Genomic DNA, 115,343 nt, shown 5'->3' with positions numbered 1-115,343 from the left:
ATCATATAAGTACCATGTGTTGCGGGAAGTATCATTAATTGTGATTTTTTTACCAGCCTCCACATAGCAACTGTATGTTCGGGCTTCATGACATCTTTGTCACCGCTGATAAACAGTGCAGGTGACGCAATAGAAGCCAGCACCTCATCATCCCAATCTTCAAAAGTCTGCATCCTTTTACAGTCTTTGTCAAAGAGGTTTTCAAGCTTTGAGAAATCAGGATTTAAGTTTAAAAAGTTAATTTTAAAGGGTTCCGGCATGGTGTCAAAAGTAGCCTCCTGCATTCCTTCAAAAAAGCCATCAATCATTCCTGATCTTTTATAAAATGCTGAAGCCACCACCAGTTTTTCTACAATATCCGGAAAAAGATGAGCGATTTGTAAAACGGTATTTCCACCGTTGCTGAACCCCCAAAATGAAGCTTTTTTAATATCGATTTCTGATAAAAGAGCAGCAACATCGCGGGCATCCTGCTCAAATGTTTCAGGAATATCCCGGTGCTCACTTCTCCCGTGATTCTGAAGATCAATTCCAATCAGCTGAAATTTATTTTCCAGTCTTGCAATGGCTTCTTTGTAATCAAACAGAAAAGAAGAACCTCCACCGTGAATCAATACCAAAGGTTTTCCTGCACCATACATTTCATAATACATCTGAATTCCATTGACTTGTTTATAGCCCTTTTCTACCGGATTCATAAGTTAGTATTTTATATTTTCGTCCACATCATATTTCATTCCCGGATAGCCTAAAATTTTACGCATCAGCCCGATCTGTCCGCACAGATAATCTTCACGCCCAATGCACATTCCGACAAAATTGAGTTTATTTTCTTTGATAAAAGGAATATTCATCCCCATTTCAAATATTTCATCCAGTTCCTCATCCGTTACCTCCCATAATCTCTGGTATACTTTTGAAGAGATATCGTGAAAGTTTTTCTGTAGTTCAGCTAAAGTTGGATATTTGCTGCTTTCATCCAAAGCCTTTCCCTGAAAAAAAAGATCATTATTAGGATCCTGATCCTGCAGTCCCAATACCCAACCCAAACCATACCTCATATTCACGAAGTTTCCTGCCATCCATACGATATGATTGGTTTTATTTTCAATTCTTTTCAATGCATCTTCTTCCGAAATGCCGTCCAAAACATTCATAAAGCTTTGGGTATGCATCCTGTAAGCCGGAATAATAATTTCCAATTTTTTTGATTTTGGTGTGTCCATTTTTTTATTTTTTTATGGATTATATTTTTAAACCTTACTTTATCGCTCCCGGTTTCCCCAGGATTCTGCGCAGGTAACCGAGCTGTCCGCTGTGGTAAATTTCATGAAAGCAAAGCATTGAAATATCTGTCCTGTTTTCGGGATTAAAGCTTTCGAGGGTGTTAAGTTTTGCTTCCAGTAGATCCTGAGATTTCTTCAGGTAAGATTTTAGTTCTTCAAAATTTACAAATTCAGCTTTCCGCTCCAATGGAATTTCTCCTCTGTTGTAGCAGGAGAATTTCTCTCCGTCCCAAACAGATTCTTCACCCAGGATATTCAGAAAAGCGTTCCTTATGTAAATTAAGTGTCCGAGGATCCAATTCATAGAATTAGCCTCACCATTGGGAAAAACCATAGATTCGTCATGCGTGATACCCTCTATATTTAAAGAGATCACCTTATAATTACTGGTCACTTGGTTTTTCACGAAGTCTATTCCGTTTGATATAGTTTCCATAAGATAAGTATTATGATTGGTCTGCAGGTAGTTGTGAGAGGTCTCCATACATCACTTCCCACTGATGCCCATCAATATCTGCAAAAGCACTTTGATACATCCATCCGTGATCGATCGGTTCACTATATGTTGAACCTCCGTTTTCAATAGCTGTTTTTACCATATGATCTACCTCATCCCGATTGTTTACACCTATTGCAAGAAGCACTTGTGTAGTATCTCCTTTGGCAAAAGGCCTGTTCGTAAATGTTTGAAAAAATTCTTCTTTCAGAAACATGGTGTAAATATGATCCTCCCGCATGACTACACATATTGCCTGTTCATTCGAAAACTGTTCATTTATAGAAAAGCCAAGCTTCGTCCAGAATTCTCTGGTTTTTTGTACGTCTTTTACAGGTAAATTGACATAAATCTGGTTAATTGTCATTTTGTAATTTTTAGTGTTGAACTTGTAACCTAAATGACCAAGGTTTAATAAAACTACCTTGGCATAAGGCAAGATTTAATTTATTTGAAAATAAAACATCTGGTAAAGTTGAATAAGAAGCACTTTATGACAGTGATGCTCATTAGGTGTTCTATCCTATTCAGCAGGCATTTGAGAAATATCGGCATAGGTTATATTCCAGCCATGTCCATCCAAGTCCCAAAAAGAATTTTGATACATCCATCCGTAATCCTGAGGTTCCTCATGTTGTGTGCATCCATTTTGCAAGGCAGTATTGACCACCTTATCAACTTCTTCACGGCTGTTGAGTCCAATGGCAACAAGAACCTGGCTTGTATTCTCTTTGGCAACAGGCTTATTGGTAAAAGTCTGGAAGTAATCTTCTTTCAGGAACATGACATAGATATTGTCATCCTTCATTACAATGCATACTGCCTTATCATCTGAAAACTGTTCGTTAATTTCAAAACCAAGGGTAGTCCAGAATTCTCTTGTTTTCTGTATGTCTTTAACCGGAAGGTTGACATAAATTTGATTGACTTTCATTTTGTAATTTTTAGTGTTAAACTTTTAACCAAAATTACCAAGGTATGATGAAAATCAACTTGCCATAAGGCAAGATTTAATTTTTCTTGGGATGGGAAACCAATTCTTTACGAATACGGCTTAAAGAAGTATCTGTAACCCCAAGGTAGGAAGCAATCTGCTTTAACGGAGCAAACTGTATGACTTTTGATTTTTGTTCCAGCAAATTCAGGTACCTTCTGGTAGCGGAAAGGGTAAACATTTCTACAGACCGCTGTTTATAGTCAAAAAGTTCTTTAGACATCCAGGATCTTCCCCATTCCCTGAGGTTTGGAATTTTATGGAATAAATCCTGAAAAGTATCGTAATCAAGCCTCCAGCATTCACAATCTGTAATACAGACAATGTTTTCCTGAGACGGTATTCTCTGAAACAATGATAAAACCTCAATAATAACTTCATTCTCTACAAAAAAATGTGTCGTCACTTCATTCCCGTTGAAATCATTAACAAATGAACGTGCCAGTCCACTGTCTAAAATATAATATTCATTGGCTGTTTTTCCTTCTTCCAGCATAAAGTCTCCTTTTTGAAATGTCTTTTTTTCGTGAGCCTGAAATATTTCTTCAAGCTCCTCATGAAGAAAAAAAGGAAAATCATAGCATGTTTCTAAGGCTTTATTAGTCATCAGGTCATTTTTTTTTAAGATTTTAAAAATAAAATTTTTAATTCAAATAAAGATATAAATATTAAACAAATAAGAAAATTATTCATAAAAATCAATATATCATATTGAAATCAAAGACAATCAGCTATAACTAATAATTAAACAAATGTTTTGATTGTTATAAATCACCCCGTCAAATTAACCACCCCGTCAAATCGTTGATTTGACACCCCTCCAGAGGAGGGGAATGGTTATACCCTTATGGGTCGTGGTATAAAAGTATTTGGATAAAGGTATTATTAAAGTTTAATACAAACAGGCCGTTCGCAGATATATAAATCCACCTTTAGGCCTTTAGCTAAAACAGACAGTTTTATCATTGAGTTCTTTTTTAAACTTCAGAAGAGAGGTTTATGTCTTAAAATAAAGACAGCTGAATCGGTTTGTTTGGTTTTTGAGCGTCTCCAAAAACTGTTTTCCCTCCAAAACGCCACGAGTTTTGTCGTTCTTCTTCAATAACCTGCTGAATATCAAAATCAGGAGTAAAATCTTTTTCAGCTGATGCTACAATCTGATGCAGCTTGTGTAAAGAATTTAATTTATCTGAATTTCCAAGCTTTGACTTTTCTATTCCTTTTCTAAGAATACCAATGCTTTCGTCGTACGTTTTTGTAGGTACTGGAAAAGGATGACCGTCTTTACCTCCGTGCGCAAAAGAAAACCTTGCAGGATCAGCAAATCTTGCCGGTGCCCCATGAATCACCTCACTTACCAATGCTAATGACTGCATAGTTCTCGGGCCAACACCTTCCAGCATCAGCAGGTCTTCAAAATTTTGTGGCTGCTGTTCACGGGTAATATATAAAAGCGCACCTAACCGCTTCAAATCTACATCAGAAGCCCGTACATCATGATGGGCAGGAAGAATTAATCTTGAAAAGTCTTTCATCACATCTATAGAGTCAGTATGGGAAATATCAAGGATTCCTTTCCTGTTTCCTGCAGCTTCGGAATCGGTAAGGTTAAGGATTTTCCCTCTTGAAATACCATTAATTCCAGTATGGGGTTCCTCTACAAATGATTTTACATTTTCCGAATGCCAATGGTAGCGTCTTGCCGTTCCGTCAGACTCGTGCATTCCCTGCTGAATCACACTCCAGTTTCCGTTATCTGAAAGCACAAAATTATGCAGGTATAGCTGGTATCCATCCTGTATAGCGGTATTGTCAACCTTTGCTGAAAGTCTACTGGCTCTTACCAGCTCTGTTCCATTCAGACCCGTTTTATCAGCTATACGAATCAGCTCGGAGGGAGTTTCTCTTGATAGTTTACCCTTGCCTCCACAGATATAAAGTCCCAGGGATTGGGAATTGGGATTAATAGAACGTTTCAAGGCTCCCATAACAGAAGTGGTAATTCCCGAAGAATGCCAGTCCATCCCCATCACCGCACCAAAGCTTTGAAACCAAAACGGATCTGCCAAACGGCGGAGAACCTCATCTTTACCATAATCCATCAGGATCACTTCAATAATGGAAAGCCCCAATACAGACATCCGCTCGTATAGCCATGGCGGTACTTTGCCATAGTGAAGTGGTAGATCTGCTGTTCCTGAACGTTTCATTTTGATTAAAAAACAAAGTTAGTTTTAATATTCTAAATGGGTCATGATTTGAATCAACTTTAAATAAGGGATAAAAAATTGTTTATTCCTATTTTTTTTGTGATTTTTGTATACCTCCAATACCAACAAATTATTATGAAAAAACTTTTATTTTTCCTATCTGTAATCCTGTTATCGGCCTGCCAAAGTAAAAAAGAAGAGTCAACCAATACGGAAGATCTTCAAAAAATGCGAGAGGAATGGATAAAAAACAGGTTAGATTTCTTTCAGGCAGCTCAACCCAAGTATTTTTCAGCTAAAACAATTAATGGTCATTCGTTCAACTCAAAGGATTATCAAGGGAAAAACCTCCTGATCTTCATTTACAGTAAAACCTTTCTTAAAAAAGATCCTCAGGCCAGTTATAATATGGTGGATGATTTTAATGGAATTTATGCCCGTTACAAAGACCATGTAGGAGTTATAGGGATTGTAGAGGGGCTAGTGGATACAGATAAGGAACTTCAACATATCTTTCATGATTCCAATTTTCCGTTTGAACAAATAGATAATACGCAATCTCCAGGCAAACCGGAACAACTGAAATATAATATCTACTGTACTCCGGCTAAAATACTGATTAACTCCAATGGAAAAGTGATCCATTCCAGTTGTGGAGGAGCTACAGATGAGGAGCTTATACGAAAGTTAGACAGTATTAAGAGTGCTCCAAAAGAGCTATAGGTCATTTGAGTAAAGCTTCAAATCCCCATGCTTTTCTTCATCAAACTCTTCATTAAAAATAATTTTGTTTCCAAACGGATCATTAACGGTAAAAGAAATGGCATTGTAAAAGGTCTTTTCAAGGCCCGGACGATTGTATTTGTAATTTTTACCGAGTAGTTCTTTGTGGTATTCGGGCACTCCTTCTCCCCAGATAAAAACATTGGTTCCCGGAGTTCCGTCCCCATGATGTTCACTCAGATGAAGAATAATATTGTCTTTTTTCACCTCCATATAAACGGGTGTATTTTCTTCAAAATGATGTTCCCATACGATTTCAAAGCCCATCCAACCGATGTAAAATTCCAGGGTTTTCTGATAATCAAAAATTCTGAGAATAGGAATGACCTGTTTTGCATTCATTATATAAATTAATTAAATATTTATGTGGATTTTGGAAATTATTTTTAAGTTTTGGCTAAAGCCAAATGATGCTCTATTTTTATGAAAGCGGACTAAAGTCCGCTCCTATTGAATGATATGTTTTATTGGTGAGAAAGGATGTTAATCAGTTTTCCAAACGGGTCTTTTACAAAGAATCTACGGACTCCCCAATCTTCATTGGTGATTTCATAAGTAATTTCAAAGTCTGCCTGCTTCATTTTATCATAAATTTCATTCACATTATCTACTTCAATGGATAAATCCGGAACTTCCGTGTTATTTCCGCCCTGTTTAGCAAAACTGATCTGAACTTTTGCCTCTTCTTTATTTCCTAGAGTTTTGATCCAGCCATGATCCATCAAAACATCAAGTTCTAAAATATCCTGATAAAAATGACTGGCTTTTGACAGATCATCTGTTTTTATGTTGACTACGATTCTTTTGACCATACTGTATCATTTAAAAAGCCCTGTGAAATTACATAAAATTCCACAGGGTTTCACAAGATTTTTATATGTATTTAGTCCTTAGAGCGAAGAAGCTGCTTCCAAAATCAATTCGGTAACTTCTTTAGGATGTGAAGCTAATGAGGCGTGCCCTGCATCTAAAGTAATTATTTTCTTTGGCTGAAGTCTTTCTGCCATTTCTTTCTCTGTTTCTGCCGGGATCATATGATCTTGTGAGGAGATCTGATACCAGCTTGGTTTTGTTTTCCATGCCGGCTCTCCAGCAACGTCTCCGAAACATTGCCCATGAATAGGTTTTTGTGACAATGCCATTACCAAAGCTTTTTCGGCATCGAGATCCTGGCAAAAAGCAGATTGAAACTCATCATACTTAATCCACAGGAAGCCTTTACTGTCCGGATAAATACTTGTTCCACCCGAAGATTCTCTTCTTCCTAAAAGAGCTCCTAAACTGTCTCCTGCATCCGGAGCAAAGGCTGCAATATAAACCAGCCCGGCAACTTTATCATGGTTTCCGGCACCCGAAATAACAGCACCTCCATAAGAATGCCCTACTAAAAGTACTTTTCCTTCCTGGGCATCAATAAGATCTTTTGTCTTATTAATATCATCCTGTAACGAAGTTAAAGGATTCTGAACACTTCTTACTTTATACCCTGCTTTTACCAAAGAAGGAATAACATACTGCCAGTGTGAGCCGTCTCCCCACGCTCCGTGTACCAAAATAATGGTTAAATCTTTCTGTTCCATAATGATTATTTAAAATTTGATGATTGTAAAGCTACGTGCTAAAATCTCAGTAGGCGTTAACTTAAGTTAATTAACAATCCGGTTTCTTATCCGGCTAAGAGACTGCTCTGTTATTCCTAAATAGCTGGCAATATGTTTCTGGGCTATTTTCTGAAAAAGAAGGGGTTCTTTTTTCAGAAGGTTTAAGTATCTGTTTTCGGGGGAATAGCATAACAAATCATCAATTCTTTTTTTGGCATCCAGATAAATTTTTTCACTCATTACACGCCCAAACTGCTGCCAGTAAGCTTCTTTTTCATATAAAGATTTAAGATCTTCCTTTCTTAAAAGTAAAATTTCACAATCTTCCAATGCCTGAATATTCATATTGGAAACGGTGTCGCAAAGGATACTTTCATAGTCTGTAAAAAATTCATTCTCAAAATAAAATCCGAAATTGATTTCCCGCCCCTGATCATTGATATAAAAGCTTCTTATCGTTCCTTTTTTGATAAAGCCTAAGTATTTACACTTTTCACCCTGTTTCAGAAAAAAACCGGATTTTAAAAGCTGTTTATGTTTAAGCAGGGCATAAAATTCTTCGAAATGCTCCCGATCTACCTGAAACAGTTCTCCATATTTTTTGTGATGGTTCAGCATAATCTATTTGTGTTTTTATATCTAAAAAAGCCTTGCAAAAAAAATTTCACAAGGCTATTACAAGTATTTTATTCCTGTTGTTTATCCTATTGGTTCAATGCTGTAAGTGCTGCATTATAATTAGGCTCATCAGCAATTTCTGAAACCTGCTCTGTATATACTACTTTGTTGTTTTCGTCTGTAACAATTACCGCACGGCTCAATAATCCCTTTAAAGGAGAATCTGTAATAGTCACTTCATAATCATCTCCAAAGCTGCTTCTGAAATCTGAAAGTGTTTCAACATTATTTAATCCTTCAGCTGCACAAAATCTTCCTAAGGCAAAAGGAAGATCTTTTGATATATTAATAACTACCGTATTATCCAATTTTGAAGCTTCTTCATTGAATTTTCTACTGGAAGCAGCACAGGTTGGCGTATCAATACTTGGGAAAATATTGAATACTTTTTTCTTTCCGTCAAAGGTTTCAAGTGTTTTTACATTTAAACCGGAGTCTACCAAAGCAAAATCTTTGATAGTGGTTCCTACTGACGGCAATGTTCCTATTGTGTGTACTTCGTTTCCTTTTAAAGTAATGGTTGACATAATTTTATTTTTAAAGTTTTTCAAATTTAATCAAAATAGATTTTTTTTCAATTTAATAAAGGTTAAATTAATCTTAAAGTGAAAAAACTCAGTACAGGAGTAAGTTCGAAAATTAAATTTTAACTAAATTTGTAGGACTATAATTTCAAATAACAAATAACAGTATAATGTCAGAAAAATCAAAAATCTATTACACGCTTACTGATGAAGCTCCAATGCTGGCTACACATTCGTTTTTACCTATCGTAAAAGCTTTCACAAAATCAGCAAACATCGAGATCGCAGTTCCGGATATTTCTTTGGCAGGAAGAATTTTAGCTAATTTTCCTGAATTTTTAAAAGACGATCAGAAAATCGGTGATGCTTTAGCAGAATTAGGACAGCTGGCTACTCAACCTGACGCTAATATTATCAAACTTCCTAATATTTCGGCTTCTGTTCCTCAGTTGGATGAGGCTATTGCTGAATTACAGGCTAAAGGTTTCGCAGTTCCCAATTATCCTGCAGAACCTAAAAATGATGATGAAAAAGCAATCAAAGCTAAATATGCAAAAGTTTTAGGAAGTGCAGTAAATCCGGTATTAAGAGAAGGAAATTCTGACAGACGTGCTCCAAAAGCTGTTAAAAACTATGCAAAGGCCAACCCTCACAGAATGGGTGACTGGGCTTCTGACAGCAAAACTGATGTAGCTCATATGAACAATGGTGATTTCTACGGGACAGAAAACTCTACAACCTTAGAAAATGCCACTCAATATAAAATTGTATTCAAAGGAAATGATGGGGCTGAAACTTTGTTGAAAGATTTCGCAGGTCTTCAGGCCGGAGAGATTATCGATTCTTCTGTAATGAATCTAAATGCTTTGAAAGTATTTGTACAGGAAGCTATTGAAGAAGCTAAAAATAAAAATGTACTTCTTTCCGCTCACCTTAAAGCGACAATGATGAAAATCTCTGATCCGATTATTTTCGGGGCTATTGTAGAGACGTTCTTCAAGGGTGTATTTGCTAAATATGCTGAGACATTCAAATCTTTAGATGTCAACCCTAACAATGGTCTTGCTGATCTTTTTGAAAAAATCAAAGGAAATGCTCAGGAAGCTGACATCAAAGCTGATATCGAAAAAGCTCTTGCTGAAGGACCTAGAGTGGCCATGGTAAATTCTGACAAAGGGATTACCAACTTCCACGTACCTTCTGACATCATTGTTGATGCTTCTATGGCTGCTCTTGTAAGAGGTGGCGGTAAAATGTGGAACAAAGAAGGGAACGAAGAAGATACAGTTTGTATTATTCCGGACCGTTCTTATGCAGGTTTCTATCAGTCTGTCATTGACGATATGAAGGCACACGGAAAACTGGACCCTACGACTATGGGATCTGTTCCCAATGTTGGATTAATGGCTCAAAAAGCTGAAGAGTATGGTTCTCACGATAAAACTTTCCAATTGTCTGCTGACGGAACTGTAGAGGTTCAGGATGAAGCGGGTAATGTTCTTCTTTCTCAAAAGGTAGAAAAAGACGATATCTTCAGAATGTGCCAGACTAAAGATGCTCCTATCCAGGACTGGGTAAAACTAGCTGTAAACAGATCAAGATTATCTGATACACCTGCTATTTTCTGGCTGGACAAAGGAAGAGCTCATGACAGAGAAATCATCAAAAAAGTAGAAAAATATCTTGCTGATCACGATACTGCAGGTCTTGACATCAGAATTCTTGATGTAAAAGATGCTATGACTGAAACATTAAAAAGAGCAAGAGAAGGTAAAGATACGATCTCTGTTTCAGGAAACGTATTAAGAGATTACTTAACTGACCTTTTCCCGATCCTTGAACTTGGAACTTCTGCAAAAATGCTTTCTATTGTTCCATTAATGAACGGAGGTGGCTTGTTTGAAACTGGTGCCGGAGGTTCTGCTCCAAAACACGTGGAACAGTTCTTAGAAGAAGGATATTTAAGATGGGATTCTCTAGGTGAATTCCTTGCTTTACAAGCTTCTCTAGAGCATTTGGCACAAACTCAGGAAAATGCAAAGTCCCAGGTACTGGCTGATGCATTGGATGAAGCAAATGCTAAATTCTTAGCTACAGATAAGTCTCCTGCAAGAAAAGTAGGACAAATTGATAACAGAGGTTCTCATTTCTATTTAGCTATGTATTGGGCTGAAGCCTTGGCAAACCAAACTGTTGATGCAGAATTGGCGGCTAAATTTGCTCCAATTGCAAAAGAAATGAAAGAAAATGAAGAAGTAATTAATGCAGAATTAATTGGTGCTCAAGGTAAGCCTCAAAATATTGACGGTTACTACAAAACTGATAAATACAAAACGTATACGGCAATGAGACCAAGTACTGTTTTAAATGAAATTATTGACAGAATCTAATTTCTGATGTAAGTATAAATTAGAAAGCTCCTTTTGAAAAAGGGGCTTTCTTGTTTTTGGCCTATTCTTTAAAAGATATACCGAAAACCACCCCATCAAAAATTCTTTGAATTTTCGCCACCCCGCCGGAGAAGGGGAATGATCGCCATTACAAATTACAGTAAACATTTTACCTATTAGCTATTACATGTTTGGCTAAAGCCAGATCACACATTGATAATAATAAAGCGGACTAAAGTCCGCTCCTATTGATGTTTACTCTTCAACATCTGTTATCTATTATCTGCTTCTGCTATTTTTTAATTCATAAAGCTTTGGGGAAACCATTCAAAAGCGTTTGCTTTTTTCTTTGTGAATCCCAGCCCTGGCCATGGCAGGTGACAGGCAAAGGCTCTGGTTTGGGTATCAGCCAACTGTAGAAGAAGTTTTTTTCTTGTAGCGGTAGCAATGTCCAGGTCGGTATCTCCGGAAAAGCCCCATTCAGGATGCGGAAAAAGAATAACATCGGAATGAATAAGGTCTGCAATGTACAGTAATTTTTCATTGCCTGAAGATATTGTTGTAACTGTTAAACCTGGCGTATGCCCCGGAGCTAACTGAAAGCTGAAATAATCATACATCTTATTGTTCAAATCATAAAATTTCAGTTTGGGTTGAATTGCTTTTAAGATATTCTGAAGCGCTGGAACAATCTGATTCAGCAATTCAGGTCTGGCTTTCAGAGCACTGTTATTAAAGTCTTTAAGGGAAGCCTGCATCCAGAAATCATATTCAATTTTTGAAATGAAGATATTTGCATTAGGGTAAACAAAGTTATTTTGTTTATCTATAACTCCTCCAATATGATCGGGGTGGGCATGAGAAATAAAAACGTCAGTAATATCCTTCGCAGAGAAGCCTGATTTTTGGAGGCTTTTCAGTAGAAATCCTGTTCTTTCATCAGCAAAAATTCCCATTCCGGAGTCGAAAAGGATTAGTTTATTCTCTGTCTTAACAAGCAGCGTGTTCATCGCCATATCAATATAATCTTCTGGCCTGAAATTATTTTTAAGAATGGCTTTCACTTCTGAAACATTCCCTCGTGGGGCAAATGAATTCACATCCGTTTCGTGAATGTATCCATCCGTGAGAACAAAAAGTTCCAATTCTCCGAGTTTCATTTTTTTAAACCCTGAAAGGTCTTCTTCTTTGTTGTTGGAAGTTATTTTCGGCTCTGCCAGTACACTGGAAAAAGGAACCAAGCTCAGTGTTCCTGCCAGTAAACCATTCTTTAACAGTTCTCTTCTATTCATAATATAAATATGTGATGTTGTGATTGTATTCTATTTAAAGAAACTGAGCTTCTGCCATTATCCAGAAGCCAGTTTACAGTATAGCCTTTAGTTGTTTACTAATTTCATGGAGCCCTCAGTATATCTTTCGCCTACATTGGGGTATTTTTTCAGGATGGCATCAATGGTATCCAAATCAGATTGGGAAAGGTCTATATTTACGGCCGCAATATTTTCTTCCAGGTATTTGATTCGTTTGGTCCCAGGGATCGGAATAATATCTTCACCCTGATTGAGTACCCAGGCTAATGCCAGCTGAGTTCCCTTTACTCCTTTGGAAGCAGCAAGATCATTGATTTCTTTTGCCAGCTTGGTATTGTTTTCTATATTTTCCTGCTGATAACGCGGTAAAGACCTTCTAAAGTCGTCATCCCCAAAGTTCTGTACTTCATTAATGTTTGCAAAAAGGCCTCTTGCTAATGGAGAATAAGGAACCAAACTAATTCCAAGCTCTCTGATCGTTGGCAGAATTTCTTTTTCAACATCTTTTGTAAGGATAGAGTATTCAGACTGCAATGCAGCAATCGGATGAATTTTATTGGCTTTTCTGATAGATTCTGCTGAAGCTTCAGAAAGTCCGATATATTTTACTTTTCCGGCTTTTACAAGTTCTGCCATTGCTCCTACTGTTTCTTCTACAGGGATATTCGGGTCTACTCTATGGGCATAGTAAAGATCAATAGTATCTATTTTTAACCTTTGGAGGCTTAAATCCACCGCCTTTCTGATCCATTCCGGCGAACCGTCAAAGTAAGTGCCCGGAGCTCCACTATGGCTGGCTTTACCATCTTTAAATCTGAATCCGAATTTTGTGGCAATAAAAATCTTATCTCTGTTGGGAACCAAAACTTTAGAGATCAGCTTTTCATTTTCTCCATTAGCATACATATCTGCTGTATCCCAAAAATTGACTCCCAAGTCTAATGCTCTGTGTAAAGTATTGATACTCTCCTGCTCATCTGCAGGACCATAAGCAAAGCTCATTCCCATACAGCCTAAACCAATAGCAGATAACTGCTCTCCTGTATTTCCTAATTTTCTAAATTTCATGATGGTATGATTTTAATTTTACAAGACAAAATTAGAACATAGAAACAGCATCTGTGATATATAATTCAAACTAAGAATTATAAAATTCAAACAGAATTCATTCTTAAGGTATTCGGAGTTAGCCCGGTTTGTTTTTTAAAATAATTGGTAAAATAAGCAGGCTCTTCAAAACCCAACCCATAGGCTATCTCAGCAATATTCCAGTCTGTGTGTTTCAATAAAGCATGGGCTTCCTGAACAACTCTGGCTGTGATTTGCTGGCTGGTTGTCTTTCCGGTAATCTCTTTTACAGAACGGTTCAGGGAATTCACATGAATGGAAAGACTCTGGGCATAATCATTGGGTGTTTTCAATTTCAGATATGCTTCAGGACTGTCAATAGGAAACTGTCTTTCCAGCAGTTCCATAAATAAGGAAGCTACTCTTTGTGAAGCATTCTGATAAGGTTCAAAACTTTCTGCCGGGTTCATTTTCATTGTTTCATGAATCATCAGGTAAAGATAGGCCCTAAGCATATCGTACTTATGAACGTAATCCGACTGAATTTCGGTCATCATTTTGATATACAGGTCAGAAAGTATCTTCTGCTGATCTTCCTCAACAAAGAAAACCGGAGTTCCCCCTATTTTGAAAAGCGGAGAATCCTGAAGGTTTCCCATACGGCTGCCACTTTGCAGAAACTCCTCTGTAAAGAGGCAGAACCATCCTTTTTGATTTTCATCCTCAGATTCCCAGGAATAAGGAACAATAGGGTTCGAAAATAATAATGCCGGGCGGTCTATCTCAATCCATTTATCTGCATAATGAAGTCTTCCCTTTCCTATAATCAATGAAATTTTATAATAATCTCTCCTGCTGTAGGGAGCTAATACAGCACAATATTCCCTTGAGGCTACATTGAAATGCCCCATCCCATGTGTAACGAGACACTGGGGGCCCAGGCCGGGAAAATTTCTTTCATAAAAACCTTTTACTGATTCCTTGGATTCCATATATCAAAATTATAAAATTCAAACCAATATATCTAAAAAAATAATCTATATCTATACAATAGAAATGGCTGACATTACTGCCAGCCACTTAAAGTGAATATATATAATTGATAATGGTCTAATCCCAGTCATCGCCATGCCCGTGTCCGTTCCCATGACGATTCTTATTTTGTTTTTTATAATATTTTTCCTGATTTTTATAATACTTTTCCTGTTGTTTACGGTATTTTTTCACATCATTTTTACGTCCATAAACGATCACAGGATTCTGTCCTCTATAATATTTCTTTTTAAATACGATGTATTTTTCCCTTCCAAGTATTCTCTCAAGTTCAGAGTATCTTTCGTCCTTCCATCTTCCGGGTTCTACTACATATACTCTATTCCATGAATTGTAATCACGGTATCGGTCATTTAAAGCATAGACCTGGTTAGCCTGTGTTGTGGAAAGTAACAGATCTGCGATTACAGTCTGCCAGTTGATATCAGTAATACTTCTTCTATAATCATTATAATAATCTGACTGTGCATAGCTCATGCTAAAGGTCCCGATTAAAAATGCTGTTAATAATAATTTTTTCATTTCATTTCCCTTTTAAATTAAACATGATGACATAGACAATTAAAGTGCCAATTATTAATTCCAATTCCCAACATTTGTTAATAAAAATCGCAAACCATTGATTATCTTTTATAATATTTTCAAAATTCATGTGTAATTATTAGATGTTAGATGTTTAGCAAAGGTTCTTTATTCTTTATTCTTTATTCTTTATTCTTTATTCTTTATTCTTTATTCTTTATTCTTTATTCTTTATTCTTTATTCTTTATTCTTTATTCTTTATTCTTTATTCTTTAAATCCATTACTTATAAAATTCGTTAAGATTCCAAAAATATGTTATACCATATCATTTAAATTTGTAATTTTAAAATAGAGAATGCTTTTTATTGTTCTCTTAGAGCCATTATCAACTAAATCTCAGTAATTATGGAAAATATAAAATTTGAAGTATCTCCCTATCAGGATGAATTACAGCTACTCATTGATGATGAAAAAGTGGGTTATATGTCCATAGAGATCGACGGAAGGTTACTGATCGTATATTATACTAAACTGGATGAAGCCCGTGAAGGACAGGGATATGCCAAGCTGTTACTGGATGAATTGGTACGCTATGCAGAAGAAAAGGATTTACTTGTAGACCCGGAATGTGATTTTGTACGCCAGCAGTTTGAGAATCATCCTGCAAGATATAAAGATATCTGGCATGCATAATCAGTCTTCCCACCATACACTAAACTGATAATCTGACTGGTTCAGATCAACAACTTCTCCAATTTTTGGAGTAAGGATAGATAAGTCTTTTTCTTTTCCAAGATTTGTTATTTTTTGTAGAGGTTCATTCCAGGGATGAAGAGCCAGTGCAAATTTAGCAGCATGTACAGGAATAATATGTTTTGCTTTTACATCAATACCCGCCTGAATTACATCTTCAGGTAAGGTATGAATGTATTTCCATGCTTCACCATATTGTCCATTTTCAAGAATGGCATAATCGAAAGGGCCATATTTTTCTCCTATCATTTTAAAGTGAGAGTCATAACCGCTGTCGCCTCCTAAAAATATTTTTTTTGTAGGGGTTATCAAAACATACGAAGCCCAGAGGGTATCATTCTGTTTTATTCTTCTCCCGGAAAAGTGCCTTGCGGGTGTAAAGATTATGGTAGTATTATTTTTTAATTTCACTTCAGCACCCCAGTCTTCTTCAATAAGTTTATTTTCCGGATATCCCCATCTTTCCAAATGCGCTCCTACTCCAAGGGGTATAATAGCCATACCTGTTCTGTCTCTAATAGATCGAACAGTGGGATAATCCAGGTGATCAAAATGATCGTGGGTAATAATCAGGTAATCCAGCTCCGGAATGTCTTCGGGCTTAAAAATATCAGCTCCTTTAAATGCTTTATTGAAATATTTAAAGGGGGATCCATATAAGCTCAGTACCGGATCAATTAAAAAAGAGATTCCGCCAACCTGTAAATAATAAGATGAATGCCCCAGCCAGACGAATACATCTTTGTCTTTATCAATACTTTTTAAATCTGTGTGAATGGAAGGAATATCTTTCGAGGGTTTTAGCAACGGATCTTTCTTACCCAGAAAAAAGTCATAAGTGACTTTTGACATTTTGTAGCCTTCAGCAATTGATGGAGTACAACTGATATTCTGAAATTGTTTTTTTCTGTACAGTTTTGATTTTTTGATACGTTCCAGCCGCTTTCCTTTGGGTACAGCACCAAAGGCTTTCCCATTGATCACTATATAATAAACACTAAGCAATACAGCTATTCCTGTAATAATCCAGTACACCATCTGTTAAATAAAGATCAAATGTATTGACTTTTCATTTTAAATAAAAAATATAAATAATAAAGCTCTCAATTTTTAACTAAATTTATAAAGTCAAGCACAAAATTTATCATTCATTTAAGTGATGATTAATTTTAATCTTTCTATTTTAGCAGCTTAAAAAAACTCAAAGACATTGAAAAATTATTCGGCAATATTGCTTCTGGTTCTATTATCGTCATGTTCTTCTATCAGAAAACATAACGAACAAAGAGCTTCATGCACTCCTCCGGAACAACTTAAAGAAGATGTAGACTATGCTTATTCAAAGCTTCAGCAGATGCATCCTCAGTTATATTGGTATATTCCCAAACAAGAATTAGACTATAAATTTGATAGTCTTAAACAAACAATTACCGAACCTCTTACTCCGCTTCAGTTTTATTTCAAATTCCAGCCTGTCATTGCAAGTATACGTGAAGGACATCTTTCTTTGAGGATTCCAAGAAAAAAATTTACGAAACAGGAAATCAAAAAATTAGAGCATACAAAAGGGTTATTCAGCCGCTTTGAATATTATATAGATGGTGATCATATGTATATCATTCAAAATAGAGATGCTATTGAAAATATCAAACCGGGAACTGAAATTCTAAAGATTGACAATATTGCTGTTTCAGACTATATTAAAAAATACAGAAGCCTGATCAGCAGTGACGGATACAATACCACTTTTCATTCTTATTTTTTAAAGGATCTTTTTTTTAACTTCTATACTGCTGAAAACGGCCTATCTAATACTGCAATTATTGAGACACTTTATGAAGGTGAAAAACATGCGTATACGTTAAGCAGGGAATCTAAATCAGAAACTGATCTTGACAAGGATAAGGAAATGAAAAAGAGGACACAGGAAAAAAAGGTAAATGATTATGTAGCCGCCAGCAATTCTTATAACAGAAGTTTTAAATTCCTGGATAAAGACAGCACTATCGCTTACTTACAGGTGAAAAGTTTCTCCCGGGATTATTCAGATAAATTTTACAAGGAAACTTTTGCTAAAATAAAAAATGCAAAGTCTTCCTATCTTATCATTGATGTCCGCAACAACTATGGAGGTTCACTTCACGAAATTAATAATCTGTATTCCTATTTAACAGATAAACCTTTTACGCTGATAAAACCGTCTCAGGTGACCTCAAAAACAACTCCTTTAAGAACCAATTATTTCAGGAAAAGCACTCCTTTAGAATATGCCTTCAAAAGTATTGCCTATCCGAGTTACTTTTTCGCCCAGGCTTTCAGCACCTATAAAAAGGATGGAAAGACCTTCTATAAAATGAAGGTGGATAAGCCTACAAAACCCAATAAAGAATCTTTCAACGGAAAAGTTTTTGTACTGATCAACGGAGGAAGTTTTTCGGCTTCTTCTATCATTACGGCAAAGCTTAAAAGTGATAAGAAAGCCATCCTGGTTGGGGAAGAAACAGGAGGTGCCAACGATGGAACGGTAGCAGGATTTTATTCTTACCAACAACTTCCCAATACCAAAATAAAGTTTCCCATAGGATTACTTTTTGTACAGCCGAATATCGACTTCCGGGACAGTAAGAAGGGAGTGACACCTGATATTGTAATTAAAGAAAGTATGCAGGATATTATTGATAAAAAAGATCCGCAGCTGGACTGGATAAAAAATGAAATAAACATAGAAAAAGAAAAATTTTCCCAATAAGAGACTCGGGCGGGCTTTCAGCCCGCCCGAGTCTCTTTATTTCTTTAGCTCATTTAAAAGGCCTTCAATATGTTGAATATGTCTTCCATAATAGCGATAGAACCATAGTCTTCCGGATAAAAACAATACAAATAGCCCTGCGATTACTGAACCTATCAGTATAATGGCAATTTTAGCCTCGCTTAAAGGTTTGGGCCAGGGTATAAACTCCAGGACGATAAGTATCTCGCATACCAGAAAAGGGGCAAAACTGATATAGTAAGAGAGGTAATACTGTTTATTTAAATTAAACTGGGTAACCAGATCTTTCAGCGCCTCATAGGTCTTCAGTTCCGTGTTGCTTATCTCATTGTAAAGTTTAAAAAATTTACTGAAAAAGAAAACGGTGACAATTAGCATAGAAGCAATTAATACGGTAATATACAACTGAAGTTTAAAAGGCCTGCATACCGAGCAAACCATAAATGCAAAAATAAAAATCCCTATAATCCACCAGAACTCCTGACGCATATTTTTACGCATTTTTTCAAGTGGAAGATTAATTTTATTTCTTTGTTCAATGCTTATTTCCGGTGTTACCTCTGTAATATCCTCATTCCAGGTATTTTTCAATTCGTCTATATTCATTGGTTTGTTGATTTACTGATTATTTAAATTTAATCTGAGCCTAAAATATCTTTAAGTTTATTTTTTGCTCTGTTCATTTTCACTCTTACATTTCCTTCAGAAATACCCATTTGTTCGGCAATTTCTCTCCCTGAAAAATCTTCCAGGTAATAAAAAATAAATGCTTTATCAATTGGATTCAGCTGATGAATGGCTTTATACATTTTAGCTAACCTTTCCTCTTTATGATAGTCATACTCTTCCTGAGCAATGATATAGTTGGAAATGTCATTATTAGCAATAAAGCTCCTTCTTTTTTCTGATTTAAGGAAAATAATAGCGGTGTTTAAGGCAATCCTGTAGAGCCAGGTTGAAAATTCACTATGCCCGAGAAAGCTGGGATATGCTTTCCAGAGCTGGTATATAATTTCCTGAAAAAGATCATCCCGGTCTTCTTTTTCAGACATATACATCTTAGAAATCTTAAAAATGATTCCTTTATGCTTTGTAATCTTATCCAAAAACTCTTGCTCTATTGAGGTCATAGCTTGTCAGTCTAAAGAGTTAGTTTCAGTTTAAAAAAAATGTTACAGAAATTTAGAAAAAATAAAAAAACCTGACAGAAATCTGTCAGGTCCTCATTGTGTGTGTTTTTTAATCTTACTCAATAGCTATTTGTTCCAATAGTATCTTGCTCGAAATAATAATTTTCACAGTTAGTAGAAAAAAAACGGAAATGTTACATTTTTTTATAAAAAAACTGCTATAAAACTTCAAGGTATCGATTGATGGAATTTATCTATTATTAATTTTAAAAGGTAAAAAATTCTAATTCAGCCTATCTAAAGCCTTTTGCAGTGTATTCACATCAATAAAATCAAGTTTTGCACCTATAATGATAAAGACAAAAAGAACAAATGTTAAAAACAGAATAATAAATATATAGACTGACACAAACCAGATTACGGTATTCAGAATATTTCCTTTAATTCCAAATTTGTTCATAAAAAATCTCTGAGAACGTTCAAACCATGATTTTTTCTTACTGACAGCTTTTGGAGCTATATCAATACCGTTAAGCTCATCTACCAACCGTATAACATCTTCTATATACCTGCCGTACATATAATAAATCCAGTATTTGATAATAAAGAAGACTAATAAAAGGGTAATGAGAAAACTGATTCCGAAAATAGCCAGATTATACTCCATATCGAAATGGAAATTAACTTTTATCAAAGATAAGAGGAAGGCCAATGGAATATAGGAAATATAGTATGAAATATAAATTTCCTTTGATATTAAAAGCTGAGCTTTAAGGTTAAAAAGATCATAATTGGTATTGATACTGTTTCTTTGCAGTAATTTATACAGTATAAGAAACCGGGAATAAAAATAAACAATAAAGGCGATCGTCAAAACAGTGACGAAAGTTGATATCGTTTTAATATTAGAATCAGGAGAAGCAAAAGGAAAACTGGTCAGTAGCATGGGTAATGTAATGACCATGAGCCAAAATTCAGTTTTCATATTGATTTTCAACATCTGTAGTGGAGAATGGATCTCCCGCTGCTTTTCAAGCGAAATTTCCGGCGGTTCCTGGCCGTTATCTTTATTCCAAAGTTCTTTAAAATTATCTAGCTCCATGTTTTTCATGTTTTAATTTGAACCTGTCCTTTGTTTTTCAATGATCTCTTTCAGTTTCGCTTTTGCCCTTTTAAGTTTTACCCTTGCATTGACTTCGGTAATACCTAGCTGATGGGCAATTTCTTTTCCGGGAAAATCTTCCAGAAAGAAAAAAATAAGAGCTTTATCAATTGGGCTCAGCTGATGGATCGCTTCATACATCATCTTCATATTTTTGTCATCCGTATCATTATAGGGCTCCTGCTGAACACCTAATCCGTCTACATTTTGGTTCCGGATAAAACTACGCTTTTTTTCGCTTCTCAAAAATACAATTGCTGTATTAAGCGCAGTTCTGTACAGCCACGTTGAGAAATCACTCCTTCTCTGGAAATCTCCATATGATTTCCACGCCTGGTAAATGATCTCCTGATAAAGATCATTCTGGTCGTCCCAATTATCCATATACATTTTAGAGATCTTGAAAATAACACCTTTATGTTTTTCAATTTTCTCTAAAAATTCTTTTTCCAGTGAAGACATGATTTACAAACTAATCCTTAAAGTAACATCAATAAAAACGCTACTTTTATATAACACAAAAACTAAAATTCCAGAGATTAAGTTAAAAAATTCTTAAAAAACAAAGGCATTTATTAAGAATTTTTATTTTATGTTAAATCGATGTCAGAATTTTCTCTAGAAAATATAATCTGTACTTAAAAAGTTGGAATCGTGATCTCTAACAATTGTATTGAGCAATTCTTTATTGGATTCCGTAAGTTTTGCGGCTACCAGGGATCTTATAGAGAATGAACGAAGTGCATCAAAAACAGAAAGTGTACCTTCGGCACTGTCTTTTCTTCCGGTAAAAGGAAAAACATCCGGTCCACGCTGTGCCTGGCAATTGATATTAACACGGCTCACAAGATTCACAAATGGGTCAATCAGTCTGGAAACTTCCTGTGGATCTTCACTGAAAATGCTCACCTGCATCCCGTGAGAAGCATTCACCTGATATTCTATAGGCTCTTCAATCTCCTCAAACGGCACTACAGGAATTATAGGGCCAAATTGTTCTTCATGATATAGTTTCATCTCACTGTTCACAGGATAAACTACCGCCGGAAAAACAAAAGATTCTTCTGTATAGCCTCCCTGCTTATTTAAAACCGATGCTCCTTTTGCCAATGCATCATCAATACATTCTTTTAGATAAGGAGGCTTATTCACCTCCGGAAGCGGAGTCACCTTGACATCTTTTTCCCACGGAAGTCCCGGCTTCAAAGCAGAAACAGCTTCACTCAGTTTGGCGGTAAACTCTGCGGCAATTTCTTTCTGCACAAAGATGAGTTTTAAAGCAGTACAACGTTGTCCGTTAAAGGAAAGTGCTCCCAAAATACATTCACTCACTGCCACATCAAGGTCGGCATGTTTTGTAACAATAGCCGCATTTTTAGCATCCAGACTTAAAATAGCTCGTAAGCGGTTAACTTTCGGATGTAGTTTTTTCAACCCATTCGCTACTTTACTGGAGCCAATGAAAGCCAATACATTCACCTTTCCGCTTTCCATAATCGGAGTGATGATCTCCGAACCTTTTCCATACAGCGTATTCACGGTTCCTTTCGGGAAGGCTTCTTTAAATGCATTCAACAGTGGATAATGAGCCAATACTCCATGCTTCGGTAACTTGAACAAGATTGTATTTCCCATGATCAGCGCAGGAATCAGTGTGGTGAAAATCTCATTCAAAGGATAATTGAACGGCCCCATACTCAAAACAACGCCCAATGGCGCTCTTCTGATCTGGGCGATTGTTCCTTCGGCCTGCTGAAAACGGGAAGATTCCCTGTCAAGATCTTTTAATGCATCAATTGTCTGGTTGATATAATCTACGGTACGGTCAAATTCTTTGGTAGAATCAGCCAGGGTTTTTCCGATCTCCCACATGAGTAGCTTAATAACAAGATCACGCTGCTGAATCATCAGGTATACGAATTTCTGCATGCACTTTATTCTTCCTTCCACAGACATGGTGGGCCACTCGCCTAATCCGTTATTATATGCTTTTACACAGGCATCAAGAACTTCCATTGCTTCTGCAGGTCCTATATTCGGAATACTTCCCAGCAGCTTCCTTTCCAATCCGTTTTCTGTAGGAATACAGACCGGCGAATAAATGTTCTGCATTTCTCCTTTCCATTCTACCAGTTCTCCATTAAGCAGATACTCCTTCTGATGGATCTCGGGAACTTTATATTCTTCGGGAATTTCATTTTCACTTTTAAAAATATCCTGAAATGACGGTGTGCTGTTCGAGTTCATATTTTCTAAAATTTTAATAATCTGAATCTAATTTTTGAAGAATAAAGGTAGATGTAAAAAACGATTTTAGAATCTATGGTTTAATAGATTTGTTCTATTTGCAAGCTGTTTGAATGAAAATTAAAATTGACTTTAAGATAAGACCGTTTTAGTCTGAGAATAGATTTAATCTATTTAAATTGAGTATTGGCAATCGAAAAAAGAATAATTTTGCTAAAAAAATAAATTCATGTTTTTAAAAGTAATTTTCAGTACATTATTTTTCTTATCAACATTTAGTTTTGCTCAAAATTCTAAAGCAATCAATACTGTTTTGTTAAAAGGAACACCAGTACGTACCTATTCCAAATTACCGGAGATTAATAAACCTGCTCCTAAATTCACCCTTACGGATGTTAATATGAATGACCAGAGCTTGGATGCTTATAAAGGAAGGTATGTGATCCTCAATATCTTTCCAAGTGTAGATACGGGAGTTTGCTCAGCATCTGTTCATCATTTCAATGAGGATGCCGGAAATCTTCCCAATACGGTGGTTCTTTGTATTTCCAAAGATTTACCTTTTGCTCAAAAAAGATTCTGTGGTGCTGAGGGGATCAGCAATGTGGTGATGCTTTCAGATTTCCGTTCCGATTTCGGATGGAATTATGGGGTAGAAATGATAGAATCTCCGATGAAAGGACTTCTCAGCCGAGCTGTTGTAGTGATTGACCCTTCAGGAAATATTATTTATGAAGAGCAGGTACCGGATATTTCTCAGGAACCTAATTATGAGGCAGCTATTGCAGCGGTAAAAAATTAATTAGTTTTTTGCTTACCATAATAAACATCTCCGGCGATCTTCGATCGCCGGAGATGTTTATTAATACCAATAAGATTGCGTATATATAGAACGCTTTAGAACACTAATAGGAATATTGACTATCGGGACTAAAAATACAGCGATATACATATGAAAATCAAATAAAAAACCTGCCTCACAGCAGGTTTTTATTCCTTTTAACATGATCATTAAGAACCAGTCGTAAGATGAAAATATCGTGGATCCGGATAATGAAATTCAAAATCCAGGTCTGAAATTAATTTTGAGGAGGATATTGTTCTGCCTTGGGTAGTACGGTCACCTGAATACGGCAGATTTTTCTGGGCATTGATAATCTCTTCCTTATTAGGATGCACAGGAGCCACCACATTATAAACTTTGGATTGCGATTGATTCTTCAGCATTTTTTCAACAACTGAACAAATATCTGCATAATGAATATGGTTGACCAACAGATCCAGATTGGATATATTATAATTCTTAAGCAGTCTCAGGTCTCCCATTAATCCGGCCAGTCTTAGAATATTAACCTCAGGAAATCTGCTTTTTATGATACTCTCGCTTGGAACATCATCCGCGGAACAGTCTTCTTCTGTAAATTCTTTTTCAGCATTCGGATATACTCCTGTAGAGCTCATCAGGTAGAGCTGTCCTTTATAATCTCCAAGAAATGCCAGTAAATTCTGAGCCCTCTCATGCAACGGAATTTCAGCACCCCTTATCCCTGAAAACGGAACCGTGATAATTACAGCATCCAGCTGTGGTGCCATAGCCCATTCCTGCATTGTTTCGGATATATCATCGTCCGGAAAGCTGACCTGTGTCACACGGTATCCTTTAGCTGATAAATCTTCTATTTTAGACTCTGATGTAGTTGTTACAAAAATCTCATATTGCCCGGATAATCTCTGTGCAATATGACCGCCCAACCAACCACAACCTATAATTCCTATTTTTTTCAATTTTTAATGTATTAGTCTGTTTGTTAAAACAAATAATCGTCTATGAATTCATCACCACCTCTCCATCTTTATTATTTACAGTAGGTTTTCATCTACAAGATTAGGAAGCGTCACTTTCAGGTTCGGCTCAATTTCCATCGCTCTTTTTATCGCGAACATAGCGCCTTCATTTCTGGCCCAGCTTCTTCTTGAGATTCCGTTATTAACGTCCCAGAATAGCATAGATTTTAATCTTCTGTCTGCATCATCACTTCCATCCAACAGCATTCCGAAACCTCCGTTGATTACTTCTCCCCAGCCTACACCGCCTCCATTGTGAATAGAAACCCAGGTAGCACCCCGGAAACTATCACCTATCACATTATGAATCGCCATATCTGCTGTAAATCTTGAACCATCATAAATATTGGAAGTTTCTCTGTAAGGAGAATCTGTTCCTGATACATCATGATGATCTCTTCCCAATACTACAGGTCCTATCTCTCCGTTTTTAATCGCTTTATTGAAAGCTTCAGCAATTTTCATTCTTCCTTCTGCATCTGCGTACAGAATTCTTGCCTGGGAACCTACCACTAATCTGTTTTCCTGAGCCCCCTTGATCCACTGGATATTATCTTTCATCTGCTGCTGAATTTCTTCAGGAGAATTTTTGATCATTTCTTCCAATATCGTACAGGCAATAGTATCCGTTTTCTGCAGATCTTCCGGTTTTCCGCTGGTACATACCCAACGGAACGGTCCGAAACCATAGTCAAAGCACATAGGTCCCATAATGTCCTGAACATAACTAGGATATTTAAACTCCCTTCCCAATGTTGGATTTTCAGCCATTACATCAGCGCCTGCTCTGGAAGCTTCCAGTAAGAAGGCATTTCCGTAATCAAAGAAATAAGTACCTTTCTTTGTATGTTTATTAATAGCTGCAGCATGTCTCTTTAAAGTTTCCTGTACTTTTTCTTTGAATAGCTCAGGATCTTCAGCCATCATTCTGTTAGATTCCTCAAAGCTTTGCCCTACCGGATAATATCCTCCGGCCCACGGATTGTGAAGTGAAGTTTGGTCTGAACCGATATCAATCCTTAGATCTGCTTCATCAAATTTTTCCCAAACATCAACGATATTTCCAAGGTAGGCCAAAGAAACAGCTTCTTTATTCTGCTGAGCTTCTCTTACTCTTTGTACCAGTTCATCAAGATCTTCATGGATTTCATTCACCCATTTCTGATCGTGACGGATTTTTGTGATCTTTGGATTCACTTCTGCACATACGGTAACACATCCTGCAATATTTCCGGCTTTTGGCTGAGCACCGCTCATACCTCCTAAACCTGAAGTTACAAAAAGTCCTCCCTGAGGTTCTTTATTTATTTTTCTGAAAGCATTTAAAGCGGTAATTGTTGTCCCATGAACAATTCCCTGTGGACCAATGTACATATAACTTCCTGCAGTCATCTGACCGTATTGAGTTACCCCCAATGCATTGAATTTCTCCCAGTCATCAGGCTTGGAATAATTTGGGATCATCATTCCATTCGTTACTACCACTCTTGGAGCATCTTTATGTGACGGGAACAACCCCATCGGGTGTCCAGAGTACATTACTAAAGTTTGTTCATCTGTCATTTCAGACAAGTACTTTATGGTTAAAAGATACTGTGCCCAGTTTGAAAAAACGGCACCATTTCCACCGTAAGTGATCAGTTCATGGGGATGCTGAGCTACTGCATAATCCAGGTTATTCTGGATCATCAGCATAATTGCTTTTGCCTGCTCAGATTTCCCAGGATAATCCGTAATCGGTCTCGCCTTCATTTCATAATCCGGACGGAAACGATACATATAAATTCTTCCGTAGTCTTCCAGTTCCTGCTTAAATTCAGGAATTAATGCTGCATGAAACTTAGGATCAAAATAACGTAAGGCATTCTTCAATGCCAGTTTTTTTTCTTCTTCCCCTAGAATTTCTTTACGCTTCGGAGCATGGTTAATATTTGTTTCGTATGGTTTTGGCTGTGGCAGCTGATTAGGTATACCTTGTTGTATTTGTTCTTGAAATGTCATATTGCTATTTAAAGTTCTATGTTTAAACAATGTTTGAAGTTTTAAAGATATTCAAATTATAAAATACCTGCAACAAAACAGGGGAAAAGCTGAATAAGGGAAAAGGGTGAAAGGGTAGATTTGTTGTATCTATTATCTCTTGTATGCTTTTCTTACCACCCCGTCTTCTCCTTTCAGTCGAATCCACCCCTCCAAAGGAAGGGAATTCCTTTCTTAGAAAACGAAGTGTTGAGTATAAAAATAAAAAAAATTACTGGAATTAAGACGGCAAAATATATCTGTTACACATATTGAAATAGTGTCTACCATTTGATTTTTGAAAAAGCCTATATTGAATAAAACACTCAGATTCCCCATCCTTCGGAGGGGTGGATTCAAAATTCAAGGAATTTTGGAAGACTGGGTGGCTCCATAATGCAGAATAATAAATTCCTCCAGCTCTCTCATCACTATACTAAGATTATTCCTGACATCAAAATCATCAATCCTGAAAACCATTAATCCTAAAGACTCTAAATACTCTTGTCTGATTCCGTCGTAAACTTCTTTCCCATCATGACTTGAACCGTCAATTTCAATGACCAGTCCTAATGTTTTCACATAAAAATCAACAATATAGTTTCCAATAATTCTTTGTCTGTCAAAATCAATATTGTGAAATACTCTTGCACGAACTTTTTTCCAAAAAAGTACTTCTCCAAGAATTCTTGCTTTTCGTTTTTCTTTCAGTAAAATTATTAAATGAGGATTAAAGGGTAGGTTTTCTACAAAATTCCTCTGAATCGGAATATTCCGTATATGTGTTAGAGTTTGTTCCATTATTGTGTTTTTTCGTTTGACCACCCCGTCTTCTCCTTTCAGTCGAATCCACCCCTCCGGGAGGAGGGGAATTTCTTTCTTAGAAAACAAAGTATTCAGTATAAAAATAAAAAATCTTACTGAAATTAAGATGACAAAGTACTCTCTTGCATATATTGAAACATTACCCGTCATGTAAAATCTGAGAAAACCTATATTGAAATGAAAAACCTCAGATTCCCCTCCTTTGGAGGGGTGGATTTCAAAATTCAAGGAATTTTGGAAGACGGGGTGGTCTCATAATTCTGAATAATAAACTCTTTCAACTTTCTTGTGTGCTTCTAACCACCCCGTCTTCTCCTTGCAGTCGAAGCCACCCCTCTGGAGGAGGGGAATTCCATTCTTAGAAAGCGAAGTGTTAGATATAAAAATAAAAAACCTCACTGAAATTCAGTAAGGTTGGTATTTTTGGTTTCAAAACTTAAGTTAAGACATCATCATTTTCTTCTTCATGGTCATCTTCATTATCGCTGAGGCTCCAATAATTATTTTCTTCATCCTCCGCTCCTATTTCTTCCATATCGTCATCATCTTCAACGCCGGGAATATCTAATCCTTTATCAATTTTATCCTCCTCCTCTTCATTCAATATAGGATTTCCATCTCCGTCAAGCGAAATATGCTTTTCCTTTTTGAATATATCTTCGTTGGGATCATAATCCATACGCTCCAGCCTTTTGTTCTGTTCATTAATATTGTTTTCAGGTGCCATACTATTTAGGTTTTATTGTTTATATGATAAGAACAAAAATAATTCCAAGTTGCTATATAGTATCAGAATAAACTTTAGGATTGGCACAATGTGGCATTTTTTCGCCTCTTGAAAAAGCGATGATATTTTCGGCAGCCAGCCTTGCCATTCCGTTTCGGGCTTCCATAGTGGCAGAACCAATATGTGGCAGTACGCAGACACTTGAAAGTTCCAACAGCGGATCCTTTTCAGACATAGGTTCGGGATTGGTAACATCTAAACCGGCTCCCCAGATCTGTTTTGAGGCCAACGCTTCGTACAAATCTTTTTCGTTCTGAAAACCTCCTCTTGCTGTATTGATGAAAATAGCATTAGACTTCATTTTTTCAAAAACAGAGCTGTTAAAAAGATCTTTCTGTTCAGGAGTAAAATTAGCATGAACACTCAATACATCTGATCTTTCTATGAGTTCTTCAAAAGAAACATAAGCGGCACCCAGCTCCTTCTCTGCTTCTTCATTTCGGTGGCGGTTATGATAAATGATTTCCATATCAAAGGCTTTTTGGGATTTTTTAGCCATTTCGAAACCTATTCTGCCTAATCCTAAGATTCCCAAAGTTTTTCCATACAGCTCCTGTCCTAAGGCATGCAAAGGATCAAACGTTCCCCATTTTCCTTCTTTCACTTTCTGAAAATTATAACTTGCCCTTCTTGCTACCGACTGCATCAATAAAAAAGCCACATCGGAAGTAGCTCTGCTCAACACATCAGGGGTATTGCCTATAGGAACATGCTTTTGAGTGGCCTCTTTTATATCAACATGATCGAACCCTACCGAATACAGCGCTATTGCTTTAACATTGGGGCATGCTTCAAAAAATTCCTTATTATATTTAAAATCATTTCCTATGCTTAAGATGGCATCCACATTCCGGCAATAGCTTAACCATTCTTCATGAGAAAGGATTTCATTTTTTGGAAAGAGCACCTCCAATCCTTCCTGTTCCAGTAGTTTGATTCCTATTTCAGGAATTCTTTTATTTACAAAAACTTTCATTATGTCGTTCATTAGTTTACACAAAAAACCTCACTTTGTTAGAAGTAAGGTTCAACTTTAATATTAAAAATTATTTTTTTTCATCAGAATGATTTTTATTTTTATCCCATGCTTCTGAGGCCATTTCCTGGATCTCTTCCCAAACTTCTTTTGCTGATTTCTGCGCATGGGACATGAACCCCTGTTTGGTTGCTTCCTGATTCTTACCTTTCATCTCATTGATGTAATCTTTTACTTGCTGGGAATAGCTTTCTACACTATATCCCGGGTTATTATGCAAATTTTTCTGAAGATTACTGAAATCGTGTGACGCCTTGAATCTATTCGTATCCATAATAATAAGATTTAAGTGATTAGATTCTAAAGAAGTTCAATTTTCATTCCGAAAATGCGTTAAGATATTTTAAATTTTGACTAAGTTTTATTGTATAAAAAAACGGACTAAAGTCCGTTTCTTTATGATTAAAAGGTATAAAATTGATGTTAAGACATCTCCTCTGCATCCAAACCTCTTATTGATTGGTATTTCCCAGCATCGGAACAAATTTATAAGCCCCAAACTCTTCTTTTTCAAACTCTGTAGATCCTATTTTCGTAAATCTATACAGTACCTGTTCATCTGTAGGTCCCAAAGGAATAACCATTTTACCTCCTACGTTCAGTTGTTTCAACAATTCTGTAGGTAAAGTTGAGGCTCCACAGGTTACAATAATTTTATCGAAAGGAGCAAATGTTGGCAGCCCTGCAAAACCGTCACCAAAGCTTTGAAATTTTGGAAACAGGTGCATTTCCCTTAGTTTCTTTTTAGAGAAATCAAAAAGGTCTTTTTGTCTTTCCACGGTATATACATGGGCCTTCATTGCGAGTAAGACAGCAGTCTGATATCCGCATCCGGTACCAATTTCCAACACTTTTTCCCCGGCTTTCACCTGTAGCAATTCCGACTGTTCCGCTACCGTTGAAGGGTGCGAAATGGTCTGATGTGCCAGAATAGGGAAAGCCCTGTCTTCATAGGCAAAATCTTCAAAAATGCTTTCGATAAAAAGGTGTCTCGGAACTTCACTCATTGCCCGGAGTACATTTTCATCTGAAATTCCAATTCTCCGCTGAAGATACTCAACTAAAATCTTTCTTTTTCCTTTATGTACAAACGAATCCTGCATTTGACAAAAGTAATAAATTAGAAATTAGATTTCAGAGATTCCCGGAAAGAATTATCCACAAAAAACTAATTTCCGGCTTCTACAATCTAACTTCTTTCTTATCTTTACAAAAATATATTACAACTATGTTAAAAGCAGGTTTGGTAGGTGCCGGACACTTGGGGAAAATACATTTAAGACTTCTTAATCAGTCAGATAGATATGAGCTTGTAGGTTTCCATGATAAAGATGTTGAAAACGGAAAAAAAATAGAGGCCGAATTCGGGTATAAATATTTTGAAAATTTTGAGGAATTACTGAGCCAGATCGATATGCTGGACATTGTAACGCCAACGGTTTATCATTATGATTATGCTTTAAAGGCCATTGAAAAAAAACTGCATTTCTTCATAGAAAAACCTGTTACACAAACACTTGAACAGGCAGAAGAAATTTTACGGTTATGTCTTGAAAACAACATTAAAGCACAGGTAGGACATGTTGAAAGATACAATCCCGCTTTTATTGCCACTAAAGAATATATCCAGAATCCGATGTTCATTGAAATCCATAGGCTGGCAGAGTTTAATCCGCGCGGTACGGATGTTTCTGTGGTATTGGACCTTATGATCCATGATTTGGATATTTTATTGAGTATGGCAAAATCTAAGGTAAAAAACATTCATGCAAGTGGTGTTTGTGTGGTGAGTAAGACTCCGGATATTGCCAATGCCAGAATAGAATTTGAAAATGGATGTGTGGCCAACCTTACCACTTCAAGGATTTCTATGAAGGCAATGAGAAAAAGCCGGTTCTTCCAGAAGGACGCTTATATTTCTGTAGACTTCCTGGAGAAAAAAGCTGAAGTCATCAGGATGAAAGATGCTCCTGAAAACCCTACTCCATTTGATATGATCATAGAAAATGCTGACGGAGAGAAAAATCAGATCCTTTTTGAATATCCAAACATTGAACCTAATAATGCCATTTTGGATGAATTAAATTCTTTTGCCGATGCAATTACCGGTGACAGAAATGTAGAAGTTTCTCTTGAAGATGGAACTGAGGCATTGAAAGTCGCTTTAGAGATTGTAAGGCTTATCAGCTAAGAATGAAAATAAAATCTGCTTTGTTTACATAAGCAGCTATTACAATACTATCTTGTAATTAGAAGAAAAATGGTTATGAGATAGATTGTAATAAATAGAAAATTTCAGTGAATTTATAAGAATCCATTTCTTAAAGCTTGTAACGAAGTCTTCACACTATCTATTTCCAAAAAGATAAAATGAAGCAATTTTTTCTCATTGGTGATTTTCATTCTCGTTAAAATCTAAAAAGATTAAAGTTTTATCAATATAAAGTCATTTATAAAACAAAAAAAACAATATATTTGAAAAACAATCAATAAGCAATTGAAAAATTTTGTTTTACATATTCAATGGATTTCTGACAAAATAAGTGAGCTTACCACAAACTCTTGCTGTGGTGCTATAATCCATTCTAAATAACCTTCCTTAACACATTTAAACTACTATGAAAAAAACCGTTTTATTTTCCGCTTTATTATTGTCTCAATTTGGGACATCACAGTTATTAAAGACCTCAGGACAAAAAATCGTTAATGATAAAGGCGAAAATATTCAGCTTAGAGGTCTTGGCCCGGGCGGCTGGATGCTTCAGGAGGGATATATGCTTAAGACAGCTGATTTTGCAGGTCCCCAATATAAAATAAAGGAAAAAATTGCTGAGCTGATTGGCGAGGATGGGATGAATGAATTCTATAAAGCCTATTGGAAAAATGGAATTACCAGGCAGGATATTGATTTTTTGGCAGAGGCAGGTTTCAATTCGATACGGCTTCCTATGCATTATAATCTGTATACACTTCCTATTGAAAAAGAGCCCGTAAAAGGTAAAAACACATGGCTGGAAGAAGGTTTTAAGATGACAGATGATCTGCTTCAGTGGTGTGCAGACAATAAGATATATCTGATCCTTGATCTTCATGCGGCACCCGGAGGCCAGGGGAATGACGTGAATATTTCTGATAATGATAAGTCCAAGCCCTCTCTTTGGGAAAGTGAAGAAAACCAGAAGAAAACCATTGCCCTTTGGAAAAAACTGGCTGAACGATATAAGGACAGTCCATGGATTGGAGGCTATGATCTGATCAATGAACCTAATATTAACTTCACGGGAAAAAATCCAAATGGTACAGACGAAATGTCAAACGCTCCGCTTTGGAAGCTGCAAAAAGACATCACCAGCGCTATCCGTGAAGTAGATAAGAAACATATTATTTTTATTGAAGGAAATGGATGGGGCAACAATTATAACGGACTGATACCCATCTGGGATGACAATATGGTGTTTAGCTTTCATAAATACTGGAACTATAATGATGACCCAACTTTGAAATTTGCTTTAGACCTTAGAGAAAAATACAATATGCCGATCTGGCTTGGAGAGACCGGTGAAAATTCAAATGTCTGGTTTACGGAACTGATCCAGCTTTTGGACAAGCATCATATCGGATATGCATTCTGGCCCATGAAAAAGATAGATAATATTGCAGGAATCACTAATGTGAAAACGACTCCTGAATATGAAAAGCTATTGGATTACTGGAAAAACGGAGGTGAAAAACCGTCTAAAGAATATGCCAAGAAAGCATTAATGCAGATTGCTGAGAATTATAAGTTCAGCAATACCGAAATTAAAAACGATGTCATTGATGCCATGTTCAGACAGGTAACCGATCCTTCTACTAAACCGTTTAGAAATCACCAGGTCCCGGGAAGAATTTTCGCTTCAGATTATGATTTGGGCAGAATGGGTGCTGCTTATCTTGATAAGGATTTTATCAATCTATGGGTAAGTGATCCAGCCAAAAGATCAGAATGGAATTCCGGCCAGCAGATGAGAAATGATGGTGTAGACCTCTATCAGTGTACTGATGCAATCACGAACCAGTATTATGTAGGTAAAACAGAATCCGGAGAATGGCTTCAGTATACGGTTGCATCAAAAGCTGACAAAAATTACACTTTCAGCATCCGATATGCTGCTGAGAGCAACTCCAACATAAAAATTGAAACGACTTCAGGAAAACTGCTGGCTTCTGTGCCTTTAGCTTCCAGTGGAGGAAAAGAAAACTGGAAAACAGTATCTGTAAAAAATGTCCGCCTTCAGAAAGGAGAAAACAAAATCAGGATATCCTTTGAAAACGATGGTACCAATCTGAATTATTTTGAAATAAAATAGCAATAATTAAATACAACTTCTTTTCAGAAACATGAAAAGAAGTTGTATTTAATTTAATCAATACTCCAATCTATTTTTTTAAATATATCCAACATTTTTCCCGCCACTTCTTTATTAATTGAGTTGATGTAGCAGATATGACCGTACAACCAATCATGAAACTGAATTTTATTATATTGCTCTGACTTTTTAGCCCATCTCAAGTGATCATCTACACCTCGTGTTCTACAAAAATACAAATGCCTAAAGATTTCTTTTCTATACTTTTTAGACAGATTGACATCATTCGTAACGGTTAGTCCAGTCACACACTGTCGTTGTCCTTTTATTCTGATTTTTACTTTATCGGAATTCACAAAAAAACCTTCTGATTCAACAATGTTTGTAATGATATATTCATAGGGCAGCACTCCATCATTTTGAGTAATTGAAAAAGTAAGATCATCAGCATACCTGCTATAACGAAAATACAGCTTGCTTGATAATTGCTCCAGCTTCCTATCTAAACCAGCAGCTATAATATTAGCCAACATTGGACTAGTAGGGGCTCCCTGAGGCAGAACGGCAGTATCTGAATTTCTGATAGTAGAAAGCTTAAGCTTAGATTCATTATCAAATTCTTCCCAATATGTTTTTCTGTTTTTTGCAGTTACTAATTTTGCAAGAGATACTGATAAGTTTCTAATATATCCGAACGATTCAAAAACACGAACTACTCTATCAAATGTGATAGAATCATAAAACTTGAGTAAATCTACTTTTAAAATTTTTTTAGAATTTTCATGTACCAAAGCATTATTAAAAGTACTTTGTTTCGGTACAAAACCTTTACAAGAATCGCTTAGTTGATAAGAATATAAAATATTAATTAGTATCCATTTCTGAATATACTTTAAATCTTTTGAGGGAACCATTATCTCTCTATATCCACCTCTCTTCTTCTGTAATTTAAAATATCGATATCTTTTATATTTATATTGATAGCCACTATCATTTTCCCCGATCAAAAACTTCAAATAACTATATTCAACACCGGCTTCCTGAGCCAGATGATATAATGAAAAAATAACAGGAAAACCTTTGGACTCTAAATGATGTATATACTTAATACAATTATCTATATATTCTTGGGATTTTCCTTCCTTTTTTGCTGCTGAAATAAACTGTTCAAGAGGAAATGACATTATTATTACTTATCTTTATGATTTATATTTTGGAAAATAAATGAAATTATTAATAAGCTAGATGAAATTTTAGGTTATAAGTCTAGATGGTCATCGGTTCATCTAGCTTATTAAAAATCTTATCAAGTAGCTTTAAAATATCTTGGTAAACGTCACCAAGACCTAATAGTTCTCTATTAATTGTTTCTAATAATCTTATGTTTTTCCTCCGAACTGTTTTGGTAAATATACTTTATTTTTTGGTAACATATTCATTGGGCTTTCCTTTCTGAAATTTTCTGTCCGAACGACAGCATTAATATTATTAATCAGACTCATCCCAAGCAATGTTATCTCTCTATTTTTAGTAAATATTTGAAGTCTTACCCCAAGTGTGTAAATATCTTTAAGTTCTCTATTTGTTAAGCCAAGTAACTGACACAAAACCATATCCTCAAGGTTTTCTTTTTTCTTCAAAAATAGGATAGCAATAATTGAATGATGCTCTTTGGTATTATAAGCGAAGGTTCTTTTTTTAGGACGATGGTCCGAATATTCGTAAGTATTATTAATTTTAAGGATATCTAAACCCAACCTATTATACACTCCTATAAAAAAGGCATATTCTTTTTTTAAATCTCTAATTTCACTAATTTTACTATTATCAATTCTGGGAAATAAAAATTTCCATTTTTCCGTATTTGCCCAAACTATAGGAAGCGTATTATTAGGAGTACCATAAAAAAAACTAATGAATGCCTCAGTATCTGAATAACCTAATGGAGCATATTTGAAATATTTATATTTTTCTATAATCCTTTTCGTTTCATCCAAATTTCCGAAAAACCTTAATGGTGATTTTTCTTTACAAAATATTGCTGATCTGTACTGAGAGATAATATTAAGGTCTGGGAAACGATCTTTAAGATACTTTTTAGCATTAAACATCGTAACAACAGCCAACAGATTAACACTTTCAAAGTTATTTTCACTTATCCATTTCTTAACATTTTCACTAGAATAAACCTTACAAAATGAATGCCCAGATCCTATAAAATCATCAATAAAAACAATGTGTTTATATTGATTAGTATTTTTTATATTTTCATAATCGAATTGGATGAGAAAATTATTTCTACTTTTGAATGCATTCGAATGCTTTAAGGGGTAAGTGATTAATGTAGAACTTTTTCCAATTTTTCCAAAAGGAATAAAAATAACACCCTCATCAACTTTAATATCTTTTAAAAACTCATATAACAAATCATCTAACCTCATTAGAAGTTCATTATAAGGGATATATTCAAAATTTAATAAGAGAGTAAGAATATGCTCAACGTCATCTTCCTCAAAATTTTCAAGCCATCTTATAATATGAGTAGGAAATTTTGAATATTTTAATCTGGGTAATAAATTTTCAATTTTATAAAGAGATTTGCTATCATAAGTAAAATTATATCTCATATTATTTTTAAAATTAATTAAATTTACAAGAAATTCTTATATACAGACTTAATTCAATGAAAAAAATAGCATTTATTTTTCTCTTTATTTCGGTATTTATATCAGCACAAAAATCAATATTTGACCAAAGAATAAGCACTATTACCAAAGGTAAAAATGCTACGGTAGGAGTTTCTGTTCTTGATTTTGAGAATACATTCAGGTATAATCAATATGGGGATCAAAAATTTCCAATGCAGAGTGTCTTCAAATTTCACATTGCAACAGCTATTTTGAATCTTGTAGATCAGGGAACACTTTCCCTGAATCAGAAAGTTTTACTGGATACATCCAATTTACTGGAAGACACCTGGTCTCCTCTTCGCGATAAATACCCCAATGGAAATGTTGAAGTTTCCCTAAGTGAAATTCTTGAATTTACAGTGGCCAGAAGTGACAATAATGGCTGTGATATCATGTTGAAATTACTGGGTGGTACTCAAACCATGCAAAAATTCATGGACTCTAAAGGGATAAAGGGTTTTCAAATCAAATATAATGAAGCGGAAATGCATAAGAACTGGAATGTTCAGTATGAAAATTACAGTACACCCAATTCGGCAGTGGATGTTCTGAAAAAGTTTTATGATGGAAAACTGTTGTCAAAAAAATCTACGGATTACCTGATGAAGGTGATGCTCTCCACCTCAACCGGATTAAATAAAATGGTTGAACAGCTTCCCAAAAATACTCCTGTGGCAAGAAAAACCGGAGCTTCCGGGAAAAATAAAGAAGGCTTAACGGGTGCAGAAAATGAAATTGGAATCATCACTTTACGGAATGGCAAACATTATGCACTCGCTGTATTTGTAAGCAATTCAATGGAAACAGATGCTGTAAACTGCAAAATAATTTCAGACATTTCAAAGGAGGTTTGGGATCATTTTAATAAATAAAATATTAAGCTTATTTTTAGAGTCAATTTAACATGAAAAAAATAATAGTAACAGCAGCCCTGTTTTGTGTCACATTCTTTTACTCGCAGAAGAATCAAAACTATCTACAGATTGGCTATGCGAGTGTCTGTTGTGGGCCCCCTTCTGAGAAGCCTGTCATCAGTTATCTCAAAGAGTTTAAGAAAAAAAACCAGATAAAATCTCTGGAAATATTGATACAGGGTGGTATGGGAAGGGAAGGTGAGTTTAATGTGTACGTAGGTACCGATTATCTTAGTGTCAATCAAAAAAGCCGCCTTATAAGAGGCCTTATGGCTACTGTTTCCAATCAAAACAACAGAAGAGAGCAAAAAAGCAATGGTATTGTAAATTTTGACTCAGAAATTACAGTAAAACAACAGGACATCAATACTAAAAATCTAACTATCTATAAAAAATAAGGAAAAATGATCAAAAACATTGTAGTTATAGGAGCAGGAACCATGGGGAATGGTATTGCACATACTTTTGCACAAAGCGGTTTTAAAGTAAACCTGGTAGATGTATCGCAGGAAGCTTTAGACAGGGGATTAAAAACCATTACTACGAATCTTGACAGGATAATTGCAAAGGGAAACCTTACTGAGGAACAAAAAGCGGAAACATTAGGAAATATCAGTACTTTTACAGCACTTAACGATGCGGTAGGAGCAGCTGACCTTGTGGTAGAAGCGGCTACAGAAAACCTTGATCTAAAATTAAAGATCTTCGGTCAGATGGATGAGCTTGCGCCTGCAGACTGCATTCTGGCTACCAATACTTCTTCCATTTCCATCACTAAAATTGCAGCCGCTACCAAGAGAGCGGATAAAGTCATTGGAATGCACTTTATGAATCCGGTTCCTATTATGAAACTGGTAGAGATCATTAAAGGCTATTCTACTTCTAAGGAAACTTTTGATGCGATCTATGAAATGAGCCAGTCGTTAGGTAAGGTTCCTGTAGAGGTAAATGATTATCCTGGTTTTGTGGCCAACAGAATTTTGATGCCTATGATTAACGAGTCTATTGAAACTCTTTACAACGGTGTAGCCGGAGTAGCAGAAATTGATACGGTAATGAAATTAGGTATGGCACATCCTATGGGGCCACTTCAATTAGCGGATTTTATCGGGCTTGATGTATGTCTTGCCATCCTTAATGTCATGTATGATGGTTTCAAAAATCCTAAATATGCTCCTAACCCACTGCTTGTAAACATGGTAATGGCCGGGAAACTGGGCGTAAAATCGGGGGAAGGCTTTTACGATTATTCTGAGAGTAAAAAAGCTGAAAAAGTTTCAAAAATGTTTTTGAACTCATTTTAAGTCAATAATTTTATTTATCTTTGAACAAGTTAAAACATTAAAAAAATGAAATTACCAAAGTTTTTATTAGCAGATAATTCGGAATTTCCAGAAGATTTATTCGTAGTTCATACAGAATATCCAAGATTTATCTTAAACGTTGAGGAAGAAGAAGTTGAGTGGTTAGATGATCTTGAGGGTGACGATGAAGAAACTATGGCAGACGAGGCTACGAAAGTGGTAGAAGCAGCATTCAAATGGTGCGATGAAGAGTTGGCTAAGTACGACGAAGAAGAGGAAGATTAATAACAATCTAAGCATAAAAAAGGAACTCAATTGAGTTCCTTTTGTTTTTTATTCTGTTTTATTGAATTTCAATAATAAAAGATTGTCTTTATATAATTCTAAGGTATTTCCTGAAATTACATATTTGTTTGCTTTCGACATCATATCCATAAAGTTCTGCTCTACACTGATGTTGGTACACATCATTTTTGTAGATCCCATCTGGCCTGCAGTGAATCCCCCTGAAGACGGATCTACTGTAGCTGTTCCAAAGTAATTATTACAACCCGCATTCCCGGTGATCTTTTCTCCTTCAATATTCAGTGTGGGAATTTTACCTTTTACATTGTCAGCCAGTGTCCATTTTGTATTGGCAAGAGCCGGCTGGGCTTTTCCTACTTTAGAAGCGGAAGGGCTGGTCATGGTTCCACATGACGCCAATACTGCTGCTGTACATATACTTAAAAAAAGATTTTTCATTTTTTTCTTTTTGAATTAATCAAATTTACGGATTTTATATTATTTAAACGGATTGCGGTGAATTTTATTATTCATTAACAGTTGATATCTGAGATATTTTCCGGGATCTTCTAGCTACAGTACTATTGCAATTCTTTCCGGGGTACAATAAAAAAAACGGGCTTAAAGCCCGTTTTGTATATATAAATTATTTTTCTTACAATTAAGATCTCAATTCAGCATTGAATTCTTTCTGGAAAGATTTGATCAAAGAATCCATTACTTCTGTAATTTCTTTTTCTTCCAGCGTTTTTACTTCATTTAAAAGCTCAAAGCTCATGGCATAAGATTTTTTACCTTCCGGAAGATTCTTACCTTCATAGACATCGAATAAGTTAATTCCTTTGATAAATGGAGATTTATTCTTTTTTGCTGTCTGGTATAATTCTTCGTAGCTTATATTTTTATCAATCAGTAAGGCAAGGTCTCTTCTGATCTTATTGAATTTTGGAATGTCCTTAAACTTCAGCTCATTCTTAGAACGTAATTCCTGAGCCCATTCCAGTTCAATTTCAGCATAGAAACATTCCTGATCGATATCTGAGTCTTTCAACAATGCGGGCGCTACTTTTCCAATTCTTACTAAAGTTTTTCCATCTGCTTCATACGCTAAAGCATCAGAGAACCTTCCGTCAGTTAAAGGCACTTCTTTATAGTTTACCGCAAGTCTTTCTAATAAAACTTTTACATATGCTTTAAGATTGTAGAAACTTACCGCAGATTTAGGCTGTAGCCAGTTTTCTGCAACATCTCTTCCTGTTACCAGGATTGCCAGCTGCTTTCTCTCTTCGTACTTATCTTTTTTATGGTAGATCTTTCCGAATTCGAAGAATTTAATATCCTGATTTTTTCTGTTGATATTGTAAACAGCATTTTCAAGAAGCCCTTCCAATAAAGATTTTCTCATGAATGCCAAGTCCCCACTTAAAGGATTCAACAGCTTTACAGCATCAGTTTCATCTTTTACAGAAGTCAGTGAATTATTCATTACTTCGTTGAAACCAAGGCTCTGTAAAGTTCTTGCCCAGCTGTTTTCCAGCTCATCCTGATCGTTTGCGCTTAATTTTACAGGGGTAAATGAAATCTTTTGCGGAGCATCAATTTTATTATATCCATAGATTCTTAAAATTTCTTCAATAACGTCAATCTCTCTTGTTACGTCAGCTCTGTAAGCCGGTACTGAGATTTCAAAACCGTTAGGAATTTCATTTAAAACCTGGATTTCCAATGCTTTTAAGATTTCTTTTACTTTTTCTCTGTGAATTTTTGTTCCTAAAATCTGCTCAATCTTAGAGAATCTAATGATCACATAGCTATCCTCAATTTTCTTAGGATATTCTTCCAACAAATCACCTGCCAGTTTTCCTCCTGCCAGTTCCTGAATTAATTTTATAGCGTGAGTGATTGCTGTTCTTGTAATATTAGGATCTACTCCTCTTTCAAATCTGAAAGAAGCATCGGTATTTAAACTGTGTAATTTTGCACCTTTTCTTACTGCAATCGGATTGAAGTATGCACTTTCAAGGAATATGGTTTTGGTAGCATCAGACACTCCTGAAGTAGCACCACCGAAAACACCGGCAATACACATTGGAGTGTCTTTACCGTCTTTGATCATGATTTCAGTACCGTTCAGGGTTCTTTCCACTCCGTCTAATGTGGTGAACTTTGTTCCTCCTTTTACTACTCCTACCTTCACTTTTTTATCGGCAATTTTATCGGCATCAAATGCGTGAAGCGGCTGCCCATATCCATGAAGAATATAATTTGTAATATCTACAACATTATTGATCGGGCTTAATCCGATAGCCTTCAACCTGTCTTTTAACCAAGCCGGAGATTCTTCTACTTTTACATCTTCAATCACGGCTCCGATATATCTTGGGCATAATTCGGCATCTTCAATGACCAGACTGAAATCATTTGTCCCTTCATTATTTAAAGCTTCAGAAGCAACTTTATTAAACTGAGATTTCAGCTGATTCGTAGAAAGATAAGCATGAAGGTCTCTTGCTACCCCGTAGTGAGACATTGCATCCGTTCTGTTCGGTGTTAAGCCGATTTCAAAAACCTCATCATTAGCAAGCTCAAAATAATCTGCAAAGTTCTTACCTACTTCATATTTCGTTTCATCCAATACCATGATCCCTCCGTGATCTTCGCTAAGGCCAAGCTCATCTTCTGCACAAATCATACCCTGAGAAACTTCGCCTCTGATCTTTGCTTCTTTGATTTCAAAAAAGCTTCCGGTTTTATCATAGATTTTAGTTCCTGCTACAGCTACCGGCACTGTTTGTCCTGCTGCCACATTCGGAGCCCCACAAACAATGTTCAATACTTTTCCGTTTCCTACATCTACTGTAGTTTTGTTTAGTTTATCAGCATTAGGATGTTTTTCGCAGGTTAACACTTTCCCTACAACAATTCCCTCAAGACTGCCTTTTACACTTTCAAATTTATCTATCCCTTCAACTTCAAGACCTATATCTGTAAGAAACTCACCGATTCTTTCAGTTTTTAATTCCGTTTTCACAAAGTCTCTCAGCCAGTTGTTTGATATTTTCATCTGATAATTTTATTTTTTCTAAAGTCAGACGCTCCCTTAATGGTTTCACCTGAGTATATTTTCAAAAATTTATTTGAATTTTGCACGATTATAGCCGTACAGTTTTAAGCGTACAAATGTCGTGTTTTTTTGAGAAATACAGAAATTTAGAATCAACTTTAAGATAATAAATTTTCGTTAATTCCACTTTCAGAGGGTAAGGAAACGGCTCAGGCGTCAGGTCTTACTTTAGTTAAAAGATTCTCAGCCCCCAATCACAATATTGAGTTCCTATCATTCGGCGATTTAACCACCTTTTTTAAACTGTCTGAAAACAATAAGAGCCCCGCTGCCATCATGATAACATCTTTTATTACCAAACGGCCTGCTCCCGACAGATAAGGAAATCCATATTGAGGAGTAGGAAAATCTCCGCCAAGGTCAGGAACATAGGCTTCTGGAGTGGTGACTAAAAATGACAGAGTCACCAAGGACATCAGAAAGGTGAGGCCGCCTCCCAAAGCTCCTGTTTTGGGAAACCAGATACCAAGCAGTACTAAGCTTCCAATGATTACAATCATTGTTCCCAAGCCATATGAAAATACATAAGTTCCGTTCTGCATATGCCATTCTATATTTTTCTGTACCGTTTTCCCTTCCGGGGTTTTATATAAAGTATATTCGGAAACCTGTTTCTGATCTTCATTAAGAACTTTATTTCCCGCATTTTTATAGAGAAAACTCATGAAGGGACTGTTTGCAACAAACGGAACAATACCGTCGGCCTCGTAATGGAATGCCTTAAGTCCGCCAATCCAGGCCATCACGATGAATATTGAAATTCTCAGAAAATTGAAAGAATAAACGTCCAGCTTTAATAAATACGCGAATAATCTGCTGTTCTGCATATGATTTACTTTTTCTTACAAAAGTATTCAGATACAAACCTCCCGGGAATAGATATTTGAGGACATTACATGGACATTTTTGCCACTATGGAAATCCCTACCTTCTCTCTGTACTTTTTGGGAGAACATCCCACCGATTTTTTGAAATACCTGCTGAAGTAGAATTCATCACTGAATCCCAGCTCTGAAGCAATTTCTTTAACAGACCGATACGTCAGGTGAAGAAGCTTTTTGGATTCCAGAATAATTCTTTCATTAATAAGCTGGCTGGGTGTTTTAGCAAATTCTTTTTTAACCGCTTTGCTTAAAATATTATTGGTAATATTAAGTTGGTCACTGTAAAATGAAAGTTCCTTTTCATGTCTGAAGTAAGACTCCAGCAGTTTCTGAAATGCTACTGCATTTTTGTTAGGAAGCTTTTCGTTGGAAACGGATCTGTTACTGACTGTATTTTTCTGTTTACTTCCTATGGCAAGAATAAGCTGTATATAGGTTTTGATAATTGATTTTGAAAACTGATGATTTTCAGAATTTTCTCTTTTTATATGGTTAAAAAGTTCCAGAATATATTCGTAGCTCTCTTTGATCAGTTCTATCCCCGGATTCAGATAAATAGTATTGAAAAGAAGCCCATTGCAGGCCACTTCTTCTTTATGATACTCTATGCAGTAGTAATCCCCATGAAAGAAAAGCACAGAAACCTCTTCATCGGACTCTGATGCCAGTTTCAGCTTTTGGTAAGGTGAAAGAAATAAAATGGTATAGCCTTTATATGGGTAATTGATATCATCTACAGAGTAGACTCCATCACCTTTCCATACAACAACAGTATAATTTTCAGTGGAAAATTTTGCAGGGAAAACGGAGGTATGATAGGTCTGTATTTCTACTTCCATAATTAAAGAGGACAATTATCTGTTTAAGGATGGTAAAAGATAAGTATAAACTTCGGAAAAAATAAAGTTTCTAAATGTAAATGATCCCAATATTTTTTACAATGATCTATTTATGACAATCTTGTTTGTGATTTTTATGTCAATTTCGTGACTTTTGTGTAATTAGTGTTTTTTAAACGCAAAGGTTTAATAGCCACATGTATATTTTAGGGGAGCAAAGATGGAATCAACTTTGTTGATCCTTTTTAAGCTGGCGTTTAGATATTCTTTATGATCCTTTTGTTTATGGAAAAAATAAAAGCCGGAAAATTCCGGCTTTTACTGATGTATTTTAATCTCTGTTTTACAATCCGATTACCGGCATTGATAACATTAAGATATTTTCGTTTTCTTCAAGTCCATCAAGGGGCTCAATGATACCCGGTCTGTTTGGCTGAGACATTTTCATCGTTACATCATCAGAACCAAGAATTGTCAGCATTTCAGTTAAAAACTTAGAACTGAACCCGATATTGATATCTTCACCGTTGTAGTCACAAGGAATCTGCATATCTGCTTTGTTTGCATACTCTGTATCTTCTGCATGAAGGTGAAGGATGTTTCCCGAAAGCTTAAATCTTACCTGGTTGGTAGATTTATTAGACATGATAGATGCTCTTTTGATAGCTCCAAGCAAAAGGTTTCTGTTGATCGTCAATACATTTGGATTTTCTTTTGGAATTACCGCGGTATAGTTTGGATATTTTCCGTCGATCAGTCTGCAGATCCAGATATGTTTATCAAAAGTAAACTTGGCCATATTCTCATTGAAGTCGATTTTAACGTCTTCATTAGAGCTTGCCAGGATATTTTTGAAAATGTTCAAAGGTTTTTTAGGCATGATGAATTCCATAGGTTCGGCATTCATCAGGTCTGTTCTTTTATAAACAACCAATCTGTGAGAATCTGTAGAAACGAAATTCGTTTCATTTTCTCCAAACTGGAAAAGAACTCCCGTCATTACCGGACGAAGAGAATCATTACTTGTTGCAAAAAGTGTATTGGTAAGGGCTTCAGATAATACTCCCGCTGGCATTGTTACATTTTGAGAAGCATCAAATTCCGGCAATTCAGGATAATCATCCGCATTGTCTAATGCTACTGCAAAGTTGTCTTTTTCATCTAAAATCTCAAGCTGGCTTCCGGTTCCTTCAGCATTGTCCTTTACGGCAAATGTTAAAGGCTGTTCGCCATAGGTCTTGATAAAATCCTGAAAAATTTTAGCAGGAACAGCAAATTTACCTGTATCATCAGACTTTACGTCTAAAGAAGTAACAAGAGTTGTCTCGCCATCAGATGCTGTAATGGTAACATTATTTCCGTCTAGTTCAAAAAGATAATTTTCTAAAATAGGTCTCGATTGAGAGCTTGATATTACGCCACTTACAGTTTGCAAAGCCTTCTGCAGTTCACCACTTGAAATAATAAATTTCATAGATTTAAAAATAAGTTTCTACAAATATAATAAATAGATATAACAAAGAAAAAAATAATCTCTAGGAGTTTTTAACAAACATCAACAATCTGTTTCCAGAGCTGACATTATACCTGATTTCTGCTGCCTTTATTTCCGCTTCAAAAGCACAAGCTGTAGTCCCTACATTCTTTAAAAACATCACTATTAACGGGAAAACTCACATTATACAAATTATTTCTTCCTATCGCTACTATCTTCTCTCAAATATAACAGATTATCTGCAACAATCAAAATACAAAACCTATCTTTGTTAAAAAAGTAACCACTCATGCAAAAGCCTCCTATTCATAAAAGTTTTCTGAATGCTTTCCATGGAGTCTTTTTAATGATCAAAACGGAGAGGAATTTTCAGATTGAACTGCTGGCCTTTTTTGCCAACTTATTTTTCACCTTTTATTTACACCTGTCCGCCACCGATGCAGCCATTGTTATTTTTCTTTCATTTGCTGTTTTAAGTGCTGAAATTTTCAATACCGCCATTGAAAGGATCTGTGATATCATCCAACCTGATTTTGATCAAAGAATAGGCTTTATTAAAGATATTGCTGCCGGGGCTGTACTACTGCTGGCTATAGCTTCTGTAATTGTTGGGGTTCTTGTTTACTGGAAGTATATTTTTAGCTGAGAGAAGAAAGGAAGCTTTTTATAAATTTGCAACTCTCCTACTTTACCGCAATAAAAATATCCACTTCTGCATCTGAAGGATTCTGTGCTTTTTCTCCATACACCTCAAAATCAGCAGTAAAAGCTCTCCCCAGATCCATTTCCCAGATTTTTAGCCATTGATTGATGACCAGATCTTTTGTAAGATCTCCCTTTGCTGTAAATTTCACATAATTTCCCCCGTTAAAAGAATACCCCACCATTCCGTCAGGAATATGATCAAGATTTTTCACCTTACATCCAAGAACTGTGGTATAAGGTTTTGTATGATCTTTTTCATAATCTGTGTAGATTGCATAAACCGTAGTATCCATTTTATCCGGAATGGCATCCGGGATACTTTCTTTCATAAACTTTTCCCATAGTACCCCGATATCTGCCGCTGCCTGATTATTTTCATTAGTTGTTCTTACCGCAATACCGATAACCTGGCAAGGTTCTGTTTTTACATTGTTCATTCTTCAATATTTTTTATTACGATCAAAGATAACGTTGGGTTGTGACAACAGTATGTCAACAGGGGTTTTCGGGGTTGGATTTTTATGTTTTGGCTAAAGCCAATTGAAATGGGCAATTAAAAAAACAGGCTGAAGCCCGTTTCTATTGATATTGATTCCGTATCATTTTTTATTTTCCCACATAAATAAATCCTTTCTTGCCTGATTTGAAAACGGTTTCAATTCTTTTATAATCATCCACTTCATATTCATCAGCCTGAAGAATTTCTTCTTCTGTAACTTCAAAAAGGATACCTTCCACGTGGTCTTCTTCATTTCCGGAAAGGGTTAAAACAGGGTGGAATTTCTCTCCGCTTTTACGCACTACTTCAGGATCTGTAATTTTAATCATCCCCAGTATGTATCCGGAAAGAATATCTTCTTCTCCCTGTAAAATCCGTCCGAATGTTTCAAGCTGTACCCGCTCTTTCTGCAGGGTTCCGTAAGAAAATAAATGAGGCATTATAAGTATTTTTCAATGATTGGTATGGCTATTTCAGCCATCATTCCGTAGCCTTTCTCATTAGGATGAACTCCGTCTGCAGAAAGCAGGACCTCTTTATCATCTAATAACGCTGCATAAAAATCAATATACCCTAAAGAGTATGCTGTTGCAATATCTTTAAGGATTTCGTTATAGGCACTCACTTCCTCATTAGACCTTAGTTTCCCGGAGTTTACCTCTACCCCATCTATATTTTTGGAAATGGGAAGAATACTTACCAGGTAAATATCTCTGGAAAACTGTTTTGCAAGCTGAACAGCTTCTATGATATTATTTTTAAATTTTTCAGGCTCTACGACCTGTACTCCTTCTTTTATGGCAAGGTCATTAGCTCCGTAACTTAAGAAAACCAGGTTTCCATCTGCTGAATTTCTGGCACTTAATTCTACAGGCATTCGCTTCAATAAACCTTCTGTGGTTTCGCCGCCGATTCCCAAATTGAATAAAATCAGTTCATCACCATTTCCTTCGTGGAATTTTTGCAGGGCATATCGCTTTAAAATATCTACCCAGCCTCCAAAAACACCATCATATTCTCCATATGTTATACTGTCCCCAAAGAACAGTCCATATATTATTTTCTTCATTCAGTTAATTCTTTTGATTTTTGATTTTGCTTCTTATTACAGCTTTTCAAATATTTTTCAAAGTAAGATAAAATCTGCTGGATTAGCTTAATCTGCGGGAGATTTTTATAAAATTATATTGAAGAAGTTTTTTAACCATTAAGATTTTAAGTGGTTAAGGGAATAGCTGAAGTTATCTATTAAGTGACGCTATAAATTCATCTTTGATGAACCTTAGCTTGCCTTAAAATTATTTTCTTAATGGTGTACATTTCTTTATTTTTTGACGCAAAGATTTTATTATGATTCTTTAGATTTCAGGGAGCTAAGAGGAAGCAACAAGTTGATTGGATGAAGCTACCGTGAAAATACTGAAAACAACGAATCATTACTTATAACCTCCACTCATTACTCATTACTCATTACTCATTTATAACTCTTAACTCTTAACTCTTAACTCTTAACTCTTAACTCATAATTCATCAACCTAACCTCAATCTAATATCCCCATGCGACTCTATAATTTCCACCAGAATTTCAAACAAGGTTTGTCCTTTTCCTTCTCTTAAGTCCTTTAGCTTTTCCTGGGCGAGTTTTATATTGAAAGGTTTTCCCTGTCTGATTTTATTTTCATAAAATTCCTCAGTTGCTTCCAGGCCCAGGTCTTCTCTTGATTTTTCCGATTCTTTCCAGACGATTTCTATTTCTTCCTTATATTCAAATACGCCAAAACCACCATGCAGGACATCATTAAAACCGTCGAGTGTACCTACTTTCCAATCGGCATCTCTCATCAGAATACCTGAGACCTCCTCATAGAATCCTGCTAAAGACGAAAAATGACCGCCATTGATGACGATCATTTTTCTTGTATTGTTATTTGAAGTATTCAACACCGTTTTTGAATATATTGTGATAATTCGCAGTGGGTATGTTTTTCATGAGGCCATCGGTAAAACGTTCCGGGTGTCCCATTCTTCCGTAGATCTTTCCACATGGGCTGGTAACTCCTTCAATTCCGAATAATGAATTATTAGGGTTAAATGGCATACCATGGGCGATGTTTCCATCAAAATCTATGTACTGGGTTGCTACCTGTCCATTTTCATAAAGCTTTTTGATTTCTTCTTCTGAAGCCATGAAACGACCTTCTCCGTGAGAAATAGGGATGGTAAAGATCTGATCTTTCATTCCTTTTAACCATGGGCTTTCATCATTCACTACTTTTACAGTTACCATCTGAGAAATATGTCTTCTGATGGCATTGTGAGCCAATGTCGGAGAATTTTCATCCAGATCCTTAATTCTTCCGTATGGTAACAATCCGGATTTAACCAAAGCCTGGAATCCGTTACAGATTCCGATGATCATTCCATCTCTGTCTAATAACTCGTGAACTGCATTTTTCATTTTCTCGTTTTTCAGAACGTTTACGATGAATTTTGCAGAACCGTCCGGTTCGTCACCTGCGGAGAAGCCTCCTGAGAACGCTAAAATCTGAGATGTTCTTATTTCTTCTACCCAGGCATCAATGCTTTCTTCCAGCAGCTGATGGTTGATATTGATCAGCGGTAAACTGTTCACAACAGCCCCTTCTTTCTGGAATGCATTCAGCGTGTCATACTCACAGTTGGTTCCGGGGAACACCGGAGCAAACACTTTCGGTTGTGCAATTCCGTGTTTTTTAATGATGATATTTCTTGGGTTGACTGAGTTTGATTTCTCATCTATTTCAACCGTTATCTTTTCTTTTTCTACAGTCGGGAAAAGGTTTTCGAAAGTATTTGTATAAACGGACACAAGATTCAGGATGTCAGATTCAAGATTATTAATCTTTACCATTCCGGAATCTTTTACTTCTCCAATCAATTGAAGAGTTGCTGAGCTTAGCTCTTCCTTTGCTTCAATAATCAGGCTACCGATATTTTTTGCTAATAAAGCTTTTTCATCAGCATTAATTTCAGCACCCAATCTGTTTCCAAAGCTCATTTTTGCTAAGGCTACTGCAATACCACCTTCTTTCACTGTTTTCACAGAAACAATTTTTCCGGCTTTGATATTTTCAAAAATAAATTCAAAAGCTTCTTTTAAGCTGTTATAGTCCGGAAGACCACTTTCCTGTGGAATATGGTTGAAGAAGTACAGTTTATTTCCTGCATTTTTCAATTCAGGAGAGATGATATTCTGTTTTTCCCCGTTAGCACAAGCAAAAGAGATCAATGTAGGCGGAACATTCAGATCCTGATAGGTTCCACTCATAGAATCCTTTCCTCCGATGGCTGCTAAACCAAGGTTGATCTGAGCGTCATAGGCACCCAATAGGGAAGCTAAAGGTTTACCCCATTTTTCAGGGCTCTGACCCAATTTTTCAAAATATTCCTGGAAACTAAGTCTGATATTCTTATAATCTCCACCCATAGCCACAATCTTTGCAACACTTTCTACTACAGCATAAGATGCTCCCAATAATGAGTTTTGTTTTGAAATTCCAGCATCGAATCCCCAGCTTGCCAAAGAAACGGTTTTAATATCTTTTGCTCCCAGAATCGGCAGCGTCTGAACACTTCCTTCCATTAAAGTCTGCTGATATTTTCCTCCTAAAGGCATCGCTACGGTAGTTCCTCCTATTGAAGAATCAAACATTTCCAGTAATCCTTTCTGAGAGGCTACGTTTTTATCTTTTAGGATATTCAGGAAGTTCTCTTCTGTGAAAGCCTTAGCGTCTACTTTTACTTCTTCAAGGTGGTTAATTTTTACCTCCTGAGATTTTGAACATCCGTTGGTATCAAGGAATTCTCTTGAAAGGTCAACAATTTTATCTCCTTTCCAGAACATCTGCATTCTCCCTGAATCGGTTACTTTTGCCACTTCTACAGCAACAATGTTCTCTGCTTCACAGAATGTAATGAACTGTTCTTTATCTTTTGGATCCACTACAACGGCCATTCTTTCCTGAGATTCGGATATGGCAAGTTCTGTTCCGTTTAATCCTTCATATTTTAATGGTAATACATCCAGGTTTACTTCTAAGGAGTCTGCAATTTCACCGATAGCCACGGAAACTCCTCCTGCTCCAAAGTCATTTGATTTTTTGATCAGCTTTGTTACTTCCTGATTTCTGAATAATCTCTGGATTTTACGTTCTTCAACGGCATTTCCTTTCTGAACTTCAGAACTCATGGTGTGAATAGAGGTTTCATCCTGTTCTTTTGAACTTCCACTGGCTCCCCCAACACCGTCACGACCTGTTGCACCTCCTAAAATGATGATAGAATCTCCATTAGCTGGTTTTTCACGTCTTACCCAGTCTACAGGAACGGCTCCGGTAACGAAACCAACCTCCATTCTTTTTGCTTTATAGCCTTCATCATAAATCTCAGAAACCATAGTAGTCGCCAGACCAATCTGGTTCCCATACGATGAATATCCGTTGGCAGCCTGTTTTGTAATTGTTTTTTGAGGCAATTTCCCCGGTAAGGTTTTATCTACCGGCTCCAATACGTCTGCAGCTCCCGTTAACCTCATCGCCTGGAATACATATGATCTTCCGGACAATGGGTCCCTGATTGCTCCTCCCAGACATGTAGAAGCTCCTCCAAAAGGTTCAATTTCTGTTGGGTGGTTGTGGGTTTCATTTTTAAACAGTAAATACCACGGTTCTTTTTTACCGTCGTATTCGGCTTCAATCTGGATGGTACATGCATTAATCTCATCCGAGATTACGAGGTTATCCAGGTTACCTGTTTTATGGAAATATTTACCGCATACTGTTGCCAGATCCATTAAAGAGATTGGCTTCAGCTCCCGGCCTAAGAATTTTCTTTTTTCGATATAGTCATTGAAAATAGTTTCCAATGTATGTTTGAACTGGCCTTCAAACTGAATGTCTGACAATTCTGTTTCAAACGTAGTGTGACGGCAGTGGTCACTCCAATAGGTGTCTAATACTTTCAGTTCGGTTTCTGTAGGGTTTCTCTGTTCTGTTTTAAAATAATCCTGAATAAATTTCAAGTCATCCAATCCCAGTGCAAAACCATGGTTGTTATAGAAACCCTCCAGCTCAGCATCATTGAAATTGATAAAATTTTCGTGAATTAAAACTTTTGACGGGAGTTCATCTGCAGGGATATTCAGTATAGACAGGTCTTTTTCCTGAGATTCTACTTTATTGATCAAAAGGTCTTTGATCTTCACCAGATCAGCTTCTGAAACTCCTTCAAACTCGATCAGTTTACCACTTCGTACTTTTGACTTTTCATTTTCCGTCAATAATGCAATACACTGTTGTGCAGAATCTGCTCTCTGATCATACTGGCCCGGTAAAAATTCCATTCCAAAATGAATCGATTTTGCAGGGTTTTCTGTGTGTAAAATATCAGTAACAGGGTCTACAAAAGTATTATTCACTACTTTTTCAAATTCTCCGTTATTCAAGTTGAAAATATCATACACATTGTACACTTTCACGCTTTGAACCGCCGGAACAACCGCTTTTACTTCATCAAAAATTTTTGGACTTTCCACATCGAAAATTCCTCTCTTTTCTACGAAAATTCTTTTGTTATTAGACATTAGATGCCAGATTTTAATATTAGATTTATTTTTCTTTTTACTTTTTCAGAACCAACGCTATGATTCTTTATATCTTACAGCTTCAATAACAGGCTATTGTATTTTGACCCGTCTGTATTGGAAGCATTTTTAGGGGCTGCAAGCCACCCGCTATTATTAATTACAAATTTAAAGGAATAATCTTTTCCTTTTTCAAAATTGGATTGGGGAACTTCCAATTCGAAGCGGTTATTTTCTTTTTTTATGAGCTTAAAATTTTTATCTTCAGATTTCCAGTCATTAAAACTTCCTGCTACAGAAACGGTATTAATGAGTTTTGAGTCTAAATTTTTAGGGTGGATATAAGAAAAAACAACCTTATTTCCTTTCAGGTAATATCCAAATATTTCTTTTTTATCGGATGTAGAAATGAGATCATCTGCTAATCCTGACGCAGCAGTTTGAAGTGCATCTCCTGTATTCATACCACTGATGTTTACAATCATACAAATCCCTAAATTAAGCTCAGGATACACTGTAAACCATGTTTGTGTACCATATGCCCCACCATGCTTGCTTCCTACTTTTCCTTTTTCTGATATGTAATAATTATCCCAAAAATACCCAGACCAACCCTCCTGGCTGTTATTGATATTGCGTTGAGATTCCTGGGTTATTTTATTTTCTGAATCCAGCTCTTCCTGTAAAAATTTCACCATATCTCCCATTGTCGATTTGGTTTTTGAACCTCCGGAACCCCATAAAAGGCTAATGGAAGAAGGCATCAAACGACCGCTGGTATGATATCCATTTGCTGCTACTTCTCCTTTATCAAGGTCCAATTTGGTGTGATTCATCCCGAGTTTTGAAAAGATATTTTCTTTCAGAAGGCTTTCATAGTTTTTTCCATAGATATTTTCCAGGATCAGCCCTGTAAGTTCTAAACTTAAATTGCTGTATCCGTATTTAACTCCGGGAAGGGTATCCGGTTTTACGGTAGCCAGATCTTTCTTAAACTGTTCTTTTGTATAGTTTTCGTTCAGTTTATTATATAGAAAAGGAGTTTCATCAGTCATATTTTTCCTCAGCGCATCATCATTGGGCAGCGTTCTTGGTAATGCTGTTTTATAGGAAATAAGATCTTTAATTGTAATGGGAGTTCCTTTATATTCCAAATTCGGATAAGACCCTTTCAGATACTTACGGATATCATCATCCAGCGTAATCTTTTCATCCAGCACAGCTTTTGCCAATAACTGACCTGTGAAAAGTTTGGTAACCGATGCTATTTCAAAATAGGTATTGTCATCCGCTTTATTTCCTTTCCCTTTATCGAGTTCCCCAAAATGTCTGGTGTATACTTTACCGTCTTTCACTACTCCCACAGATACGGAATAGGCTCCCGAACTTTTGGCAAGCTTTTCAGCATTGGCATCCATTATTGAGTATACTCTCTTTTCGCTTTGTGAATAAGCTTTCACAAATACTAAGGCCAATACAAGTATCAATACATTTTTCATGGGAATGATTCTATTCATTAATGAATTTATTCGGATTATCGGGGTGTTCTTTCTGAAATTCTTCTGCGCTTTTTATTTCTGCTTTCAACCAGTTTTCAAAAGGAATCTTCTTTTCATTAAAATCCTCTATCCCATAAAATGCTTTTCCATCTTCTGAGACCAGGAACTTGAAACGATAAAGCATATCCAAGTCCTTCTTTCTGTGATTATAGGTATTTACCTGATAATAGGGAAAGTTTTCTTTTGGTCTTTCTACAATTTCAAAAAACAGATTCTTTTCATTTTCAGACAGTTTATTGTAAAAATTCACATAATAAAGATCTGAAAGTTTTTTCTTCTGCTTTTCAAAAAACTGAAGGATATTCTTCTCTTTTTCATTGTATTGAAATGGGTTCGGATAATATTTCCCATCTATTTCAACATCCTGGGCTGTTGGGTTTGCCAATGACTGAACGGTTTGTCCTTTGATATTCATCACTCCCCATTTACCTCCTACAATGGACCTGTGTTCTTCATTTGTTTTTTCCCAATCACAGCCGTCACAAAATGCGGCGTATCCATAATTGAAAGGAGATACAAAATCATGTACCGGTTCAATAACTGTTTTTGCATTTCTGTCTACAAAACCTATTTTACCGTTTTTAACAAATCTTCTTAGCCCTTCGGAGAAATAATCTGCTCCGTTGTCATAGGAATAAGGCTGGTAAAGAAGATTTCCTTTCCTGTCAAAAACAACTCCCCAGGAATTTTTTTCTATTTTCTTCTTATCAGCCAGAGAGGCATCAAAAAATATGGTATTATTTTCACCCTCAACAATTTCACCCTCTTTCAATCCTGTAAGATTGATAAACTGTGCAGGAATAATTATTTTTCCTGCCTGGTTTTTTACCCCAACCAAGGAATCTTTGGATTTAAAATAGTGTAAAATTTCTTTCTCTTGGGAAAAAGAAAGTAACGGAATCAGGGAAATGAATACCAGCGTTTTTTTCATGGTCGTTGTGAGAATAGAATGGCTATTCTTCTTTGCTAAGGTCTGCTTTTTTCTGCGTATTTACAAGTACATAATATTTCTGATTGACGTCATATTCAATCGGGTTTTCTGATTTCCATTTTTGGTAACCTTCAAAATCAAATTTATGATCCTTTGGCGGAATCAGTAAATAGTAGTAGCTTTCCATTAAAAATTCATCCATAAAACCTGTACTTCTGAGTTTTGTAAGAAATTCGATCAGATTAGTCGTTTCATAGACTCCTTTACTTGGATTTTGGTTTTTCTCTGTTTTATAATCAATAAAACCATTCAATCCTGCCATCTGATATTCCAGATAAAGCCCGGGAAGCCCAGCCGCCCTTTCATATTTATCAATATTATCATGGGTCCACTTTAATTTATTAAAGCTGCTGCTCAAGGTACTTCGAAGCATCAATGAATCACGAAAAGCAGCTTTAGCAACAAAACTATCCGTGAATTTAGATAATGGATTTTTCTCTACAAGTTTTGAAAGAAATAATTTTTTAATAACTTCTTCATGTCTTTTATCTAAAGCTGAAGTATCTGAGCCTTTCTGAGTCATTTCTGAAGTAAATATCCAGAATCCAGCTTCGTAAATCCTTACATTAGTTAATTTTCCGAGGTGTGAGAAATAAGTACTGATTCCGTTAAGCCTAAATAAACCCTCTTTAATCTCCACAAGTTTATTGGTAACCTCTCTGGGAGCATATCTTCTATCTCTGATGTTTTTAAAATAAAAATTGGAGAGTCTTTCTTCATCAAGCAATCCATTGATCATTTTAAACTTGAACAACAGATCATTATCTTTATTTTCGTATACTACGGAGAAAACACTATCATTTTTAGCATTAGTCAGCAATGCTGTTCGCGAAAGATCATCCAAAGTAACAGGAGCTATCATTCCGGAATGCATATGTTCAAAATTCGTATCAGATTTGATTTTTTTATTCGTTTTTAAATCCTGTGAAAAAATAATCACAGGAACCAATAAAAGAATAACCAATGCACCAATTTTCATATATAGTTGAAAATAAAATATGCAGCCCGAAAGGCTGCACACTGTTTTATACTTTAAGATCGGCCTCCAATCCTATCAGGTCTTTATTTTGGTCCAGAATCGGCTGAACTTCATTCTGAATGAATTCTACCGTCTGAATCGGTGCAAAACCGACAAAGTTCTTAGGATCTAAAACCTCTTTTAATTTTGATTTATCTAATTTTAAAGAATCATCATTTAAGATTCTTTCAATAAGGTCATTTTCTTTTCCTTCTTCTTTCACTTTCTTCGAAGCTTCCATAGAATGAACTCTGATTACCTCATGGATCTCCTGACGGTCACCCCCGGCTTTCACTTCTTCCATGATAATATATTCTGTTGCCATGAAAGGAAGTTCTTCTTCGATATGCTTATTGATTCTGTTTGGATATACTACGATTCCGTTCATAATATTGTTCCAGATCAGTAAAATAGCATCTACAGCTAAGAACGCCTGTGGAATGGTTAATCTCTTGTTTGCAGAATCATCCAGTGTTCTTTCAAACCATTGTGTAGAAGCTACCATGGCAGAACTTGTCGTTAAAGACATTACATACTTTGACAAGGCTCCGATTCTTTCGCTTCTCATCGGGTTACGTTTGTATGCCATTGCTGATGAACCGATTTGGTTTTTCTCAAATGGCTCTTCAATTTCCTTAAGATTCTGAAGTAAACGTAAGTCATTAGTGAATTTATGGGCAGACTGAGCGATGTTACCTAATAAAGCCACCACTTTAGCATCAATTTTTCTGTCATAGGTCTGTCCTGAAACACCAAAAACTTTCTCAAAACCGAATCTTTTTGAAAGTTCTTTATCTAAGTGTTTTACTTTGGAATAATCACCATTGAATAATTCAAGGAAACTGGCAGCAGTTCCTGTAGTTCCTTTTACCCCTCTGAAACGAAGTGTTTCAAGGAAGAAATCTAGTTCTTCAATATCAAGAACCAAACTCTGTAACCAAAGGGTTGCTCTTTTTCCAACTGTCGTCAACTGAGCTGGCTGAAAGTGCGTGAATCCTAATGTTGGAAGGTCTTTATACTGAATAGCAAAGTCTGCTAAGTTTTTCATGACATTCACTAACTTTTTCTTTAAGATCAAAAGTCCGTCACGGATCTGAATTAAGTCTGTATTATCTCCTACAAAAGCTGAAGTAGCTCCCAAATGGATAATTCCCTTTGCTGAAGGCGCCACATCACCATAGGTGTGAACGTGAGCCATTACATCATGACGGAATTTCTTTTCATATTCTGCTGCTTTATCATAATCGATATTTTCAGCATTCGCTTTCAACTCTGCAATCTGCTCGTCTGTAATCTCAAGACCAAGGTCTTTTTCAATCTCAGCTAAAGCGATCCAAAGCTTTCTCCAGGTACGGAATTTATTGTTATGTGAGAAATTAAACAACATTTCTTCACTGGAATAGCGCTCTTCCAATGGATTTTTGTAGGAATTCATTCTTTCTTTTACTTTTAGATGTACAAAAATACGGTTTTTCAGTGAGAGATGAAAATCCTGTTTTTATGATTTTTAAACCATATTCCGAATCAGATAAAGGATTTCATTTATACTTTTGCCTTGAAGGCAAAAGTATACAAAAATTCAAGACGGGAATCATCCGCTAAAAATTTGATTGTACTCCTAAGATTTCCAAACTCGCATGGATCATACGATTCTGCTTCGGTTTTATATTATAACCCATGCTCAGACAGTGGAAATTTTTTAACGGATTACCTTCAAATTTTCTTAACGCTCCTGGTTCTTAAGTCGATTAGTGGATAGGATACAAAATAGGCTGTCCATTTCTGAGACAGCCCCGTTCTTTACCTTATTTTCATGAATCAAATTAATCAATAAGTCCACATGGTGATCCTACTGAGATACATTTTTTCACAAATGAACACCAAAAGTATCCTGGCAGACACATAGGTATTCCTCCCTGAACTGTTTTCAATTCTCTTTTTGAAAGTTTTCTTAGATTTTTCATAGTCTTAATTTTTGATTTTTCTCCTACTCTATATGCTTTTCGGATTACGCTTTAATTTGGTACTCCCAATATACATATTTTTCAAATATAAAAACATAATCCATTCATTTCATATTATTTACAAATTAAAATTCGCTTGGTGATTATTTATACTTTACCTTGAAACCGAAGCTTGAGTGATTAAATTCGTCAACCTTTTTTTAGAGCTAGCCAATTTGCGGGAGAGCAGGATATTCTAAAACAGCACATTTCCATTCTTATCAATTTCAGCTTCCAAATATTCAATAACTTGATCCCAATTTTGACCTAGATAAAACATTCCACAATATTGATCACCTGAAATACTTACGAACCTTGAGTTATTATCCAAACAATTTTCCAGACTTGAAACTAAGATTTCTATTTGTTGTGCTAATTCATAATTCTCATTTCTTTTAGCTGAATAGTTTCTGATCTTATATATTCCGATCAGATTTTCCCTTTCAAAATTATTACTGGTACTTATTTTAATTGTATAGTTTTTAATATCATCAGGAAACTTTCGTTCTTTTTTAATTAAAGTAAAAACCTCTTCAGTGGCTACCATTGGCTCTATAGTTTATTATTTGATAAACTTCCCAGGTTAGAATACAATTAATCACTTTAGAATGTAAAAACCTCACTTTTCGTGAGGCTTTGTTATAGCAGCTCAAAGTTATAAACTTTGCGCAATTAAATATCAAATGCTCTTGTATCTTATAGCTTTGGGTTAATAAATTGCAGCTTTTTTGTATTAGTTTTTAGGACTAGACATCCGGTGTAGTCCTGATTTTTTGTAGGTATTACCTTAAGTGCTCTTTTTTTTAAGAATTTTATTTTGATCGTAATTATTATATACAACTATACTACCCTTCTGAATATTTCCATAAAAACATCCGAAACTATGATTGGTACCAGAAAGCCTATTGAAGCATTGAATCAGTCCGTCATATTTAACAAGTCCACCATCCGTTGAGATTATACCAGAATGAAACATATTGTCCATTAGCTACAAAATATAAAAAAGAATTATTACCACAATTCCTTTACGCAAAACCATTTTCAAAATTCAATATCCAAGTTTAGTAAATTTAACATAATATCTGTCTACAACAATAGAATTAATTCTACGTTTTTACAAACAAAATCGCACGCTTTTTATTTTAACAGATTGTTTAGAGCCTTTATCTTTGCTAAGAAATATTATCTGTTCCCTTGCAATAATATTTTTATCAGATTCTAAAGACACAAAAATATACAAAGATTTAACAAGAATGATGGAAGAAAAGCTAATACCATTAAAATATGTTGACAATAGAATTTTATCTTTCCCAAAACAATCTACTTAGAAGAATTTATCAGGCTGCTGCTATGAAAACTGATTTTAGTCCTCCCAAAATTTCGCATTCAAAACACGATTAAGAATAGTCTGTGATCATTTTATATCCCAAAAAGTCTCTGTGAATATTTATTTTAAGAAATACAAAAAAAGCAATGTAAAATCTTATGCATTGAAATGAGAATTGCAGAATTTGTCATAAAATTAAATCATTTATAAAATTTTACACTTTTACCCTGTATTATGCAACACCAAATTGCATTTTCCAAAAATATTGCCCAAAAACTATAATGTTAAGACAATACAATTTCTGACTAAAACTATAATTATTCTAACCTAAATTTTACATCATGAAAAAAATCCTACTCTCTATTGTGATGCTTACCATCATTAATAGCAATATTATTTACGCCCAGACAGGAAATGTGGGTATTAACACACCTATGCCAGCAAATACACTGACGGTCAACGGTAATACTTCTATAGGTACTGCGTACATTAATACTCCCGCACCTGCAAATGGGGCCATTATTGAAGGAAATGTGGGAATAGGCACTGCTTCTCCTACTGCAAAATTAGATATTAGCGGTAATATCAGAATAGCAGATGGAACTCAGGGTGATGGAAAAATTCTTACATCTGATGCCAACGGAATTGCGAGCTGGCAACCGGCTCCAGGCTCCACCATTAGTGGAGCCAACAACCTTTCTCAAGATTTTACTTTTATAACTCTTCCTACAGCAGAATTTATACCAGATACCCCGCTAACCTTAAATAAGGGAGTATATACTCTTTATTACTATGTACAGTTCGATTATTACAAGGCAGGCAGTACTACTGACTACAGAGTATTAGACCCAGCTGATTTAGCAGGTACTTTTCCAAGATGGATTTACTTTGATTTTATTACCAGCTCGGGCTTTGCTGAATTCCCAAGCTATGGCGGAAGTAATTATGGCCCTCATGTAATTCCTATTATCAGTACCTTTCAGGTAGCAGCTAAAGTTAGCCAGGTTGCTATCGTTCACCAGGATAATACGGTAATACGCCCAAGGTTTCATGGTTTTGCTGCTTATGGAAGAATATCCAATCTAGGCCCGATTCTTGCGGTAAAAATGTAATGATCAATATAATAAATAATATAAACTCCTGGCTGTAGTCGGGAGTTTTATGCTTCTCCAATATTTGGAAAGAAGAATTCAAAGGTCTTTCAGGACGAGACAAACCTTAAAATGGTCACTGATTCCTGTTTAAATTGACCACTGAGAATGAAATCAAAAAAGATGTCAAAGATCGTTTTTTGAGATTATAAAATAATCGTTAGATTAATTTCTATCAGAACCCAAAGTTCCATCCCCAGTTAATCCATCTATTCATCCCCCAGGTTCCTACTTCTATTCCTTTTTGATATTTAGAAAAAAAAGCCGAAAATAAGATAATTGCCACTATTATTGCAAAAATATAAAGCTTCTTTTTTTTCATAAATTATTGAGATTTTATTATAAATTTAGTGTAAAATTTAGTGCAAACAAATATGAGTGACATTACTTTTAGTTTTTCCTTTTGGGAAATCCTCTTCTTTCTTATTGGTTCAGCTTGGTATATTAGTTTACCAATTTCTATTCTTTTAGGATGGTTAGCTTTGAATCGAAAATTTAAAATTATCTGGCGAATCTTTTCTGGCCTAGGCTGTGTTATCCTTTTTGTTGTTGTATTTTATTTTCTCTATTGTTTCGGTTTCTAGCAATTTGGCCTAGTGACCATATAGCTGCTAAAACGGCAACTTTTTTTGAATGTATCCATTTCTTACCTACTTATCCAATTTCACATCTTCTATTGTAATTGACTTCTATTATCCAATTTCCAAAGTTCATGATTTGATAATTGGAATAAAATTCTGATTCTCTTACTTCTTTTTTTAGTTTATAAATTTCTTCTTTCTCTGATTTATTTTTGCAGAGTGAATTTTATTTGTATCGTTTTTTGAGATTTCAAAGCCTTGTTTGTAGTTTGCTCTTTTTCGATTGTTTATGTTATTAGGTATTTTGCATTGCATAACACATTGTCTTTGTTGTAGGTTCTATAAAAATGTATAAATTTCCATCACACCAAAAGTTTAATTTTTCGAAATATTCTTCCATCCCTTTTGTTGGCTCAACGTTGCTAAATGTCGCTTCAATATCACTAAAACTTCCTAATTGATACAAAAATCTCATAGATTTTCCACTTTTCGGACATTTTGGAATTTCCGCTTCTTGTAGCCAATCTGGTTGGCCACAAATTCCTATACTTTCAAATTCGTCAATTTCTTCTTTTTCCTCTAAACTTACTTTAACCCTTCCCAAATAATTTTTGAGTTTTTTGTATTTGTCCACGTAGTTCCGGGAGGAGCGTCCAATAGTTCATCTATAAATGCTTGTGATACCATTCCGTTGGGATCAAACAAATTGATCGGATTATTCATCACATAAGCATAAGGAGAATGAGAATAATAACTTTCTGCTAATTGGTCTATACCATTCCATCTGGCAATATCCGGCATATATTCTCTCCAGCCATAGCTGTACATTCCGGTTTCCTGTAGTTCCTTGCCGTTGTATTTATTGCTTTTATAGCTACCCTGGGCAAAATAGGAAATCCCTGTTTTTAAATGATTCATCCCGAATGGATAGTAATCATTGGAATCTGTAATCTCAAGAGCTCCAATGCTGTTTCTTCCGTAAGAAACCCTTACATTTCCCAGCTGGTCTATGTACTGGTAAATATCTTATAATCCCCAATAATAAACCCAAAAACATTTCTGGATTAGAGTTCTGTTTAAACTGCAAATCAATCATTTTAAAATGTAAAAACCTCACTTTTTGTGAGGTTTTGTTTAAAGTTATAAACTTTGCGCAGCTAGGGGGCACAAAAAATGCTATTACTTCGACTTTTCTATCTATCTTAATTATCATAAAAAATTATTCCCAGAATAATACTGTAATCTTCACTACTAAAAATAGAACAACTTTTCTTATTTCCATCAATATAAGATAATCGTATATTTTCTAAGTCTGAATTTTTCATCTCTTCTACAACCTCAGCTAATCCTTCAAAATGATCTCCCCGATAAATACTAAAATCTAATCGGTCATTATAAATATCATATAAATGTTCTCTGGCTTGAACGAAAGAGTCTAAAATACTTTTTTTTGATTTTAGACTATTTAAATAATCTTTAAGCTGTTTATCATCTTTAAGTTTATAAATTTTAGTAATTATTATATCTTCCATAACTATTATTTTACATAGAACCAGATTTTGAAAAGTTTTGTTAGGTTTCTCACACATAACCATTAGTAAAGATAAGTAATGAGATCTATTAAAAATGTCACACGAAAGGATTCGTGCGGCAACGGGAAGGTTAATCTATGCTTCAATAATAAAGTTTGAAATCTTTTACTAAATTCCAGTGCCATTATTAATATCATTTTCTAAATATCCAATGACCCTATTCCAATCTTGGCTTAAATAAAACATTGCAAAATAGTTATTATTTGAAATATCTGCGACTTTTAAAAATTTTTCAGAATAATTTTCTAATCCATTAAGAAGGTGTTGTATTTGCTCTGTCCGTTTGTGATTTTCCTGACGGATGGCTATACCTTTCCTTATATTATAGATGTTAATTAAATGATCTCTTTCAAACGTACCATTACTTAATCTAATTTCATATTCTATGAAATCATCTTTAAGATTAATAGTTTTTTTTATTATATTAAAAATATCTTCTATTGTTTTCATACTCTACGGTTTTATATGTTGTACACCAGCTCTTATCACTGGCCCAAAAATCAACCATTCTCTTTCTTGCATCGAATTCCCTGTTGGTGATACATTTGGAATGGCATTAACACCTATTTTAAATCTTTTAGATAATACAACACCAGATGATGTTCCATAATTTGTTGCAAAATCTCGTGCTACATTTGGATCTGATGTCCATGATGTCCAAATCGAATAATTATCTCCTCTTGCATGATCATCCATATCCCAATGTGCTGTATTTCCAGCTCTTAAACCATTAGGAATTGCTATACCAAATAGAGCTTCATTATATTCAAGCTGTACTTCTGTATATGCATTAGATGAAACACTTCTATATAATAGTATCCCATTTTTATTTACATTTTCTCCAGATATATCAACAGGTATTGTTAGAAGTTTTGAATTAGCAGCAAATTGAGTATCCCCCTTTAACATTAATGGCAATCCCCAAAGGCTGCGAGTTAAGACAGTACCAGCACCGGCGGCCGCGGCATTATAAAATACCTCTGCATTTATCTGAAGAATCTCTCTAATCTGCTCTGCTCTGCTAACCGTAGCACCCGGCAAAAACGTTGTAATTCCTGCACCTTTATTCCCATTAAAAATACTGCTAAATAAATTACCAAGAGCTTGCCATAAACTTGATTTAGAATTTCCAGCTCCATTAGGGTCTGTAAAAGTACCATCAGTATTAATTGTTGTGCCATATGCAAGGCCACTACCACCTGCCCCTCTTGGACCACCATTATAACTAGTAAAACCAGAACCATTATTAAACCAATATGAATTCGTACCAGCAGGTGTAGCATCCCATGATTCCCGCCAATTAAATGGCTCTGAAGTCCTACCGTCAGGATCAAACATATTAATAGGATTGTTCAGTACATATTCGTAAGGACTGGTAGCAAGATAACTTTCCGCTAACTGATCTATACCATTCCATCTGGCAATATCCGGCATATATTCTCTCCAGCCGAGCTGTACATTCCGGTTTCCTGCAATTCCTTGCCGTTGTATTTGTTGCTTTTATAGCTGCCCTGGGCAAAATAGGAAATCCCCGGTTTTAAATGATTCATCCCGAATGGGTAGTAATCATTGGCATCTGTACTCTCAAGAACTCCAATGCTGTTTCTTCCGTAAGAAACCCTTACATTTCCCAGCTGGTCAATGTACTGGTAAATATTTTTATACCCCCCCAATAATAAATTCAAAAACATTTCTGTATTAGAGTTCTGTTTAGAATACAAATCAATCACTTTAGAATGTAAAAACCTCACTTTTCGTGAGGCTTTGTTATAGCAGCTCAAAGTTACAAAATTTGCACAATTAAATATCAAATGCTCTTGTACCTTACAGCTTTAGGTTAATAATAAAATTGCAGCTTTTTTATATTAGTTTTTTAGGACTAGACAAATTTCAATACTCTATTATATTAATACATTTTAAGAACATACTTTTGAAGTAAATAAACAGATCCAAAAAAATTAACTGTAATACAAATGGCGATTACCCACACAATAGTAGTGCCTGTTTGATTTTCTTTTTCAGATAATTTATCAAATTCTTTGTTATACGTTTTCCATATGTCTGTACGCATAAAGGCAAAATAATTAATAATAGAAAAAATGATAAGAGAAATTAATAAAATAGGACTAATCATCTCTATACTTAATTTTTTATCATTAATAATAGAATAATAATTCAAAAAAGAGCCTATAATCCAAAGTTCAAGAGTAAGAATTACTAATCCAGCTTTAAAATCAGTCCAAAATTTACCTCCTACTTGTTCAGATGTATATTCTATTGATCTATAAATTTTATAAAAAAGATAATAATATGCTTTTTTTATTTTCTCCATAATTATTTCATTTTGGTTCATGAGCTCCAAACACATTAATTCTATAGGGTCCTGCCTGATTAAATCCTTCATCTAATCTTCCTTGAACAAAATTACCATCATCAAACAGACCTGGCCACGCTCCTGGATAAAAACTATCTACCCCGAAATATACTGTACTAAGAGAAGCTCCAATTGATCCACCCCAATTTCCTACAGCCCCAAATCCTGTATTTATAAGAGCTTTTCCTAGTGATACTTGACCAGTTGCCATTCCACCTATGTCACTTATAACACCTATTCCAAAAGAAAAATGACCGACAAATCTTGCAGTTCTTGCAATTCTAGAAACAGGTTTTGTTGCATCAGTCATTGCCATCTTACCAAATTGGCTTAAGTTTCTACCTGTTAGTTGATAATTCCCAGATATTCCTCTTCTGACTCCTTGTGAATACATTTGATCAGAGTCAACAACTCCAGCAAAACCACTCATAACCCCTGCAGTACCAAAAAACCAATTACCTTTTCCTGTAAGGCTATACCAATTACTTGATACATTCACAGCATACTTCTCCATATGACTTCTAAACTGATCAGCCCAAGTAGATTTTTTTCCTACAAGAGGAACTTCAGGAATTTCAAAGCTAGGTCCATCATTCGGATTCTTCTTACCAACTCCATTAGCCATATTGCTATATCCATTGTAATTGGTTGGGTTTCCGTCATAATCCATCTGTCCTCCCCAATTATTGGTAAAGCCATTTCCTGTGTTTGTCCATGTAGTTCCGGGAGGAGCATCCAATAATTCATCTATAAATGCTTGTGATACCATTCCGTTGGGATCAAACAAATTGATCGGGTTATTCATCACGTAAGCATAAGGAGAATGAGAATAATAACTTTCCGCTAACTGGTCTATGCCATTCCATCTGGCAATATCAGGCATATATTCTCTCCAGCCATAGCTGTACATTCCGGTTTCCTGCAGTTCCTTGCCGTTGTATTTGTTGCTTTTATAGCTACCCTGGGCAAAATAGGAAATCCCTGTTTTTAAATGATTCATCCCAAATGGGTAGTAATCATTGGAATCTGTAATCTCAAGAGCTCCTGTGCTGTTTCTTCCGTAAGAAACCCTTACATTTCCAAGCTGGTCTATGTATTGGTAAATATCTTATAATCCCAAATAATAAACTCAAAAACATTTCTGGATTAAAGTTCTCTTTAGAATGCAAATCAATCATTTTAAAATGTAAAAACCTCACAAAAGTGAGGTTTTGGTATATTAGCTCAAAGTTATAAACTTTGCGCAGCTAGGTATTGAAAAACCAATACTCGAATTTATTACCAACACGTTGGAACATTACCCATCTTCGGGATTATTTTGAATTTTCAATCCGCTCTTTCTCAATTTCTCTCTGCTTAAAAATTCTTTCCCGATTAATACTTCCAGAATAAAATGCTAAAAATAAGGCAAAGCCTGCAATAATGAAAAAGTATAAATAATACTTTATATGGAAGTCTCTAAAGGAATCAAATTTTTTAAAATCTTCATTATATATATATATCCCAACAAAAAAACCTACAATAAAATATAAAAATACATACTGCCAGTAAGGAGTATCAAATATAATAGTTTTATCAAATGATATATATATTAGTTCAAATGCAAAGTATAAGATTATACCAAATAATAATGTAAAAACTAACCAAGTAGCAACTTTTGCAGATATTCTGCTTTCTTTATCAACTTTATAATAATACCAATATATATGGTAAAATAATAACTTTATAAATCTAATCATCTTAAAATAGGGGTTTACCATCGTTACCATATGTTTCATAAAGTGCCATTCCTGCAAAATAACCTACCGATATCCAGGCTGTAGCAGGAAAAAAGCCTGCAACTCCCATCACTCCATCAACAACGGCTCTAGTACCTGATATATTACCTTTTCCATATTGATACAATGTATTAGCAACACCCACAGCACCAACTACTCTTCCTCCCCATTTCAAAGCCGTTGAAGCTGTCTCCAAAGCTTTAGCAGAAAAAGGTAGTTTTGTACTTATGGTCTCTGCAAAGATACGACTTTTTGTAATGTTTGAAGCGCCATTCCAGTTTGATAATCCTTTTTCAGCTACTGTAGAACCTGCCTGTATCATTCCCGCAAATTGTGATACTTTAATTGGATTATTTTGAATCCAGTCAAAAGAATTATCTAAAAAAGAATTTGATGTACTATTAGAATTTGAGGAATTCAAATCCAGCTTCCCAGAATATCCTACTATCCCTTGCAAGTTTTGGTAATTCTGTCCTCCTGAATTAGTATATCCACTGGCAGGTGCACCGTTTGTCCAATAGGTATAACTAAGCACGCCGTTTGTTACAGTACCGTAGTAAGAATTAAAATTACCTGCATAGTCTACAGTAGATCCTATTCCATATCCTGCTGTTAGACCAGCAGTTCCTCCTGTATACACAAAATGTCCTCCGCCTCCGCCTGAGCTTGATCCACTATTTGTCCAATAAGAATTCGTCCCATCGGGGGTATTATTCCACGTCTCTTGTAACCATGCGGGAGCCTCTTCTAACCAAGCCTCATTTTTCCTGCCATCCGGATCAAACAAATTGATCGGATTATTCATCACGTAAGCATAAGGAGAATGAGAATAATAACTTTCTGCTAACTGGTCTATACCATTCCATCTGGCAATATCCGGCATATATTCTCTCCAGCCGTAGCTGTACATTCCGGTTTCCTGCAGTTCCTTGCCGTTGTATTTGTTGCTTTTATAGCTGCCCTGGGCAAAATAGGAAATCCCCGTTTTTAAATGATTCATCCCGAATGGGTAGTAATCATTGGAATCTGTAATCTCAAGAGCTCCTGTGCTGTTTCTTCCGTAAGAAACCCTTACATTTCCCAGCTGGTCTATGTACTGGTAAATATACTGATCTTTTGCATAATCATAAAATCCTTCTGCGGTGGCAAAAAACTGAAGATCCGGAGTTTTAGGAGCAACCCTTCTTGTTTCATCAATTGAAAAAGCTTCCGGCTCCATGGCCCTGCCGGATAAAGAAAACATCTCTATGCCGGTGCCTCCCCCTGTATCAACATTTTCAGTGGTCAGATACTGAAAGCCATCCAGGTAATCTGTCGTTTTTTTGGTAGTAGTAGATCCTACAACGCCTGTTATACTGGTACTGCTCTCTTTTCTTAATTTTGTTCCGTCTGCCCTGTATAAGGTCTTTACCGCAACAAGTTCATTACTGTTTTTGGTCATAAGCATTTCAGCGGGAAGATCAAGGAAATTATATTTGACAGACTGTATTCCTTTATCCAGCATAGTAAGCATATTTCCATTCGCATCATAAGTGATGGGACCTCCACCTCCTTCATAGCCGGCAAAATTTTGAGAATCATCAGTAATCTTTATCGCCTGATTCCCCGTATAGGTATAGCTTAGATTATCTATTACCGTTGCGGTAGTACTTCCGGATGCTATTACCGAAGTCCTGTACAGGCTATTGATATTCCCGTTCAGATCATAGTCTAAAGATTCCGTATTCTCTTTACTGTAAGGATTATTCGGGTTTTGGTAATATCCTGCCTGAATCCTGTTCATACTGTCATATGAATATCCATATCTTTTTGGAGTCAGGGGTGGATTTACTCCTACTGTTTCTACAGCTCTCCAGTCGATCTCCGCAATGCTGCCGTCGTATTTCGGAGTCACATTCTTTCCTGAGAACTGAACCTGATCGGGATTATCAATCCCTTCTTTTTGTCCGTATTTGATTCTGTAAGCAAATAATTTCCCACCCAGATCAGCTAGCCCCATCTGGTTTTTGTTAATATCTGTCAGCCAGCCCCGGACATTATAGGTATAATCAATACTCTGCAGATTGTTTCCTACTTTTTTGTTGATCAGTTGAGAAAGTTCATTATAGGTATTTTCTGTCAGCAGTTCCTCTGGCTTAGTGTTTACCTGATGATAATGCTGTTTAAGTCTTTTCTGTGCATCATAGATGAACCGTTCTTTAATAGTTACCCCAGGTTCATTTGCTTTACGGGCATGATAGGTAAAGGTTTTTTGCGGTGTTCCGGAAAAATCCAGTTGTATTTCGGTCTGTGTAGACCCTCCTAAATGATTGTTACCAAAGGTTCCAATTACCCTTCCTACGGTGTCATACCAGACAAATGAAGACGACCAGCTGTCATTCTCTATATTCTTGGTATAGCTTGCAGTAGGAAGTGTTTTTGTGCTTCTCACTGAGCTTAGACCGTTAGAAACAATAGTTGTCGGAACAGACGCTAAGGTGGTTTGGTTTTGTATTAGTGCCGGTTGGTCTGGTGATCCTACAGGATATTCATCATAATAATCAACACTCAGAATCGTCATACTTTCTGTTGGGAAAGCTGTTTTTGTATAGTAAATATCCATCCCGTTAAGGGTAAATGGAGTGGTACTTTGAGTTTCGTTATTGTTGGCATTGGCAGACATATTATTCAATGCAGCCTGCATTCCAGCTCTTTCCGCTGTATTAGCAAAGAACCCGGTATAAACTGTTCTTCCGAATTTGTCATACTTCGTAAACAGCCAGCCTCTTTTGGTAAAATTATTGCCTGTCGTTCTCAGATTAGCATCCTGAGAAAGCACAATGCGGCCCTGCTGATCGTATACCATGTATTCCCAGCCTTTCCCAGGAAGCTTTGTCTCTACAACCCTGTGGTATTTATCATATTTATACTGGTAGCAGAGCTGGTCCTGTAAAGCTGGAGTTAATGCTGAGACTGAAGCTTTTGGAGGGATCACCAGCGAAAGATTGTCAAATTCATCATATATAAGATAGGTGTCTAAATTTTCTATAGTTCCATTAGCCTTTTTGTTGATTTTCCGGGATAAAAGCGTTTGTTTTCTGGAATTAGTAAATACCTGGGTTTCGTTATTATTCTCATCCCTGGTAACCGTTTTATACAATGTATTGGCATTATAATACCCGTTGGTGGTATACGCGTCATTGGGAGCTGTAATGATAGAGACATCATTGATTTGAGCCGATGCATTCCAGCTGGTTACCGCTTTATATCTTTTAACCTCACCCGTATTGTTGGATAGATACTCTAACTTCTGGGTATGAATACCGTTCATCTGCCACTCAGCTCCTGGAGCGGCTGCTTTTACCGCTCTGGATAAGGGAGATTGCTCATACTGAATTTCTGAATAGGCATTGGGAACCCCATAATAGGCATTTATTGAACTTTCTCCTATTCCCGGAATATAAGCTCCATTTTGACTGTCTACTGGCTGAGGCATAAAATCTTTGGTCTTCCTGCCTGACTGGTCATACATAACCGGAACGGCTACATCTTTGCCATTGGGAGATGCTTTAATGGCAATACTTTGGGTAGTTCTTCCCAATCCGTCAAAATACTGGACTCCCTGAATCTGTGCAGCACCAGGCTGTTCTGAAGTAACAGGCTCTAAATAGGTCCTGCTGTATATATAGTTTTCTGTAGTTGTTAAACTTTGCGCATGAAACAAAGCCACAACAAGAAAAGATATGATTGATATTATTTTTTTCATAGCTGATTAATTGTATAAATTATTATAGCTGCGGCTTTGTATTGTATTTATAATCTTTAATAATATTTCCATTAACATCCACTACTGAAGTTAATTTCCCGTTTTTATTATATTTATAAATCTCCCTCATACCGCCCGGAGTTGTCACTGAAGTGACTCCAATTAAAGGATCATAGGTATAGGTAGTAATGATGAAATTCTTTACACCAGGATTACTTCTGAAACTGTCTAATGCATTCATGAGAGTGACTTCAGAAGAAGCATCTACATCTGCATTGGACTTTAAAACAATATCGTCGGCCAGGGTTCCGATATCTGAAAGTTTTGCCCCTTCAATTTTGGCAATAGGAAAACTTTGATTGTACCCCCAAATGATAACCGACGGATTTCCTCCTGCAACATCAGGATTGGAGGTCATTTGCTTTATATTTCCTTTGGAATCGTATTCGTCATACCTAACCACTGTTTTTATACTATTGTCATTAGGATTGACAGCGATCACGGAAGATGGATATAGTCCAATGGAACCATTGTATTTCACTTCTGTTCTTGAAATGACCTTACCATTATTTTTTATTTCAGTAATTACAGGAACTCCTGTCATATTAGCATTCTCAAGATTTTGATACCCTGCTAATCCTATAGGATAGCTTATGTATTTTTCTGAAATACTACCATCCGACGATGTTTCCTTTACAGAGGCTACTCTAAAGTTCGTGGTATTAAACTCAGTTTCTACTTTGTTTTCTACATATTGGTTATTATCCTGATAATTCTTAGTTGTGATTTTTGAACTTTTCAGGTAAGCCTTTTTAGTAAAACCTCCCTCCACAGCTATATCCGGAAAATCATTTAACGTTTCAAAACTAAAATCATAATGAGAGGCAGAAACCAGTTTATTCTGGGCATTGTATGCTTCGTTCTTTTCCTGTACACCCGCTTTGGTTATATTATAATAAGGCCAGAAACTTACTGTGCTTCCATTATGGGTATATGGAAATTTAGGATAATCATTGGGCGTTTTAAAATAATAGTTGGTATATCCATTGTTTCCACTATTCGTCACTTTTACATTTTTATATAAAACAAAAGGAGTACCTACAGTCGATGAACTTTCTATTTCAGGGTAAAAAATAGTACCACTTACACTGTTCGGATCGCTGAATACATTGTAACTATAATCGGTTGATTTCTGTAAGGCAGGATTGAATTCAGAATTGTAATATTTCACATTCTTTATACGGATTCCCAACTGTGGATTATTGTTACTGGCATTTCTAAAAGGAGCCGGAATATTTTTTATTTCCTGAAGGGTCATCTCTCCATGGCCTCCGGTACCTGACATTGTAATAGTATAAGTACCCGGGTAAAGGTCGAAGTTTTTTAATGACCTTGCATTTCCTTCTAATTCAGGATCATTATAGTTATAGCAGGTATAGGCAGATCCAGATCCTCCAATAGTATAATCCACAAAAGAATCATCAGCAAAAACAGGTTTATATTTCGTCGCTTCAAAAGTTATATAGATCCTTTTTAATACTCCCGGATCTCCTGTCACCTGAAAAGTATAAGTATTGGTTTGTTTGGTGTCAACAGCTATTCCTTTAAATGTACTCATGTATTGCACACTGGGATCGTTAAAATAGCTGGGTGTTGCATAACCAGGAAGACTTTTATTGGTATAGTATTCATTAGCATCGTAATTATACTCTACCATTCCTCCTGTCGGCATAACCATCTTATTAAGGGTTTTTACAGCATATTGGGCTAAATTTACGCCCTCTGTAGCATTACAAGGATCTCCGGGACCATAACTGTTTTCAGGTGAGAAATAAGGCATCTGGCTATAAAGCAACTTAGTGGTTTCCAATGGCGGCCCCGCTGGATTTTCTAAATTTATTTTATGAATACGGGTGAGGGTCCTCTTATTTGCACCTTCATTCGATCCAAAAATACTGTATCCCATCATCATGTAATCAAAACCATATTGTCCTATTACATTTCCAATACTATTTTTAAGAGAAACTTTTGTAATACTATAAGGATCATTCATTGTATTTTCCAACGTCTGATCATAATTATAATCAATAACAATAGACCCTAATCCCGGAGATGTAATATTCTTTACCTTACATATCTGATATAAAATATTAGTACTTCCCGGTACCATTTTATTCTCTTTTTGATATTCAAAACCAAGTAGCGCCACACCGGCAGCATTTTTAACCTGAGTAAGATAAAAAGCTGATTTATACAAGGTCCCACTCGTAATGGCATTTCTATAACTTCTACTCTGACCGTAGTCATTGAATAAATACTTAAAACCATTACCATCAGTTATAGTAAAGGAATTGATAATTAAAGTAGCATTATTGCTATTCCTGGTATACTCAATCTTAACATTATTAGGAGTTAGGTTAAGTACTTTAAAAGTATTATCATCTGTATTTCTTTCTATTTTGAATTTACCTGATATTCCCGGAAGATTGTAATAATAAACGTCATTAAATTTATTCTTTTGATAATACTGCCAACTGGCATCATCATATCTTTCATCCAATTCATCAACTATTTCTCTTGAGATTACTCCTCCGGAAAACATCGTCCATCCCATACCAACCTCACTACCTGCCTGTGTTTCATTCATATTAGCCGGATGATACTGCAGCAATAAATTCGCAGAAATACTCTTGTCATTAGTTAGCAGCCTTAGTAAAGGATAATTAATATCCGGTATTCCTGTTGCCAAAGATATGGGTGATTCAGTATAAGTAGGTAATGAAGATACTGAGGGAACTGGTCGTGGCAGATCTCCAAAATTAATATCTCCCTGTTGAGCATTTACTATAATGGACATCATAAAATTTATGATTATCCCTTTCATTAAAATAGAGTTCCTTCTCATTATATTATTTTTTAATCAGTTTAGCATTCGCCGTTTTATTTGTATCCGTTTTTATGGTCACCAGATAAGCACCTTGTACAAGAGCCTGTGTACTCAATTTGGTAACATTGTTTTTAGTTTTTATATTCTGAAGCTGTCTTCCACTCATATCATACAGCATAATGTCAGCTTCTTTAAAGTCAAAGCCTATTTCTACATAAGCATAATCTGAAACCGGATTCGGATAAATCTTGATATCATGTTTTTCTATTAACTGATCAACCTGTTTGTCTCCCAGTTTCACAATCTTCCAGTTCTCTTTTCCCAATTCCTCAGCACTGGTTCCTGCCAGAATAATAGAGCCATCCCTATTTAATTTCAGATCTGAAAGTCTCTCCTCTCTTCGTCTCGAGTCTCCACTCACATGTTTTCTCCACTGCTCATTACCATTGCCATCAAGATACAACATCCAGAAGGTTTCATCATCTTTCTCTATTCTTCCTTCTGCCTGCGTATAACCACCCAACAATATTCCTTTGGTAGCATCCTGGTTCTTGGCTCTCGGCTCTTGGTTCTTAATTCTTGATTCTTGACTCTGTATCACATTCATTCCCATTAAAATATCCCTGTTCTTGAAATTGTAGGATTTCTGCCATTGTTCATCCCCTCTTTCATTCAGTGAGATCAGCCAAAGGTCTGTACCTTCTTCTATGCCCACTGATTTATTTCCGGATCTTTCGGATCTGGATTCTCCTCCAATGATAAAACCGTTTGAAGTTAAAGCCAGGGTTCTGATATGGTCATCTCCTTTTCCACCAAAGTTCTTTTCCCATTCTAGTTTTCCATTTTTATCCAGCTTTACGATCCAGTAGTCGCCTTCACCGAAGTTGGTGCTGGCTTTTGGCATTTGGCTGATGGCTATTGAGTTAGCCGGTTTTTCAGTTGAAGGTTTAGTCTCAGAATTCCCAACCTCGGAGCTCCTTGAGTAGATTCCCAGTAATGCTCCGCTGTCTCTTGTTGGGATCATTTTTTCCACTTCGTCTAATCCTCTTCCTCCCAGAATAAGCTGAGACAGTTCTTTTCCCTCTTTATCCAGTCTGGTGATCCAGACATCTTTTGAGCCATAGCCTTTGGATGAGTTCTGTATATTTCCTGCAACAAAAAACCCTAAGTCAGTGGTTTGAATGACTGCTTTGGCTTCTTCATCTGAAGATGTCCCCAAGGTTTTCTGCCACAGCTCGTCACCAAATTCATTCAGCCTGATCAGCCAGATATCCGATCCGCCTTTGGAATCGTCTTTTTTATCCAGGCCTTTGCTTGAATACGTGGTGCCTGAAACCAGAAATCCACCGTCCTGGGTGGTTACCGTTGCGGATAAATAATCGTGGTTTTGTCCGGCAATATATTTCTCCCAAACCTGTTCTCCCTGCTGGTTGAGTTTTACCAAATGGAAATCGTAGCCGTTGTTTTGCTTTTGGCTACCAGTAGCTGGCGACTGGCTTTTAGCCTGAATAGAGCTTCCGGTGATAAGATATTGCTGATCAATAGTGGTGATTACCTGATTGAGAAAATCCTGAGTGGAAGATTTGATGTCTTTCTGCCAGATGACTTCCTGAGCAGAAAGCCCCAGGACTGTGCATAAAGTCAATGCACTCATGTAGAGTTTTTTCATGGATTGTGTAATTATTATTATTTTAATTCGATTGCAAAAATATTACTTTTACCTCACTGTGGAAAGATTTATTTTATCATATTGATTATGAAATCTATTACAGTACAATACTTTATTGTTTTTATATCTGCAAGATATAGTCTCAAAGCGACAGAACCTGTCGTATTTTTTAGCTAATAAAGAAAAAAACGAATAGTAGAAAATGCTTCTGTAATTCATACATCTTCCCACCCAGCCCTTGGAAATTGGAAATGTTTTGCTATAACTTTGCTGCCACGTTTTAAAATAGAAGCAGCAATGGGTGTCCTGAAAAAATTGGAGATAAAAAAGAAGAGTCAAAAAGCAGAGGATAAAAATCTGTCTTTCCGGGTTTTTGATTTGACCGTGGGAAATCTGAAAGAATATACCCAACCACATAAGAAAGACCATTTCTGTATTATTGTGATGGAAAGTGGAAGCCTTAAGATTCATATTGAAGAAAAAATACACCTGCTTAAAGCCGGAAAAATTTCTGTCATATTTCCTGAACAGGTTAGCTTCGTTTCTGCTGTAAGCGACAGTCTTAAAGGAAAAATAATTTTATTTGAAGAAATATTATTCTGTTCTGATATCCTTAAAAACGAATTAAGCACCTATAATGTCAATCTTTCTACCCAATTGAACTGTACCATTCTTTCACCCGAAGATCTTAAACAAAGTCTACATACCATTTCAATCATTCAGAAAATTTATCAACATCCCAGTCTTATCAAAAAAGAGCAGGCAAGATTTCATATTAAAATTTTCCTGTTGGGACTCATTGAATCGGTGCATGGGCTCCATCCTATTCTTCATAAAGATACTGCAGACAAGCCCATATATGTCCAGTTTAAAAAGCTCCTGAATGAGCATTACAAACAACACAGGACGGTTCAGTATTATGCTGAAGAATTAGCTGTCAGTACGAAAAAGTTAAACTCTATTACCAAAAAACACTGCAGTGAAACTGCTATTCAGGCGATTCACAACCGGATTTTAATAGAAATCAAACGTCAGTTGATGTTTTCTGATCTTTCACATAAAGAAATTGCTTTTGATCTCGGTTTTAATTCTCCCTCGGCTCTCAACAAATTTGTAAAAGCAAAACTTAAGGAAACCCCTACGAAACTTCAGCAGGAGCTGGCGCAAATGTATAACGGATAGTCCTGTTTGTATAACATTACCTGTTTCGTCTTATCTAATTTTGTTCCATCAAAAATTAACTAAGAAAAATGAGTAAATTATTTATCGCAGGAGAAGTTTTCCATGGAGCGGGAAGCCTTGACGAATTAAAGAATATTACCGGTAAAAAAGCGGTTATTGTAACTGGAGGAAGCTCAATGAGAAAGAGCGGAACATTGGATAAAGCAGTTGCTTACCTTACTGAAGCAGGTATTGAAACACAGATTTTCGAAGGTGTGGAAGAAGATCCATCTTCCGGAACTTGTATGAAAGGGGCTGAAGTAATGAAAACTTTTGAACCTGACTGGGTGATCGGATTGGGAGGTTGTTCAGCCATTGATGCTGCCAAAATTATGTGGGTGTTTTATGAGTATCCTGATGCCGATTTTGAAGCCATGATCAAACCGTTTACAGTACCGGTTTTAAGAAATAAAGCTAAATTTATTGCTATTCCTTCTACCAGTGGAACAGGAACTGAAACTACAGGTTTAGCCGTTATCACAGACCGTGAAAAAGGAGTAAAATATCCCATCGTTTCTTATGAACTGACTCCGGATATTGCGATTGTGGATGGTGAGATCTGTGCTTCCATGCCGGCCCATATCACTTCAAATACAGGATTGGATGCTTTGACACACTGTGTGGAAGCTTATGTTTCAAATATTGAGAACAACTATGCTGATGCCCTTTCAAAAGGAGGGTTGGAAATTGTTTTTGACAATCTTAAAGAGGCGGTAAACCACCCTGATAATATTAAGGCCCGTCAAAATATGCATGATGCCTCTTTTATGGCTGGGCTGGCATTTAATAATGCATGGCTGGGAATTGTTCATTCCTTATCTCATCAGGTGGGTGCTTTGTATGGAATTCCTCATGGGGCTTCCAATGCTATCTTCCTTCCGAATGTGATCCGTTATAATGCTCTGGCAACAGATCGTTATCCTGACCTGGCTAAAGTAATTGGTAAAGAAACAGCTGAAGACCTTGCTCAGGCTATTGAAACATTACGTTCTGAGGTAAATAATAATTCTTCTCTTAAAGCATTTGGAATTTCAAAAGAAGACTGGGACAAAAACCTTGATTATATCACAGCCAATGCTTTGGCAGATCCTTGTACAGGTTTCAATCCCCGTATCCCTTCATTGGATGACTTAAAAGCAATATACAATGCATGCTATGAGGGTGTTATTTATGCTGAAGAGGCAGTAGCTGCCCTGTAACTTATTAAAGAAGAAGTGATGACTTTTGATAATCATTCGTCATTAAATAAAAACAGGAAATCGAATTGATTTCCTGTTTTATTTTTTATTGATAGATTACGACATTATCCTTTTTAAGCTGATAGCCGCTTTTTTTGAAAGGAACCAGTACATAACCGTCTTTTTTCCAAGCTTTTGCTTTTCCCGCTCTGGTAAGAATTACACTTCCTCCTTCAGCATCTTTAACGAAAACCTCCGCTTTTTTCTTGTCTTTGCTGAAAATAACTGCTGCAATATAACCGCCGTCAGAAGAAACCTCTTTTAATTTGATTTTTTCTTCAAAAGTTCTTATACAGTCTTTTTTGATCTGAGAATACGTATATCCTGCTGAACCGATACATCCGTGAGCATCTCTATCGCCACCTAATACAGGTGTTTTCTGTGCGAATACTAAAGAACCAAGGAACATTGTGCTAAGTAAAATTGTTTTTTTCATGTTTTGTCGTGTTGTTATAACTATCGTGATATTATTAAAAATCGTGCCAAAACACTTACCTGTGAAAACTTTTTCGGATGCCCATTATAGAATTTCATTCTCCGGGTTGCTCTCATTTTAACGGTTCTTCTTTGGAACTGTTATCCCGGTATCGATGTAATAGCGGCTGAACATTCGTCATTAAATAAAAAACAGGAAATCGAATTGATTTCCTGTTTTACTTTTTTATTGATAGATTACGACATTATTCTTTTTAAGCTGATAGCCGCTTTTTTTGAAAGGAACCAGTACATAACCGTCTTTTTTCCAAGCTTTTGCTTTTCCCGCTCTGGTAAGAATAATGCTTCCTGCCTCAACGTCTTTTACGAAAACCTCCGCTTTTTTCTTGTCTTTGCTGAAAATTACTGCTGCGATATAACCGCCGTCTGAAGAAACCTCTTTTAATTTGATTTTTTCTTCAAAAGTTCTTATACAGTCCTTTTTGATCTGAGAATAGGTATACCCTGCAGAGCCAATACATCCGTGAGCATCTCTATCGCCTCCTTTTATGGTCATTTCCTGTGCGAATACTAAAGAACCAAGGAACATCGTGCTAAGTAAAATTGTTTTTTTCATGTTTGTTGTTGTATTGTTATAATAACTATCGTGGGTACTATAAAAAATCATGCCAAAAACACAAACAAAACACTTTGATGTGAAAAATCTCCTCCAGCTTCTTACTTAGTCCAGGTGATTTTTGAGTGCTTCACCTCGTCAGAATTTGTTCCGATCATCACATCGAATTCTCCTGATTCCCAGTCGTATTTCAGCTCTCCGTTATAGAATTTCAGATTCTCAGGGCTGATCTCAAAGGTTACTTTTTTGGATTCTCCTTTTTTCAGAAATACTTTCTGGAAGCCTTTCAGTTCTTTTACCGGTCTTGTAATACTTCCCACCATATCTCTGATATAAAGCTGAACCACCTCTGCTCCATCATAGTTTCCGGTATTAGACACGGTCACAGATGCCTGAATGGTTTGGTTTCCTTTTGGATTGGCATTAGAAACAGTCATATCCGAATAACTGAATTTTGTATAGCTCAATCCATATCCGAAAGAATATAATGGAGTATTACATTCATCCATATAATTGGAACGGAATCTTTGGTATTCACATTTATCAACAGACTTCTGATCTAAAGGACGGCCTGTATTTTTAGCATTGTAATAAATAGGCACCTGCCCAAGGCTTCTTGGGAAAGTCATCGGAAGTTTTCCTGAAGGGTTTACTTTTCCGAATAGCACATCAGCAAGTGCATTTCCTGCTTCTGAACCCGGGAACCATGCATTTACAATAGCGTCGGGAATATCTTTTACATTCGTTAAAGCTAATGGACGGCCTGTGAAGAGAACCATTGCAATAGGCTTTCCTGTCTTTTTCAACTCGTTTAGCAAATCAACCTGAGACTGAGGGATTGTAATTTCACTTCTTGAAGAAGATTCCCCGCTCATTTCTGCAGATTCTCCGATTGCTAAGACAATAACATCGGCTTTATTGGCAATATCCACGGCTTCTTTTAACAATTCTTCTTTGGAACGGTTATCTCTGTCGGTTTTCTTCCCGTGAGCCGCATAGATTTCTTCTAATTTTGCATCATAATCGATGTTCGCCCCTTTAGCAGAAAGGAACTTAACTTCCTTACCATAATTAGCCTGCAGCCCCTGTACCAGATTAACAGAAATATTATGTTTTGTAGCTACACTCCAGGTGCCGGCCATATTCATTGAGTTATTAACCAATGGTCCGATAACAGCCACTGTTCCTGATTTTTTCAAAGGCAACACCTGGTTTTCATTTTTCAGTAAAACCATCGACTGAGCAGCAGCATTTCTTGCCACATTACGGTTTTCCATATTGTAAACCTCTTTTGCCGCCAGCTTGGCATCTCCATGTTTGTATGGATTATCAAATAAGCCTAAATCATATTTCGCTTCAAGAATTCTTTTGGCAGCCATATCAATTTCGGCCTGTGTCACTTTTCCTTCTGATAAAGATTTTTTTAAGGTTGTTAAAAAACCTTCTCCTACCATATCCATATCCACTCCGGCTTTTAAAGCCAAAGCAGAAACCTGCTGAATATCTCCCATTCCGTGATCAACCATCTCGTTGATACCGGTATAATCGGTTACTACAAAACCTTTGAATTTCCATTGGTTCCTCAGCACTTCAGTCTGAAGCCATCTGTTTCCTGTTGCAGGAACTCCGTCTACCTCATTGAAAGAGGCCATCACAGAGGCTACACCGGCATCAACAGCTGCTTTGTAAGGCGGAAAATATTCATTGAACATTCTTATATGGCTCATATCTACGGTATTGTAATCTTTACCCGATTCGCCTGCTCCATATAGTGCAAAATGCTTTACACAGGCAAGTATATTGGTCCCATTGGCTAAATCTTTCCCCTGGTATCCATACACCATATTTTTTGAAATTTCACTTCCTAAATAAGGATCTTCACCCGAACCTTCAGACACTCTTCCCCATCTTGGTTCACGGGAAATATCAACCATGGGCGAAAAAGTCCAGTTAATTCCGTCTGAAGCAGCTTCTCTGGCAGCCACTCTTGCAGACTGCTGTACCAGGTTCATATCCCATGATGCAGCTAAGCCTAATGGAATTGGAAAAGTCGTTTCATAACCATGGATAACATCCATTCCAAAAATCATTGGAATTTTCAAACGGCTTTTTTCAACAGCTACTTTTTGAACGGCTTTGATTTTGTCAGCTCCTTTTATGTTGAACAATCCGCCTACCAATCCTTGCTCTACTTTTTTTCCAATATCGGAACTTTGAGCCATTCCTGTAGTAAAATCTCCGGAAGTCGGCAGGTTGAGCTGACCGATCTTCTCGTCCAAAGTCATTTTAGATAACAGATTATCTACAAAGGCTTTCTTTTTCGCCTGATATTGGGCTGTCTGATAAGACTGTACGGGTTTATCCACCATCTCCTGTGCCGAGAATACCGGCGAAAGGGCTAATGCAGCGAGTACGATTAGTTTTTTCATAAATCTAACTTCTTATTGTTCTATTATAATTAACGTGAGAACGTTATTTTTTGACTGATTGTATCTGATTGACCTATTTTTATTGTCTCCAAAAAAGACAATATTCAAAAATATAAAAATTATTCAATATGCCTTCAATAAAATCAAGGTTTTACGATGACTGAGCATTGCATTTCTTTAAGTCCTGTCTACTTTTCTTTTTTCTTTGATAACATCCACTCATACAGCTGAGGATTAGAATACGCCGAATCCCAGGAGTTGTGGTTATCATTCGGGAAGATCACCAATTCTGCAGACGGATTTACCGGATGTAGTTTCTGATAGAATTTAAAGGCATTTTCCGGCAGTACGATATCATCCATTCCGCCATGATATATTTTCATATTCAAATTTTTATACTGCTGAATATTGGCTGTCATTACCTGATCTGTAGGTGCACATACTGAAACTACTGCGGCAAACATTTCAGGATGCTCCATAGCTAATTTCAAAGTACCCCAGCCTCCCATGGAAAGTCCGGTAAGGTAAATCCTGGAAGCATCAATTTTATATTTCTTCTGAATTTCTTTTATTAAATTATAAATGGTAACCGTATCCCACCACGAATCTGCGGGACATTGCGGTGCCAGAATAGCCACCGGTTCCTTGATCAGTTCTTTATAGGTGAAAGGGCTGTGTGCTTTTACCATTTCCAGGTTGCTACCTCTTTCCCCCGACCCGTGAAGAAATACAATTAAAGGAACATTTCCTTTTGATTTTTGAGGATAATCCAGAATGTAGGATATTTTTTCAGGTCTTTTAATTTCTTTGTTAAGTTCAGCTTTTATTTCCTGGGCCTTCATCTGTAATGAAAGGGGAAGGAGCAAAAGGGGAAGGTGTTTTAATTTTAATTTCATATTGTTATTTAGGTTTTGGCTAAAGCCAGTGGATAGCTTTTTATTTATTTAAACGGGCTAAAGCCCGTTTCTATTGATGTTAAATACTCGCAAATTAACAGATTATCATAGACTGACTTCATTGCGTAAACGGTATAAAGCCCGTTTTTATTGATATCAAAGTAGCCACGGGTGCACAATGATCCTGCACTCGTGGCTCATTGAAAGGTATCTATTTTATTCCGTATTTCGGGGACTGGAAGCTTAATTTTTTTAATCCCTGCTGAATTTCCGGTGCATTCATAAACAGTTTCCAAAGGAATCCTGACCTGTAGTTTTCTATCATTGGAGCTATTGTCCCCTGATCAATCGCCAGGTACCTTGGGGTAGACCAATTGTTATAATGAATAGAAGTAGCATCATAAGGTCCGGCGCTTCCTATAAATTCAGGTTTTTGGGTATACAGAAACCTCAGGAAATTCATTGATTCTTTTGGGGTGTATGGGAAACTGCTTAAGGCAGCTGTAGGGGTGATCACTCCGTTATCATTGGTGGGCATATGAGCCGTGTAGCCCGCAGTTCCGTCTTCATTTCTGGTATAACCAGCTGTTAGCCCCCAATAATTGGGACCATACCCTTTCCATTGCTTTGGATTTTCCACGCAATATTTGTAATCAATAAGAGTTTGGTTTTTATTTAATTCAAAATAGTTTTTGATCAGTTTATCGGAAAGTCCGGTTGGATCAAGTCCTATATATGAATATTGTGACCAAAAAAGCGGTCCGCCATATTCTTCGGCGTAATTATGTTTTACGTAAAGTGGTAATCCGTATTTTGTTTTGTCGGTAAGGTAGGTTCCGTTTCTCGTCCAGCCTTTATAGTAGGTTTCTGCATCAATGGCATACGTAGGTGAAGATGCTGCCAGGATATAGGTAATTAAGCATTCATTATAACCTTCCAGAGGAAAATTCATGTCCCACTGATATTCCGGAGACCAATGCCAGTATAATACTTTTTCGCCTCCTTTTGTATACCAGTTCCACTGAACCCCTTTCCAAAGTTCGTCGCATTTTGCGGTTAACGCTTTTTCTTCGGCATTTCCATTTTTAAAATACTCACGGGTCATCAGTATCCCTGAGGTAAGGAATGCTGTTTCTACCAGATCTCCTCCATTATCTTTTTTACCGAAAGGTACGGTCTTACCTGTTTCACCATTAATCCAATGCGGCCACGCTCCTTTATGACGGTCTGCTTTTGCCAGAAAATCCATGATATGGGAAAGTCTTTTTACGGCTTCTTTTCTTGGAATAAATCCTCTTTCTACTCCAACCAGAATGGTAGCCAGTCCAAATCCTGAACCGCCGGTGGTTATTACATGTTTATCATTATCCGGGTAGATATTATCTTCGTGATAACGCTCTCTCCCCAACATTGAATTGGGTTCTGCATAATCCCAGAAGTAGGTAAGAGCATCTTTCTGTACCTTATCCATCAACTGTTCATCTGTAATACTGCTTTTGACTATTTTATCCTGCGAAGCTTCCTGTTTGGAACCCTGGATGTTTTTGCATGAATACACAAAAAACAGGGAGGCTACTGCAGCTGATACTACGATCCTTTTCATTGGTAAATGGTTTACTGGTTTATAAAATGAGAGGAGAATTTTCACTCTCCTCTTGTTTATGTATGTATTTTAGTAATTCGGGTTTTGCTGAGACAATCCTCCGGCTTCCATGATAAACTCATAAGGAAGCGGGAATAATTCATGTTTTCCAACAACGAATTTCTTATTACCGTCTGCTGCCATAGCTGCCTGTGCCTGCCCCGTTCTTACAAGGTCAAACCATCTGTCGTGTTCGAATGCCAGTTCCAGTCTTCTTTCTTTCCAGATAGCCATTCTTACATCTGCCTGGGTGGTAGCTGTTGTTTCTGCAATTTTAGCTCTTGTTCTCACCTGATTCAATAATGGAATTGCCACACTGGTTTGTCCCAATTCATTAAGTGCTTCTGCCTTGATCAACAAAACTTCTGCATATCTGAGATAACGGATATTGGTATCTGTAGCATCTTTGTCATAGAATGCTGATGAGTATGCCTTATAATTATAGAATTTATTTTCTACAGTATTTGGAATGTATCTTCCGTCGTATAACGTCATATCTCTGTGAATGATCGTGGCATCTCTTCTTTCTGTATCTCCTTCTGCTGTGTAAGCATCATACAAACCTTGTGTAGGGGTTGCAAATCCCCAGCCCCAGCCTCCGGAACCACGAACTCCCTGTACTTTACTGTACTGCTGGATTGCTCTTCCGGCATCACTTCCCGATCCCTGGATTTCAAAGATAGATTCTGCATTATTTTCCCCTGAAACTTTATAAATATCGATAAAATTAGGAGTCAATGAATATCCGGTAACCAAATCACACTGTTCTGCGGCCAGCTGCCATTTTTTCTGGTAAAGATATACTTTAGCCAGTAATGCGTGAGCTGCCCCTACTGAAGCTCTTCCCACATCAGTAGCTCCATATGCAGATTTATTAGGTAATGCTTCTATAGCATCTTTCAGGTCTTTTTCAATAAATGCATAGATCTCTTCTTTGCTTACTCTGGTAAGCTGCATCTTTTTATCTACCTCATTTCCAAGAACCGGAACACGGTCTACTAAAGGAACTCCTCCAAAAGATCTTACCAGGGTAAAGTACATAAAAGCTCTCAGGAACTTAGCTTCTCCCATCAGTCTTTTACGTAATTCAGGATTAGCCTTATCCAGTTTTGGAATATATTGTAAAGCCTGGTTACACCTGTTTATTCCCTGATAGTTAGAAGCAAAAAGCTCTTTAAAGGAAGGTGTAGTTGCAGTAATATTGATGGCATCCAGAAGATTTTTATCTGATCCTGTATCTCCTTCTGATGATCCTTTATCAGCATCATCAGAGATAATGGAAGTTACCCCTATCCAGGCAAACGTACTCATATTCCAATCTAAGAATTTGGCATAGATAGAATTTACAAAATAAGTTGCCCCATTGTCATTATTAAATTTTTCAAGGTCATCAATCGTCATTGACTCTGATGGTTTTACATCGATAAATTCATCACTGCAGCTTTGTACAGCAGCTACAGAACCTAATAACATTAAAGATATTAACAGTATTTTATTTCGTTTCATTTTTTTAAAAGTTTATGTTTACACCGAATACAAAAGATCTTAACGTAGGGTATGCATTCAATTCTACCCCTGCCATTTTATAAGGATCTCCCTCTGTTTTTGCATCAGTAGGGTTATATCCTGACAATTCTGTTGAATACCCCGAATATTTCTGCCATACTACCGGGTTGATAGCACTTACATAAAACTTTATAGACCTTACGTAGTCTACAATATCTTTTACGGTATATCCGATTGATATATTATTAATTCTGAAATAATCTCCGTCTTCTAAGAAATAGGTAGAAGCAATAGGATTATCTGTATAAGGTTTAGGGTTGTATGAATTAGGGTTAGAAGGGCTCCAGTAATCCTGTGCTACTGAAGATTCAACATTAATACTGTTTCCTCTCTGCGCTTTCTTACCGTTGTATACTTTAAATCCGAACGCTCCATATCCATTGGCCGCAAAATCCCAGTTTTTATAGCTTAAGGATACATTGATCCCCAGGGTAGATTTTGGAATATAAGAATCGAAATACTTTCTGTCTTCGGCGTCAGCACTTCCTGTAACCCCGTTTCCGTTAAGGTCTTTATATTTCATATTTCCACTGGCATCTACTCCATCATACTCCCATAAATAGAAACTTCCCAACGCATGTCCAACTGTAGAACCGTTAAATAGTTTTACCCACTGCCCGTTACCCAGATCTCCACCACTCAACTGAGCAATATTCTTTTGAGTATCCACTCTGGTAAGCTGGTTTTGATTGAAGGAATAATTGGCTCCAAGAGAGTATGACCAGTCGTCTCCTACTTTATCAGCCCAGTTCAGGGAGAATTCCATCCCTCTGTTTCTTACTGCACCTACGTGAGAATAATAAGTTTCTGACTGACCGGAAGTTGTATAATTGGTAATTCCTAAAATAAGGTTATTTGTTTCTCTGTTATAAGCATCAATGCTACCTGTCAGTCTTTTGTTGAACAATCCAAAATCCAATCCTGCAGAAGATTCTTCGGTAACCTCCCATCCTAAAACAGGGTCAAAACCTTTGTTTACGGTGATTCCGTTACTTACAGGATTTGCATTTCCATATCCATAATTATAAGGGGTACCTGAGTTTAGGGGAAGATAGTTCAGAGGAACTCTTTGGTTTCCTAATTTACCCCAGCCTCCTCTCAGTTTTAAAAGATCAAAGAGGCTGTCTTTCATGAAATCTTCTTCAGAAATGATCCAACCGGCTCCAAATGATGGGAAAGTTCCCCATTTTTGTCCTGCGGCAAACTGTGAAGATCCGTCGCGTCTTACCGTAGCACTCAGCAAATAACGATTCATCAATTTATACTGTGCTCTGGCAAAATAAGAAACCGTAGTATTTCTATCGTATTTTACAGAATTAAGGGTCTGAACATTATTTACATAGTTCGTGTCCTTAATGTTCCAGTAGTTCTGATCATTTAAAAGTAAGTTCTTTCTCTTTACAATCAGCTGATCGATACCGTTTCTTACGGTTGTTTCCGTACCAATTGTGGCTTCAAGATCATGAACCCCGAATTTTTTATTATAAGTTAAATAATTTGTTAAAGACCAGTTGTAATAATCTTCTCTTGTATTTTCCAGGGTATTGTATGGATTGCTATTGGAGAAACCTGCTGCCGTCCTTGTAGGATCTTCTGCAAGCCATATTGCCACTTCATCTCTGAAATTATAGGCTTTATAATTAGAATACTCTCCATTAAACTGAGAAGTAAACTTCAGTCCTTTAAGGATATCAATATCCAATTTTAACCCTCCCTGCAATAATGTATTTTTATTTTGCTCATTATTCAGCAACAGCTGGCTTACCGGGTTGGTTACATCATTAAATTTATTTCCTGTATAATCTACAAGACCTGTGGAAGTGTTTACGTAAGGCATTCCAAACTGTCCTGACGGATAGTAAACAGGGACCATCGGAGACTGTTTATATGCTGTTGTAAAAGCATTAAAAGGTTTCGGGGTAGTTTTTGTAAAAGCTACACTGAAATTTTGCTGTAACGTAATCCCTTTAGCAATTTTAAACTCGTTGTTGGATCTGATGGTGGCACGGTTATAATCTGTACCTCTCAGAATCGACTGTTCGTCATAGTTACTTAAACTAAAGAAATATTTTACGGCTTCTGAGGATCCTGAAATAGAAAGGTTATGCTGATTATACACTCCTGTTCTTGTAATTTCTTTAAACCAGTCTGTATTTACCGGCTGGTCTGTAGAAAATCTGTTAACCCCTAAGGCTGCATTATTATAAGTGGCAAATTCTGAAGCATTGGCCATTTTTACTGTTTTCAATGGAGTTCTTATCCCCATTAACCCGTCATAGGAAACACTCAGTTTTCCTTTTCCGCTTTTTGTGGTAATAATGATTACCCCATTAGCGGCTCTGTTACCATAGATGGCCAGGGCTGCTGCATCTTTCAGGATATCATAGGTAAGGATATCATTAGAGTTGATATTATTAATATTCTCTAAAAACATACCATCAACTACATAAAGTGGCGACCGTCCTCCTGTTACCGTTCCCAGACCTCTGATTAATACAGAAGGTGTAGATCCCGGCATATCCGAAGCTGTAATCTGTACCCCGGCAGCTTTACCCTGAATAGCCTGCGAGGCATTTAAAACTTTAGTTTTTGTTACTTCTTCGGCACTGATAGAACTGATGGATGTTGTATTATCTACCTTTTTACGGCTACCATATCCAATCATTACGACCTCATCTATTTTCTGGACTTTAGCAGAATCTTGTGTAACCTGCGCATCCACGTTCATACCAAAGTATAAAACAGCAATAAGGCATGAATACTTTAAATTACCTTGTTTCATATAGTTTCAATTTTATTCGTACAATCAAATTTTGTGAAATGTCCCTATTTGACAGCAATTCAATTTCTCAAAAAAAGACATTAGCCAAAAATATAAAAAAAAATGAACAATGTTAATTTATCTTAAAAATTGAAAAAAAATTACATAATTTTACACAGAAACAGACGAACAGTTTAATTTTATGAATTTAAGATCAGAATATTTATCAATTTATCATCATATTATTAATTGTAAAAACAATGTTTTTACAATATAATTCACCAAATGACGGTGCTGAATTTAATATTTTGTTAAATAGATAATAGTATCTACCTTTGGTGCAGTTTTTGAAAAACCTAGAAAAAGGATCAATGAAAAAATATATTGTTGCAGCCGCTTTCATTATTGGAACCGGAGCAGTTATTACTACTACTGTACAATCCTGTACAACGCTGGCTACCTCTGATATGGGACTTTCCATTATCAAAAAGATGCTTCTCAACGGAATAGACAAAGGAATGGGTGTTTATGCAAATAAGGAGGCCTTCCTACAGAATAATATGGTGGATAAAGCCCTTCCAAAAGAGCTCAGAGACATGAATTCCATCCTTGAAAAGGTTGCACCGTCATTGGTGGCTAAGGAAAGAGATTTCATTGCCCAGGCTGCCGCCTATACTGTAAACACCTCAAAACCGATCTTACAGGGCGCCGTTAACAGTCTAAATGCACAGGATGTAACAAGGATCATCCAGGGAACAACAGCTACACAAATCCTAAAAGAAAAAACATCTCAGCAGCTTGTTGCGGCTATTGCTCCAAAAGTAGACGAAAAACTGAACGAATACGGAATCGTTAAAACCATCAACACGGCTTTATCAGGGAGCAACTTTCTGGGGAACCTTTTAGGAGGCAACAGCAACACTGTAAATGCAGGCGGGCTGAGCCAGCTTGCTTCTGAACAGCTTGTGAATGGAATATTCAACATTATTGAAGACTACGAGAACCAGAACTCCAAAGCCCTGTTGGGACCATTTGGAAAATAAGGGAGATTTCGTTATATTTATACTATATTAATAATTGCAGATGGATATATTACAAGGAAATCAACACGCAAGTCCTGAGGATTTTTACAAATCTTTAAAGGAAAAACTGGAGGATCATCATGATTTTCCAGAGGATTATTTATTTAAATTTATTATCCCTACAGACCAGGCAAAGCTTACTGAAATATATAAGGTTTTTGATGGTATTAAATTTACCTTGGGAAACCGTGAAAGTAAAAATGGAAAATACACAGCCTGTAATATCAGTGCATTTGTTTTGGATGCTGATCAGGTGGTAACAATTTATCAGGAAGTAGCCAAGATAGAAGGCGTTATTCTACTATAAAAAATTTCAGCTACAAAATACATTTGTGGTTATAAACCCGGCTGGCCTATCCATAGACCAGCCGGGTTTATTTATACTACCATTCAGGGATAACTTTTTAGTAAGTAAATTATCCCGGAATATTTTACTCTACTGCCAAAACTATATTCATTCTCTTGTCATCCCGGAGGGATCTCAATCGCAAGCTTTAAAAATAATATTTAGATTCTTACAGAACAAATGGAGTGTTTAAAATTGCCTATTACTTCTTATTTGAAGAGAAACCAGCGAACGTCAGTAAGACACACAAATCATTTATAAACAGAAAAGAGGCTGCTTCAGATGAAACAGCCTCTTTGTATTTGGTCTTTATTTATTATTTTATTTCTCAATAAAGAACTTCACATTGTCTATAGGTCTACCCAACATGGCTACAGAGCCTTTCACCAGAATAGGTCTTTGTATCAGGGATGGATTTTCAGATAAGATTTTGATCCATTCTTCTTGAGAAAGGTTTTTATCTGCATAATTTTCGATATACAGCTTTTCTGTTTTACGGATAATATGAAAAACACTTTGATTCAGTTTTTTCAATACTGTTTTTATCTCCATCACACTCAATGGATCTTCAACAATATTGATAATTTCAAAAGCTACCCCATTTTCATCAAGATACTCTAATACAGCATTTGATTTCGAACAGTTCCCGTTATGTAAAACCTTAACTACCATCTTCTATTGTTTTAAAATTAAAACTTGCTTTCTTACAAATTTAGCAAGAATCTGACTGATCTTCTCTTAATAGTCTGGTAAATATTTGTTAAAACAGCCCATGTAATTCGGCTTCAATTTTTTCCAGAATAAGTCCAAAATCTTCCGGTTTTTCTACAAAATCCAGGTCATCCACTTCAATAATCAGCAACTTACCTTCTGTATAATTGGAGATCCATTTTTCATACTTCTGATTAAGCTTTGAAAGATATTCTATACTGATAGATGCTTCGTATTCACGTCCTCTTTTGTAAATTTTCTTTACAAGATTGGGCACATCAGATTTTAAATAAATTAACAGGTCCGGTGCAGACACAAAACTCTTCATTAAATCAAAAACAGATGAATAGTTACTGAAATCTCTGTCGGAAAGGAGTTTCATATCATTCAGGTTTTCTGCAAAAATGTGAGCATCTTCATAAATGGTACGATCCTGAATAATATTCTTCCCACTTTCTCTGATCTCCTTTACCTGACGGAATCTGCTTCCCAGGAAGTACACCTGCAGTGCAAAGCTCCATTTGCTCATATCCGAATAAAAATCTTCCAGATAAGGATTATGATCTACGTCTTCAAATTGTGCATCCCATCCGTAATGCTTGGAAAGCATTGTGGTTAGGGTTGTTTTTCCCGCTCCAATGTTTCCTGTAACTGCAATATGCATATTTTTCCTTTGTATTTGCTTATTAATTGATAAGTTTTTCTACCCCTTCAGTCTGAACTGCTGAAATATCTTCTAACAATTTCTCTAAGGTATGGTCTGAAGATTTCACTTCCGGCAGGGTCTCATCTGCTGTTTTTTCAGTGCTTTCTACCGATTGTCCTGTAGGTTCCTGAATAATTTCCGGTTGAGATTCCGGCTGTTTTTCCTGTTCGGGTTTGCTTACTTTTTCAAAGCTGTAAAGATAAAGTTTGTTCCCCTTGATTTCAAAATAAGAAAGGATATTTTTATCCACAATTTGTGCTTCCGGATCTTCAAAAACAGTAGTCATCCCTTTTTCAGGAATATATTTTAAAATAGAATTATTGGTGATCACCAAAATAGTATCATTTTCTCTCCTGAATCTTTTCCCGTTTACGAGGGGAACTTCAAAAATTTTCTCAAACTTTGGCGTGTAAATTCTAACGTGATTCCTTGTTAAAATGTAGATTTTATTTTCATAGACCAGCATATCCGTAAGATCCTCAAAACTGATATCAAAAGGATAAGAGTTGATGGTTGTATCATTTCTGAAATTATACTGTATCAGCCGTTTTGTACTGTCATCTAAAAGCCATAACTGCTGCTGATCTTCAGCGTACACCATTCTTATAAATCCAAATTTCTGCTTAAAATCAATCCGCTGGATCTCATTCATATTCTGATCAACAAATTTCATTTCCTGGGCATTTTCTGAAAATAAAGGAACGTTCAGTGGATTCTGAACATTTTGTACTTTATAAGGAACAGTAAACATCAATTTCCCAAGCTGCTTCCCTAACGAATCATATTTGGTAAAACTGAAGTCTTTACTTTTATAGATATACAGATTTCCATAATCATCCGCAAGCATATCTTTAGCCTCCTTCAGCTTCAGGGTATCCAAAGGAAAAACTTTCTGCGCTGCGGATGAGCAGAAAACGAAAATCAATAATAAATATATTAGCTTCAAATTGTATGGTATTAAAGATAATCCTCCTTGTTGGAATGCCGGCAATTTACATACTTTTTCTGTAAACTGAAATTAAGTTTTCAATGGTCATTTATTTTATAGCAACCTCATAGATTTTAGCCCAGTTTTTTCCTGTCACTAACATATTTTCACCCTTAAAAGCAATTCCGTTTAACACATTGTCATCATTCCCCTGATTATTTTCTTTGGTTATTTGGGTAAAATCAAATTTTCCGACAGCTTCTCCTGTTTCAGGATTTATTTTCAGAACAAAAGGTTTAAACCAGACATTTGCATAAATAAAGCCGTTGTGGTATTCCAATTCATTTAATTTTTCGTACGTCTCCGTTTTTCCTGCTACGGAAACCGTTTTTACCACTTTGGAAGGATTACCGACATCCAAAAAGTAAAGATTCTTTGAACCATCGGTAGCGATGAGGTTTTTTCCGTCATAAGTTAGCCCCCAGCCTTCTCCGATAATATTGGGTAGAGGAAATTCTGAAATTTTTTCCAATGTATTTTTATGGTAAACAAAACCAATTTTACTTTGATAGGTCAACTGGTAAATCTTGTCTCCAACCACCGCACAGCCTTCAGAAAAAATATCGGCGGGTTGTTTTTTCACCATTGCCGGAGTTGCAGAACCCAGTGTATATTTTATCAGCTGGGAAGCTCCTTTCAGTCCATCACTTTCATATATGGTATTGCCTTCTGCCAAAAATCCTTCCACAAAGAAAGTAGGATCATGCGGATAATCTGCTATTATGGTATACGAAATATTTTGTTCGGGATTTTTAGCAAAAACATTAATGGTAGCATCCTGGCTCAGGGTTTCTCCATTTTTAGTTTTAATTACAAAAACCACTTTATTGTCTCCTAATTCAAAAAACTGAGGATCTACTGTAAGATTGGCTGTTTCTTTATCTCCAAAGCTTATGCTGATACTTTCTGCATTATCTGTCACTTTTTTCGGAAGGTCCAGCTTATCTCCAAAATGATACCCTTCTGCCTCCTTTGCATTATTATAATCAGCCAGGGAATCAAGCATTTTTTCATTATTATTACAAGATACCAGCAGAAGAACTGCTGCAAGGCCGGTTATTATATTTCGTCTTATCATTTTTCAAAAATACTAAATTTTAGTCCTTACATAAAAATAGCGCTCCATGGGAACGCTATTTTTATACTTTATCTGTGAAATTATTTCACCTGAACTTCATAAATTTTCGGCCAGTTTTTACCTGTTACCAGCATATTTCCTCCTTTAAAAGCAATTCCGTTCAATACATCATCACTTCCTTTGGTATTCTGTTTTGCAATATCTGTAAAATCAAATGTTCCCACCACTTCTCCGGTAGCCGGGTTGATCTTTAGAATGATAGGCTTTTGCCACACGTTGGCATAGATAAATCCGTTATGATATTCAAGCTCATTAAGCTGATCATATGCCTGGGAACTTCCTGCCACCGCAATATACTTAATCAGTTTTGAAGGGTTAGCCGGATCAAGGAAGTATAAAAGTTTACTTCCGTCTGATGCGATAAGGTTTTTCCCGTCATAGGTTAATCCCCATCCTTCTCCAAACAGGTTTGGATATGCAAATTCTGAAAGCAGTTTTAAAGAATTTTTATCATAGATATATCCTTTTTTGCTCTGCCATGTCAACTGATATACTTTATCTCCTACAATGGTACTACCTTCAGAAAAATCTTCCGGAGCCTGCTTTGTAGAAGCAAGTGGTGTAGTGGTTCCCAACGTATATTTCAGAATCTGTGAGGATCCGTTCTGCCCGTCACTTTCATAAATTGTATTTCCTTCAATCTGAAAGCCCTGAACAAAATTCTTAGGATCGTGAGGATATTCTGCGATAATCTGATAGGCAATATTTTTTTCAGGAGTTTTTGCAAATACATTGATGGTAGCATCCTGATTGAGTACTTCCCCTCCTTTTGTTTTAATATTGAAAGTAACAGCATTATCTCCCAATGTGAAAAATTTCGGATCTACAACAAGATTGGTTGTTTCTTTATCTCCAAAGCTTATGGTAACACTTTCTGCATTCTCCGTCACCTCTTTTGGAAGTTGAAGTTTATCACCGAAGTGATATCCTTTTGCTTCCATAGAATTATTATAGTTGCTTAGTGTATTAAGGATCTCCTTATCCTTATTACAAGATGCCAATAATAAAATCGCTGCGAAACCTGCTATTATATTTTTTTTCATTGATATTCTAAATATTTCTCCAAAAATAGCAAATTTTATTCCGTATTGCCAACATTATCCACAGCTTCACCAAATTGTAATATATACCCGTTATTGTCATAGATTGCAAATTCCCTCATTCCCCATTCAAAAGTTTCTATTTCATAGCAGATTTCTGCTTTTGCATTAAGTTCTTCCCAAAGTTCATCCACATTATTTACATTAAAATAAAATGAGCCTGTAAAACCTATCCCATGGTTTTTCTCATGTTTATTGGGTTGGGAAACCATAATATATACTTCATCTTTACGAAGCGAAGCCCATTGCCATTCATCATTTCTGCCCATTAATGTAAAGCCCAGGATATGCATATAAAAACCGATGGTATCATCCATATTTTCTGTCCACAACATAGGGCGCAGTGCTTTAAATTCTGTCATGATTCCTGTAATTCAAAATTTGTTTTATTGATTTTCATATTAATAGACAGCCATGTTTCACCATCTATATTCACTTCACTTTTAGTTTCCGGATCAATCCCGAAACCTACTTTCCGGTAGCATTCAATAGCTCCTGTATTCCAGTCATATACATTAAGTTCAGCGGTTTCTTTATCGAAATGACTGAACCCATATTTGAGCAGTTTTTGTACTACTTTTTTGCCATAGCCTTTTCCTCTGTTATTTTCATCCCAAATTAAAATTCTTCCCAACAGGAACGTATTTTCTTTTAAACAGATCTGTGCATGTCCGATGGTATGGTGGTCTCCATCCGTTATTTTAAATAAGGTCCTGTTTTCATCCAGAAGATCGGCTTCCAACTGTTTTTCAGTTAAAGGAAAGTGATAGGCAGGACCGGCAAACTGAAGAAGCATTCTTTCATCTTTTACTTTTGAAATTAATTCTGAAGCATCCTCAGTGGTAAATAAAAATAAGTCGATCATCGTTTTAATTTTCTAAATATCCTTTTAAACTTTCTCCAATAATCATATTCCAGCCTTCCGTAAAGCTTTTTCTTGAAAAACCTTCACCCAAATTATCGAAACTCTCAATACCCTCATGAACCAATGTAACCACTGTTGCGTTGTGTTCGGAAAACACTTCCCATGTTACCACGGTTTTCAGTGGTAAAAAATCGGGATAAGCCCAGCTATATTTCAATATTTGAGAAGGAACAATCTCTAAGATCTCACATTGATGGTGATATTTTTTAGCATCTCCGGGTTCATAAAAATTAAATATCTTTCCTACTTCCGGTTCAAAATCCGGAATATTGAAATACCAGGATTTCATTTCGTGTTTATCCGTCAAGGCCTTCCAGACCTTTTCCGCCGGAGCATTTATCTTATATTGGACAACGATGGGTGTATTCATATTAAATTAACTGAGGTTAAGATTAATGTCAGAAGGTGTACAATGATCAGTGTGCAAACCCTGTAATTTTTGCTTCATCAAAATCCAGCTGCATTTCAATAGCCCTCATCACATGGTCATCAAATATTTTTTCCTTCTTCATTCTGTGAAGCTCATTTCTCTGAGCCTGGATCACCTGGCGCAACACATCTTTATTTTCGTTGATTGCCGTCACATAATCACCTGTAGAAGCCATACACTGAGCTTTATCGGCCATCAGCATCATTTCATTTTCAAGTTTATGTTTTTGGTGTCTTACCAAGCTGTTTCTCTCCGCCAGATCAGAAAAATCATTATCTAAGGTATGCAGCGCGGTTTCCTTTAGTTTACGCATCAAAATCACTTCCTGTTTTTCTTCAGGCAGTTCACTTCCTGCATCTTTTATATTTAACAATTTCAGAATGGGCGATAATAATAATCCCTGTCCCACCAATGTGATCAATATAATAACGAAAGTTACGAATAAAATAATATTCCGGTGCGGGAATGCCTCTCCATTGGGAAGAAAGGCAGGAATAGAAAGTGCTGCAGCTAATGAAACCACTCCTCTCATGGCGGCAAAACTGATGATAAAAGGTTCCCGCCAGTCCGGTTTTGGGGCTTTTAATCTCAATTCTTTTGAACAAAGCCTTGGAAAATACATCAAAGCGTAACTGTACAGTATTCTTGTTCCGATAATCGCTCCTCCAATGACCACACTATAGAAAATTCCTTCTGAGAATGTATAATCTGTCAACCCTTCCACAACAATAGGCAACTCAAGGCCGATCAGGATAAAGATGATCGTATTCATTAAAAATATCAGCACACTCCAGACATTTCCGGACTGGATTCGTGAAGTATGACTCAGGTAGCAATGCGAATTATAAGACATTAGCAATCCTCCGGCAACTACCGAAAGGACTCCTGAAAAATGGAAATGCTCTGCTCCTACATACATGATGTAAGGAACAATAAGTGTAATAACGGTATCTATATTAGAATTGGTAGGTATCATTCTCAGTAAGGCTCCAAACAGAAAACCTATAGCCACTCCCATAGCGATCCCACCGATGGCCATGGTAAAGAAATCCTGCACGGCATCTCTCCAGATAAACTGCCCTGAAATAACTGCCGCTAAGGCAAACTTAAATACAATTAAACTGGAGGCATCATTAATAAGACTCTCCCCTTCCAGGATGCTGGTTATCTTTTTCGGGATTTTCATATGCTTCAATACAGAAGTAGCGGCTACTGCATCAGGTGGTGAGTTTACTCCTCCCAACAGGAATCCCATAGCCACTGTAAGCCCCGGAATAATAGAGGATGAAAGATAAGCCACCACTATGGATGTTAAAAATACAAGCCCGAAAGCCATAGAAAAGATCTGCTTTCTCCATTTATGAAAATCCTGCCACGAGGTAAACCATGCAGCTTCAAATAAGATAGGAGGCAGAAATATAAGAAAAACAAGATCGGGTTCTATCTCGATACGCGGCATTCCCGGAACAAGGCTTATTAACAGCCCTGCAATCACAAGGAAAATAGGATAAGCCACTTTCAGCTTCTGCCCAATCATTACTAATATCATTACAGAGAGCAGTACTGCAATAGATATAATAACATAACTGTGAATCATTTTGATTTAGTTTTTTTAAGTGTTATTTTGTTAACTCAATAAAAAGTTTCTATCCATCTCACAGATCTTCAACCTCCGAAAAGAAGAGAAACTTTCAACCTTTTACCCATCGTTTAATCCGGATATCCTAGAGTACAATATTATTTTTCGGGAGAATTGCCGGCGGAAGGTCAGATTCATCCAGCATATCTCTCATATCAATTTCAATGGTACGGCTGATCTGCGTAATGGGTACATCATTAGGGCTTCCTTCAAAAGGATTTACAGAAGCTTCCCCTACACTGTCTAAAGTATGGAAACACCATGTCACCAATAATGAGAATGGAATATTAAACCATACTGTCCATCCTTCCAGCGTTGTTCCTTCTCCTAATTTATCAAACTCTTTCAGTAATCCAAAGGGAACGAAAACAATGAATAACAGCAAGAGATAAGTGGTAATGGATGAAAAATTCCGTGGATAAGGAAAATTTTTAATTCTTTCTGCTTTCCCCTGGCTATCTGTAAACTTTACCAACTGTTGGTTGATCTGCGTCCACTGAAAGTCGTTAATTTCTCCTTTTTCATAAGCTTCGGAGAGTTCTTTGCTTTGGCTGGCCATCAATTGGGTGGCTCTGTTTTTTTTGCTTACAATATATTGAAGTTCCGTTTCCGAAAGATAGTTTTTCAGCTCATCCTCCAGTTTGGAAAGTTTCTCAGGAACATCATATTTCCTTGAATATTCATCAAACTGTACGGTGTTCATATTTTCCCAGGCTCTCGGTTCACGAAGCTGAAATCTTAAAGCCGTAAGCCAGGCATAATGACGAAGAAACATCTCTTTTACTTGATGGGGGTTTTTTGAAGAGAGCGCATCTCTTAGAATATATCCAAAACTACGGCTGTCATTAATGATAGCTCCATAAATCTGCCTCGCTTCCCAAAGCCTGCTATAACTCGCATTATTTTTAAATCCTACAATAAAAGCGACTGCTGTTCCCATGATTGCTATAGGCTGCCATGGAACATACAGAAATTTCCATCCTAAAAAATACAGTAAGGTGGGAACGGCTGACAATAAGGTTAAAACGTAAATACTGCGCCTTGTCCAAATAATGAACTCGAGGGTTCCAAATCTTTTTCCTGAATGCATATATGCTTTTTTTTGTGTTAATTAATCTACTTACAATAATGACTTTTTTTCATCAGGCATTCAGCATCATCGGGTCATTACTAATTTTTCGTAAACGGGATATTATTATAAAAACCGATCTGAATCTGTCCACGGTTTCTGTTTTCCTGGATCTGGTTCATATAGCCCGCTTCTATCCTCATATTCTTATTGATGACATATCCTAAGGCTCCGTAAACCCTGTTTCTATCGAACACAGGATTATTGAAGTGGAGGAATATTTCATTATATACAGAAGCATAAAGGGTTTTCGGCAGCATTTCTTTTTGGGTAATCGGTATCGTTACTCCCAGCATATAACGGAATCTCATTCTAAAGTCTTCTTCCAGAAAACGTTCTTCCAAACGGTAACGGTGCTGAAGATTGAAACGTCCAAACTTCTGTTTTGTAATAAACTGCTGGAAAATCCTGTGTTCTATATTTTCTTTTTTCTCTCCGTTTACATAAGGCTGGCTTAAAATAAAACCATATCCCAACAAAACATTATTGTTATTCTCAGTAAGGTCATATCCAATTCCCGTACGGATTAAAAGCTGTTCCAGATTTCCGACTCCATCAAAGTTTCTGTACTGGATCTCATTATGGAAATTCAGCTTTTTGCTGATCTTATTATTTCCAAAATACATATACCACGCTCCAAGGTCACTTTTCTGTGCCCATGTAAATACCGAGCCCAATCCTAATATAGTGAATGCCAACTTCGTAAAAACCTTTCTCATATTTATCAATTACTATTATCTATCGTTTTAACAAAACTAATAATTTAAATCAATAATAACAAACAATATTTACATACACTTTAGATTAAATCCCTTTAAATCTGACACTTTCAAATAAGCGGTAAGTTTAGCCCGGAATTCGTTCTACCAGGATTTCATCATTATTTTCACTGAAGTAAGCACAGGTCATGGCGTTCAGGTCCATTTTCCAGCCTTCCACTCCATACTCTGCACAGTCATTACAAAACGTCATATAATCAGTTCCTCCCTGCTGATGAAGTTGTAATCTCCTTTTAAAATTTTCAAGGTTTATATTTTCTGAAACGGTGATGTTCTGATATTGGCTTCCGGTTTGTATCGACTGGTGGTCTGTATCGAAATATTCGGTATGCCCATCGGATACGTAAGTGATATAGTGGGAAACGCCTAACCTTTTTATGGCCTGGATATAGGGAGGGAAATCTGCACCGCTCTTTACCTTTTGATGTTCTGTTTTAATGTCTTCAAGTCTGAATTTCATCTATTTAATTTTTAACGAACAGATCGTAAGTCTCTGTCTGTTCAAATTTAAAAATTTTTGGAATGCCAATTATTGTTCAATAAAAAACCGGCAATGTGACTGCCGGTATATTGTTGTATTCAAATACAGAATATAATTTTATGGATGCTGCTGCATTTTAGCAGGGTCATCATAGTTGACCATCCAGTTGATTCCGAACTGATCCGTGAACATTCCGAAATATGCTCCCCAGAAAGTATCTGCCATTGGCATTGTTACCTGTCCGCCTGCAGAAAGCCCATTGAATAACTTATCGGCTTCTTCTTTGGATTCTGCATTGATAGAAATGGAAAAATTGTTTCCTTCTTTAAAGTTTGAAGCCCATTCCCCACCGGTATCGCTTCCCATCAGTACTGTTTCTTTAGAAATAGGAAGCGCCACATGCATGATTTTATTTTTATCTTCTTCAGAGGTTTCTTTGCCTTCCATTGGAGGCATTTCTCCAAAAGTCCCGATATAAGGGTATTCTCCTCCGAAAACCGATTTATAGAAATCAAATGCTTCTCTGCAGTTTCCATTAAATGTTAAATAAACGTTTACTGTTGCCATGATGTTTAAAAGTTAAGTTTTAATTAGTTTTGATTTAGATTTTTGTATTTTAGGAGTAGAAACTACCTATGCTGATCTATCAGGATCATATTTCCATCCGGATCTTTAAGGTAGATATGTTCCGGCCCTGAAGTACTTTCATCCGCTGGCCTTTCAATCTCTATCCCACTTTCTTTTAAGTGTTTCTGTATGGTTCTTACATCATCAAAAGAGTCGAGATTCTGGGCATTCTGGTCCCATCCCGGATTAAAAGTAAGCATATTACCATCAAACATTGCCTGAAAAAGACCTATCAGGGTAGATCCGTTTTTCATGATCAGGTAATTCTGTTCTGTATCTCCTGCCATTGAGGTAAAACCCAGTTTTTCATAGAAATCTTTAGACTTCTGAAGGTCTTTTACACTTAAGCTGATTGAAAACGCTCCTAGTTTCATATTTTTTTTGTTTTTAAAGCGAATTGACTTCCTGCCAATACAAGTGTCCAGACCAGTATTCCTAAAATCCAGAACCAGATTGGAGTAGGTAAAGATACCATCATATAAATGGTGATCAGTAAAAAAATGCTTCCACAGATTACCGCTGCAGTATGTTTTCCGCTGTTAGAAATTTTTGTGGCTGTAAACCTCGAAACAAATGCCGCTAAGGCATATGCAATAATGATAAAGAACAATGCCATGAACGGTGCTTTTCCTACATATTCCTTTAGAGCTTCCCTATTATTGGAATCCGTTCCTGCAGGAGGTGGATATAGCGGATGGCCTATATTCTCAACAATCGTAATACCGATAGAGCCCACGATAAGTCCTACGACAACAGCCAGTATTTGTCTCAGGATACTCATTGATTTTTCAGATTGGTTTTAAAATCCAGACTACCGTCATAGCTTTTCCAATCACCCACAAATTCAATATACTGCCCTTCTATCTGTTCTGTTTTCTTATTCCATCTGAAAGTATAAATGAATTTACCTTTAAACACCCCCGAATGTTTTCCTTTATTTTCTTCTGCCCACTCATATTCTCCGAATACCGTTCCTTTTTTCTTGGCATCTTTATATTTTGAGATGGTAATTTTCCCTTCAAATTTTGCATAATTAGCATCTACCAGAGAATACCCGGATACAAAATATTCCTGATCATTCTTTTTATTCTGTTCAGAGATAGTAATTTTCAGTTTCAGCTCCTTTGCTTTGTTTCCTATCACTCCAACATAAGGTTTACTATTGTTTAACCACACATTCGAAATATCAGGCATTTGCCCCAACACAAAATTGGCAGCAAGAATGAAGACTAATAAAAGTTTTTTCATAGATTATTTTTAAACACCAAACTGTGCTAAGTGGTGATTAAGATGTTTTGCAAACATATTATTCCACTCCTGAGCATTTAGTTTTCCAAAAGAAAAAGATTCCTTACCGTCAAAAGCAGCAGCTCCCAACTGTTGTGTTTTTTGGATAAAACCGATTAATCTGGTTTTCTCTTCTTCAAAGTTTTTTCTTCCTGTAATCAAAAACTGAGGAGCTGTTGGGGAGTCTCTGGGATACGCTTTTTCTCCAACGATCTTAGGTTTCAGAAACGTTTTCAGAATAAATTTCGCAATAGCTCCCGGCTTTTTATGTTTTTCAGGCTCATATACCATTTCATAAGTTACACTACAGTGGGCCAGCATCTGATCAACCGTCATCTTCCCCCATAACCCGTGGGTATCTTCAACAAGCTTATGTATTCTATCAATATAGTTCTGAGCATCTTTTGCGTCAAACACGTTTTCCATATTTTCTCTAATTAAATAAAGACAAATATATCAGTTTTTTCTTTTTGATTTTATAGTTAATAAAAAAATGAATTGTAAATGATAAAATGATATCATGGATGGAAAAACTGACGCCATCAATAGCCACTAAGCCTAGTACCGATCATTAACAAGGAGTGAGATCAGACCCCAGTAGTGAAGACCACAAAGGTCAGGATAAGACAGTTGAGATGATAACCACTGTTTTTTATTGACATCAATCACTGCAAACTAGCAACTAGCAACTAGCAACAAAATTCAACTAAAAAAACACTAGTCCACATCCTCTTGAGAAGCAATCTCCACTCCTGTTTCCTGAGGCACCTTTTTAAAAATAAGCCAAAGTTTAATCTTTAAAGCGATCCAGCCTATAACGGCATATACTACTACAAGAATGCTCAAATGTTCCAGATAAGGAAAAGTAAGCTCTACTGATCCTTTTTGAATCAATAAGATTTTAAATGCCTGTAAAAAAGGTGTCAGTGGGATAATATTAGCTATAAACTGTACAAAGGCAGGCATTGCACTTAACGGCCATGTAAATCCACTGATAATGAATGCCGGTGAAGCGATAACCATCAGGATTTGAGTCGCTTTTAAGGCATCCGGAATCAATATACTGATAAACACTCCCAAAAATGATGCAGATCCTACAAATACCGCAGTAAGAAGGATAAAATTGAGTATTCCTTCCGGCATCGGAACTCTAAAAATCATGTGCATAAAGTAGTAGATTCCCACAATAAGAATGGAAGATATCCATATTGGAATCACTTTAATAAGCATTGTTGGGAATGCCCATTTTTTCATTTTAAGATATTCTTTTACAAAAGACCCTCTTTCAAATTCTGCAGCAAAGCTTACCGCCATTGCCAGCAGTATGACCTGTTGCAGTACGACAGCCAGCATTGCCGGCCACATAAAGATAAGATAGTTTCCTGTAGTATTGAACAGCGTGATATAATTTGCTTTGAAAGGCTCATATTGTGTAGCTGCCTTTGCTGCCGGCATTCCGGCTTTCTGTAATGCTTTAATGGAAGCGCCAGCCGAGAAAGTTCCTATAGTAAGCTGAAGGGCCTTGGAGGCAAAGTTCGCTGTAAGAACGTTCCCGGTGTTGATATACACATTCAGTTCAGGATATTTTTTCTGAAGCATATCTCCTTCAAACCTGGAGGGGATAATGACTACCGCTGCCGCCTCATGCCTGATCACTTCATCTTTAATACTCAGCGGTTCCTGAAGGTATTTGATAATTTTAATGCTTTTATTGTCATCCAGCATTTCCGTCAATTGGTTAGATAAAGGAGTATTATCCCTGTCAACCACCAGGACAGGGGTATTTTCAACTTTTCCGCTTTTGTAGACAAACCCCAGCAAGGTTGCATAAAAGACCGGTGCCAAAAAGAACACTGTCCTTAAGGTAGAATTGCCGATAAAAAGCTTGAACTCACGTTTTAAAAGACGGAAAAATTCTTTCATCTATTTATATTTTAAATGGCCACATGATAACGTTCTAAGAAAGTTATCCATCGTGCTCCGTTTCATATTATTTATTTAAGGATAACATTAGCATTAACCAGGATATTTTTAGCCTTATTCATATCTTTAGGCTTTACTTTGATCTCATAAATGGCATCCTGCAGCTGGTAGTCAGGATAAGCTGTGGTGATATCCGCATATTTTGTCAGCTGTTTGATGTATACAATATTTCCCTGCAGGTTTTCTTTGTTATAAACGACCTGCATACTGACATCCTGTCCTTTTTTATATTTTGAAATGGCGCTTTCCGGGATCGTAAACCTGAAGAAAGTACTTTCCGGAATATATCCGTTGAATAATGCAAAACCGGCTGTCGCCAATTCTCCGGTATTCAGGCTTATGGTTTCAATCTCCATATTATTGGTGGCAATGATATACCTTTCTGAATAGGCTACATTGGCTTCCTGCAATGCTCCTTTAGCCTGGGATGCCTGCCCTGCGGCCATTTCCACTTTTTCAACACGGGTTCCTCTTGTCACATCGTCCAGTTCTGCCACTACGGCATCATATTGGGCTTTTGCTCCCTGAAGTTTTGCATATACCTCATCATGAGCCTGTGGAGACATCAGGCTGTCACGGAACATATTGTTGGCTCTGCGGTAGGACTTTTGTGCAAAATCATACTGCTCTTTAAGACCCTTATATTTTGCCTGAAGCTGTCTCAGCTGATCTGCTGTGGCTCCGTTTTTAGCCATCTGTTCCTGGGCTGTTGCAGCGCTTACCGCTCCCTGAGCCTGAGCTATTTTTGCGGAAACTTCCGGAACATCAAGCTGCGCAAGGGTATCTCCCTTTTTTACAGTCTGTCCTTCGGAAACATATATTTTCACAATTCTTCCGGTCACTTTTGGGGCAAAAGAAATCACATCTTTTTTAGTCTTTCCTTCCGGTTCTTTTATTTTTTCATTTTTACTACAGCTTCCGAACAGAAACAGGGCAGCAAAGAGTACAGCTATATTTTTATGCATCATTTTAATTTTTAAGGGATTAAATAAAATTTGGTGATATCCAGCTCCTGGGTAGACCTCATCAGTTCTATCCCCGCTCTTCTCTGGTTGAAAATTGCATTCTGGTATTCCAGTTCCACGGATTCCAGATCATTTTCAGCTTCAATAAGCTGTGAAGATTTGCTCATACCATAACGGAATTCCTTTTCAGCCTGTACTAAAGCATTTTTTGCCAATTCTTTTTCCTTCGCTTTCAAAGTGATCTGTGCGGTAGCAATATCATAGTTGGTTTGATTGTTGGCAAGATTCAGTGTTAATTTTTTTAAAGCATCTTCTTTTTGATTCTGCAGCACTTCTTTCCCCACTTTAGCAGTTTCTTCAGCATGTTTCCCTTCTTTTCCGTCAAAAATCTCCCATTTAAAGCCTACTCCGGCTGTAATTAAAGGAAATACATTGATATTGTTAGGACTCCAGTCCAGCTTTCTTCCTTCATATCCTAATACCGGAACAGCAGGCACTACATTTTCAGAAGACTTAATCCGGTTTCCGTACAGTCCGATATAATAAGCAGAAGCCATGAGCTGTACTTTAGGAATCATCCATGTTCTTTCAGATTTTATCTTATAATCTGCAGCAGTAATCCCATGTTCCAAAGCACGGACCTCCGCCCTCTGCTCTATTCCTTTTTCCGGAGAAAGTAAATCTACCGGAGTCAGGACAGGCTCTATCATTCTTAGCCTTTCTCTATTGATTCCTGTGAAAATATAAAGCTGGGTAAGAAGCAATTCTTTTTTCCCTTCATATTCTACCATTTTTGCATTCAGAGTTGCCTGGGCAAGTTCTATTTTCTTATGATCATAAGGAGTGATCAGCCCATATCCTAAAGCTTTATCTGCTGTTTTTTTATTGATATCGAGTCTTTTTTTGCTTTCATCCAATACTTTTTTAGACTGATGGATCAATGCCAGCTGGTCATACGCTCTCGAAATACTGGCTGCCACTTCATCTCTTGTTTTCTCCAGAAGAATATCTTCAGACTTTTTCTTTTCTTCTACGGCTTTCTTAAGGTATTTTACCTTCCCCCCGGAATACAGCAGCATTTTAGCTTCAGCTTTGGCTACTCCCGAGAACCCGGATACATTAAAATTATTATTGAAAGTTCCTTCCGGAATACTGATAAAGGGAGCCAGGTTAATTTCCGGCGACGTCAGTCTTGCTGTTCCGTTTAGATACCCCACCTTTCCATTTAGTTCCAGAGTAGGAAGAAAGATATCTTTCAGCTTATGCTCGTCAAGATCGGTAAGTTTATTTTGGGTAACCTGCATTTTCAGGTTCGAGTCCCGAACCATTGCACTGTCTAAAAGTTCTTTAAAATCCGGCGCAGACTGTGCCCAGCCAAAAGCAGGAAAAGCAAAAAAACCAAACGTAAAAATCAATAAATTGTTTTTCATGGTTTATGTTTATAACAAATATAATGCAAAATATGTTAAAAATCTCACAAATAAGTTAAAGAAAACACTGAATATAGACTAAGTTTAAAACAAGTTTAACCACAATCATTTATCTATCAAAGTCCTCTCAAAATCGTTTAATTTTAATTTGAATTCTATTTAAGGGGTAAAAAAAATGAGTTCTGTTGTTTATGGGAAGAGAAGAGCATCTTAATCTAATACAAATCAGGTTTAATAAATTTCTAATTTAATTTATATTTAAATAATGATCAATAAAAGCAGGCCCTCTCTTACAACAGAAATGCTCCGATAAAATATCGAAGCATTTCCTTCCTTGATTATAAAAAAAGTAAACAAACTAGTCTACTACCCCATTTTCTGTTTGATGTTAGAATACCTCAGCAGCCAGTGAGTACATTTCATCACTCCCATCCCTTTGAGGACCTGCTGCAATAGAATTTCCATAGCCACAAATTCCATATAAGTTCATGGCAAAATCTTTAGGGCTTTTTACCGCTCTTACTTCACTTGAATAAAGCAGGTAATAGTACCCCCACTGGTTGTTCCAGGCTTCGGTATCTGTATTCTGCCACTGATCAAAATTAGCAGAAGTAAATGATAAGTTCACTCCCCTGCTATTGTGGGTAACCTGTCCATGCCAATGTGAGTAGCTGGTAATCGTTACATCCGTCGAAGGCTGATTAATTAGCCTTACCTGAAGTCTGTTATTCCCAGTCAGGGCATTACTTCCTGATGTGGTAGATCCTCCTACAATTGCAAAACGAACCATTAAATTTAATTCAGGAATAATGAGATCCGGTTTCGAGTAAACACCAGCTGAATTGGCAGCATTCCTACCCCGATACTTAGCCTTATACACAGTGCTTCCATGAGTTTCTGAATTTTCCTGTCCCCCTGCTGATTTTGTCCATTTTGGTGCGGTGGGCGTACCAATATTAACATAAATTCCAGCTCCCATAGAAGCACTTCCTTTATGGTAGACTACCAGGCCTGTTGCCGGATTAGGAATGGTTGTCCCGTCTGTAGACGATATAAGTGTAAGCCTGGTAGGTAAAAATCCTTTATTGGGTGATTCCAGATGCAATATTGCAGAAAGATCCGGTGTACTGGTATTTATTCCCACTTGGCCATTAACTAGGCTTAGACAGCAAATTGCGCACATTGCTAATATTTTTCTCCCTTTCATTTGATAATTGTGTTTTAAAATTCCTTTTTTCGTTATGTGTTTGTTCTAATAATTGTAATAAATAATATCTCTTTATCCTAAATTATAATAAAAATAAGAGGGGCTCATCGGTGTGTGTTTTTAGAATCATTATTTTTAAATTTTTAATCACCCCTCTTTTTCTGTACATAATGAATACACCTTTTATCTGTATCCATTATTGATATAAAAATTTCTTTTAGAAGATTATGATTTAAAAAGAGTGAGAAAATTGCTACAAAATAATTTTGAATAATCACTCACCCTACAAAGCATCAAATCAAATAAAAAAAAATTCATGACTGTTATAATCCAGATAATAATTATGACTTGCTTTCTGCTTTCCAATCTTTTTCACCTAATATTTCATTCATCAAAACGAATCATTTACATCAAAAAATCACTTTCTATGTAATTTGTATTATTAGATAGGTTATATTGAATAAAATGTGTGAAAAAGTGTAAAAAATTCATTTTCCATACAAATAAGTCATTCAACTATCATGTTTTTTTATAATTTTACATGACAAACTTAGTGGTACCGTATCTAAAATAATCAGCAAAACAAAAAAAGATAAATCCATAACAAAAAAAATAATAAAACACTGAAAATGAATGAATTAAATTTAAATTTTATATTTTCATATACGATAATATCCTCCATAATCACATATGAGTTTATAAAAAGTGATTTCTACCTGTAATGATATTGTATTATGGAAAACATTAAAGACAAATTACGTGAGTTAGAATATTCATTTGCCAAAAAGCTCATATTTTTACTCTTACTGAAACAGATTATCATTGTATTTTCTGACCTTTATTTCGTGGGCAGCCAATACTTATTTTATGATGTGGTTTTAATATTAACCGTTACTCCCTGCTATGTATTCACGTTGGTTTCGGAAAATTATAATTTTCAAAAAGTAGGTAAGTTCGCAGTAGGCTATCTAATGCTTTTAAATATCATTTTGAGTATAGTGTACTACGAAGACTTTCCAAGCGTTATTTCCTATATTTTTATGTTCCCTGTAGCCCTGATGTTTTATTATAACATCCGGAAATCTATTTACATCTCAGCATTTTTCTTTCTCACGATCCCTTTAAGCTTGTTATACAACTATTATTTTGTTCATAACGTGGAAAAAAGTGATCTTTTGTATTATAATTTTTCAAATACTTACACAATAGCCTGCGCATTTATCTTGTTTTCCGTTTGCTTCTATTATCTTATACAGATTCAAAAGTTAAAAGCAGTTTTAGTTTTTTTAGAGGAAAATACTATTACAATTGATCCCTTTCCTGTGCTGGAAAAGAAAGAAAAAATCAAACTTGTTCAGGAATTTTCTTTGGAAGAGACAGATTTCCCTATCCCGTTTTATGAAGATTTATTTTCAAAAATTGAAGATCATATGAAAATCCAAAAGCCCTGGAGAAATCCGGACTACAATCTGAAACAACTCGCTAAGGATGTAAGCTCTAATACCCAGTATGTTTCTTCAGCAATCAACAGCTGCACCAAAAATAACTTCAAATCTTACCTGAATGATTTCAGACTGAATGCTTTTATAGCACTTATTAATAATAAAAATGAAGAATTTTCATTAGAAGATGTATATCTGACTATTGGTTTTTATAACAGATCAACTTTCAACAGAGTTTTTAAATCTAAATTCCAAATGACCCCTCAAGAGTATATCAGTACTAAATCCATCTAAATTATAAAGCATTAAAGCTTATAAAATCAGATTAAAATAGTTAGAGTATTCCTGGAATAAGGTACAACAAAAAACTCCCCACATTGCTGTGAAGAGTTTTTGTTTATATAAGCGAGCTGATTATTTCTGAACTGCTTTTTTCATGTCAGCATCCGGACGTAAAACTCTGTAGCGCACTTCAAAATCTTTAGGCACATAGAATACAATTGGTAATTTACTGTTGTAGCCCATTGTTTCCGGCTTAAGAGTTACAAACTTCTTTGTAAGCTTCTGTCCCGGACAACCCATTAATGTTCCTGCGGTCTCTCCTTTGGATTCCACTTCATAATAGTTGTATCCCCATCCCTGAAGATCCTGGTTTTTCATTTCTCCCATCATGAAGTACTTATTACAGTCCAACATTTTTTCAGTCCCTACAAAAACCTCAACTTTTAAATCGTTTTCATTTTTTGCTACCGGTAACTGAATATATACTTGTTTATATCCTTCTTTAGCTTTTGGGAACATTTCAATCTGTAGTTTTTCAAACTTTTCAGCTTTCTTTTGTGCGAAAGCATTTACCCCAGCCATCAATATCAATCCTGTAATTAAAGTTTTTGAAAATTTCATTTTATTTGGTTTTAAAATTCTAATTACCTCCCTATAGCCAAAAATCATTCCAAAATCTGAACAGCAGTTCCTTTTGTATGGGCATTCATCTGCGGAGCATAGTAATTCTGCATGGTTGTGATCCCGTTAGAGAACTTCCCGGATGCATTGGCAACTACATCATATTCAAAAACATATTTTCCTTTTGGCATGTACTGGATATAGAAATTGGTAGAAGCATCTTTTGCTGACTGGTAATAGCCCAGATTATTTTTCCACTGATATCCTGACAGCGCATCGATAGGCTCAAAGCCTGCAGCACGCATATCTTTAATATGAATAAATTCCATAGCTCTGTCTGTATTCAGAATCATTCTTACCGTCACTTTATCCCCTACTTTTAATGGTGTTTCAGGTGAGATTTTCTGAAGCTCTTCTCCGTTTACTGTTTTTACTTTTTTATACAGCTCTTTGGTTACGGAAATATAGTTTTCTGAAGATTTAATCTTATCAAGATCTTCATAATACTGCCAGAATAATCCTCCCTGAACAATTCCGGGACCTGGTTTGGTTACGGTAACTGTTGCCAAATTTTTATCTACAGCATCTGTTTTTACCGTTGATTTCACATAGCCTGTAGCCTGAGTCTGCGGAACCAGCTCTTTTCCACCCCAAATAATGGTTGCTTTATCACTTTCGGCACCGGTCCATGATTTTCCTGAATTTAGTATGGTAAAGATCACTTCTGAAGTTCCTCTTGAGCTTCCCCATGAATTCACTTCTTTCTGTGTCACCAGCCAGATCTTCATTTCTTCAATCAATTTCTGATCGTTAGGTTTTAGTTTATTGAAAGCCTCCAGTGCACCTGCATGGTTCACGACTTTTGAACTGAACCATCCCCAGTCATTTAGATTCTGCTTCCAGTATACACCCTGTGTTTGTGTATCTGTAGACGTTTCTTTAAGGTAAGTCATTAATTTATCCGATACATCTTTCAAGCCGTAATCATTCATCAGTAATGCAGCACGGTGAAGGCCGAAGAATGTAAAGTCAGTAATTTTTGCCGTTTTTGCTTTCTGTTTTACCAGCGATTTCAATGTAGCTCCTTTACCTTTCAAAGGATATTGTTTTTCCCAATAGTTTCGGGTATCCAGATAATCTATAGCCCAGTTATTCCAGATATCTCCATTCTTCGGATCATAATATTTGCTGATCTCATTATCCACATACTGAATCAGGTTGGCCACTAAACTCTTCTGCTCTGAACTTTGGTAGTCTTTCAGATTATCTTTTACCCATGAGTTGATTTTTCCCAGGTTTTTAAGAATGTATAATGAAGTTCCGTAAGAGCTTGGATATCCCGCATACCATGAAAAGCCTCCGTCAGGATTTTGAAGCTTTTTAAAATCATCCCAGTCCTGGTTGATTGAATTTCTCATGGTGTTGGCATCAAACAATAATGCCAGTTTCTGCATCTGCTCCCCTTCATTTTTACTTTCCAATACCCAAGGAGTCTCTTCTAATAACAACTGCTTCAGTTCCTGATTTTTTTCAAGATTGGAGTTTAATAATCCTTTGTTCTGATATTCTTCAAAAATGGTTTTCATTTTCGGATTAGCCTTGAAGATTTCAGAAGCCACTACATCTGCAAACCACTTATTGAAGATTACATCAGCAGAGCTATTTGAGTCATTTTTAAGACTTGGAAGGGCAAACATAATTTCCCAGATCGGATTGGTAGTCAGTTCCAGGGTATTGGAAACATTAGACGCCGTTGCAGATGTATTATTTTTAAGGTTATCCAGTACAAATGTTTTTGTTTCGCCTTCTTTTACAAAAACCGGAACAGCATCCGTCACCAGCATTCTGTTTGGCAATACTGCTACAGCCTGCTGTTCTCCGTCAGAATAAGCTCCTGCTTTTGCCACTACTTTTAAAATAATAGAAGATACATTATCCGGAACTTTTAATTTCCATGTTAATGCGCCGTTCCCGTTTTCAGGAAGATCAAAATTCTGCGTTCCTGATACCACTCCAAATTTTGAAGAGATATTTTCATTGGTAAACGCATCTATAATCTGCAATTCTGCAGAGCCATTTAGCTTTTTATCCGTTAGGTTAGATAATTTTGACTGTAAATTCAACTCATCCCCTTCTCTTAAGAATCTAGGATAATTTGGAGTAACAGAGAATTCTTTCTGTGTTACCACTTCTTTTTCCAGGGTAGCTGTTCTTGCATCTTTGGTATGTGCCAGGAACATCAGCTTCCATTTTGTAAGGGCTTCCGGAGAAGTAAACTCAAAGTTTACATTTCCTTCGGCATCAGTTTTAAGATCGGGATAGAAGAATGCTGTTTCGTTCAGGTTCTGACGAACAGGAACTTTATCTAAGCTTTCGGCAGACTCTTTTTGTGCACCACCATAAGCCGCGTCTGCTGCTAAGGCTTCATGTTTTGCAATTGGTGCAGACGGTACAGCCATCGTTGCTTTCCTCATAGATCTATAACTTGTAGCTTCTTGAGCAATAGTATTCAAAGGTTTAGGACATCCATTATATTGAGGCAACCCAGGAACCGTAGGACAAGTATCCTCTCCATCAGAAATACCATCTCCGTCAGTATCATCCCCAGTCCCTAATCTTCCATCAAGCCAGTTAAAACTTGGAACCTCTATATAATTTCCATTGAAATATTCCAGTCTTTTCTGATAACTTTTCTGTTGCAGATAATTTCTGACATCATAAGAGGTAAGAATACTAAATGGTACATATAATTTATTCCAGCTAAAAGTATTGGCAGCAAACTGATCCAGGGACATATCGTACATATTGGCTAATACCTCAGCATTTACCTTTTCTTTCTCGTTACCTGTTACTTTTACCGTCCATTTTTCTTTCGAATCAGGTTCCAGCTTATCTCTGAATGTTATGGTTTCAATTTTTAAAGGCTGTTCGGAATCTTTTATTTTTAAAGCTACGGCCTGGGTATTCACATCATTAAACGCAACGACCTGGAACTGGATATTCAACTGTGAAACTCCTTTGTCTTTTGGAACATCAGCAGTATATTCCAACAGTCCTTTTTTAAGCTGATGGGTTTCTGAAACTGTTTTTCCTGATCCATCCTGAACAAAGACATTCACCCACGCATCAGGAATCGCAGAATACACATATATTTTCACTTTTTCACCTCTTGAGACTTCATCTTTCGGAGCTATAACAGTCAGGAATGTTTTTTGTACAGGTTTCAAAGAAGTTTTGTCCCAAACACTGAAATATTGGGAAGATTTAATAGTATCCTTTCCTTCAATATTGAATAGCTCCAGCTGATAATCTCCTGCCTCAAGCTTTCCTAAGTCTAATTGAGTTGAAAGCTGAGCATTATCCGTTGATGCCGGCTGTTGTTTTTCTATCAGAACTTTTTCTGTTTTCCAGTTTTTAATTTCATCATTCTTGTCAAACAGATCATGGGGAAACTTGCTGATAAATTCTTCTTTTGAATATTTCGGAAGATTTTGAATTTCAGACTTAAAATTATCCCTGAAAATACGGTCCGGTGCGCTAAGTTTAGATAACTTAACCTGGTAAGATTTCTTAAGATTCTGTTCGTTATAGTTCTTTGTTTCTACTTTCAGATTTACATTTTCACCAGTGAATGTATTTTGAATATTATCGGCTTTAATGTAGTGAGAAACTGAAGCTACTTTCAGCTGGGTATTGGCAGACTGTGTCTCCCCATTAATGTCTGTCACTGAAGCATTGATCTCGTAATTATCAATCTGTATGCCTTCCAGCTTTTCATCTTTTTTAAGATCCAAATGAATCACAAATTCTCCTTTTTCATTCGTTTTAGCCTCTCCAAGGATAGAATTTTCATTGGTGTCATTCTGTGGATACCATGAGAAATACCTCCACCTGATATTGTGCTTCTTAATTTCGTAATGCACAGTGGTATTGCTTAATGCCACCCCCGAAAACATCAGTGCTTTTCCTTTCAGATCTATGGTTTGTCCATATTTATATTCCTCTTTTACAGGATCGAAACTTACTTCAAACTTAGGTCTTTTGTACTCTTCAACCCTGATGTCTTTATAACCCTGGGTTTCTCCGTCTGTTCTCAGGTAAAAAGTACCGTTCAGCTTACCTTTTGGAAGAATAAAGCTGCCATGATAAGAACCAAACTCATTGGTGGTAAAGTCTTGTGAGGAAACGTCCTGGCTATTGGTATCCACCAGCGTTATTTTCTGCTTCCATCCTGAAAGTACAGATTCCACTTCTTTTTCCAGCTTCGTATTGACTACTTTGAAGTAAACTGTCTGACCGGGCCTGTATATCGCTCTGTCTGTAAAGATCTGCGCCGTAGTACGGGATTGTTTGTTCGGATTATAATCTTCCACATTTCCTCTGTTTCCGTACACCTGCATGATCTGGAAATCATTAGTCTTAGGCTGTTGGATCAGGAAGGTTCTGTAGTATTCATTGCTTGCCGTAGAAGGAAATTTAAAAACCCCTTTTTCATTGGTTTTCCCATCTACTTTATTTAATGTTTTATTCGCTATAAATTCATAAAACACAAGATTTTCATTAGCAGCAGGCTGTCCGTTTCCACTATTCACCAATTTCAATTCGTTGGAAAGCGGATTTCGGTCTGTTTTATTCTGATAGATAATTTTGTTCCCGGACACCAGGAAGTAAAAATTCTGTTTAGCATCTATATTCTTTAAGTCTGCTCCTGCCACCGAATATTCCACAACATATACCCCTGAAGGAAGGGGCTTGATCTCCAGAGAAGTTTTGTGAAGCTGATAATCTTTAGGATCCGAAAGCTGATACGTTTCTTTTCTTACCAGATTCTTTTTAACCTTCTCAAATGTATTGCCGTATGAGTTTTGAATATACTGGAGCAGTGAAGTGAAATTATCTTTTACTTCATAAATATTCAAAGAAAACTCTTCAACATTTTTATATTCTGCCATAAAGTGGATCGGCAGGTTGTTCTGGGTCTGCTGCTCATATTTAATGTTCAGCAATGGGTTGATAATCTGATTTTCCTTATTTTTAATATTCTCCAGAAACGGAGATTTTGGATATTCGCTTTTAGCCTGTGCAGCAACGGCAATGGCTTCTTTTGTTTTCTTTTTGGCAACCAGCTCATTCATGATATCTTCCATGATGAGCACTTTATAATCGCCTTCTACATTAGATTTTACAAGCGCCTGCAGTTGTTCAAGTTTATCTTTACATTGATTAAAATTACAGTTTTCAACCAATTTTTCTTTCATAAAGTATAACTTCGGATTCCCTTCATTCTGTGCAATCAGTTCATCAAAGACCGCATTGATTGACGTACGGTTTTCTGCAAGTTCATTCTTTGTGAATATATTGTTTTCGGACAGAAAAGAGATCTTCTTCAACGCATACCAATCAAATAATGTAGGAAAATAAGCTATGTTTTTAACCCCTGAAAATACTTCCTTATATTTTGTTAAAGAGATTTTTTTCATTTCTGCCTTCTGCTGATCGAGATCCTGATAAGCTTTGGTTAAATAATTTTTAAAATCCAGTTTACTCCAGGTCTCAATTTGTGAAAGATCCTGGGAATTGATATTCGTTCTTCCGTCTATTTTCCAGGAATTTTGGTTGTAATAATCCAGAAAAAAGCCATTTAACAGAACTTTGTATACCAACTTTTCTTCTCCTTTCAGCTTTTCCTCCGCTTTCTGAAGTTTTCCAAAGAATTTTGAAGCAGCATCATTCTGATCATCATCTACGGTTTGGTTTACAATACTGAATTCCGCCTTTAAAGAACGGATCAGCTGGAGTGCATTATTTTCTTTCATTGCCTGGTTTTGTATGTCTAAAATAATAGGAAGATTAGATTTGTAAGCTCCCTTGGTACTGTTTTCAACAATTTTTTTCCACTGGGCATCATAATATTTTTGCGCAAAAGCCGGTGAAAAGCACAGCATTAGAAGCAAAAGCATAAATATCTTGGAAAATCTTTTCATATATATTAATTTTGATAAATGAACATTTTAAAAATACTGAAAAAAACCTTCATAGACAGCCAAATTTATGTCTCTTTAATGGGAACTTTTTTTGCAGTATTTTTCATGAAAGAGCAAAACACATTCCGTTTGCCTACAATCCTGTTAATTTTCATCACGTATTTCAGTGGGTATCTGTACACTAAGTATCAATACACTAAGCATTTTCTCAAAATACTGGTTTTAAATGCTGTAGCCGGGATCATTTGTGCTTTTTTAATCATCCATAATCACAATGAAATAAGACTTCTGAAATGGTTTATTATTGTGGTACTTGGATTACTCTACAACAGCTTTTTTCTAGATGTGTATATCCGGAAGATTCCGTTACTGAAGGTTTT

Annotated in this window: 109 protein-coding genes (2 of these 109 running past the window's edge); 19 read left to right on the top strand and 90 right to left on the bottom strand. The window is 36.3% G+C overall.

The features are described from left to right. From MP478_RS02510 to MP478_RS02480, 7 genes are all read right to left on the bottom strand, one after another. Nucleotides 1-698: the 5' portion of an alpha/beta fold hydrolase gene (locus MP478_RS02510; RefSeq protein ID WP_257199493.1), read on the bottom strand. It extends 79 nt beyond the left edge of the window; the window shows 698 of its 777 coding nt (coding positions 1-698); the start codon lies at nt 696-698; its stop codon lies beyond the left edge, outside the window. Between the two features lie 3 nt (nt 699-701). Next, nucleotides 702-1,226, bottom strand: coding sequence for a DinB family protein (locus tag MP478_RS02505; RefSeq protein ID WP_230040289.1), 525 nt, complete (start codon nt 1,224-1,226; stop codon nt 702-704). Between the two features lie 34 nt (nt 1,227-1,260). Next, nucleotides 1,261-1,722 (bottom strand): DinB family protein, encoded by a 462-nt coding sequence (locus tag MP478_RS02500; RefSeq protein ID WP_230040291.1) that lies wholly within the window; start codon nt 1,720-1,722, stop codon nt 1,261-1,263. A gap of 10 nt (nt 1,723-1,732) precedes the next feature. Then, nucleotides 1,733-2,149, bottom strand: a complete 417-nt coding sequence (locus tag MP478_RS02495) for a VOC family protein (RefSeq protein WP_230040293.1) — start codon at nt 2,147-2,149, stop codon at nt 1,733-1,735. Between the two features lie 156 nt (nt 2,150-2,305). Next, nucleotides 2,306-2,716, bottom strand: a complete 411-nt coding sequence (locus MP478_RS02490) for a VOC family protein (protein WP_230040294.1) — start codon at nt 2,714-2,716, stop codon at nt 2,306-2,308. 76 nt (nt 2,717-2,792) lie between these two features. Continuing rightward, nucleotides 2,793-3,383 (bottom strand): Crp/Fnr family transcriptional regulator, encoded by a 591-nt coding sequence (locus MP478_RS02485; RefSeq protein ID WP_230040296.1) that lies wholly within the window; start codon nt 3,381-3,383, stop codon nt 2,793-2,795. 397 nt (nt 3,384-3,780) lie between these two features. Then, nucleotides 3,781-4,986 carry a DUF763 domain-containing protein gene (locus MP478_RS02480; protein WP_257189160.1) on the bottom strand — a complete coding sequence of 402 codons (1,206 nt, stop codon included), beginning with the start codon at nt 4,984-4,986 and terminating at the stop codon, nt 3,781-3,783. 135 nt (nt 4,987-5,121) lie between these two features. Between MP478_RS02480 and MP478_RS02475 the strand changes: the two genes are divergently transcribed. Beyond that, nucleotides 5,122-5,709, top strand: coding sequence for a peroxiredoxin (locus MP478_RS02475; protein ID WP_257199492.1), 588 nt, complete (start codon nt 5,122-5,124; stop codon nt 5,707-5,709). On the opposite strand, the gene MP478_RS02470 is transcribed toward MP478_RS02475, so the two are convergent. The 5 genes from MP478_RS02470 to tpx (MP478_RS02450) all read right to left on the bottom strand — a co-directional run bounded on the left by MP478_RS02470 (nt 5,704) and on the right by tpx (MP478_RS02450) (nt 8,575). Next, nucleotides 5,704-6,111 carry a glyoxalase superfamily protein gene (locus MP478_RS02470; protein ID WP_230040302.1) on the bottom strand — a complete coding sequence of 136 codons (408 nt, stop codon included), beginning with the start codon at nt 6,109-6,111 and terminating at the stop codon, nt 5,704-5,706. The two genes, MP478_RS02475 and MP478_RS02470, sit on opposite strands and share 6 nt — an antisense overlap. Before the next feature lie 122 nt (nt 6,112-6,233). Beyond that, nucleotides 6,234-6,581 (bottom strand): VOC family protein, encoded by a 348-nt coding sequence (locus MP478_RS02465; protein WP_257199491.1) that lies wholly within the window; start codon nt 6,579-6,581, stop codon nt 6,234-6,236. Nucleotides 6,582-6,659: 78 nt separating this feature from the next. Next, the gene (locus MP478_RS02460) at nt 6,660-7,349 is read right to left on the bottom strand and encodes an alpha/beta hydrolase (RefSeq protein WP_230040306.1); all 690 of its coding nucleotides are present in this window, start codon (nt 7,347-7,349) and stop codon (nt 6,660-6,662) included. Nucleotides 7,350-7,415: 66 nt separating this feature from the next. After that, entirely contained in the window at nt 7,416-7,988 is a 573-nt protein-coding gene (locus tag MP478_RS02455) for a Crp/Fnr family transcriptional regulator (protein ID WP_257189163.1), read from the bottom strand. A gap of 86 nt (nt 7,989-8,074) precedes the next feature. Continuing rightward, nucleotides 8,075-8,575 (bottom strand): thiol peroxidase, encoded by a 501-nt coding sequence (tpx, locus tag MP478_RS02450; RefSeq protein WP_257189164.1) that lies wholly within the window; start codon nt 8,573-8,575, stop codon nt 8,075-8,077. A gap of 167 nt (nt 8,576-8,742) precedes the next feature. Between tpx (MP478_RS02450) and MP478_RS02445 the strand changes: the two genes are divergently transcribed. Then, nucleotides 8,743-10,962 (top strand): NADP-dependent isocitrate dehydrogenase, encoded by a 2,220-nt coding sequence (locus tag MP478_RS02445; RefSeq protein WP_257199490.1) that lies wholly within the window; start codon nt 8,743-8,745, stop codon nt 10,960-10,962. A 299-nt stretch (nt 10,963-11,261) separates the two neighbouring features. Here the strand turns inward: MP478_RS02445 and MP478_RS02440 are convergent, their stop codons facing one another. The 4 genes from MP478_RS02440 to MP478_RS02425 all read right to left on the bottom strand — a co-directional run bounded on the left by MP478_RS02440 (nt 11,262) and on the right by MP478_RS02425 (nt 14,918). Beyond that, the gene (locus MP478_RS02440) at nt 11,262-12,254 is read right to left on the bottom strand and encodes an MBL fold metallo-hydrolase (protein WP_257199489.1); all 993 of its coding nucleotides are present in this window, start codon (nt 12,252-12,254) and stop codon (nt 11,262-11,264) included. A gap of 87 nt (nt 12,255-12,341) precedes the next feature. Further along, complete coding sequence (locus MP478_RS02435; RefSeq protein ID WP_257199488.1) at nt 12,342-13,343, bottom strand: aldo/keto reductase; 1,002 nt, start codon at nt 13,341-13,343, stop codon at nt 12,342-12,344. Nucleotides 13,344-13,429: 86 nt separating this feature from the next. After that, nucleotides 13,430-14,335, bottom strand: coding sequence for an AraC family transcriptional regulator (locus MP478_RS02430; RefSeq protein WP_257199487.1), 906 nt, complete (start codon nt 14,333-14,335; stop codon nt 13,430-13,432). Nucleotides 14,336-14,453: 118 nt separating this feature from the next. Beyond that, complete coding sequence (locus MP478_RS02425) at nt 14,454-14,918, bottom strand: hypothetical protein (RefSeq protein WP_230040319.1); 465 nt, start codon at nt 14,916-14,918, stop codon at nt 14,454-14,456. A gap of 407 nt (nt 14,919-15,325) precedes the next feature. Between MP478_RS02425 and MP478_RS02420 the strand changes: the two genes are divergently transcribed. Further along, nucleotides 15,326-15,613 (top strand): GNAT family N-acetyltransferase, encoded by a 288-nt coding sequence (locus tag MP478_RS02420; protein ID WP_230040321.1) that lies wholly within the window; start codon nt 15,326-15,328, stop codon nt 15,611-15,613. Here MP478_RS02420 and MP478_RS02415 read toward each other — a convergent pair whose 3' ends face one another. Further along, nucleotides 15,614-16,711, bottom strand: coding sequence for an MBL fold metallo-hydrolase (locus tag MP478_RS02415; RefSeq protein ID WP_257199485.1), 1,098 nt, complete (start codon nt 16,709-16,711; stop codon nt 15,614-15,616). It lies immediately after the preceding gene. 172 nt (nt 16,712-16,883) lie between these two features. On the opposite strand from MP478_RS02415, the gene MP478_RS02410 reads away from it, so the two are divergent. Next, complete coding sequence (locus MP478_RS02410; protein WP_257199484.1) at nt 16,884-18,422, top strand: S41 family peptidase; 1,539 nt, start codon at nt 16,884-16,886, stop codon at nt 18,420-18,422. Nucleotides 18,423-18,458: 36 nt separating this feature from the next. Here the strand turns inward: MP478_RS02410 and MP478_RS02405 are convergent, their stop codons facing one another. The 5 genes from MP478_RS02405 to MP478_RS02385 all read right to left on the bottom strand — a co-directional run bounded on the left by MP478_RS02405 (nt 18,459) and on the right by MP478_RS02385 (nt 22,982). Beyond that, nucleotides 18,459-19,049 carry a hypothetical protein gene (locus MP478_RS02405; protein ID WP_257189172.1) on the bottom strand — a complete coding sequence of 197 codons (591 nt, stop codon included), beginning with the start codon at nt 19,047-19,049 and terminating at the stop codon, nt 18,459-18,461. 29 nt (nt 19,050-19,078) lie between these two features. Continuing rightward, nucleotides 19,079-19,573 carry an RNA polymerase sigma factor gene (locus tag MP478_RS02400; protein ID WP_230041255.1) on the bottom strand — a complete coding sequence of 165 codons (495 nt, stop codon included), beginning with the start codon at nt 19,571-19,573 and terminating at the stop codon, nt 19,079-19,081. Nucleotides 19,574-19,856: 283 nt separating this feature from the next. Next, on the bottom strand, nt 19,857-20,675 hold the full coding sequence (locus MP478_RS02395) for a hypothetical protein (RefSeq protein WP_257189174.1): 819 nt from the start codon (nt 20,673-20,675) through the stop codon (nt 19,857-19,859). Nucleotides 20,676-20,687: 12 nt separating this feature from the next. Continuing rightward, on the bottom strand, nt 20,688-21,197 hold the full coding sequence (locus tag MP478_RS02390) for an RNA polymerase sigma factor (RefSeq protein ID WP_230041253.1): 510 nt from the start codon (nt 21,195-21,197) through the stop codon (nt 20,688-20,690). Nucleotides 21,198-21,353: 156 nt separating this feature from the next. Continuing rightward, the gene (locus MP478_RS02385; protein WP_257199483.1) at nt 21,354-22,982 is read right to left on the bottom strand and encodes an NADP-dependent glyceraldehyde-3-phosphate dehydrogenase; all 1,629 of its coding nucleotides are present in this window, start codon (nt 22,980-22,982) and stop codon (nt 21,354-21,356) included. 301 nt (nt 22,983-23,283) lie between these two features. On the opposite strand from MP478_RS02385, the gene tpx (MP478_RS02380) reads away from it, so the two are divergent. Beyond that, nucleotides 23,284-23,784, top strand: a complete 501-nt coding sequence (gene tpx / locus MP478_RS02380; protein ID WP_373567404.1) for a thiol peroxidase — start codon at nt 23,284-23,286, stop codon at nt 23,782-23,784. 209 nt (nt 23,785-23,993) lie between these two features. Here tpx (MP478_RS02380) and MP478_RS02375 read toward each other — a convergent pair whose 3' ends face one another. From MP478_RS02375 to MP478_RS02345, 7 genes are all read right to left on the bottom strand, one after another. Next, nucleotides 23,994-24,767 carry an NAD-binding protein gene (locus MP478_RS02375; RefSeq protein ID WP_257199482.1) on the bottom strand — a complete coding sequence of 258 codons (774 nt, stop codon included), beginning with the start codon at nt 24,765-24,767 and terminating at the stop codon, nt 23,994-23,996. 75 nt (nt 24,768-24,842) lie between these two features. Further along, entirely contained in the window at nt 24,843-26,828 is a 1,986-nt protein-coding gene (locus tag MP478_RS02370) for a urocanate hydratase (protein ID WP_257199481.1), read from the bottom strand. Nucleotides 26,829-27,209: 381 nt separating this feature from the next. Then, a complete protein-coding gene (locus tag MP478_RS02365; protein WP_257199480.1) occupies nt 27,210-27,647 on the bottom strand; it encodes an endonuclease domain-containing protein in 438 nt (145 codons plus the stop codon). Between the two features lie 460 nt (nt 27,648-28,107). Next, entirely contained in the window at nt 28,108-28,398 is a 291-nt protein-coding gene (locus MP478_RS02360) for a hypothetical protein (protein ID WP_230041247.1), read from the bottom strand. A 52-nt stretch (nt 28,399-28,450) separates the two neighbouring features. Further along, nucleotides 28,451-29,446: a D-glycerate dehydrogenase gene (locus MP478_RS02355; RefSeq protein WP_257199479.1), complete on the bottom strand. Its 996-nt coding sequence runs from the start codon at nt 29,444-29,446 to the stop codon at nt 28,451-28,453. Nucleotides 29,447-29,504: 58 nt separating this feature from the next. Next, complete coding sequence (locus tag MP478_RS02350; protein ID WP_230041245.1) at nt 29,505-29,768, bottom strand: prevent-host-death protein; 264 nt, start codon at nt 29,766-29,768, stop codon at nt 29,505-29,507. Nucleotides 29,769-29,946: 178 nt separating this feature from the next. Beyond that, nucleotides 29,947-30,597: a protein-L-isoaspartate(D-aspartate) O-methyltransferase gene (locus MP478_RS02345; protein ID WP_230041244.1), complete on the bottom strand. Its 651-nt coding sequence runs from the start codon at nt 30,595-30,597 to the stop codon at nt 29,947-29,949. Nucleotides 30,598-30,722: 125 nt separating this feature from the next. Here MP478_RS02345 and MP478_RS02340 point away from each other — a divergent pair, with 125 nt between their 5' ends. Both MP478_RS02340 and MP478_RS02335 read left to right on the top strand, forming a co-directional pair. Beyond that, nucleotides 30,723-31,685, top strand: a complete 963-nt coding sequence (locus MP478_RS02340) for a Gfo/Idh/MocA family protein (RefSeq protein WP_257199478.1) — start codon at nt 30,723-30,725, stop codon at nt 31,683-31,685. Nucleotides 31,686-32,112: 427 nt separating this feature from the next. Continuing rightward, nucleotides 32,113-33,843, top strand: coding sequence for a cellulase family glycosylhydrolase (locus tag MP478_RS02335; RefSeq protein WP_257199477.1), 1,731 nt, complete (start codon nt 32,113-32,115; stop codon nt 33,841-33,843). Between the two features lie 53 nt (nt 33,844-33,896). On the opposite strand, the gene MP478_RS02330 is transcribed toward MP478_RS02335, so the two are convergent. Both MP478_RS02330 and MP478_RS02325 read right to left on the bottom strand, forming a co-directional pair. After that, on the bottom strand, nt 33,897-35,027 hold the full coding sequence (locus MP478_RS02330) for a reverse transcriptase family protein (RefSeq protein ID WP_257199476.1): 1,131 nt from the start codon (nt 35,025-35,027) through the stop codon (nt 33,897-33,899). Between the two features lie 195 nt (nt 35,028-35,222). Further along, nucleotides 35,223-36,470, bottom strand: a complete 1,248-nt coding sequence (locus MP478_RS02325) for a hypothetical protein (protein ID WP_257199475.1) — start codon at nt 36,468-36,470, stop codon at nt 35,223-35,225. 56 nt (nt 36,471-36,526) lie between these two features. Here MP478_RS02325 and bla-A point away from each other — a divergent pair, with 56 nt between their 5' ends. The 4 genes from bla-A to MP478_RS02305 are packed head-to-tail and all read left to right on the top strand — an operon-like array spanning nt 36,527 to nt 39,036. Next, on the top strand, nt 36,527-37,405 hold the full coding sequence (bla-A, locus tag MP478_RS02320) for a CGA/CIA family class A beta-lactamase (protein WP_257199474.1): 879 nt from the start codon (nt 36,527-36,529) through the stop codon (nt 37,403-37,405). A 32-nt stretch (nt 37,406-37,437) separates the two neighbouring features. After that, on the top strand, nt 37,438-37,845 hold the full coding sequence (locus tag MP478_RS02315) for a hypothetical protein (protein ID WP_257199473.1): 408 nt from the start codon (nt 37,438-37,440) through the stop codon (nt 37,843-37,845). Nucleotides 37,846-37,854: 9 nt separating this feature from the next. Beyond that, entirely contained in the window at nt 37,855-38,751 is an 897-nt protein-coding gene (locus MP478_RS02310) for a 3-hydroxybutyryl-CoA dehydrogenase (protein ID WP_257199564.1), read from the top strand. Between the two features lie 45 nt (nt 38,752-38,796). Continuing rightward, entirely contained in the window at nt 38,797-39,036 is a 240-nt protein-coding gene (locus tag MP478_RS02305) for a hypothetical protein (RefSeq protein ID WP_002977986.1), read from the top strand. Between the two features lie 48 nt (nt 39,037-39,084). Here MP478_RS02305 and MP478_RS02300 read toward each other — a convergent pair whose 3' ends face one another. The 5 genes from MP478_RS02300 to dnaN form a co-directional block, all read right to left on the bottom strand. Further along, complete coding sequence (locus MP478_RS02300) at nt 39,085-39,495, bottom strand: META domain-containing protein (RefSeq protein ID WP_230041239.1); 411 nt, start codon at nt 39,493-39,495, stop codon at nt 39,085-39,087. A 202-nt stretch (nt 39,496-39,697) separates the two neighbouring features. After that, nucleotides 39,698-42,100, bottom strand: a complete 2,403-nt coding sequence (pheT, locus tag MP478_RS02295; protein WP_257199472.1) for a phenylalanine--tRNA ligase subunit beta — start codon at nt 42,098-42,100, stop codon at nt 39,698-39,700. A gap of 254 nt (nt 42,101-42,354) precedes the next feature. Continuing rightward, nucleotides 42,355-42,987: a YkgB family protein gene (locus MP478_RS02290; RefSeq protein ID WP_257199471.1), complete on the bottom strand. Its 633-nt coding sequence runs from the start codon at nt 42,985-42,987 to the stop codon at nt 42,355-42,357. 65 nt (nt 42,988-43,052) lie between these two features. Then, nucleotides 43,053-43,883: a response regulator transcription factor gene (locus MP478_RS02285; protein WP_257199470.1), complete on the bottom strand. Its 831-nt coding sequence runs from the start codon at nt 43,881-43,883 to the stop codon at nt 43,053-43,055. A 343-nt stretch (nt 43,884-44,226) separates the two neighbouring features. Continuing rightward, complete coding sequence (gene dnaN, locus MP478_RS02280; protein WP_230041237.1) at nt 44,227-45,357, bottom strand: DNA polymerase III subunit beta; 1,131 nt, start codon at nt 45,355-45,357, stop codon at nt 44,227-44,229. A gap of 310 nt (nt 45,358-45,667) precedes the next feature. Here dnaN and MP478_RS02275 point away from each other — a divergent pair, with 310 nt between their 5' ends. Further along, nucleotides 45,668-46,024 carry a diacylglycerol kinase family protein gene (locus tag MP478_RS02275; protein ID WP_257199469.1) on the top strand — a complete coding sequence of 119 codons (357 nt, stop codon included), beginning with the start codon at nt 45,668-45,670 and terminating at the stop codon, nt 46,022-46,024. Nucleotides 46,025-46,061: 37 nt separating this feature from the next. On the opposite strand, the gene MP478_RS02270 is transcribed toward MP478_RS02275, so the two are convergent. The 11 genes from MP478_RS02270 to MP478_RS02220 form a co-directional block, all read right to left on the bottom strand. Further along, entirely contained in the window at nt 46,062-46,520 is a 459-nt protein-coding gene (locus tag MP478_RS02270) for a GyrI-like domain-containing protein (RefSeq protein ID WP_257199468.1), read from the bottom strand. A 169-nt stretch (nt 46,521-46,689) separates the two neighbouring features. Next, nucleotides 46,690-47,022 carry a gamma-glutamylcyclotransferase family protein gene (locus MP478_RS02265; protein WP_257199467.1) on the bottom strand — a complete coding sequence of 111 codons (333 nt, stop codon included), beginning with the start codon at nt 47,020-47,022 and terminating at the stop codon, nt 46,690-46,692. Beyond that, nucleotides 47,022-47,651: a GDSL-type esterase/lipase family protein gene (locus MP478_RS02260; protein WP_257199466.1), complete on the bottom strand. Its 630-nt coding sequence runs from the start codon at nt 47,649-47,651 to the stop codon at nt 47,022-47,024. Before MP478_RS02260 ends, MP478_RS02265 begins: the two co-directional genes overlap by 1 nt. A gap of 461 nt (nt 47,652-48,112) precedes the next feature. After that, nucleotides 48,113-48,526 (bottom strand): ribonuclease inhibitor, encoded by a 414-nt coding sequence (locus tag MP478_RS02255; RefSeq protein WP_257199465.1) that lies wholly within the window; start codon nt 48,524-48,526, stop codon nt 48,113-48,115. After that, nucleotides 48,507-52,202, bottom strand: coding sequence for a phosphoribosylformylglycinamidine synthase (locus tag MP478_RS02250; RefSeq protein ID WP_257199464.1), 3,696 nt, complete (start codon nt 52,200-52,202; stop codon nt 48,507-48,509). The genes MP478_RS02255 and MP478_RS02250 overlap by 20 nt, the downstream gene beginning before the upstream one ends. Before the next feature lie 74 nt (nt 52,203-52,276). Then, complete coding sequence (locus tag MP478_RS02245; RefSeq protein ID WP_257199463.1) at nt 52,277-53,719, bottom strand: serine hydrolase; 1,443 nt, start codon at nt 53,717-53,719, stop codon at nt 52,277-52,279. Continuing rightward, a complete protein-coding gene (locus MP478_RS02240; protein WP_257199462.1) occupies nt 53,712-54,692 on the bottom strand; it encodes a WG repeat-containing protein in 981 nt (326 codons plus the stop codon). The genes MP478_RS02245 and MP478_RS02240 overlap by 8 nt, the downstream gene beginning before the upstream one ends. Before the next feature lie 22 nt (nt 54,693-54,714). Then, nucleotides 54,715-55,731, bottom strand: coding sequence for a hypothetical protein (locus tag MP478_RS02235; protein WP_257199461.1), 1,017 nt, complete (start codon nt 55,729-55,731; stop codon nt 54,715-54,717). 46 nt (nt 55,732-55,777) lie between these two features. Continuing rightward, complete coding sequence (purB, locus tag MP478_RS02230; RefSeq protein ID WP_047486165.1) at nt 55,778-57,205, bottom strand: adenylosuccinate lyase; 1,428 nt, start codon at nt 57,203-57,205, stop codon at nt 55,778-55,780. Nucleotides 57,206-57,593: 388 nt separating this feature from the next. Then, nucleotides 57,594-57,734, bottom strand: coding sequence for a hypothetical protein (locus MP478_RS02225; RefSeq protein WP_153816321.1), 141 nt, complete (start codon nt 57,732-57,734; stop codon nt 57,594-57,596). 235 nt (nt 57,735-57,969) lie between these two features. Then, complete coding sequence (locus MP478_RS02220) at nt 57,970-58,320, bottom strand: enoyl-CoA hydratase (RefSeq protein ID WP_257199460.1); 351 nt, start codon at nt 58,318-58,320, stop codon at nt 57,970-57,972. Nucleotides 58,321-59,441: 1,121 nt separating this feature from the next. Here MP478_RS02220 and MP478_RS02215 point away from each other — a divergent pair. After that, complete coding sequence (locus MP478_RS02215; protein WP_257189197.1) at nt 59,442-60,212, top strand: hypothetical protein; 771 nt, start codon at nt 59,442-59,444, stop codon at nt 60,210-60,212. A gap of 214 nt (nt 60,213-60,426) precedes the next feature. On the opposite strand, the gene MP478_RS02210 is transcribed toward MP478_RS02215, so the two are convergent. The 13 genes from MP478_RS02210 to MP478_RS02150 all read right to left on the bottom strand — a co-directional run bounded on the left by MP478_RS02210 (nt 60,427) and on the right by MP478_RS02150 (nt 74,877). Then, on the bottom strand, nt 60,427-60,573 hold the full coding sequence (locus tag MP478_RS02210; protein ID WP_257199459.1) for a hypothetical protein: 147 nt from the start codon (nt 60,571-60,573) through the stop codon (nt 60,427-60,429). Nucleotides 60,574-61,127: 554 nt separating this feature from the next. Continuing rightward, nucleotides 61,128-61,436, bottom strand: a complete 309-nt coding sequence (locus MP478_RS02205) for a hypothetical protein (protein WP_257199458.1) — start codon at nt 61,434-61,436, stop codon at nt 61,128-61,130. After that, entirely contained in the window at nt 61,418-61,750 is a 333-nt protein-coding gene (locus MP478_RS02200; RefSeq protein WP_373691659.1) for an RHS repeat-associated core domain-containing protein, read from the bottom strand. Before MP478_RS02200 ends, MP478_RS02205 begins: the two co-directional genes overlap by 19 nt. Nucleotides 61,751-62,034: 284 nt before the next feature. Beyond that, a complete protein-coding gene (locus tag MP478_RS02195) occupies nt 62,035-62,364 on the bottom strand; it encodes a hypothetical protein (RefSeq protein ID WP_257199457.1) in 330 nt (109 codons plus the stop codon). A gap of 168 nt (nt 62,365-62,532) precedes the next feature. Beyond that, nucleotides 62,533-62,874 carry an enoyl-CoA hydratase gene (locus tag MP478_RS02190; RefSeq protein WP_257199456.1) on the bottom strand — a complete coding sequence of 114 codons (342 nt, stop codon included), beginning with the start codon at nt 62,872-62,874 and terminating at the stop codon, nt 62,533-62,535. Nucleotides 62,875-62,877: 3 nt separating this feature from the next. After that, complete coding sequence (locus MP478_RS02185) at nt 62,878-63,858, bottom strand: hypothetical protein (protein WP_257199455.1); 981 nt, start codon at nt 63,856-63,858, stop codon at nt 62,878-62,880. After that, nucleotides 63,828-64,205, bottom strand: coding sequence for a hypothetical protein (locus MP478_RS02180; protein ID WP_257199454.1), 378 nt, complete (start codon nt 64,203-64,205; stop codon nt 63,828-63,830). The genes MP478_RS02185 and MP478_RS02180 overlap by 31 nt, the downstream gene beginning before the upstream one ends. Before the next feature lie 125 nt (nt 64,206-64,330). Further along, on the bottom strand, nt 64,331-64,756 hold the full coding sequence (locus MP478_RS02175; RefSeq protein WP_257199453.1) for a hypothetical protein: 426 nt from the start codon (nt 64,754-64,756) through the stop codon (nt 64,331-64,333). Nucleotides 64,757-64,763: 7 nt separating this feature from the next. After that, on the bottom strand, nt 64,764-65,798 hold the full coding sequence (locus MP478_RS02170; RefSeq protein WP_373691658.1) for an RHS repeat-associated core domain-containing protein: 1,035 nt from the start codon (nt 65,796-65,798) through the stop codon (nt 64,764-64,766). A 313-nt stretch (nt 65,799-66,111) separates the two neighbouring features. Then, nucleotides 66,112-66,537 (bottom strand): hypothetical protein, encoded by a 426-nt coding sequence (locus MP478_RS02165; RefSeq protein WP_230041349.1) that lies wholly within the window; start codon nt 66,535-66,537, stop codon nt 66,112-66,114. 1 nt (nt 66,538) lies between these two features. Continuing rightward, a complete protein-coding gene (locus MP478_RS02160) occupies nt 66,539-70,321 on the bottom strand; it encodes an RHS repeat-associated core domain-containing protein (RefSeq protein ID WP_257199452.1) in 3,783 nt (1,260 codons plus the stop codon). A gap of 22 nt (nt 70,322-70,343) precedes the next feature. Continuing rightward, nucleotides 70,344-73,181 carry a hypothetical protein gene (locus MP478_RS02155; protein WP_257199451.1) on the bottom strand — a complete coding sequence of 946 codons (2,838 nt, stop codon included), beginning with the start codon at nt 73,179-73,181 and terminating at the stop codon, nt 70,344-70,346. Nucleotides 73,182-73,230: 49 nt separating this feature from the next. After that, nucleotides 73,231-74,877, bottom strand: coding sequence for a T9SS type A sorting domain-containing protein (locus tag MP478_RS02150; RefSeq protein ID WP_257199450.1), 1,647 nt, complete (start codon nt 74,875-74,877; stop codon nt 73,231-73,233). A 267-nt stretch (nt 74,878-75,144) separates the two neighbouring features. Here MP478_RS02150 and MP478_RS02145 point away from each other — a divergent pair, with 267 nt between their 5' ends. Together MP478_RS02145 and MP478_RS02140 are read left to right on the top strand one after the other, a co-directional pair. Beyond that, nucleotides 75,145-76,059 (top strand): AraC family transcriptional regulator, encoded by a 915-nt coding sequence (locus MP478_RS02145; protein WP_257199449.1) that lies wholly within the window; start codon nt 75,145-75,147, stop codon nt 76,057-76,059. 68 nt (nt 76,060-76,127) lie between these two features. Further along, nucleotides 76,128-77,297: an iron-containing alcohol dehydrogenase gene (locus MP478_RS02140; RefSeq protein WP_257199448.1), complete on the top strand. Its 1,170-nt coding sequence runs from the start codon at nt 76,128-76,130 to the stop codon at nt 77,295-77,297. Between the two features lie 85 nt (nt 77,298-77,382). Here the strand turns inward: MP478_RS02140 and MP478_RS02135 are convergent, their stop codons facing one another. The 7 genes from MP478_RS02135 to MP478_RS02105 form a co-directional block, all read right to left on the bottom strand. After that, on the bottom strand, nt 77,383-77,772 hold the full coding sequence (locus tag MP478_RS02135) for a hypothetical protein (RefSeq protein WP_257189206.1): 390 nt from the start codon (nt 77,770-77,772) through the stop codon (nt 77,383-77,385). A gap of 225 nt (nt 77,773-77,997) precedes the next feature. Next, complete coding sequence (locus MP478_RS02130; protein WP_257199447.1) at nt 77,998-78,387, bottom strand: hypothetical protein; 390 nt, start codon at nt 78,385-78,387, stop codon at nt 77,998-78,000. Between the two features lie 101 nt (nt 78,388-78,488). Then, on the bottom strand, nt 78,489-80,816 hold the full coding sequence (bglX, locus tag MP478_RS02125; protein WP_257189208.1) for a beta-glucosidase BglX: 2,328 nt from the start codon (nt 80,814-80,816) through the stop codon (nt 78,489-78,491). A gap of 188 nt (nt 80,817-81,004) precedes the next feature. Further along, nucleotides 81,005-81,712 carry a prolyl oligopeptidase family serine peptidase gene (locus tag MP478_RS02120; protein ID WP_257189209.1) on the bottom strand — a complete coding sequence of 236 codons (708 nt, stop codon included), beginning with the start codon at nt 81,710-81,712 and terminating at the stop codon, nt 81,005-81,007. A 211-nt stretch (nt 81,713-81,923) separates the two neighbouring features. Continuing rightward, on the bottom strand, nt 81,924-83,315 hold the full coding sequence (locus MP478_RS02115; RefSeq protein WP_257199446.1) for a glucoamylase family protein: 1,392 nt from the start codon (nt 83,313-83,315) through the stop codon (nt 81,924-81,926). 69 nt (nt 83,316-83,384) lie between these two features. Continuing rightward, complete coding sequence (locus MP478_RS02110) at nt 83,385-84,860, bottom strand: RagB/SusD family nutrient uptake outer membrane protein (protein ID WP_230036221.1); 1,476 nt, start codon at nt 84,858-84,860, stop codon at nt 83,385-83,387. A 4-nt stretch (nt 84,861-84,864) separates the two neighbouring features. Next, complete coding sequence (locus tag MP478_RS02105) at nt 84,865-87,702, bottom strand: SusC/RagA family TonB-linked outer membrane protein (protein ID WP_257199445.1); 2,838 nt, start codon at nt 87,700-87,702, stop codon at nt 84,865-84,867. A 350-nt stretch (nt 87,703-88,052) separates the two neighbouring features. Between MP478_RS02105 and MP478_RS02100 the strand changes: the two genes are divergently transcribed. Both MP478_RS02100 and MP478_RS02095 read left to right on the top strand, forming a co-directional pair. Further along, nucleotides 88,053-88,724 carry a DUF4197 family protein gene (locus tag MP478_RS02100; protein ID WP_257189211.1) on the top strand — a complete coding sequence of 224 codons (672 nt, stop codon included), beginning with the start codon at nt 88,053-88,055 and terminating at the stop codon, nt 88,722-88,724. Between the two features lie 40 nt (nt 88,725-88,764). Beyond that, nucleotides 88,765-89,070, top strand: coding sequence for a DUF493 family protein (locus MP478_RS02095; RefSeq protein ID WP_230036216.1), 306 nt, complete (start codon nt 88,765-88,767; stop codon nt 89,068-89,070). A gap of 360 nt (nt 89,071-89,430) precedes the next feature. On the opposite strand, the gene MP478_RS02090 is transcribed toward MP478_RS02095, so the two are convergent. The 21 genes from MP478_RS02090 to MP478_RS01990 all read right to left on the bottom strand — a co-directional run bounded on the left by MP478_RS02090 (nt 89,431) and on the right by MP478_RS01990 (nt 106,610). After that, the gene (locus tag MP478_RS02090; protein WP_257199444.1) at nt 89,431-89,781 is read right to left on the bottom strand and encodes an ArsC/Spx/MgsR family protein; all 351 of its coding nucleotides are present in this window, start codon (nt 89,779-89,781) and stop codon (nt 89,431-89,433) included. Nucleotides 89,782-89,869: 88 nt separating this feature from the next. Beyond that, a complete protein-coding gene (locus MP478_RS02085; protein WP_230036212.1) occupies nt 89,870-90,484 on the bottom strand; it encodes a deoxynucleoside kinase in 615 nt (204 codons plus the stop codon). A 22-nt stretch (nt 90,485-90,506) separates the two neighbouring features. Then, the gene (locus tag MP478_RS02080) at nt 90,507-91,472 is read right to left on the bottom strand and encodes a hypothetical protein (RefSeq protein WP_257189212.1); all 966 of its coding nucleotides are present in this window, start codon (nt 91,470-91,472) and stop codon (nt 90,507-90,509) included. 91 nt (nt 91,473-91,563) lie between these two features. Beyond that, entirely contained in the window at nt 91,564-92,589 is a 1,026-nt protein-coding gene (locus MP478_RS02075) for a glutaminyl-peptide cyclotransferase (RefSeq protein WP_257199561.1), read from the bottom strand. Nucleotides 92,590-92,672: 83 nt separating this feature from the next. Further along, nucleotides 92,673-93,695 carry a glutaminyl-peptide cyclotransferase gene (locus MP478_RS02070; RefSeq protein ID WP_257199443.1) on the bottom strand — a complete coding sequence of 341 codons (1,023 nt, stop codon included), beginning with the start codon at nt 93,693-93,695 and terminating at the stop codon, nt 92,673-92,675. A gap of 35 nt (nt 93,696-93,730) precedes the next feature. After that, nucleotides 93,731-94,114: a VOC family protein gene (locus MP478_RS02065; RefSeq protein ID WP_230036206.1), complete on the bottom strand. Its 384-nt coding sequence runs from the start codon at nt 94,112-94,114 to the stop codon at nt 93,731-93,733. Beyond that, nucleotides 94,111-94,617, bottom strand: coding sequence for a GNAT family N-acetyltransferase (locus tag MP478_RS02060; RefSeq protein WP_257199442.1), 507 nt, complete (start codon nt 94,615-94,617; stop codon nt 94,111-94,113). The genes MP478_RS02065 and MP478_RS02060 overlap by 4 nt, the downstream gene beginning before the upstream one ends. A 4-nt stretch (nt 94,618-94,621) precedes the next feature. Continuing rightward, nucleotides 94,622-95,047, bottom strand: coding sequence for an SRPBCC domain-containing protein (locus MP478_RS02055; RefSeq protein ID WP_257189214.1), 426 nt, complete (start codon nt 95,045-95,047; stop codon nt 94,622-94,624). Between the two features lie 46 nt (nt 95,048-95,093). Further along, nucleotides 95,094-96,704 (bottom strand): Na+/H+ antiporter, encoded by a 1,611-nt coding sequence (locus tag MP478_RS02050; protein WP_257189215.1) that lies wholly within the window; start codon nt 96,702-96,704, stop codon nt 95,094-95,096. 127 nt (nt 96,705-96,831) lie between these two features. Next, nucleotides 96,832-97,836 carry a bestrophin family protein gene (locus MP478_RS02045; protein ID WP_257199441.1) on the bottom strand — a complete coding sequence of 335 codons (1,005 nt, stop codon included), beginning with the start codon at nt 97,834-97,836 and terminating at the stop codon, nt 96,832-96,834. An 80-nt stretch (nt 97,837-97,916) separates the two neighbouring features. Next, on the bottom strand, nt 97,917-98,594 hold the full coding sequence (locus tag MP478_RS02040) for a DUF2490 domain-containing protein (protein ID WP_257189217.1): 678 nt from the start codon (nt 98,592-98,594) through the stop codon (nt 97,917-97,919). A gap of 127 nt (nt 98,595-98,721) precedes the next feature. Then, the gene (locus MP478_RS02035; RefSeq protein ID WP_257199440.1) at nt 98,722-99,114 is read right to left on the bottom strand and encodes a DUF1398 domain-containing protein; all 393 of its coding nucleotides are present in this window, start codon (nt 99,112-99,114) and stop codon (nt 98,722-98,724) included. Nucleotides 99,115-99,252: 138 nt separating this feature from the next. Further along, complete coding sequence (locus tag MP478_RS02030; RefSeq protein ID WP_257189219.1) at nt 99,253-99,702, bottom strand: VOC family protein; 450 nt, start codon at nt 99,700-99,702, stop codon at nt 99,253-99,255. A 62-nt stretch (nt 99,703-99,764) separates the two neighbouring features. Continuing rightward, nucleotides 99,765-100,136: a VOC family protein gene (locus MP478_RS02025; RefSeq protein WP_257199439.1), complete on the bottom strand. Its 372-nt coding sequence runs from the start codon at nt 100,134-100,136 to the stop codon at nt 99,765-99,767. After that, nucleotides 100,133-100,543: a hypothetical protein gene (locus tag MP478_RS02020; RefSeq protein WP_257199438.1), complete on the bottom strand. Its 411-nt coding sequence runs from the start codon at nt 100,541-100,543 to the stop codon at nt 100,133-100,135. The genes MP478_RS02025 and MP478_RS02020 overlap by 4 nt, the downstream gene beginning before the upstream one ends. After that, nucleotides 100,540-101,010 (bottom strand): hypothetical protein, encoded by a 471-nt coding sequence (locus tag MP478_RS02015; RefSeq protein ID WP_257199437.1) that lies wholly within the window; start codon nt 101,008-101,010, stop codon nt 100,540-100,542. Before MP478_RS02015 ends, MP478_RS02020 begins: the two co-directional genes overlap by 4 nt. 9 nt (nt 101,011-101,019) lie before the next feature. Beyond that, complete coding sequence (locus MP478_RS02010; RefSeq protein ID WP_047486225.1) at nt 101,020-101,475, bottom strand: DUF1569 domain-containing protein; 456 nt, start codon at nt 101,473-101,475, stop codon at nt 101,020-101,022. 291 nt (nt 101,476-101,766) lie between these two features. Further along, a complete protein-coding gene (locus MP478_RS02005; RefSeq protein WP_257199436.1) occupies nt 101,767-102,972 on the bottom strand; it encodes an ABC transporter permease in 1,206 nt (401 codons plus the stop codon). A 71-nt stretch (nt 102,973-103,043) separates the two neighbouring features. Beyond that, the gene (locus MP478_RS02000; RefSeq protein ID WP_257189447.1) at nt 103,044-103,997 is read right to left on the bottom strand and encodes an HlyD family secretion protein; all 954 of its coding nucleotides are present in this window, start codon (nt 103,995-103,997) and stop codon (nt 103,044-103,046) included. A gap of 11 nt (nt 103,998-104,008) precedes the next feature. Then, nucleotides 104,009-105,427 carry a TolC family protein gene (locus tag MP478_RS01995; protein ID WP_257199435.1) on the bottom strand — a complete coding sequence of 473 codons (1,419 nt, stop codon included), beginning with the start codon at nt 105,425-105,427 and terminating at the stop codon, nt 104,009-104,011. A gap of 388 nt (nt 105,428-105,815) precedes the next feature. Further along, complete coding sequence (locus MP478_RS01990) at nt 105,816-106,610, bottom strand: hypothetical protein (protein WP_257189226.1); 795 nt, start codon at nt 106,608-106,610, stop codon at nt 105,816-105,818. A 758-nt stretch (nt 106,611-107,368) separates the two neighbouring features. On the opposite strand from MP478_RS01990, the gene MP478_RS01985 reads away from it, so the two are divergent. Further along, nucleotides 107,369-108,370 carry an AraC family transcriptional regulator gene (locus tag MP478_RS01985; protein WP_257199434.1) on the top strand — a complete coding sequence of 334 codons (1,002 nt, stop codon included), beginning with the start codon at nt 107,369-107,371 and terminating at the stop codon, nt 108,368-108,370. Between the two features lie 120 nt (nt 108,371-108,490). Here the strand turns inward: MP478_RS01985 and eco are convergent, their stop codons facing one another. Beyond that, a complete protein-coding gene (gene eco, locus MP478_RS01980) occupies nt 108,491-108,979 on the bottom strand; it encodes a serine protease inhibitor ecotin (protein ID WP_257199433.1) in 489 nt (162 codons plus the stop codon). 44 nt (nt 108,980-109,023) lie between these two features. After that, nucleotides 109,024-114,963, bottom strand: a complete 5,940-nt coding sequence (locus tag MP478_RS01975; protein WP_257199432.1) for an alpha-2-macroglobulin — start codon at nt 114,961-114,963, stop codon at nt 109,024-109,026. An 18-nt stretch (nt 114,964-114,981) separates the two neighbouring features. On the opposite strand from MP478_RS01975, the gene MP478_RS01970 reads away from it, so the two are divergent. Then, nucleotides 114,982-115,343, top strand: the 5' end (the start) of a protein-coding gene (locus MP478_RS01970; protein WP_257189229.1) for a hypothetical protein. 394 nt of this gene lie beyond the right edge of the window; 362 of the gene's 756 nt are visible here — the first part of the coding sequence; the start codon lies at nt 114,982-114,984; its stop codon lies off the right edge, out of view.

Source organism: Chryseobacterium sp. WG14 (assembly GCF_024586945.1).
GTDB lineage: Bacteria > Bacteroidota > Bacteroidia > Flavobacteriales > Weeksellaceae > Chryseobacterium.
The sequence above is the reverse complement of the archived record's forward strand: the minus strand, read 5'-3'. Positions and strand labels throughout refer to the sequence as shown.

Bases quoted from the DNA above. Each gene is read 5' to 3' on its own strand.
- MP478_RS02345 (WP_230041244.1), bottom strand. From the start codon at position 30,597: ATGCAGGATTCGTTTGTACATAAAGGAAAAAGAAAGATTTTAGTTGAG.
- bglX (WP_257189208.1), bottom strand. From the start codon at position 80,816: ATGAAAAAACTAATCGTACTCGCTGCATTAGCCCTTTCGCCGGTATTC.
- MP478_RS02040 (WP_257189217.1), bottom strand. From the start codon at position 98,594: ATGAGAAAGGTTTTTACGAAGTTGGCATTCACTATATTAGGATTGGGC.
- MP478_RS02485 (WP_230040296.1), bottom strand. From the start codon at position 3,383: ATGACTAATAAAGCCTTAGAAACATGCTATGATTTTCCTTTTTTTCTT.
- MP478_RS02360 (WP_230041247.1), bottom strand. From the start codon at position 28,398: ATGGCACCTGAAAACAATATTAATGAACAGAACAAAAGGCTGGAGCGT.
- MP478_RS02435 (WP_257199488.1), bottom strand. From the start codon at position 13,343: ATGAAATTTAGAAAATTAGGAAATACAGGAGAGCAGTTATCTGCTATT.
- MP478_RS02430 (WP_257199487.1), bottom strand. From the start codon at position 14,335: ATGGAATCCAAGGAATCAGTAAAAGGTTTTTATGAAAGAAATTTTCCC.
- MP478_RS02260 (WP_257199466.1), bottom strand. From the start codon at position 47,651: ATGAAGAAAATAATATATGGACTGTTCTTTGGGGACAGTATAACATAT.
- MP478_RS02385 (WP_257199483.1), bottom strand. From the start codon at position 22,982: ATGAACTCGAACAGCACACCGTCATTTCAGGATATTTTTAAAAGTGAA.
- MP478_RS02135 (WP_257189206.1), bottom strand. From the start codon at position 77,772: ATGAAAAAAACAATTTTACTTAGCACAATGTTCCTTGGTTCTTTAGTA.
- MP478_RS02175 (WP_257199453.1), bottom strand. From the start codon at position 64,756: ATGGAGAAAATAAAAAAAGCATATTATTATCTTTTTTATAAAATTTAT.
- MP478_RS01995 (WP_257199435.1), bottom strand. From the start codon at position 105,427: ATGAAAAACAATTTATTGATTTTTACGTTTGGTTTTTTTGCTTTTCCT.
- MP478_RS02340 (WP_257199478.1), top strand. From the start codon at position 30,723: ATGTTAAAAGCAGGTTTGGTAGGTGCCGGACACTTGGGGAAAATACAT.
- MP478_RS02460 (WP_230040306.1), bottom strand. From the start codon at position 7,349: ATGGAACAGAAAGATTTAACCATTATTTTGGTACACGGAGCGTGGGGA.
- MP478_RS02465 (WP_257199491.1), bottom strand. From the start codon at position 6,581: ATGGTCAAAAGAATCGTAGTCAACATAAAAACAGATGATCTGTCAAAA.
- MP478_RS02225 (WP_153816321.1), bottom strand. From the start codon at position 57,734: ATGAAAAATCTAAGAAAACTTTCAAAAAGAGAATTGAAAACAGTTCAG.
- MP478_RS02290 (WP_257199471.1), bottom strand. From the start codon at position 42,987: ATGCAGAACAGCAGATTATTCGCGTATTTATTAAAGCTGGACGTTTAT.
- MP478_RS02060 (WP_257199442.1), bottom strand. From the start codon at position 94,617: ATGATCGACTTATTTTTATTTACCACTGAGGATGCTTCAGAATTAATT.
- MP478_RS02400 (WP_230041255.1), bottom strand. From the start codon at position 19,573: ATGACCTCAATAGAGCAAGAGTTTTTGGATAAGATTACAAAGCATAAA.
- MP478_RS01990 (WP_257189226.1), bottom strand. From the start codon at position 106,610: ATGTGCGCAATTTGCTGTCTAAGCCTAGTTAATGGCCAAGTGGGAATA.
- MP478_RS02415 (WP_257199485.1), bottom strand. From the start codon at position 16,711: ATGGTGTACTGGATTATTACAGGAATAGCTGTATTGCTTAGTGTTTAT.
- MP478_RS02200 (WP_373691659.1), bottom strand. From the start codon at position 61,750: ATGAATCATTTAAAAACAGGGATTTCCTATTTTGCCCAGGGTAGCTAT.
- MP478_RS02475 (WP_257199492.1), top strand. From the start codon at position 5,122: ATGAAAAAACTTTTATTTTTCCTATCTGTAATCCTGTTATCGGCCTGC.
- MP478_RS02285 (WP_257199470.1), bottom strand. From the start codon at position 43,883: ATGGAAGTAGAAATACAGACCTATCATACCTCCGTTTTCCCTGCAAAA.
- MP478_RS02095 (WP_230036216.1), top strand. From the start codon at position 88,765: ATGGATATATTACAAGGAAATCAACACGCAAGTCCTGAGGATTTTTAC.
- MP478_RS02305 (WP_002977986.1), top strand. From the start codon at position 38,797: ATGAAATTACCAAAGTTTTTATTAGCAGATAATTCGGAATTTCCAGAA.
- MP478_RS02250 (WP_257199464.1), bottom strand. From the start codon at position 52,202: ATGTCTAATAACAAAAGAATTTTCGTAGAAAAGAGAGGAATTTTCGAT.
- purB (WP_047486165.1), bottom strand. From the start codon at position 57,205: ATGAATTCCTACAAAAATCCATTGGAAGAGCGCTATTCCAGTGAAGAA.
- MP478_RS02055 (WP_257189214.1), bottom strand. From the start codon at position 95,047: ATGAATACACCCATCGTTGTCCAATATAAGATAAATGCTCCGGCGGAA.
- MP478_RS02015 (WP_257199437.1), bottom strand. From the start codon at position 101,010: ATGAAAAAACTTTTATTAGTCTTCATTCTTGCTGCCAATTTTGTGTTG.
- MP478_RS02155 (WP_257199451.1), bottom strand. From the start codon at position 73,181: ATGATGTCCATTATAGTAAATGCTCAACAGGGAGATATTAATTTTGGA.
- MP478_RS02425 (WP_230040319.1), bottom strand. From the start codon at position 14,918: ATGAAAAAATTATTATTAACAGCATTTTTAATCGGGACCTTTAGCATG.
- MP478_RS02490 (WP_230040294.1), bottom strand. From the start codon at position 2,716: ATGAAAGTCAATCAAATTTATGTCAACCTTCCGGTTAAAGACATACAG.
- MP478_RS02495 (WP_230040293.1), bottom strand. From the start codon at position 2,149: ATGACAATTAACCAGATTTATGTCAATTTACCTGTAAAAGACGTACAA.
- MP478_RS02115 (WP_257199446.1), bottom strand. From the start codon at position 83,315: ATGAAAAGGATCGTAGTATCAGCTGCAGTAGCCTCCCTGTTTTTTGTG.
- MP478_RS02090 (WP_257199444.1), bottom strand. From the start codon at position 89,781: ATGGTAGTTAAGGTTTTACATAACGGGAACTGTTCGAAATCAAATGCT.
- MP478_RS02030 (WP_257189219.1), bottom strand. From the start codon at position 99,702: ATGGCAACAGTAAACGTTTATTTAACATTTAATGGAAACTGCAGAGAA.
- MP478_RS02005 (WP_257199436.1), bottom strand. From the start codon at position 102,972: ATGAAAGAATTTTTCCGTCTTTTAAAACGTGAGTTCAAGCTTTTTATC.
- MP478_RS02070 (WP_257199443.1), bottom strand. From the start codon at position 93,695: ATGAAAAAAAATATAATAGCAGGTTTCGCAGCGATTTTATTATTGGCA.
- MP478_RS02130 (WP_257199447.1), bottom strand. From the start codon at position 78,387: ATGAAAAAAACAATTTTACTTAGCACGATGTTCCTTGGTTCTTTAGTA.
- MP478_RS02045 (WP_257199441.1), bottom strand. From the start codon at position 97,836: ATGCATTCAGGAAAAAGATTTGGAACCCTCGAGTTCATTATTTGGACA.
- MP478_RS02020 (WP_257199438.1), bottom strand. From the start codon at position 100,543: ATGAGTATCCTGAGACAAATACTGGCTGTTGTCGTAGGACTTATCGTG.
- MP478_RS02480 (WP_257189160.1), bottom strand. From the start codon at position 4,986: ATGAAACGTTCAGGAACAGCAGATCTACCACTTCACTATGGCAAAGTA.
- MP478_RS02500 (WP_230040291.1), bottom strand. From the start codon at position 1,722: ATGGAAACTATATCAAACGGAATAGACTTCGTGAAAAACCAAGTGACC.
- MP478_RS02025 (WP_257199439.1), bottom strand. From the start codon at position 100,136: ATGAAACTAGGAGCGTTTTCAATCAGCTTAAGTGTAAAAGACCTTCAG.
- MP478_RS02140 (WP_257199448.1), top strand. From the start codon at position 76,128: ATGAGTAAATTATTTATCGCAGGAGAAGTTTTCCATGGAGCGGGAAGC.
- MP478_RS02120 (WP_257189209.1), bottom strand. From the start codon at position 81,712: ATGAAATTAAAATTAAAACACCTTCCCCTTTTGCTCCTTCCCCTTTCA.
- dnaN (WP_230041237.1), bottom strand. From the start codon at position 45,357: ATGAAATTTATTATTTCAAGTGGTGAACTGCAGAAGGCTTTGCAAACT.
- MP478_RS02050 (WP_257189215.1), bottom strand. From the start codon at position 96,704: ATGATTCACAGTTATGTTATTATATCTATTGCAGTACTGCTCTCTGTA.
- MP478_RS02275 (WP_257199469.1), top strand. From the start codon at position 45,668: ATGCAAAAGCCTCCTATTCATAAAAGTTTTCTGAATGCTTTCCATGGA.
- MP478_RS02315 (WP_257199473.1), top strand. From the start codon at position 37,438: ATGAAAAAAATAATAGTAACAGCAGCCCTGTTTTGTGTCACATTCTTT.
- MP478_RS02215 (WP_257189197.1), top strand. From the start codon at position 59,442: ATGAAAAAAATCCTACTCTCTATTGTGATGCTTACCATCATTAATAGC.
- MP478_RS02505 (WP_230040289.1), bottom strand. From the start codon at position 1,226: ATGGACACACCAAAATCAAAAAAATTGGAAATTATTATTCCGGCTTAC.
- tpx (WP_257189164.1), bottom strand. From the start codon at position 8,575: ATGTCAACCATTACTTTAAAAGGAAACGAAGTACACACAATAGGAACA.
- MP478_RS02265 (WP_257199467.1), bottom strand. From the start codon at position 47,022: ATGCCTCATTTATTTTCTTACGGAACCCTGCAGAAAGAGCGGGTACAG.
- MP478_RS02235 (WP_257199461.1), bottom strand. From the start codon at position 55,731: ATGAAAATTGGTGCATTGGTTATTCTTTTATTGGTTCCTGTGATTATT.
- pheT (WP_257199472.1), bottom strand. From the start codon at position 42,100: ATGAAAATATCAAACAACTGGCTGAGAGACTTTGTGAAAACGGAATTA.
- MP478_RS02325 (WP_257199475.1), bottom strand. From the start codon at position 36,470: ATGAGATATAATTTTACTTATGATAGCAAATCTCTTTATAAAATTGAA.
- MP478_RS02195 (WP_257199457.1), bottom strand. From the start codon at position 62,364: ATGGAAGATATAATAATTACTAAAATTTATAAACTTAAAGATGATAAA.
- MP478_RS02365 (WP_257199480.1), bottom strand. From the start codon at position 27,647: ATGGAACAAACTCTAACACATATACGGAATATTCCGATTCAGAGGAAT.
- MP478_RS02300 (WP_230041239.1), bottom strand. From the start codon at position 39,495: ATGAAAAATCTTTTTTTAAGTATATGTACAGCAGCAGTATTGGCGTCA.
- MP478_RS02455 (WP_257189163.1), bottom strand. From the start codon at position 7,988: ATGCTGAACCATCACAAAAAATATGGAGAACTGTTTCAGGTAGATCGG.
- MP478_RS01985 (WP_257199434.1), top strand. From the start codon at position 107,369: ATGGAAAACATTAAAGACAAATTACGTGAGTTAGAATATTCATTTGCC.
- MP478_RS02370 (WP_257199481.1), bottom strand. From the start codon at position 26,828: ATGACATTTCAAGAACAAATACAACAAGGTATACCTAATCAGCTGCCA.
- MP478_RS02170 (WP_373691658.1), bottom strand. From the start codon at position 65,798: ATGAATCATTTAAAAACAGGGATTTCCTATTTTGCCCAGGGTAGCTAT.
- MP478_RS02470 (WP_230040302.1), bottom strand. From the start codon at position 6,111: ATGAATGCAAAACAGGTCATTCCTATTCTCAGAATTTTTGATTATCAG.
- MP478_RS02220 (WP_257199460.1), bottom strand. From the start codon at position 58,320: ATGGTAGCCACTGAAGAGGTTTTTACTTTAATTAAAAAAGAACGAAAG.
- MP478_RS02270 (WP_257199468.1), bottom strand. From the start codon at position 46,520: ATGAACAATGTAAAAACAGAACCTTGCCAGGTTATCGGTATTGCGGTA.
- MP478_RS02240 (WP_257199462.1), bottom strand. From the start codon at position 54,692: ATGAAAAAAACGCTGGTATTCATTTCCCTGATTCCGTTACTTTCTTTT.
- MP478_RS02335 (WP_257199477.1), top strand. From the start codon at position 32,113: ATGAAAAAAACCGTTTTATTTTCCGCTTTATTATTGTCTCAATTTGGG.
- MP478_RS02440 (WP_257199489.1), bottom strand. From the start codon at position 12,254: ATGAATAGAAGAGAACTGTTAAAGAATGGTTTACTGGCAGGAACACTG.
- MP478_RS02105 (WP_257199445.1), bottom strand. From the start codon at position 87,702: ATGAAACAAGGTAATTTAAAGTATTCATGCCTTATTGCTGTTTTATAC.
- bla-A (WP_257199474.1), top strand. From the start codon at position 36,527: ATGAAAAAAATAGCATTTATTTTTCTCTTTATTTCGGTATTTATATCA.
- MP478_RS02065 (WP_230036206.1), bottom strand. From the start codon at position 94,114: ATGACAGAATTTAAAGCACTGCGCCCTATGTTGTGGACAGAAAATATG.
- MP478_RS02405 (WP_257189172.1), bottom strand. From the start codon at position 19,049: ATGAATATAGACGAATTGAAAAATACCTGGAATGAGGATATTACAGAG.
- MP478_RS02110 (WP_230036221.1), bottom strand. From the start codon at position 84,860: ATGAAACGAAATAAAATACTGTTAATATCTTTAATGTTATTAGGTTCT.
- eco (WP_257199433.1), bottom strand. From the start codon at position 108,979: ATGAAATTTTCAAAAACTTTAATTACAGGATTGATATTGATGGCTGGG.
- MP478_RS02010 (WP_047486225.1), bottom strand. From the start codon at position 101,475: ATGGAAAACGTGTTTGACGCAAAAGATGCTCAGAACTATATTGATAGA.
- MP478_RS02350 (WP_230041245.1), bottom strand. From the start codon at position 29,768: ATGGATACGAATAGATTCAAGGCGTCACACGATTTCAGTAATCTTCAG.
- MP478_RS02395 (WP_257189174.1), bottom strand. From the start codon at position 20,675: ATGGAGCTAGATAATTTTAAAGAACTTTGGAATAAAGATAACGGCCAG.
- MP478_RS02245 (WP_257199463.1), bottom strand. From the start codon at position 53,719: ATGAATAGAATCATTCCCATGAAAAATGTATTGATACTTGTATTGGCC.
- MP478_RS02210 (WP_257199459.1), bottom strand. From the start codon at position 60,573: ATGAAAAAAAAGAAGCTTTATATTTTTGCAATAATAGTGGCAATTATC.
- MP478_RS02085 (WP_230036212.1), bottom strand. From the start codon at position 90,484: ATGCATATTGCAGTTACAGGAAACATTGGAGCGGGAAAAACAACCCTA.
- MP478_RS02185 (WP_257199455.1), bottom strand. From the start codon at position 63,858: ATGCCGGATATTGCCAGATGGAATGGTATAGATCAGTTAGCGGAAAGT.
- MP478_RS01975 (WP_257199432.1), bottom strand. From the start codon at position 114,963: ATGAAAAGATTTTCCAAGATATTTATGCTTTTGCTTCTAATGCTGTGC.
- MP478_RS02165 (WP_230041349.1), bottom strand. From the start codon at position 66,537: ATGATTAGATTTATAAAGTTATTATTTTACCATATATATTGGTATTAT.
- MP478_RS02035 (WP_257199440.1), bottom strand. From the start codon at position 99,114: ATGAAATTCAGACTTGAAGACATTAAAACAGAACATCAAAAGGTAAAG.
- MP478_RS02190 (WP_257199456.1), bottom strand. From the start codon at position 62,874: ATGAAAACAATAGAAGATATTTTTAATATAATAAAAAAAACTATTAAT.
- MP478_RS02330 (WP_257199476.1), bottom strand. From the start codon at position 35,027: ATGTCATTTCCTCTTGAACAGTTTATTTCAGCAGCAAAAAAGGAAGGA.
- MP478_RS02390 (WP_230041253.1), bottom strand. From the start codon at position 21,197: ATGTCTTCACTGGAAAAAGAATTTTTAGAGAAAATTGAAAAACATAAA.
- MP478_RS02445 (WP_257199490.1), top strand. From the start codon at position 8,743: ATGTCAGAAAAATCAAAAATCTATTACACGCTTACTGATGAAGCTCCA.
- MP478_RS02355 (WP_257199479.1), bottom strand. From the start codon at position 29,446: ATGAACGACATAATGAAAGTTTTTGTAAATAAAAGAATTCCTGAAATA.
- MP478_RS02420 (WP_230040321.1), top strand. From the start codon at position 15,326: ATGGAAAATATAAAATTTGAAGTATCTCCCTATCAGGATGAATTACAG.
- MP478_RS02100 (WP_257189211.1), top strand. From the start codon at position 88,053: ATGAAAAAATATATTGTTGCAGCCGCTTTCATTATTGGAACCGGAGCA.
- MP478_RS02160 (WP_257199452.1), bottom strand. From the start codon at position 70,321: ATGAAAAAAATAATATCAATCATATCTTTTCTTGTTGTGGCTTTGTTT.
- MP478_RS02000 (WP_257189447.1), bottom strand. From the start codon at position 103,997: ATGCATAAAAATATAGCTGTACTCTTTGCTGCCCTGTTTCTGTTCGGA.
- MP478_RS02150 (WP_257199450.1), bottom strand. From the start codon at position 74,877: ATGAAAAAACTCTACATGAGTGCATTGACTTTATGCACAGTCCTGGGG.